Origin of the sequence: Pantoea sp. AS142 (assembly GCF_037152305.1) — a bacterium.
Lineage (GTDB): Bacteria > Pseudomonadota > Gammaproteobacteria > Enterobacterales > Enterobacteriaceae > Pantoea.
The window spans coordinates 397,381-512,438 of sequence record NZ_JBBCMO010000001.1; the positions used below are offsets into that span (position 1 = coordinate 397,381).

The 115,058-nt window shown below is 55.9% G+C and carries 106 protein-coding genes and 5 pseudogenes (2 of these 111 only partly in view); 69 read left to right on the forward strand and 42 right to left on the reverse strand.

All coding sequences use genetic code 11. The features are described from left to right. Both WFO64_RS01985 and WFO64_RS01990 read right to left on the reverse strand, forming a co-directional pair. On the reverse strand, positions 1-636 hold the start of the coding sequence (locus WFO64_RS01985) for a prolyl oligopeptidase family serine peptidase (RefSeq protein WP_337008481.1). 831 nt of this gene lie to the left of the window's left edge; only the first 636 of its 1,467 coding nucleotides appear in the window; its start codon is at positions 634-636; its stop codon lies off the left edge, out of view. Positions 637-1,094: 458 nt separating this feature from the next. Then, entirely contained in the window at positions 1,095-2,015 is a 921-nt protein-coding gene (locus tag WFO64_RS01990; RefSeq protein ID WP_337008482.1) for a DMT family transporter, read from the reverse strand. A gap of 178 nt (positions 2,016-2,193) precedes the next feature. Here WFO64_RS01990 and WFO64_RS01995 point away from each other — a divergent pair, with 178 nt between their 5' ends. The 4 genes from WFO64_RS01995 to WFO64_RS02010 all read left to right on the forward strand — a co-directional run bounded on the left by WFO64_RS01995 (position 2,194) and on the right by WFO64_RS02010 (position 5,525). Then, complete coding sequence (locus WFO64_RS01995; protein WP_337008483.1) at positions 2,194-3,033, forward strand: transporter substrate-binding domain-containing protein; 840 nt, start codon at positions 2,194-2,196, stop codon at positions 3,031-3,033. A gap of 87 nt (positions 3,034-3,120) precedes the next feature. Further along, the gene (pxpB, locus tag WFO64_RS02000; RefSeq protein ID WP_337009471.1) at positions 3,121-3,750 is read left to right on the forward strand and encodes a 5-oxoprolinase subunit PxpB; all 630 of its coding nucleotides are present in this window, start codon (positions 3,121-3,123) and stop codon (positions 3,748-3,750) included. Then, positions 3,747-4,736, forward strand: a complete 990-nt coding sequence (locus tag WFO64_RS02005; protein WP_337008484.1) for a biotin-dependent carboxyltransferase family protein — start codon at positions 3,747-3,749, stop codon at positions 4,734-4,736. Before pxpB ends, WFO64_RS02005 begins: the two co-directional genes overlap by 4 nt. Positions 4,737-4,754: 18 nt before the next feature. Further along, positions 4,755-5,525, forward strand: a complete 771-nt coding sequence (locus WFO64_RS02010; protein WP_337009473.1) for a 5-oxoprolinase subunit PxpA — start codon at positions 4,755-4,757, stop codon at positions 5,523-5,525. Positions 5,526-5,590: 65 nt separating this feature from the next. Here the strand turns inward: WFO64_RS02010 and WFO64_RS02015 are convergent, their stop codons facing one another. Then, entirely contained in the window at positions 5,591-6,793 is a 1,203-nt protein-coding gene (locus WFO64_RS02015) for a pyridoxal phosphate-dependent aminotransferase (RefSeq protein ID WP_337008485.1), read from the reverse strand. A 280-nt stretch (positions 6,794-7,073) separates the two neighbouring features. On the opposite strand from WFO64_RS02015, the gene nac reads away from it, so the two are divergent. The 10 genes and pseudogenes from nac (at position 7,074) to idi (ending at position 16,076) form a co-directional block, all read left to right on the forward strand. After that, positions 7,074-7,997, forward strand: a complete 924-nt coding sequence (gene nac / locus WFO64_RS02020; protein WP_337008486.1) for a nitrogen assimilation transcriptional regulator NAC — start codon at positions 7,074-7,076, stop codon at positions 7,995-7,997. Positions 7,998-8,138: 141 nt separating this feature from the next. Continuing rightward, on the forward strand, positions 8,139-8,579 hold the full coding sequence (locus WFO64_RS02025) for an acetyl-CoA carboxylase biotin carboxyl carrier protein subunit (protein ID WP_337008487.1): 441 nt from the start codon (positions 8,139-8,141) through the stop codon (positions 8,577-8,579). Between the two features lie 133 nt (positions 8,580-8,712). Next, a complete protein-coding gene (locus WFO64_RS02030; protein WP_337008488.1) occupies positions 8,713-9,465 on the forward strand; it encodes an SDR family oxidoreductase in 753 nt (250 codons plus the stop codon). Between the two features lie 23 nt (positions 9,466-9,488). Further along, the gene (locus WFO64_RS02035; protein ID WP_337008489.1) at positions 9,489-10,184 is read left to right on the forward strand and encodes an amino acid ABC transporter permease; all 696 of its coding nucleotides are present in this window, start codon (positions 9,489-9,491) and stop codon (positions 10,182-10,184) included. Positions 10,185-10,189: 5 nt separating this feature from the next. After that, positions 10,190-10,957 carry an amino acid ABC transporter permease gene (locus WFO64_RS02040; protein ID WP_337008490.1) on the forward strand — a complete coding sequence of 256 codons (768 nt, stop codon included), beginning with the start codon at positions 10,190-10,192 and terminating at the stop codon, positions 10,955-10,957. Further along, entirely contained in the window at positions 10,954-11,697 is a 744-nt protein-coding gene (locus tag WFO64_RS02045) for an amino acid ABC transporter ATP-binding protein (protein WP_337008491.1), read from the forward strand. Before WFO64_RS02040 ends, WFO64_RS02045 begins: the two co-directional genes overlap by 4 nt. A gap of 173 nt (positions 11,698-11,870) precedes the next feature. After that, positions 11,871-12,014: pseudogene (locus WFO64_RS22500) on the forward strand (transposase); the annotation flags it as partial. Positions 12,015-12,189: 175 nt separating this feature from the next. Continuing rightward, on the forward strand, positions 12,190-13,299 hold the full coding sequence (locus tag WFO64_RS02050) for a suppressor of fused domain protein (RefSeq protein WP_337008492.1): 1,110 nt from the start codon (positions 12,190-12,192) through the stop codon (positions 13,297-13,299). A 191-nt stretch (positions 13,300-13,490) separates the two neighbouring features. Then, positions 13,491-15,386, forward strand: coding sequence for a methyl-accepting chemotaxis protein (locus WFO64_RS02055; RefSeq protein WP_337008493.1), 1,896 nt, complete (start codon positions 13,491-13,493; stop codon positions 15,384-15,386). Positions 15,387-15,533: 147 nt separating this feature from the next. Continuing rightward, positions 15,534-16,076: an isopentenyl-diphosphate Delta-isomerase gene (gene idi, locus WFO64_RS02060; RefSeq protein ID WP_337008494.1), complete on the forward strand. Its 543-nt coding sequence runs from the start codon at positions 15,534-15,536 to the stop codon at positions 16,074-16,076. Between the two features lie 273 nt (positions 16,077-16,349). Here the strand turns inward: idi and WFO64_RS02065 are convergent, their stop codons facing one another. After that, a complete protein-coding gene (locus WFO64_RS02065) occupies positions 16,350-17,825 on the reverse strand; it encodes an MFS transporter (protein ID WP_337008495.1) in 1,476 nt (491 codons plus the stop codon). A gap of 305 nt (positions 17,826-18,130) precedes the next feature. On the opposite strand from WFO64_RS02065, the gene osmF reads away from it, so the two are divergent. Genes osmF through WFO64_RS02085 form a run of 4 tightly spaced genes read left to right on the forward strand, consistent with a single transcriptional unit; the run spans position 18,131 to position 21,880 of the window. Next, a complete protein-coding gene (osmF, locus tag WFO64_RS02070; RefSeq protein ID WP_337008496.1) occupies positions 18,131-19,042 on the forward strand; it encodes a glycine betaine ABC transporter substrate-binding protein OsmF in 912 nt (303 codons plus the stop codon). Between the two features lie 3 nt (positions 19,043-19,045). Further along, positions 19,046-20,221, forward strand: a complete 1,176-nt coding sequence (locus WFO64_RS02075; RefSeq protein ID WP_337008497.1) for an ABC transporter permease — start codon at positions 19,046-19,048, stop codon at positions 20,219-20,221. Beyond that, positions 20,214-21,161 (forward strand): ABC transporter ATP-binding protein, encoded by a 948-nt coding sequence (locus tag WFO64_RS02080; RefSeq protein ID WP_337008498.1) that lies wholly within the window; start codon positions 20,214-20,216, stop codon positions 21,159-21,161. Before WFO64_RS02075 ends, WFO64_RS02080 begins: the two co-directional genes overlap by 8 nt. Further along, positions 21,149-21,880 (forward strand): ABC transporter permease, encoded by a 732-nt coding sequence (locus WFO64_RS02085; protein ID WP_337008499.1) that lies wholly within the window; start codon positions 21,149-21,151, stop codon positions 21,878-21,880. The genes WFO64_RS02080 and WFO64_RS02085 overlap by 13 nt, the downstream gene beginning before the upstream one ends. 175 nt (positions 21,881-22,055) lie before the next feature. Here the strand turns inward: WFO64_RS02085 and WFO64_RS02095 are convergent, their stop codons facing one another. Next, the gene (locus WFO64_RS02095) at positions 22,056-22,790 is read right to left on the reverse strand and encodes a MerR family transcriptional regulator (RefSeq protein ID WP_337008500.1); all 735 of its coding nucleotides are present in this window, start codon (positions 22,788-22,790) and stop codon (positions 22,056-22,058) included. Positions 22,791-22,938: 148 nt separating this feature from the next. Between WFO64_RS02095 and WFO64_RS02100 the strand changes: the two genes are divergently transcribed. From WFO64_RS02100 to ybiB, 4 genes are all read left to right on the forward strand, one after another. Beyond that, positions 22,939-23,502, forward strand: coding sequence for a helix-turn-helix domain-containing protein (locus WFO64_RS02100; RefSeq protein WP_337008501.1), 564 nt, complete (start codon positions 22,939-22,941; stop codon positions 23,500-23,502). Beyond that, positions 23,499-24,017, forward strand: coding sequence for a GNAT family N-acetyltransferase (locus WFO64_RS02105; protein ID WP_337008502.1), 519 nt, complete (start codon positions 23,499-23,501; stop codon positions 24,015-24,017). The genes WFO64_RS02100 and WFO64_RS02105 overlap by 4 nt, the downstream gene beginning before the upstream one ends. Before the next feature lie 123 nt (positions 24,018-24,140). Beyond that, a complete protein-coding gene (dinG, locus tag WFO64_RS02110; RefSeq protein WP_337009475.1) occupies positions 24,141-26,309 on the forward strand; it encodes an ATP-dependent DNA helicase DinG in 2,169 nt (722 codons plus the stop codon). Positions 26,310-26,332: 23 nt separating this feature from the next. After that, a complete protein-coding gene (ybiB, locus tag WFO64_RS02115; RefSeq protein WP_337008504.1) occupies positions 26,333-27,298 on the forward strand; it encodes a DNA-binding protein YbiB in 966 nt (321 codons plus the stop codon). A 1-nt stretch (position 27,299) separates the two neighbouring features. On the opposite strand, the gene WFO64_RS02120 is transcribed toward ybiB, so the two are convergent. The 3 genes from WFO64_RS02120 to hutH form a co-directional block, all read right to left on the reverse strand. Then, a complete protein-coding gene (locus tag WFO64_RS02120) occupies positions 27,300-28,457 on the reverse strand; it encodes a M20 aminoacylase family protein (protein ID WP_337008506.1) in 1,158 nt (385 codons plus the stop codon). A 200-nt stretch (positions 28,458-28,657) separates the two neighbouring features. Next, entirely contained in the window at positions 28,658-30,343 is a 1,686-nt protein-coding gene (gene hutU / locus WFO64_RS02125; RefSeq protein WP_337008509.1) for a urocanate hydratase, read from the reverse strand. Between the two features lie 16 nt (positions 30,344-30,359). After that, positions 30,360-31,910 (reverse strand): histidine ammonia-lyase, encoded by a 1,551-nt coding sequence (gene hutH / locus WFO64_RS02130; protein ID WP_337008510.1) that lies wholly within the window; start codon positions 31,908-31,910, stop codon positions 30,360-30,362. A gap of 326 nt (positions 31,911-32,236) precedes the next feature. On the opposite strand from hutH, the gene hutC reads away from it, so the two are divergent. Beyond that, positions 32,237-32,992, forward strand: coding sequence for a histidine utilization repressor (hutC, locus tag WFO64_RS02135; RefSeq protein ID WP_337008512.1), 756 nt, complete (start codon positions 32,237-32,239; stop codon positions 32,990-32,992). 109 nt (positions 32,993-33,101) lie between these two features. Here hutC and WFO64_RS02140 read toward each other — a convergent pair whose 3' ends face one another. Then, positions 33,102-33,665, reverse strand: a complete 564-nt coding sequence (locus WFO64_RS02140) for a HutD/Ves family protein (RefSeq protein WP_337008514.1) — start codon at positions 33,663-33,665, stop codon at positions 33,102-33,104. Continuing rightward, the gene (locus WFO64_RS02145) at positions 33,662-35,017 is read right to left on the reverse strand and encodes a formimidoylglutamate deiminase (protein ID WP_337008516.1); all 1,356 of its coding nucleotides are present in this window, start codon (positions 35,015-35,017) and stop codon (positions 33,662-33,664) included. Before WFO64_RS02145 ends, WFO64_RS02140 begins: the two co-directional genes overlap by 4 nt. An 81-nt stretch (positions 35,018-35,098) precedes the next feature. Between WFO64_RS02145 and hutI the strand changes: the two genes are divergently transcribed. The 5 genes and pseudogenes from hutI to WFO64_RS02170 all read left to right on the forward strand — a co-directional run. After that, positions 35,099-36,316 carry an imidazolonepropionase gene (gene hutI / locus WFO64_RS02150; protein WP_337008518.1) on the forward strand — a complete coding sequence of 406 codons (1,218 nt, stop codon included), beginning with the start codon at positions 35,099-35,101 and terminating at the stop codon, positions 36,314-36,316. Then, positions 36,313-37,103: pseudogene (gene hutG, locus WFO64_RS02155) on the forward strand (N-formylglutamate deformylase). The gene hutI and the pseudogene hutG overlap by 4 nt, the downstream one beginning before the upstream one ends. A 248-nt stretch (positions 37,104-37,351) precedes the next feature. Further along, positions 37,352-37,561: pseudogene (locus WFO64_RS02160) on the forward strand (hypothetical protein); the annotation flags it as partial. Next, positions 37,545-37,822: pseudogene (locus WFO64_RS02165) on the forward strand (ABC transporter permease); the annotation flags it as partial. The pseudogenes WFO64_RS02160 and WFO64_RS02165, both read left to right, overlap by 17 nt. Continuing rightward, positions 37,822-38,019: pseudogene (locus tag WFO64_RS02170) on the forward strand (histidine ammonia-lyase); the annotation flags it as partial. The pseudogenes WFO64_RS02165 and WFO64_RS02170, both read left to right, overlap by 1 nt. A gap of 3 nt (positions 38,020-38,022) precedes the next feature. On the opposite strand, the gene WFO64_RS02175 reads toward WFO64_RS02170, so the two are convergent. Continuing rightward, positions 38,023-38,655 (reverse strand): flavin reductase family protein, encoded by a 633-nt coding sequence (locus WFO64_RS02175; RefSeq protein WP_337008520.1) that lies wholly within the window; start codon positions 38,653-38,655, stop codon positions 38,023-38,025. A gap of 141 nt (positions 38,656-38,796) precedes the next feature. On the opposite strand from WFO64_RS02175, the gene rlmF reads away from it, so the two are divergent. Next, positions 38,797-39,729: a 23S rRNA (adenine(1618)-N(6))-methyltransferase RlmF gene (rlmF, locus tag WFO64_RS02180; protein ID WP_337008522.1), complete on the forward strand. Its 933-nt coding sequence runs from the start codon at positions 38,797-38,799 to the stop codon at positions 39,727-39,729. A gap of 77 nt (positions 39,730-39,806) precedes the next feature. On the opposite strand, the gene glnQ is transcribed toward rlmF, so the two are convergent. The 5 genes from glnQ to rhtA form a co-directional block, all read right to left on the reverse strand. After that, positions 39,807-40,529, reverse strand: coding sequence for a glutamine ABC transporter ATP-binding protein GlnQ (gene glnQ, locus WFO64_RS02185; protein ID WP_010254327.1), 723 nt, complete (start codon positions 40,527-40,529; stop codon positions 39,807-39,809). Next, entirely contained in the window at positions 40,526-41,185 is a 660-nt protein-coding gene (gene glnP, locus WFO64_RS02190) for a glutamine ABC transporter permease GlnP (RefSeq protein WP_022625976.1), read from the reverse strand. Before glnP ends, glnQ begins: the two co-directional genes overlap by 4 nt. 78 nt (positions 41,186-41,263) lie before the next feature. Then, on the reverse strand, positions 41,264-42,010 hold the full coding sequence (gene glnH / locus WFO64_RS02195) for a glutamine ABC transporter substrate-binding protein GlnH (RefSeq protein WP_010254333.1): 747 nt from the start codon (positions 42,008-42,010) through the stop codon (positions 41,264-41,266). 317 nt (positions 42,011-42,327) lie between these two features. Beyond that, entirely contained in the window at positions 42,328-42,831 is a 504-nt protein-coding gene (gene dps / locus WFO64_RS02200; RefSeq protein ID WP_337008524.1) for a DNA starvation/stationary phase protection protein Dps, read from the reverse strand. A gap of 329 nt (positions 42,832-43,160) precedes the next feature. Then, positions 43,161-44,069 carry a threonine/homoserine exporter RhtA gene (gene rhtA / locus WFO64_RS02205; RefSeq protein ID WP_337008526.1) on the reverse strand — a complete coding sequence of 303 codons (909 nt, stop codon included), beginning with the start codon at positions 44,067-44,069 and terminating at the stop codon, positions 43,161-43,163. Between the two features lie 368 nt (positions 44,070-44,437). Between rhtA and ompX the strand changes: the two genes are divergently transcribed. Further along, positions 44,438-44,950, forward strand: a complete 513-nt coding sequence (ompX, locus tag WFO64_RS02210; protein ID WP_337008528.1) for an outer membrane protein OmpX — start codon at positions 44,438-44,440, stop codon at positions 44,948-44,950. A 245-nt stretch (positions 44,951-45,195) separates the two neighbouring features. Here ompX and WFO64_RS02215 read toward each other — a convergent pair whose 3' ends face one another. Further along, entirely contained in the window at positions 45,196-45,387 is a 192-nt protein-coding gene (locus tag WFO64_RS02215) for a hypothetical protein (RefSeq protein ID WP_337008530.1), read from the reverse strand. Positions 45,388-45,629: 242 nt separating this feature from the next. On the opposite strand from WFO64_RS02215, the gene mntR reads away from it, so the two are divergent. The 7 genes from mntR (at position 45,630) to WFO64_RS02250 (ending at position 54,647) form a co-directional block, all read left to right on the forward strand. Continuing rightward, positions 45,630-46,094, forward strand: a complete 465-nt coding sequence (gene mntR, locus WFO64_RS02220) for a manganese-binding transcriptional regulator MntR (protein ID WP_337008532.1) — start codon at positions 45,630-45,632, stop codon at positions 46,092-46,094. Between the two features lie 14 nt (positions 46,095-46,108). Continuing rightward, positions 46,109-47,218 (forward strand): SLC13 family permease, encoded by a 1,110-nt coding sequence (locus tag WFO64_RS02225; protein WP_337008534.1) that lies wholly within the window; start codon positions 46,109-46,111, stop codon positions 47,216-47,218. 150 nt (positions 47,219-47,368) lie between these two features. Continuing rightward, positions 47,369-48,514 carry an HlyD family secretion protein gene (locus WFO64_RS02230; RefSeq protein WP_337008536.1) on the forward strand — a complete coding sequence of 382 codons (1,146 nt, stop codon included), beginning with the start codon at positions 47,369-47,371 and terminating at the stop codon, positions 48,512-48,514. Continuing rightward, the gene (locus tag WFO64_RS02235) at positions 48,511-50,079 is read left to right on the forward strand and encodes a DHA2 family efflux MFS transporter permease subunit (protein WP_337008538.1); all 1,569 of its coding nucleotides are present in this window, start codon (positions 48,511-48,513) and stop codon (positions 50,077-50,079) included. The genes WFO64_RS02230 and WFO64_RS02235 overlap by 4 nt, the downstream gene beginning before the upstream one ends. 1 nt (position 50,080) lies before the next feature. Further along, positions 50,081-51,610, forward strand: a complete 1,530-nt coding sequence (locus WFO64_RS02240; protein WP_337008540.1) for an efflux transporter outer membrane subunit — start codon at positions 50,081-50,083, stop codon at positions 51,608-51,610. 863 nt (positions 51,611-52,473) lie between these two features. Next, entirely contained in the window at positions 52,474-52,875 is a 402-nt protein-coding gene (locus WFO64_RS02245) for an H-NS family histone-like protein (protein WP_337008542.1), read from the forward strand. Between the two features lie 179 nt (positions 52,876-53,054). Beyond that, a complete protein-coding gene (locus tag WFO64_RS02250) occupies positions 53,055-54,647 on the forward strand; it encodes an ABC-F family ATPase (protein WP_337008544.1) in 1,593 nt (530 codons plus the stop codon). 274 nt (positions 54,648-54,921) lie between these two features. Here WFO64_RS02250 and moeB read toward each other — a convergent pair whose 3' ends face one another. Both moeB and moeA read right to left on the reverse strand, forming a co-directional pair. Beyond that, the gene (moeB, locus tag WFO64_RS02255; RefSeq protein ID WP_337008546.1) at positions 54,922-55,680 is read right to left on the reverse strand and encodes a molybdopterin-synthase adenylyltransferase MoeB; all 759 of its coding nucleotides are present in this window, start codon (positions 55,678-55,680) and stop codon (positions 54,922-54,924) included. Next, entirely contained in the window at positions 55,681-56,916 is a 1,236-nt protein-coding gene (gene moeA / locus WFO64_RS02260) for a molybdopterin molybdotransferase MoeA (RefSeq protein WP_337008548.1), read from the reverse strand. 245 nt (positions 56,917-57,161) lie between these two features. Here moeA and WFO64_RS02265 point away from each other — a divergent pair, with 245 nt between their 5' ends. Genes WFO64_RS02265 through WFO64_RS02290 form a run of 6 tightly spaced genes read left to right on the forward strand, consistent with a single transcriptional unit; the run spans position 57,162 to position 63,901 of the window. Continuing rightward, on the forward strand, positions 57,162-58,121 hold the full coding sequence (locus WFO64_RS02265; protein WP_337008550.1) for an isoaspartyl peptidase/L-asparaginase family protein: 960 nt from the start codon (positions 57,162-57,164) through the stop codon (positions 58,119-58,121). A 9-nt stretch (positions 58,122-58,130) separates the two neighbouring features. After that, positions 58,131-59,987 (forward strand): dipeptide ABC transporter ATP-binding protein, encoded by a 1,857-nt coding sequence (locus WFO64_RS02270; RefSeq protein ID WP_337008552.1) that lies wholly within the window; start codon positions 58,131-58,133, stop codon positions 59,985-59,987. A gap of 54 nt (positions 59,988-60,041) precedes the next feature. Next, positions 60,042-61,577 carry a glutathione ABC transporter substrate-binding protein GsiB gene (gene gsiB, locus WFO64_RS02275; protein ID WP_337008554.1) on the forward strand — a complete coding sequence of 512 codons (1,536 nt, stop codon included), beginning with the start codon at positions 60,042-60,044 and terminating at the stop codon, positions 61,575-61,577. Positions 61,578-61,623: 46 nt separating this feature from the next. Then, positions 61,624-62,553, forward strand: a complete 930-nt coding sequence (gene gsiC, locus WFO64_RS02280; protein ID WP_337008555.1) for a glutathione ABC transporter permease GsiC — start codon at positions 61,624-61,626, stop codon at positions 62,551-62,553. Continuing rightward, on the forward strand, positions 62,550-63,455 hold the full coding sequence (gene gsiD, locus WFO64_RS02285) for a glutathione ABC transporter permease GsiD (protein ID WP_337008557.1): 906 nt from the start codon (positions 62,550-62,552) through the stop codon (positions 63,453-63,455). Before gsiC ends, gsiD begins: the two co-directional genes overlap by 4 nt. Next, entirely contained in the window at positions 63,452-63,901 is a 450-nt protein-coding gene (locus tag WFO64_RS02290) for a DUF4385 domain-containing protein (protein WP_337008559.1), read from the forward strand. The genes gsiD and WFO64_RS02290 overlap by 4 nt, the downstream gene beginning before the upstream one ends. Here the strand turns inward: WFO64_RS02290 and WFO64_RS02295 are convergent. Then, positions 63,898-64,269: a hypothetical protein gene (locus WFO64_RS02295; protein ID WP_337008561.1), complete on the reverse strand. Its 372-nt coding sequence runs from the start codon at positions 64,267-64,269 to the stop codon at positions 63,898-63,900. The genes WFO64_RS02290 and WFO64_RS02295 overlap by 4 nt on opposite strands. 85 nt (positions 64,270-64,354) lie before the next feature. On the opposite strand from WFO64_RS02295, the gene WFO64_RS02300 reads away from it, so the two are divergent. After that, positions 64,355-64,990, forward strand: a complete 636-nt coding sequence (locus tag WFO64_RS02300) for a carbonic anhydrase (protein ID WP_337008563.1) — start codon at positions 64,355-64,357, stop codon at positions 64,988-64,990. Positions 64,991-65,123: 133 nt separating this feature from the next. Here the strand turns inward: WFO64_RS02300 and WFO64_RS02305 are convergent, their stop codons facing one another. Next, positions 65,124-65,636, reverse strand: coding sequence for a DUF2931 family protein (locus tag WFO64_RS02305; protein WP_337008565.1), 513 nt, complete (start codon positions 65,634-65,636; stop codon positions 65,124-65,126). A gap of 114 nt (positions 65,637-65,750) precedes the next feature. Here WFO64_RS02305 and WFO64_RS02310 point away from each other — a divergent pair, with 114 nt between their 5' ends. Together WFO64_RS02310 and WFO64_RS02315 are read left to right on the forward strand one after the other, a co-directional pair. After that, positions 65,751-65,924 carry a DUF3313 family protein gene (locus WFO64_RS02310; RefSeq protein WP_337009477.1) on the forward strand — a complete coding sequence of 58 codons (174 nt, stop codon included), beginning with the start codon at positions 65,751-65,753 and terminating at the stop codon, positions 65,922-65,924. Between the two features lie 112 nt (positions 65,925-66,036). Next, the gene (locus WFO64_RS02315) at positions 66,037-67,173 is read left to right on the forward strand and encodes a PQQ-dependent sugar dehydrogenase (RefSeq protein WP_337008567.1); all 1,137 of its coding nucleotides are present in this window, start codon (positions 66,037-66,039) and stop codon (positions 67,171-67,173) included. Between the two features lies 1 nt (position 67,174). Here WFO64_RS02315 and WFO64_RS02320 read toward each other — a convergent pair whose 3' ends face one another. Continuing rightward, on the reverse strand, positions 67,175-67,831 hold the full coding sequence (locus WFO64_RS02320) for an HAD family hydrolase (protein ID WP_337008569.1): 657 nt from the start codon (positions 67,829-67,831) through the stop codon (positions 67,175-67,177). A gap of 272 nt (positions 67,832-68,103) precedes the next feature. On the opposite strand from WFO64_RS02320, the gene WFO64_RS02325 reads away from it, so the two are divergent. Next, positions 68,104-69,306 carry a serine hydrolase gene (locus WFO64_RS02325; RefSeq protein WP_337008570.1) on the forward strand — a complete coding sequence of 401 codons (1,203 nt, stop codon included), beginning with the start codon at positions 68,104-68,106 and terminating at the stop codon, positions 69,304-69,306. A 210-nt stretch (positions 69,307-69,516) separates the two neighbouring features. On the opposite strand, the gene ybjG is transcribed toward WFO64_RS02325, so the two are convergent. Then, positions 69,517-70,122, reverse strand: coding sequence for an undecaprenyl-diphosphate phosphatase (ybjG, locus tag WFO64_RS02330; RefSeq protein ID WP_337008572.1), 606 nt, complete (start codon positions 70,120-70,122; stop codon positions 69,517-69,519). A 409-nt stretch (positions 70,123-70,531) separates the two neighbouring features. Continuing rightward, positions 70,532-72,220, reverse strand: coding sequence for an aspartate:alanine antiporter (locus WFO64_RS02335; RefSeq protein WP_337008574.1), 1,689 nt, complete (start codon positions 72,218-72,220; stop codon positions 70,532-70,534). 258 nt (positions 72,221-72,478) lie between these two features. Between WFO64_RS02335 and ybjM the strand changes: the two genes are divergently transcribed. After that, a complete protein-coding gene (gene ybjM, locus WFO64_RS02340; RefSeq protein ID WP_337008576.1) occupies positions 72,479-72,844 on the forward strand; it encodes an inner membrane protein YbjM in 366 nt (121 codons plus the stop codon). Between the two features lie 88 nt (positions 72,845-72,932). Here the strand turns inward: ybjM and WFO64_RS02345 are convergent, their stop codons facing one another. Continuing rightward, positions 72,933-73,196: a GrxA family glutaredoxin gene (locus WFO64_RS02345; protein ID WP_337008578.1), complete on the reverse strand. Its 264-nt coding sequence runs from the start codon at positions 73,194-73,196 to the stop codon at positions 72,933-72,935. A 256-nt stretch (positions 73,197-73,452) separates the two neighbouring features. Between WFO64_RS02345 and WFO64_RS02350 the strand changes: the two genes are divergently transcribed. The 10 genes from WFO64_RS02350 to rlmC all read left to right on the forward strand — a co-directional run bounded on the left by WFO64_RS02350 (position 73,453) and on the right by rlmC (position 82,215). After that, on the forward strand, positions 73,453-73,704 hold the full coding sequence (locus tag WFO64_RS02350) for a DUF1418 family protein (protein ID WP_337008580.1): 252 nt from the start codon (positions 73,453-73,455) through the stop codon (positions 73,702-73,704). A 16-nt stretch (positions 73,705-73,720) separates the two neighbouring features. Next, entirely contained in the window at positions 73,721-74,443 is a 723-nt protein-coding gene (nfsA, locus tag WFO64_RS02355; protein ID WP_337008582.1) for an oxygen-insensitive NADPH nitroreductase, read from the forward strand. Positions 74,444-74,463: 20 nt separating this feature from the next. Further along, positions 74,464-75,366, forward strand: coding sequence for a 30S ribosomal protein S6--L-glutamate ligase (rimK, locus tag WFO64_RS02360; protein WP_337008584.1), 903 nt, complete (start codon positions 74,464-74,466; stop codon positions 75,364-75,366). An 87-nt stretch (positions 75,367-75,453) separates the two neighbouring features. Next, positions 75,454-75,933, forward strand: coding sequence for a YbjN domain-containing protein (locus tag WFO64_RS02365; RefSeq protein ID WP_022625960.1), 480 nt, complete (start codon positions 75,454-75,456; stop codon positions 75,931-75,933). Between the two features lie 386 nt (positions 75,934-76,319). Then, positions 76,320-77,429 (forward strand): spermidine/putrescine ABC transporter substrate-binding protein PotF, encoded by a 1,110-nt coding sequence (potF, locus tag WFO64_RS02370; protein ID WP_337008586.1) that lies wholly within the window; start codon positions 76,320-76,322, stop codon positions 77,427-77,429. 123 nt (positions 77,430-77,552) lie between these two features. After that, positions 77,553-78,686 (forward strand): putrescine ABC transporter ATP-binding subunit PotG, encoded by a 1,134-nt coding sequence (gene potG, locus WFO64_RS02375; protein ID WP_337008588.1) that lies wholly within the window; start codon positions 77,553-77,555, stop codon positions 78,684-78,686. A gap of 9 nt (positions 78,687-78,695) precedes the next feature. Further along, positions 78,696-79,658 carry a putrescine ABC transporter permease PotH gene (gene potH, locus WFO64_RS02380; protein WP_003849283.1) on the forward strand — a complete coding sequence of 321 codons (963 nt, stop codon included), beginning with the start codon at positions 78,696-78,698 and terminating at the stop codon, positions 79,656-79,658. Continuing rightward, positions 79,655-80,500: a putrescine ABC transporter permease PotI gene (gene potI / locus WFO64_RS02385; protein WP_337008590.1), complete on the forward strand. Its 846-nt coding sequence runs from the start codon at positions 79,655-79,657 to the stop codon at positions 80,498-80,500. The genes potH and potI overlap by 4 nt, the downstream gene beginning before the upstream one ends. A 75-nt stretch (positions 80,501-80,575) precedes the next feature. Next, a complete protein-coding gene (locus WFO64_RS02390) occupies positions 80,576-81,043 on the forward strand; it encodes a YbjO family protein (RefSeq protein WP_337008592.1) in 468 nt (155 codons plus the stop codon). A gap of 41 nt (positions 81,044-81,084) precedes the next feature. Continuing rightward, entirely contained in the window at positions 81,085-82,215 is a 1,131-nt protein-coding gene (rlmC, locus tag WFO64_RS02395; RefSeq protein WP_337008594.1) for a 23S rRNA (uracil(747)-C(5))-methyltransferase RlmC, read from the forward strand. 31 nt (positions 82,216-82,246) lie between these two features. On the opposite strand, the gene WFO64_RS02400 is transcribed toward rlmC, so the two are convergent. The 6 genes from WFO64_RS02400 to WFO64_RS02425 form a co-directional block, all read right to left on the reverse strand. Beyond that, on the reverse strand, positions 82,247-82,978 hold the full coding sequence (locus WFO64_RS02400; RefSeq protein WP_337008596.1) for an arginine ABC transporter substrate-binding protein: 732 nt from the start codon (positions 82,976-82,978) through the stop codon (positions 82,247-82,249). A 114-nt stretch (positions 82,979-83,092) separates the two neighbouring features. Then, entirely contained in the window at positions 83,093-83,761 is a 669-nt protein-coding gene (artM, locus tag WFO64_RS02405; protein ID WP_337008598.1) for an arginine ABC transporter permease ArtM, read from the reverse strand. Then, positions 83,761-84,477: an arginine ABC transporter permease ArtQ gene (gene artQ / locus WFO64_RS02410; protein ID WP_337009479.1), complete on the reverse strand. Its 717-nt coding sequence runs from the start codon at positions 84,475-84,477 to the stop codon at positions 83,761-83,763. Before artQ ends, artM begins: the two co-directional genes overlap by 1 nt. A 6-nt stretch (positions 84,478-84,483) precedes the next feature. Then, positions 84,484-85,215, reverse strand: a complete 732-nt coding sequence (gene artJ / locus WFO64_RS02415; protein ID WP_337008600.1) for an arginine ABC transporter substrate-binding protein — start codon at positions 85,213-85,215, stop codon at positions 84,484-84,486. A gap of 15 nt (positions 85,216-85,230) precedes the next feature. Continuing rightward, complete coding sequence (gene artP, locus WFO64_RS02420; protein ID WP_337008602.1) at positions 85,231-85,959, reverse strand: arginine ABC transporter ATP-binding protein ArtP; 729 nt, start codon at positions 85,957-85,959, stop codon at positions 85,231-85,233. A gap of 222 nt (positions 85,960-86,181) precedes the next feature. Continuing rightward, on the reverse strand, positions 86,182-86,721 hold the full coding sequence (locus tag WFO64_RS02425) for a lipoprotein (protein ID WP_337008604.1): 540 nt from the start codon (positions 86,719-86,721) through the stop codon (positions 86,182-86,184). Positions 86,722-86,827: 106 nt separating this feature from the next. Here WFO64_RS02425 and WFO64_RS02430 point away from each other — a divergent pair, with 106 nt between their 5' ends. Together WFO64_RS02430 and WFO64_RS02435 are read left to right on the forward strand one after the other, a co-directional pair. Then, a complete protein-coding gene (locus tag WFO64_RS02430) occupies positions 86,828-87,148 on the forward strand; it encodes a heavy metal-binding domain-containing protein (RefSeq protein WP_337008606.1) in 321 nt (106 codons plus the stop codon). Next, positions 87,145-87,969: an N-acetylmuramoyl-L-alanine amidase gene (locus tag WFO64_RS02435; protein WP_337008607.1), complete on the forward strand. Its 825-nt coding sequence runs from the start codon at positions 87,145-87,147 to the stop codon at positions 87,967-87,969. The genes WFO64_RS02430 and WFO64_RS02435 overlap by 4 nt, the downstream gene beginning before the upstream one ends. A 4-nt stretch (positions 87,970-87,973) precedes the next feature. On the opposite strand, the gene ltaE is transcribed toward WFO64_RS02435, so the two are convergent. The 3 genes from ltaE to WFO64_RS02450 all read right to left on the reverse strand — a co-directional run bounded on the left by ltaE (position 87,974) and on the right by WFO64_RS02450 (position 91,796). Beyond that, the gene (gene ltaE, locus WFO64_RS02440; RefSeq protein ID WP_337009481.1) at positions 87,974-88,975 is read right to left on the reverse strand and encodes a low-specificity L-threonine aldolase; all 1,002 of its coding nucleotides are present in this window, start codon (positions 88,973-88,975) and stop codon (positions 87,974-87,976) included. Positions 88,976-89,044: 69 nt separating this feature from the next. Next, complete coding sequence (gene poxB / locus WFO64_RS02445) at positions 89,045-90,766, reverse strand: ubiquinone-dependent pyruvate dehydrogenase (protein WP_337008609.1); 1,722 nt, start codon at positions 90,764-90,766, stop codon at positions 89,045-89,047. 130 nt (positions 90,767-90,896) lie between these two features. Then, positions 90,897-91,796 (reverse strand): lysine exporter LysO family protein, encoded by a 900-nt coding sequence (locus WFO64_RS02450; protein ID WP_337008610.1) that lies wholly within the window; start codon positions 91,794-91,796, stop codon positions 90,897-90,899. Positions 91,797-91,928: 132 nt separating this feature from the next. Between WFO64_RS02450 and WFO64_RS02455 the strand changes: the two genes are divergently transcribed. Beyond that, positions 91,929-93,566: an ATP-dependent endonuclease gene (locus WFO64_RS02455; RefSeq protein ID WP_337008612.1), complete on the forward strand. Its 1,638-nt coding sequence runs from the start codon at positions 91,929-91,931 to the stop codon at positions 93,564-93,566. 74 nt (positions 93,567-93,640) lie between these two features. Here the strand turns inward: WFO64_RS02455 and cspD are convergent, their stop codons facing one another. Beyond that, the gene (cspD, locus tag WFO64_RS02460) at positions 93,641-93,862 is read right to left on the reverse strand and encodes a cold shock-like protein CspD (RefSeq protein ID WP_010254451.1); all 222 of its coding nucleotides are present in this window, start codon (positions 93,860-93,862) and stop codon (positions 93,641-93,643) included. Positions 93,863-94,178: 316 nt separating this feature from the next. Between cspD and clpS the strand changes: the two genes are divergently transcribed. Both clpS and clpA read left to right on the forward strand, forming a co-directional pair. Next, the gene (gene clpS, locus WFO64_RS02465; RefSeq protein WP_337008614.1) at positions 94,179-94,499 is read left to right on the forward strand and encodes an ATP-dependent Clp protease adapter ClpS; all 321 of its coding nucleotides are present in this window, start codon (positions 94,179-94,181) and stop codon (positions 94,497-94,499) included. Positions 94,500-94,551: 52 nt separating this feature from the next. After that, complete coding sequence (gene clpA / locus WFO64_RS02470) at positions 94,552-96,828, forward strand: ATP-dependent Clp protease ATP-binding subunit ClpA (protein ID WP_337008616.1); 2,277 nt, start codon at positions 94,552-94,554, stop codon at positions 96,826-96,828. Positions 96,829-96,914: 86 nt separating this feature from the next. On the opposite strand, the gene infA is transcribed toward clpA, so the two are convergent. The 5 genes from infA to trxB form a co-directional block, all read right to left on the reverse strand. Further along, complete coding sequence (gene infA / locus WFO64_RS02475) at positions 96,915-97,133, reverse strand: translation initiation factor IF-1 (protein WP_002211347.1); 219 nt, start codon at positions 97,131-97,133, stop codon at positions 96,915-96,917. 344 nt (positions 97,134-97,477) lie between these two features. After that, positions 97,478-98,170: a leucyl/phenylalanyl-tRNA--protein transferase gene (aat, locus tag WFO64_RS02480; RefSeq protein ID WP_337008618.1), complete on the reverse strand. Its 693-nt coding sequence runs from the start codon at positions 98,168-98,170 to the stop codon at positions 97,478-97,480. A 33-nt stretch (positions 98,171-98,203) separates the two neighbouring features. After that, the gene (cydC, locus tag WFO64_RS02485; protein ID WP_337008620.1) at positions 98,204-99,934 is read right to left on the reverse strand and encodes a heme ABC transporter ATP-binding protein/permease CydC; all 1,731 of its coding nucleotides are present in this window, start codon (positions 99,932-99,934) and stop codon (positions 98,204-98,206) included. After that, entirely contained in the window at positions 99,934-101,703 is a 1,770-nt protein-coding gene (gene cydD / locus WFO64_RS02490) for a heme ABC transporter permease/ATP-binding protein CydD (RefSeq protein ID WP_337008622.1), read from the reverse strand. Before cydD ends, cydC begins: the two co-directional genes overlap by 1 nt. A gap of 143 nt (positions 101,704-101,846) precedes the next feature. Next, positions 101,847-102,815, reverse strand: a complete 969-nt coding sequence (gene trxB / locus WFO64_RS02495; RefSeq protein WP_337008623.1) for a thioredoxin-disulfide reductase — start codon at positions 102,813-102,815, stop codon at positions 101,847-101,849. A 521-nt stretch (positions 102,816-103,336) separates the two neighbouring features. Here trxB and lrp point away from each other — a divergent pair. From lrp to WFO64_RS02525, 6 genes are all read left to right on the forward strand, one after another. After that, entirely contained in the window at positions 103,337-103,831 is a 495-nt protein-coding gene (gene lrp / locus WFO64_RS02500; RefSeq protein WP_006118610.1) for a leucine-responsive transcriptional regulator Lrp, read from the forward strand. Between the two features lie 118 nt (positions 103,832-103,949). Beyond that, a complete protein-coding gene (locus WFO64_RS02505) occupies positions 103,950-107,546 on the forward strand; it encodes a DNA translocase FtsK 4TM domain-containing protein (RefSeq protein WP_337008625.1) in 3,597 nt (1,198 codons plus the stop codon). A 177-nt stretch (positions 107,547-107,723) separates the two neighbouring features. Then, complete coding sequence (lolA, locus tag WFO64_RS02510; protein ID WP_337008627.1) at positions 107,724-108,335, forward strand: outer membrane lipoprotein chaperone LolA; 612 nt, start codon at positions 107,724-107,726, stop codon at positions 108,333-108,335. 7 nt (positions 108,336-108,342) lie between these two features. Next, the gene (locus WFO64_RS02515; RefSeq protein WP_337008629.1) at positions 108,343-109,686 is read left to right on the forward strand and encodes a replication-associated recombination protein A; all 1,344 of its coding nucleotides are present in this window, start codon (positions 108,343-108,345) and stop codon (positions 109,684-109,686) included. Positions 109,687-109,778: 92 nt separating this feature from the next. Then, positions 109,779-111,071 carry a serine--tRNA ligase gene (serS, locus tag WFO64_RS02520; protein WP_337008631.1) on the forward strand — a complete coding sequence of 431 codons (1,293 nt, stop codon included), beginning with the start codon at positions 109,779-109,781 and terminating at the stop codon, positions 111,069-111,071. A gap of 318 nt (positions 111,072-111,389) precedes the next feature. Continuing rightward, positions 111,390-112,541 (forward strand): MFS transporter, encoded by a 1,152-nt coding sequence (locus WFO64_RS02525; protein WP_337008633.1) that lies wholly within the window; start codon positions 111,390-111,392, stop codon positions 112,539-112,541. A 52-nt stretch (positions 112,542-112,593) separates the two neighbouring features. Here the strand turns inward: WFO64_RS02525 and pflA are convergent, their stop codons facing one another. Both pflA and pflB read right to left on the reverse strand, forming a co-directional pair. Further along, on the reverse strand, positions 112,594-113,334 hold the full coding sequence (gene pflA / locus WFO64_RS02530) for a pyruvate formate lyase 1-activating protein (protein WP_337008635.1): 741 nt from the start codon (positions 113,332-113,334) through the stop codon (positions 112,594-112,596). 173 nt (positions 113,335-113,507) lie between these two features. After that, positions 113,508-115,058 carry the 3' portion of a formate C-acetyltransferase gene (gene pflB / locus WFO64_RS02535; RefSeq protein ID WP_337008637.1) on the reverse strand. 732 nt of this gene lie beyond the right edge of the window, so the window shows 1,551 of its 2,283 coding nt (coding positions 733-2,283); its start codon lies off the right edge, out of view — the gene reads right to left on this strand; the stop codon is at positions 113,508-113,510.

The window sequence follows — 115,058 nt, forward strand, 5'->3', positions numbered from 1 at the left end:
CTGCTCCCAGCCATCCAGCCCACGCGTCACCACATTGTTTCCCCGCGTTTCCTGGTTGCTCCACACCGTCTTACTGGCTGGATAGTTTACGCCTGCTGAGGTTTTCACCGCCCGCAGCTGAACCAGCTCAACCCGATCACTGTCGGTGGTCGGAAGACTCAGGTCTTCGTCGCGCTGTAATTCAATGATCACGTATTTCCCCGTTACCGTTTTTTCAGAAGGCAGCATAGCCGGACGGGAATTGGTGTAGACGCGAAGGATTTCCCGTTTAATGGCGGCAGCCTGCGAAGCGTTTTTATCCAGCGTCTGAGGCATGCCGGGGAAGTAACCCTCTGTAGCAGGGATAACGCCTGCCCAGAAGCTGGTGGCAGTCAGAGTTAAGGGATCGATCGCGGTATCGTATTCGGCCGCGATGCCGTAAACCTTTTCTCCTCCCCCGGTTACTTCGGTGAGGGCAAAAATGCGCTGTAGGCCGGGGCCGCGGTTGGTTGGTGTTTGCGCGTCGTCAGATCCCGTCGCCGCTGCCATGAATCCGGTTCCAGTTGCGGCATGTGACTTCACCATTGCCCCGCTCATCAATGCGCCCGTGATAGCCGTACCCGCTGCCATGAAGCTCCGTCTGCTTATGTTTGCCATGCCGTTCTCCTCTGAATCTGTGATTGCCACGCGAATAAACACCTTCACGCGGATAGTTGTCCCGCTATACCGCCTGAACAGACCCGTCCATCAGGCATCATAGCGGGCCTGGAGGGCCGATCTGGCATTGAAGCCTTTTCATCGTATTTAAACTGAGCAACGATAACTCTTGCGGCGATTACTGCCGCCCGTTGGGTAGAAGATGAAAGGAGAGCTTCATAGGTGTAGCGATCATAGCTGGTTTTTTCGGGCAAATATTGTGCCGCACTGTCGGCCAGGGTGACGAGAAAAATGTGCTCAAAAGGAGAGGCGGCGCGAATCTTCGCGCCTGTAAAACGTCGCCACCCGGCCACTGCCCGATAAGCCGAACCCCAGCAAAACCCGTTTGCTGCCAGCGTGGCTTATCGCCCTGCCAATGCTCGTCAGGAATAAAAGGTTGCCAGCCTGACGGGTGCGGTTCAACCCGATGAGCGAATAATTTGCGCTTTACGCTGACGCCGATCGCTCCAGATGTTAAAAATTCCTGCCAGCGCCACTATCGCCGCACCGGTAATGGTCGATGGGCCGGGGAAGCTGTTAAGGAACAGCCATCCAATGACCATTGACCATACCAGCGTGGTGTAATCAAAAGGCGCTAATAACGAAGCATCAGCATAGCGCAGGCTCAGGGTGACCAGGATTTGTGCCATCCCGCCGAAGAAACCACAGCCGATGAGCAATAACAGCTGCTGCGGGGTCGGCATTGTCCAGCCAAACGCCAGCGTCGTCAGGCCAATCAGCATGGTCATGAGTGAAAAGTAGAAGACTATCGCGCCGGGTTGTTCAAGACCATTCAGAAAACGGATTTGCACCATAGAGGTCGCAGTGCACAATGCCGCAATCAGCGCAAAAATCGCGCCGAGTCCCGCGCCCGCGGCCACGCTATCGCCCGAGAAGAGCGCGCCGCTGGCGGCAAGGTTCGCGGAGAGCATCAGCAGGATGCCGGAAAAACCGACCAGCACTGCAGCCCAGCGCGATAAACGCACCTGCTCTTTTAATAGCAGCGCCGCCATAATCACCGTAAACAGCGGCGCGGCGTAGCTGATCGCGGTGGCGTCTGCCAGCGAGATATAGACCAGCGCCAGATAATTGAAATACATACCGCCAGTGCCGGAAAAACCGCGTATCAGGTGGCCGAAAATATTGCGTGTTTTCAGGCTGGCGAGAATATTGCCTTGCAGTTTTAACCAGATTAGCAGCGGAAGTAAGGCGACGAATGAGCGGAAGAAAATCACCTCACCGGCTGGGATCGTCCCGCCCAGCCCTTTGACACAGGCCAGCATCAGTGTTGCGCAGAGCGCCGACAGGATTTTCAGTAATACGCCAAGTCTGCCATTCATGGTTGTGCCTTTTATGCGGATCATTTTGCTGCTGTTAGTTTTCCCCAATCCGCACTGCGGGACGTCATATAAATTGCGTATCGCCCGACAGGGTTTCCCTCTTACTGGCTTTTCCGCAAAGCCGATATAGTCCAAAGCTCTCGTCACAGGTGAATAAACACGCTCGGGGAAAATGATAATGACATTGAAAAAAGGCGCTTACGTTGCACTGGCCCTGCCACTGATGCTGGCCGTTTCATCAGCAAAAGCTGACCTGCTGTCTGATATTAAAACGCGCGGCGAGCTGAAATGCGGAGTCTATTCCGATGTGCCGCCGTTCTCTTCACCGGACCCGCAAACCCGTCAGTTGGTGGGCATGGATGTGGATCTGTGTCATGCGTTGGGCAAGCAGATGGGGGTGAAAGTGGTCCTGATGCCGACGTCGGTAGAAGCGCGTATCGCGGTGATTGCCACCGGCCGTGCTGATGTCTTGATCGCCAACCTGGCCTATACCAAAACGCGGGGTAAGCAGATTCAGTTCAGCGATCCTTACTACGTGGCGAAAGAGATGCTGCTGGTGAAACAAGCCAACGGGAACAAGACGCTGGAAGAATTTAAAGGTAAACGTATCAGCGCGACTAAAGGCACCACCTCAGAACAGTCAATTCATCTTAAAGGCGGCAAAGCGGTAACGTTCCAGGACGCGGCGTCAGCATTCCTTGCGCTACAGCAGAACAAGGTGGTGGGATTTGTCACCAACACCATGACCGGCATCAAAATGATTTCGCAGGCGAGGAAAGATGGCATCGAGCTGGCGATGATTAAAGAGCCGATGGCGCTGGAGCCGATTGGCGTCGGAATGAAACGTGACGAACCGGCGTTGCTGGCCAGCGTCAATGCCAGCCTGAAAACGATGGATAATGAAGGTGTGATTGACCACATCTGGGAGACCTGGATTGGACCCAAAACCGAATACAAAATGGTGCGTGAAGAGCGTGTCCAGCCGCTTTCCAGCCTGAAATTCGAACCACTGGAATAACGGATGGTTGCTTTGGTGAGTGAACTGAGAAACCATGCTATCCCTGTTGCTACGGCAGAGGATGGAGAGAGCGTCACTCTCTCGACCATGGGCGGTCGCGCATGGCTGGTGGAAGCGCCGGGGGCATTTGATTTGCCTGCCCAGCGCCGTATCTGGTCACTGGCGCGGCTGCTGGCACAGCGTAATGATGTCGAGTCGCTCATTCCTGGCGTGACCAACCTGCTGGTGTTGTTCCGCACTATCCAGCCTGACAGTGAGGCGGTAGAAACCCAGTTGCGGGCTTACTGGCGTCAGGCGCAGGAAGTGCATCCGCAAGGGCGGCTGATTGAGATTCCGGTATGCTACGGGGGTGAACACGGCACTGATCTGGATGCGGTGTGCCGGCATAGTGGGTTTTCCGCGCGTGAGGTAATTCGGCGTCACTATCAGGGTGAGTACACCGTATTTGCACTCGGCAGCGCTCCTGGATTTGGATATCTGCATGGACTTGATCCTGCGGTGGCGACGCCGCGTAAGAAAATACCGTCACTCAACATGCTGAAAGGCACAGTCACTATTGGCGGTGCGCAGGCGGGGGTATCGGTGCTGACGGGTCCCAATGGGTGGAATGCTATCGGTTATGCCGAAATCGAAGTCTTCGACCCTTATGCGGAGAGCCCGGCTCTGCTGGCGCCAGGTGACACCATCCGTTTCCTGCCAGAGAGGATTGAGCTGTGATTGAGATTGAACGAAGCGGTGCGCTCAATACGGTGCAGGATTTGGGGCGTCCCGCCTGGCGACATCTGGGCGTGTCGGTAAGTGGAGCAATGGATACGCTGGCGCTGCGCGCCGGTAACCTGTTGGCAGGTAATGACGAAAATGCCGCCGCTATTGAAGTACAGATGTTTCCGTTTCGCGTGCGTTTCCTGCGTGATACCCGTATCGCATTGACAGGCGCGGACTGCCGGGCGCAACTGGATGGCGAAGCGCTGCCGCCGTGGTGGGGCTGCCAGGTGCGCAGCGGTCAGGTGCTGGAGCTGCATTATCCGCGTGTCGGCGCACGCGGTTATCTCTGTGTTGCGGGTGGGATTGATGTGCCGGAAGTGATGGGTTCACGTAGCACCGCGCTGCGCGGCAGTTTCGGTGGTTTCGGTGGTCGTCAGCTACAGCGCGGAGACCGGTTGCCGTTGGGGGAAGCCAGCGTGCTGGCATTACCGGCACATGGAATGGGCATCGCGCCGCCCCTGGTCGCGCTGGCATCGGTGTTTCCGTTCAACCGCGACGGGCATATCCAGTTGCGTGCTATCCCTTCCGGTGAATATCCGTTGTTCGCCGCCGACCATGACCGTTTCTGGCAACAGAGCTGGCAGGTGTCAATGCAAAGCAATCGTACTGGCTATCGTCTCGCTGGCGCGCCAATTCAGCCCTCTAAAGTGGTCGAAATGCGCTCCTATGGTTTGATTCCTGGCATTGTGCAGGTGCCCCCTGCCGGAGAGCCAATTATCCAGCTAAGCGACGCTAATACAGCAGGCGGTTACCCGAAAATCGCCTGCGTGATTGAAGACGATTTATGGCGCCTCGGCCAGTTGCAGCCGGGCCAGTCGCTGCAGTTGGTTCGCAGTGACGCGCGCGAGGCGCTGGCGATTAAGCAAGCAGTGGATGCGTGGCTGAACCGTGTGCGCTGCGATGTGCCATCGATGAGCAAGGTGGCGGGTCTCTGCTGATCTGAACAGGACAAGATGATGAAAATTGATGTTAATTCCGATATGGGTGAGGGCTTTGGCGTCTGGCAGGTTTGTGATGACGCTGCGCTGATGCAGGTGGTCTCTTCCGCCAATGTTGCCTGTGGTTTCCATGCCGGCGATCCGGCGATCATGACGCGCATGGTGCGGCTGGCGAAAGCACGCGGCGTGGGGATTGGCGCCCATCCGGGATTGCCGGATCGCCAGGGCTTTGGCCGCCGTGAGCTGCCGTTCAGCGCCGATGAGTTATGTCAGCAGGTGATCTACCAGCTTGGCGCGCTCAGCGCCATTGCCCGTGCCGAAGGCACACAGGTGGCGCATGTCAGTTTTCACGCTGCGATGGGCAATATTATTAACCGTGATGAAGCGCTGGCAGCGCAGGTGATGCTGGCGATTGCACGCATCGATCCGGCGCTTATTATCTTTGCCCAGCCGGACACTATTATCGAGCGGGCGGCGCAGAATGCTGGCCTGCCAACGCTGACACTGTTCCTTGCCGACCGTGCTTATGGCGCGAAAGGGGGATTGATACCGCGTGGCACGCCGGGGGCGGTGATCACAGAGGAGAGTACCATACGTGCGCGCGTGCGCCAGTTTATGCTGCATGGGACGGTGACAACTCTCGACGGTCATCAACTGCCAGTGCGAGCGCGCTCAATTCTGATCCACAGCGATACGCCCGGTTCGGTTGAACTGGCGACGATTGTGCGCAGTGAAATAGAAGCAAATGGCGGTAGCGTCTGTCCGGCGGCGGCAGTACTGGCCGGATAATACAGGCAACCGCAAAAAAAGCGGCGCAGGCGCCGCTTTTTTTATAATGCCAGGTGGGCCGCCATTCAATGACAACGGGCGCAAAACGCCGCAATTCGATCGCACCCCGTCTGCAGCCGTTCCATACTGGTCGCATAGGAGAGGCGGAAATAGGGACTCATACCGTAAGCCGCACCCTGTACCGTCACGACATGCTGCTCTTCAATCAGCGCCATCACAAAGTCCGCGTCATTACTGATGACACGGCCACCGGCGGTGGTTTTGCCAATAAACGCCGCGATATTGACGAACAGATAAAACGCTCCCTGCGGACGATGACAGCTCACGCCCTCCACCGCATTCAGCCGCGCCAGCACATAGTCGCGTCGCTGGCGGTAAATCTCCGCCCTCTCCTGTAATAGCGTCTGTGGCCCATCAAGCACTGCAACAGCGGCAGCCTGCGTCAGGGTAGTCACGCCGCCGCTGTTCTGTGTATTCACATTACTCATTGCTTTGATCAGCGGCAATGGGCCGCCGCAAAAACCCAGCCGCCAGCCGGTCATTGAATAGGCTTTCGATACGCCATTCACCGTCAGAACGCGGTCATACAGTCGCGGTTCTACCTGGGCAATGGTCAGGAAGGTAACGCCATCATAGATCAGGTGCTCATAGATATCGTCGGACAGGATCCAGACGTCCGGATGGTCCAGCATTACATCAGCAATCGCCTGCAGTTCAGTGCGGCTGGCGACAGAACCGGTTGGGTTGCTCGGGTAGTTCAGCAACAGCCATTTAGTACGGGCGGTAATGGCCGCCTGCAGATCAGCCGGTAGCGGTTTAAAGCCGTTCTCTTCGTGGCAGGGTACCGGCACTGGCGTACCTCCGGCGAATTTTACGATATCAGCATAGCTAATCCATGATGGCGTCGGGATGACCACTTCATCACCCGGATTGATAGTGGCCAGCATAGCGTTGAAGATAATCTGTTTCGCGCCGCCCGCACTGAGGATTTGGCTGACATCATATTGCAGCCCGTTATCGCGCATAAACTTACGCTGAATTGCTGCGCGTAACGCTGGGGTGCCGTCGGTTGGCGGATAACGCGTATCACCCGCACGCGCTGCGGCGTATGCCGCTTCCGTGGCATGTTCAGGCGTGGGGAAATCAGGCTCGCCGGTCGACAGTCCCACGACATCAATACCCTGCGCGGCAAGATCGCGCGCTTTTTGCGTCATGGCTACGGAGGCGGAAACGGCAACATTTTTTAAGCGATTGGCTATCTCAGGCATAAGCAGGTTTTCCTGTAGCGTGGAAAAAGAATGAGGATGCCCGGAAAGGATAGGGTTTGGCCGACGGCAGCAGTTAATAGAGGTTTGTTTTGATGCTATAACGCAAAACGATGACTGGCCCGGTTCGCGCACTGCATTGGTGCAGGCTGCGACCTGTGCGCGCAGGGGGAAGGGCACGGCGGGACGGATTGCTGATAAGTTTGTCATTGCAGGCGGCATTGCCGTTATGGCATCAACTTTGCTTATTACTCCTCATCAGCCACGTTGTGAGGTCCTGTCCATGAATTTGCGTCGCCTGAAGTACTTTATCAAAATTGTCGATGTCGGCAGTCTGACGCAAGCCGCCGATATTTTGCATATCGCTCAGCCTGCGCTCAGCCAGCAACTGGCTACCCTGGAAGGTGAAGTGAACCAGCAACTGCTGATCCGTACCAAGCGTGGCGTCACGCCGACCGAGGCAGGTAAAATCCTTTACACTCATGCGCAGGCGATTATGCGTCAGTGTGACCAGGCGCAAAACGCGATTGATCGCTCAGACGCGGCGCTTTGTGGCCATGTCTCTGTCGGGCTGGCACCGGGTACTGCCGCCCAGCAACTGGCGCTGCCGCTGCTGGCGGAAGTGCAGCGGCAGCATCCGGGTATTGTGCTCTATTTCAATGAGAATTTCGGTACTACGCTCAGCGAACTGATTATGAACGGGCGGATGGATATGGCGGTGATCTACGATAACCGTAATATCCATGGCCTGCGTTTTATCCCACTGATGAAAGAAGACCTCTGTTTTGTCTGTCCGCAGAGTATTGCCCAGCCGGTGAAACAGATCTCACTGGCGGAGGTGGCGCGCCATGATCTCTTTCTGCCGCGCATTTACAACATTATGCGTAAGGTGGTGGATGACGCCTTTGTGCATAAAGGGCTGAGCTACCGGGTGACGTGCGAGATTGAATCACAAACCACGCTGAATGCAGCGCTGGCGGCGGGCATGGGCTGTACCATTATGCCGGAGTCGGCGGCACATGCGATGCTAAAAGCCTCCGATGCGTGGATGGCGAAAATTGTCGAACCTGATCTGCAGGCCTCACTGTCGTTCTGTATGTCCGACCATCTGCCGCTGTCAGAGCCAGCGGAAGCGGTGAAGGCGATCCTGCTGTCGCTGATGGCGCGTCGTACCGTCGACAACCGCCCGCTGACGCTGGTTGGATGACAATAAGCCACGCTTATTACCGCAAAGCGAAACCCTCTTACTGGCTGAGAGGGACAACGCGCTAGAGTGCAACGCATACATGACAGGCGCAGCTACCTGTAAGCAGCGTTAATGACGATATGCACCTGCGGCGGAACCAATATGGAAAAACAATCAATAGCCTTCCCTGAATTACGTCAGGTGGCGCGCAAAATGCGTGCCGCCGGTCTGAACAGCATTGAATTAAAGGGTAAAAACTGGTCGGCGAATATGAAATTCGAGGCCGCGCGCTCATCGGCCGACGCAGCGCAGCCCGCGACTGCCGCGCTGACATCACATACCGCCAAACCCGCCCCTACTCCCATTTTTGCGCCGATGCCGGGCAAAATCCTGCTGCAACATCCATTCAGTGGCGTGACTTACGCTCAGCCGGGCCAGCAGGTAAAACAGGATGATTTACTGGCGCTGGTCCAGATCGGTTCCCTTTATCTGCCGGTTAACAGCCCGGCAGACGGCATGCTGGTAGCGATCTCCGTAACGCAGAATCAACGGGTGGAGTATGGCAGTGAAGTCGCGCTGATTAGCGCTGCAGAGGCCGTTTAAGTAAGGTTATAAGACCCCCTTATCGCCTCACATCTTTTATGTCTTATACCTGACAGGCATTACTGAATAGAGTCAAAAACAGAGAGATTCACACCGCGGTGATGGACGCCGTAGTGCTAACAGGAGAGGCAGAATGCCATTTTCAGATTATAAAGTTGCGCTGGTGACCGGCGCCTCAGCCGGGATGGGCGCAGCGATCGTTGAACGTCTGTGTCAGGAAGGTATTACCGTTCATGCAGTGGCGCGGCGGAAAGAGCAACTGGCGGCGCTGGCGGATCGTACGGGTTGTGTTCCGCACGCCGTCGACGTGGCCGATCTTGCGGCTCTGACGGAACTTTGCCGCGATCTTCAGGTGGACATTCTGATAAATAACGCCGGCGTATCGCACCCAGGCTCGATCCTGGATGCTGATGAGAATGTGGTGGAAACGCAGGTAGATGTAAATCTGCGCGCCGTGCTGCACCTTTGCCGCCTGCTGGTGCCGGGCATGGTGGCACGCGACTGTGGTCACGTGATTAACATCACCTCCATCGCTGCCATCTACAACTTTGGCGGCAACTCGGTTTATCACGCCACCAAAGCAGGTGTGCATGCGTTAACCCGCCAGCTGCGCGTCGACTGCTACGGCAAGCGGGTGCGCATTACGGAAATCTGTCCGGGGCGTGTAGCAACCGATATTTTCGGCAACGTTTCCGGCGATCACGACGAGGCGCGCCGCCAGTTCATTGATGGTTTTGAACTGCCGCAGGCGAAAGATATTGCTGACTGTGTCGCCTTTGCCGTTTCGGCGCCGATTGCCGTCAATATCGGCAACATCGAAATTACCCCGACTCTGCAGGTGCCTGGTGGGCTCTCTACCATGCGTCCGGGCGAGAGCAAGACCTGAACCATCGGCGAAGAGGAAACATCATGGCACTCGATTTTAGCAGCGTGGTAACCGGCCATTTCGGTCAGATGATCGTCGATGGGGCTGCGGTCACCCTGCAACTGGCATTGGGTGCCTGGCTGCTCGCCATGTTTATCGCCTTGTTGCTGGTGGTGATACGCCTGACGGCTTACCGGCCAGCAGTGTGGGTAGTCAAAGCGTACGTCTCCTATCACCGCAATGTGCCGACGCTGATTCAGTTAATGATGTGGTATTTCGCCATTCCGACGCTGTTGCCGGAGTCGCTGCAGATGTGGATTAACGATTTCAACGCGGAGTTCCTGTTTGCCATGTTCGCGCTTGGCCTGTGTCAGGCGGCGTACTTCTCTGAGGATATCCGCAGTGGACTGCGCGCCATCCCGGATGGACAAAACGAAGCGGCCCGAGCGCTGGGCATGAGCTATGTGCGCGCGATGGGATCGGTAATTCTGCCGCAGGGCATCCGCAACGCCCTGCCATTGATGGTTAACCATACTGTGCTGCTATTTAAAAACACCAGCCTCGCGATGGTGATCGGCGTGACTGAGCTGACCTACGTGACGCGTGATATTGAAAACCAGACGTTCCGTACCTTCGAGGCTTATCTGGTCGGAACGGTTGGCTATCTGGCGTTCTCCCTGGTGTTGATGGGCGCAGGCGCATTGCTGGCGCGACATTTCCAGCGCGCCTACGCGAGGTAATCACGATGTTCGATATTTTCACAATAATGCACGATAACGGCATGCTGTTCCTGATGGGCCAGTATCCGAACGGCCCGCTGGGCGGCATCCTCTGTACGCTACTGATTTCGGTTCTGGCCGTCGTATTTGCCTTTCCAATCGGGGTGTTACTGGGGCTGGCGCGGCTGTCGCCCTGGCGCTGGCTCAGCTGGCCAGCAGCCTGCTGGGTTTATCTGCTGCGGGGTATACCGTTGATGATGGTCGTGTTCTGGACCTACTTCTGCGTGCCGCTGCTGATTGGTCATAACATCAGCGGCTTCTCCACTATGCTATGCACGCTGGTGGTTTATGAAAGCGCTTACATCGCCGAGATTGTGCGGGGCGGTATTCAGGCGTTGCCACAAGGACAATATGAAGCATCTCGCGCGCTTGGAATGGGCCACATTAAAGCGTTGCGTTTAGTGATCCTGCCGCAGGCGCTGTACAACAGCCTGCCGAGTCTGGTCAGTCAGTTGGTATCGATTATCAAGGACAGTACCCTGGGTTATGTCATTAATGTGCCGGAACTGACCTATGCAGCCAACCAGGTGAGTAACCAACTGCTGACCAAACCGTTCGAAGTATTCACTATTGTCGCGCTGAGCTACTACATCATCTGCTTTAGCCTGACCTGGCTTGCGGACAAACTGGAGCAGCACATTGCCAGTAAACGGCGTAATGCGCGATCGGATGCTGAAACCCTGGATGCGCCGCTGGTGCTGACAAAACACAATCTCAATAAGGAGCCATCATGAGACCTATGATTCTCTTCAATCAGGTCAACAAGTGGTATGGCGAGTACCAGGCGCTGACCAATCTGAGCGCAGAAGTTAAAACCGGTGAAGTGGTGGTGGTATGTGGCCCTTCAGGCTCGGGTAAATCGACGCTAATCCGCACCGTGAATCGTCTGGAGCCAATAGAGCAGGGACAGATTCTGTTTGATGGCATGGATATTCATGGCAGCAGTGCTCGCCTTAACCCATTGCGCACTCGCATTGGATTTGTGTTCCAGAATTTCAACCTGTTTCCGCATGTCTCGGTACTCGACAACATTATGCTGTCACCCGTCAAGGTACTGGGTGTGAAGCGGTCGCAGGCGCGCCAGCATGCCGGGGAGTTGCTGGAGCGTGTTGGTTTATCGCATAAAGCCAATGCTTATCCGGCGCAACTCTCTGGCGGTCAGCAACAGCGTGTGGCGATTGCCCGTGCGCTGGCGATGAAGCCGCCGGTAATGCTGTTTGATGAGCCGACCTCGGCGCTTGATCCGGAGATGGTGGGGGAGGTGCTGAATGTGATGCGGGGTCTGGCGCAGGAAGGGATGACGATGATATGTGTGACGCACGAGATGAACTTTGCGCGCGAAGTGGCAGATATCATCTGGTTTATGGATCAGGGGCAGATTCTTGAGAAAGCATCGCCAGAGAATTTCTTCAGAAGGCCACAACATGCACGTGCGCAGCGTTTTCTAAGCGATTTACACATCCGTAATATATAAGGGATGTAGTGGCATACGATTAATACGCCATTTTCTGCTCTCCGGGTTCACCAGGGTAAAAGCTGACCCTGACCCACAATCCTGTTCCATCCAGAAACAGAATACCGGCCTGATAAACACCTCCCTGGGCGGAGGGGGGTGCCGATTAAAAGTCATGCTTAACCGAAGAGCAGACTCTCTTTGCCTTAAAGCAGCCCGACCTGGGGACGTCCGTGCCGGGTGTCTGCCTGAGGCTGGGTATTTCCGATGTCAGGTTGTACGCCTGGCGTAAGAAATATGGCGGCATTTCGCCTTCAGAACTGAGGCACATGCAGTAACGGGAAGAGGACGATCGGCGGCTGAAAAGCGGGTGGCGGCTCAGCCCCGATAAAGCGATGCGACAGGACGTGCTCACTCCACTTTGAGACTATTACCCTTGTCTCAAAGTGCGGCAGCCAGGATCCTGCTCTATTCTCGGGGAAAATGGATTCCTCCAGGCTTTGTCGAGGCACTATGACGTACAAATCCCTGATTGCTGACGTCCACAATCAGCAGCGCACCCTGACCGCCATTGTCGAACAGGACGCGCGCACCGCCTATTTTTACATCTGGCCAACCGACCTGTTCCGCAGTCAGTATGCGGTACGTGGCTGCTGGCTACGAAACCTGCTGCCCGCACCGGCGCAGGAAGATCGCGAGGCGATGGAGCAGGGTATTGCGCCGCTGCTCAGCGCTGAGTATTGCCGTAACCTGGAAGCGGAGTCTGCGCTGGACCCCGCCGGTCTGCAGATCCTGTGGGAGCCCAGCGATGATGGCGCGGCGCTGTGGTATTACGGCCAGTTGCTGGCGGTCATCCCCGGCTGGAGTCTCTATCAGGAGAAGCAGGTGAGCTTTTCCGCAGGCTGCATCAAAAAAAACCGGCTCACGGCCCCGCTGGGGTCGGCATCGACCAATGACTACTATGCCCGTGCGGAGCATCAGCGTCAGTTCTGGCGCGAATGGCACGACGGCAGTGAATGGGACAAGGTCCAGCAGGATTTGATGGCTTGCTATCAGGCGCGCTTTGGTGAGTCGGTAAAATATTACGCGATTGATCAGGGCAGCTGGCCGCCGATGGCGATTTCACAGCACTGGCATCAGGGCATCTGGTATTTCCTGACGATCGGCATGAGCATCCGGCCTATGCCGCAGGTCGATTATCTGTTTGATGAACTGGCACCGCAGTATCGCCGTATTGAACTGGGGATGGCGGTTGACGGCGAAGTGATGACCGAAGGCAACGCGGTGCAGATGGCCAGCGCGCTGGCGGAGTTCGTGCATCTGCCGTGGGCGCGGCTGACCTGGCTGGGCGAAGGCCACACGCTGGCGTCGGAAGTCGCACCGGTCGGCTTTGAAAGCTTCCTGCTGGCGAATGAACTGGCAACCGAACAGGCGCAGTGTAAATTGCCGAAACGCGATGGCGATCGCCCGACTCTGCTCTGGACTACGCCGATTACGGAAGCGGAACGGCAGTTCGCTCAGGCAGATGAACATGGTGGTCAGAAGTTACGGGAATTGTTAACGGCGGATGGCAATAATCACATCTTTCGTCCGCGCCAGCAGGTCGTCAGTTCAGCAGAGTAGCCCAGTCATGACGCGGCTGCTTGCCCATTCCCCGGCGCCCGTCGGGGAGGTGATAGTTTCAATTTGAAATTAAATTTTTACAAAAATCAAACATTTCTTAAATATGTGATCCCGCTCATCTCAAGTTCCTCTGTGCCGCGCCGTTAAACCGGATCAGGCAATCGCGCCGCACCAGGTTCAGGGGAACAACGATGTTTAAAACAACACAATCCCGCTTTACTGCAACAATGCTCGCGTTCTTTGTTGCGCTCTTACTCGTTACAGTCTGGGTTATCAATCAGTTTGTCGCGCCGCAGCTGGTTGACAGCGAAAGCCGCCTGGTTCGCTATCAGGTCGATTCGCTGGCCGCCGGCATCGTTGAACAGATGAACCGCGTTCAGGCCCAGCAACGTGCCATTACCGAAGCCGCATCTGTGATGGACAGCGCCACCATCGACACCCTGTTACCCGCGCTGGTAAACCAGTATCAGGACAGCAACGTCTTTGGCGGCGGTATCTGGCCCCTGCCAAATCTTCGTGACCCTGCCAAAGAGAAAGACAGCAGCTTCTTTGCCCGTAATGCCAGCAATGAACTGCAGGTCAACACCTACTGGAACGCCGACGCCGCCGACAAATATTGGGAGCAACCCTGGTACAAAGATGGTCTGGCTGCCGCCAAAGGCCAGTGTGCCTGGGCAAAAGCTTACCAGGATGCCGCCAGTCCGCAGCCACGTACTAACTGTGCTATGGCCATTTACCGCAATGGCACCGCCTGGGGTGTCGCCACTATCGACGTGACTCTGGGGTTCTTTAACCAGCTGGCGAAGCAGATGGGTGAAACCATTCATGGCAACGTGCTAATCGTCGAAGCCGACGGCAAAGTGGTGGGCAATGGTGCGCTGGTGAAAGCCGCGCCGAAGCTGGAGAACCTGGCTGACGTGCAGATGCCGATGGCAGCACCGCTGAAAGCGCTGCTGAACGGCGTTGGCAGCCAGCCGCTGGAAACCACCTTTGACAGCAGTGAAGGCGAGCAGACGCTGTTCGTGCAGGCCATTCCCGGCAGTCCGTGGTATCTCGCCAGCAGCCTGCCGACCAGCCTGCTGAAAGCGCAGTCGCACAACATGCTGACCCGCCTGGGTCTGGTGCAGATCCCACTGGCAGTGATCCTGCTGCTGGTGTCGCTGGGCTTTGTCCGCGCCATGATGAAACGTCTTGGCGTGCTGAACAGCAACATTGAAGCACTGTCGACTGGTGGCGCAGATCTGACCCAGCGTCTGCCAGCCAGCAACAGCCCGGAGTTCAACGCGGTCGCACAGAGCTTTAACCAGTTCATCAGCTATCTGCAGGGGCTGCTGCAGCAGGTGGGTGACAGCGCGCTGGCGATCACCGCCGCGTCGCGGGAAATTGCCAGCGGCAACGCTAATCTCTCCTCCCGTACTGAAGATCAAGCCAGCTCGATTGTAGAAACGGCCGCGTCAATGGAGCAGCTGACCGGCACTGTACGTCAGAACGCCGACAATGCGACTCACGCCAACCAGTTGGCGGGCGATGCCTCACAGGTGGCCGCGCGCGGCACCGAAGTGGTTCGTCAGGTGGTCACCACCATGGGTGAGATTCATCACTCGTCACGTAAAGTGGTGGATATCATCAGCGTGATCGACAGCATCGCCTTCCAGACGAATATCCTGGCGCTCAACGCCGCGGTAGAAGCCGCACGGGCCGGTGAACAGGGTCGCGGTTTTGCGGTAGTGGCATCGGAAGTGCGCAACCTGGCGCAACGTTCCGCCAATTCGGCGCGTGAGATTAAAAAGTTAATCGAAGAGTCAGTGGCGAACATCGATACCGGCAGCGCGCTGGTGGAGCAGGCGGGTCAGACTATGGATGAGTTGATGAAGGGCGTGAGCAGTGTGACAACCCTGATGAACGAAATCATGTCAGCCAGCCGCGAGCAGAGTATGGGCATTGAACAGGTTAACGTTGCGATTACCCAGCTGGATGGCACCACCCAGCAGAACGCCGTTCTGGTGGAGCAGGTTTCCGCTGCCGCGCAGGCAATGGAATCGCAGAGCACCCAGCTTGAGCGGGTGGTGCAGAGTTTCCGACTGTAATTCCTCTCCAGGCCAGCCTTGCTGGCCTGATTTTCTTACGGCTTCATCCGCTTATCTCCCCCTGCCCGCTGGCAAAAAATCCTCGTTGAGCCGCCTAAACTGCTCATTCTGTGCCAGAATAGTTGGGAATAATCTCAAGGAAACGCCATGTCTGTTATTGAAGTTATCCTCGTTGACCACCTCGATCGTCCCACCGGCAGGATGGAAAAGCTGGAAGTGCATGAAAAAGGATTACTGCACCGTGCGGTGACGGTCTACGTCTTCAATTCCCGGCAGGAGCTGTTACTGCAACGGCGTGCCAGCGATAAATATCATTGTGGTGGCTTGTGGAGTAATACCTGCTGTGGTCATCCTTATCCCCATGAATCAACCCGCGACGCCGCCGAGCGCCGCCTGCGTGAAGAGATGGGGATGGTGGTGTCGCTGACGCCGGTATTTGAGCTGAGCTACAACCTGAAGTTGAGCAACGGTCTGACCGAGCACGAATACGGTCACGTCTTCTTTGCCGTCTGTGACAGCCTGCCGCAGCTTAATCCGCAGGAAGCGGATGCTTTTGATTATCGCCCGATGGCGCTGATTGAGCAGCAGATGCAGCAACAGCCACAGCTATTCACGCCGTGGTTTTTGCACACTTTCCCGCGCATCCCGGACTATCTGGAGCAGTTTCCTTTCCCGGCCGTCACGGCATAAAAAACCGCACTAAGGTGCGGTTTGCTGTCGTGCAGGCTCAGGGAGCAGATCTCCTTCGCAAAGACGCCAAAGATGCCCTCCGTGGCATACTCAGCGCGGGGGATTACGCTCCTCGTCCCTGAGGTGCGCCCGTAGCCGGGCCAACGCGTTGCGTTGTTCAAAAACGCTCCCGGCGTTTTTGTCCATGGCCCGCGCTGCTTTGCTGCGGACGTATGCTCCTGGCGCTTTAAGTCTGGCCGTCGTCATCACCGCACATTGAGAGCGTTGCCCTGATTATCGCGGCAGCTCAAAATCTTCCGCATCCACATCATAACCTGACGGTTCCCAGCGGATCGCCAGCAGCGCCAGCAGGCCCGCCAGCGGGGCCAGGAAGATCACCCAGAAAACCCCGGTGCCCAGTGCCGCAACCAGCACCGGAAACAGAAACAGCGAAACGGTCGAACTGCCGCGCATCAGCGTCTGGTTGAAGCCGACGCCCACGCCGCGCAGCGAAGTGGGGTAGCTCAGCGACGCAAAGGTCATGGTGTGAGAACCCGGCCCGAAGCCCTGACCAAACAGGAACAGCGCCAGCATGCCGATCGCCAGCGCGGCTTCCTGACCGCCTTCCGGACGACCAATCAGCGCCAGCCCGAGCAGCGCCACACACTGACAGGCATAACCCGCCACCGACATCTTCCACGCACCCAGACGCGGCACCAGTCGCACCGCCAGAATCCCGCCGACAAAGGCGAACAGCAGATTCAGCGCCAGCGACACCAGAATGGTGGTGAGCATCGACTGGGCAAAGAAGCTGGAGATGATTACCGGCAGACCAAAGGCCACTGCGTTATAAGCAAACGATGAGGCGATAGAGGTGATGGTCGCCAGCAGGGTGCGACGGCGATAGACGCCCTGCAACAGCGCGCCATAGTTTCGCCAGCTCGCTTTACGCACCGGTGTGGCAGGCGTCAGCGCGGCATCAGATGCCACCTGGGCATTGATACTCCACGCACTGCGTAATATCGCCGCCGCCCCTTTCAGGTCACCCTGATTTGCCGCCCACACCGGCGATTCACTCATGTAACGGCTGCGAATGGCAATGATGATGACTGCCGGTACAGCACCAAAACCAAGGATCAGCCGCCAGAGCCAGTCGGTGTGGCTTTCGGGTAAGACGGCATAGAGCAGTAGCACCAGCACATAGGAGATGCTGATTGCCGCGTACCAGGTGGGACACCACATCGCCACGCTGGCCGCTTTATTCCCTTTGCCGCGCAGCTTTGAAAACTCCGCCAGAAACGCCATCGCCACTGGCAGATCGATCCCGACGCCCAGTCCCATCACAAAGCGCGCACCCGCCAGCACGTACTCATTGGGGGCAAACGCACAGGCGATAGCCGCCACTACGAAAAAGAACATATCGGCCATAAAGACCCGATAACGGCCAATTTTATCCGTGAGATAGCCGCCGATCAGCGCGCCGATAATGGCCCCAAACGTAATGGCTGAGGCGACCATACCGGTGCCGGCCGGGGTGAGATTAAATTCGCGCGTGATGTCTTTAATGCCAAACGCCAGCGCACCCAGGTCGTAGGCGTCGAGGAACACGCCTCCCAGCGCAATGGCCACCACAATGCGGGCATTGTTACGGGCGCTGTCGCCGCTGTTCACTAATCGTGAAACGTCTGCTGCGCTGCGAATCCACTGCGTTTCGCCCCCAGGCGAACGCCCTGCTGTTGCCACATGGGCGGATGAGGTCAGGTCGGACATGATGTTGTGCGTCTTTTATTATAAAAACAGGTTTCTGAGAATAGCCGTTTAGACGCCCAGACGTAAATTCATTTCAGTTATAGAAAATAACTTTATAATCTCAAATCGTTATCCGTTTTCGACAAAGTCGACAGCATCACCGCTACGCCAGGCTACGCTTTTAAAGCAGATCATTTCCGCTGCACGCCTTGCCAGCATTCCACTCAGCGGCAGGAGAGCAGCCTGCACCCTCAGGCGCACGACGCCTTGCAAGTCATGACGCAATAACGAAATGCAAAAAAACACACTGCGATAAGGAAAAAGCCATGGTCAGAATTCGGGGTTGGATGGGGGTCAGCGCGTTGCTGCTCAGCATGGGGATGGCACAGGCGGCGGATCCGGTGCGGGTCGGTTCAAAAATTGATACCGAAGGATCACTGCTGGGCAATGTGATCCTTCAGGTGCTGGAAAAGCACGGGGTAGAAACCGTCAATAAAATTCAGCTCGGCACGACGCAGGTGGTGCGCGGTGCCATCACGGCGGGCGAACTCGATATCTACCCGGAATACACGGGTAACGGCGCCTTTTTCTTTAATGATGAAAAAGACAGCGCCTGGAAGAATGCCGCCGAAGGCTACGCGAGGGTGAAGAAACTCGACGCAGAGAAAAACCATCTGGTGTGGCTGACACCGGCGCCGGCCAACAACACCTGGACCATTGCCGTGCGTAAAGAGCTGGCCGTGAAGAACCAGCTCACCTCGCTGGCCGACCTCAGCGCCTTTCTGAAAAAAGGCGGCACCTTCAAACTGGCCGCCTCAGCCGAATTTATCGAACGCAGCGATGCCTTACCCGCCTTTGAAAAAGCCTATGGTTTTGACCTCAAGCAGGATCAGCTGCTGTCGCTGGCGGGTGGCGATACCGCTGTTACCCTCAGCGCGGCGGCACAGCAGACGTCCGGCGTGAACGCGGCAATGGCTTACGGCACTGACGGCCCGGTGGCGGCACTGGGTCTGCAGACGCTCAGCGATCCCAAAGGCGTTCAGCCGATTTACGCGCCGACGCCGGTGATCCGGGAGTCGGTGCTGAAAGCGCATCCACAGATTGCAGAGTGGCTGAAACCGGTGTTCAGCGCGCTCGACGAAAAGACGCTGCAACAGCTCAACGCCAAAATCGCCGTGGAGGGGCAGGATGCCAGCAGCGTAGCGACCGAGTGGCTGCAGCAGAAAAAGCTGCTGTAACCGATGCAGATATCGCGGGAGGCGATACGCCGTCCGGCTCAGCAGCCGGTGGCATTGCTACTGCTGACGCTGCTGAGCCTGGCGCTGGTTGCATTGCCGTTTCTCAACGTCGCGCCTAACCGACTGGTGGCAGGTGAACCGCTGATGGGCTGGCAGATAAACCGCTTCGGGCTGTTGCTGCTGCCGCTGGTGGCGCTGTGGCTGCTGCTGTGGCGTCAGCCCGGGCGCGTCACGCTGATGGTGGCGCTGCTGGCGGCGGAACTGATGCTCGCCGCGATCATCTGGTTGAGCGGTCATCAGGCGACGTTACTCAGCCAGCAAGGCAGTCGTCTGGCGCGTACCAGCTTTGCCAGCGGCCTGTGGTGCAGCGGTGCGCTGATCCTGCTGCTGATCACCGATCAGGTGCGGCAGCTGACCCCGCATCGGCTGGCACAGCTGTTGCTCAATCTGCAGGTCTGGCTGCTGCCGCTGCTGCTGCTGTTCAGTGGTCAGCTCAGCGATCTCTCTCTGCTAAAAGAGTATGCCAACCGCCACGCGGTATTTGATGCGGCGCTGAGCCGTCATCTCAGCCTGCTGGCCGGTACGGTTCTGCCTGCGTTGATTATTGCGCTGCCGCTGGGCGTCACCCTGTTCCGGCGGCCTGGCTGGCAGGGAAGCGTGTTTGGCGTGCTGAATGTCATTCAGACGGTGCCGTCGGTGGCGCTGTTTGGTCTGCTGATTGCGCCGCTGGCCGGACTGGCTCAGCATTTTCCGTGGCTGGGTGACTGGGGCATTAGCGGCATTGGTATGGCACCGGCACTGATCGCGCTGGTGCTTTACGCGCTGTTGCCATTGGTGCGCAATGTGGTGGTCGGGCTGCAACAGGTGCCGCCCGAGGTGCGCGAAAGCGCGCGCGGCGTGGGCATGAGCGGCTGGCAGCAGTTTGTCGCGGTGGATGTGCCGCTGGCGTTGCCGGTCTGGCTGGCTGGCCTGCGGGTGGTGGTGGTGCAGACACTGGGCATGGCGGTGGTCGCGGCGCTGATTGGCGCAGGTGGTTTTGGCACGCTTATTTTCCAGGGGCTGTTAAGCAATGCGCTGGATTTGGTGTTACTGGGCGTAATCCCGGTGATTGCGCTGGCGGTGGTCATCGATGCGCTGTTCCGCCTGCTGATTTCACTGCTGGAGAGAAAAGATGATTGAGTTTGACGGCGTTTCCCGCGCATTTAACGGCAAAGCGGCGGTGAAAGATCTGTCGCTGCACGTGGCAAAAGGGGAGTTCTGCGTGCTGCTCGGCACCTCCGGCTCCGGCAAATCCACCACCCTGAAGATGATCAACCGGCTGGTGGAGTTTGATAGCGGTGAGATCCGCTTTGCCGGGGAGTCGATTCGCCAGCTCAATGCCCGTATGCTGCGGCGACGTATGGGCTATGCCATTCAGTCAATTGGCCTGTTCCCGCACTGGACAGTGCGAAAGAATATCGCCACGGTGCCGGCCCTGCTAGGCTGGCCTGGATCAGAGGTCAATGAACGCATCACGGCGCTGCTGGCGCTGTTGAATCTCGACGCGCAGCTGCTGAATCGCTATCCGCATCAGCTTTCGGGCGGGCAGCAGCAGCGGGTAGGTGTGGCGCGGGCGCTGGCAGCGGACCCGGAGGTGTTGCTGATGGATGAGCCGTTCGGCGCGCTCGACCCGGTAACACGCGGCGTATTGCAGCAGGAGATGCTGCGTATTCATCGTCTGTCGGGCCGCACTATCGTGCTGGTGACCCATGACATTGACGAAGCGCTGACGCTGGCGGACCGTATCGTGCTGATGGATAACGGTGAGATTGTTCAGCAGGGCAGGCCGGTGGCGCTGCTGACTCAGCCGAAAAATGAATTTGTGCGCGACTTCTTTGGTCGCAGTGAAATGGGGGTACGGCTGCTGTCGCTGGAGCAGGTCGGTGATGCCGTGCGGCGCGGCGAGTGGCTGTCAGGTGAACCGATCGCTGCCGCACTGACGCTGCGCGACGCCCTGTCGCAGTTTATCGCGCGGCGCACGGATAAACTGCCCGTCATCGACGATCAGCAGCAGCCGCTGGGCGTGCTCCATTTTGGCGACCTGCTGCAACTGCGCGAGGCATTAACATGCGCAGGCTAAGGGATCCGCTGCTGTGGCTGGTGCTGCTTTACGGCGCGCTGCTGACTCTGATGCCTTACAGCGGGCCGCTGTTTCATCGCTGGTTTCCGGACCTGGCGCGGCCACTTTATCAGCAGGAGAGCTTCTGGCAGCTGACGCTGGCGCATCTGTTTCTGGTGATGACCGCCAGCCTGCTGGCAATTGTTATCGGCATCGGCAGTGGCGTGCTGGTGACGCGGCGAACGGGCCGTGCTTTCCGGCCGTTGATAGAAACCCTCGTGGCGGCGGGGCAAACTATTCCGCCGGTAGCAGTGCTGGCCATTGCGGTGCCGGTGATGGGCTTTGGGGCGTGGCCCGCAGTCGTGGCGCTGCTGCTCTACGGGTTACTGCCGATTTTACAGGGTACGCTGGCGGGGATTGATAGCGTACCAGCCAGCAGTCGGGAGATCGCCATCGGGGTCGGCATGAGTGGCTGGCAACGGCTGTGGCAGATTGAGCTGGCGCTGGCCGCGCCGGTGATCATCGCCGGGATACGCACGTCGGTAATCATTAACATCGGCACCGCGGCTATCGCCTCGACGGTCGGCGCAAAAAGTCTGGGATCGCCGGTAATTATCGGCTTAAGCGGCTTTAATACAGCCTATGTGATTCAGGGAGCATTACTGGTGGCGCTGCTGGCGATAGTCAGTGACCGCCTGTTTGAGCGCCTGCAGCGCTGGCTTAGCGTGAATGAACGATGAGGGAGTATCCCACCAGCATCAGACCGCTGGTGCCGCCGGCCGCCATAATAAAAAACAGCGTGGCGAAGAAAGCTTTTTTAACATTCATGTGTAAAACCTGAGCTCGTGAACAGTGAGGCGGGGATAATAGCGCGCGCAAGGCAGCAGGCAAAGTGCCCGGCGTGCGTTTTTGTTATCAGGCAGGTTCGTGTAACCGCACGGCATAGCCCTGTTCCTGCCAGTGTGACAGCTGTTCCTGCTGGCGACGGGTCAGTTTTTTACCGGTAAAGACAAACATATTCATGCCGGGAAAGAGTTCGGGACGTGGCAAATCCAGCGGTTCTGCCAGCACATCAATCCGCCAGCCGTGCTGCGACAGACGCCAGCCTTCCAGCCAGATGCGGGTACGATCGTCGATGCCCCAGCCAATAATCAGCGCATCTTTACCCGATTTTTTGCGGCTGCCGGTCAGGCAAAACGCGACATAGTCGATCAGCACACCATCAAGCAAACTGCACATCGTGCGGGCGGTGTTCTGGTCCAGACTCAGTTTCTGGCGCACCGGCATAAAAACGTGGTCAATCAGCTCATCAATCGGATGCTCGCGGCCAATCGCGGCAATTTTATTACGAAGTTTAGCGGGTCTGACGTGACGCAGTACGCTGATCAGCTCATCCTGCAGTGTGGTCCAGCCGTCATGGGCATCAACATCGCCACCTTCCAGCAGTGCCTTAACTTTACCGACCGGCACGCCGCTTTCAATCCAGCGCATGATCTCTTCAATGCGCTGAACATCTTCTTCATCAAACTGGCGATGCCCGCCTTCGGTACGCTGCGGCTTCAGTAAGCCATAACGACGCTGCCAGGCGCGCAGGGTGACTGGGTTTATGCCACAGCGCTCGGCAACGTCACCGATACTGTATAAGGTCATAAATTCCTCTTTCGATTGGTCTGAGTGCCGTTACCATAACGAAGCAGATTAAGTTGTACAATACATTTCTCAATGTACAACTTGACGGAGAGGGCGTTGCCAGGCTATATCTCAAATAAGAGAATTATTCCCAAATATGAGAAAAACCATGTCGAAGTTGAATACTGAGCAACGACTGGCGGTGCGGCTGGCAGAATTACGCCTGCAACGCGGCTGGTCGCTGGATGAACTTTCTGTCGCAACAGGCATCAGCCGCGCGTCATTATCGCGCATTGAGCGAGGCGAGACCAGCCCTACTGCTGCACTGCTTAACCGGCTGTGTGTCGCCTACGGCTTAACGATGTCGCGCCTGCTCAGTGAAGTGGAGGAAGAGTCCAGTCTGTTGGTCAGAAATGATCAGCAGCCGGTGTGGCAGGATGATGTCAGCGGATTTATTCGCCGCACTCTTTCACCCCCTGCACTTCATTTCAGATGCGAACTGGTTGAGGCTACATTACGGCCTGGTGCGCGTATTGATTACGATGCGCCACCCATCCAGGGACTGGAGCAGCATATCTGGCTGCGCGAAGGCGGTCTCACCATCACGATGGGATCTCAGCAGTGGACCTTGCAGCCTGGCGACTGCTTACGTTTCCATCTGATTGGAAAATCGGCTTTTGAGGCGCACCTGACCGACGGCGCGCGCTATTTACTGGTGGTGGCGAAACCATGATTGATTACGCAATACTCAGCGCGACGCAGGCGCAACAGCAGGTGGACGAACTGACCGGCGTTTTGCAGGCCTGCGTGGCAGACGGCGCCAGCGTCGGCTTTGTTGATGCCGACGACGATGAGGCCATGACGCGATTCTGGCAGCAGCGGATCGGCAGTCTGTCAGACGGCGACAGCGAACTCTTCGTCGCCCGTCAGCACGGTCGCATCGTGGCGACAGTGATCCTGAGTTGCAGCGCCATGCCCAACGGTCGCCACCGGGCGGAGATCAGCAAATTGCTGGTGCATCCGCAGGCGCGCCGTCAGGGCATCGCCCGTGAACTGATGCAGCGTGCCGAGCAGCGGGCACGGGTGCAGGGCAAAACCCTGCTGGTGCTGGATACGCGCAGCGGCGATGTCGCCAGCGACCTCTACCGTTCGCTGGGCTGGCAGGTAGCGGGCTCGATCCCATTTTATGCGGAATCGACCGCAGGCGTGCTGGATGCCACCACCTATATGTACACAGTGCTGGCGTAAATCACCGCCGTCGGGCAATGGCTGAAATTTACGACGGCGCACGAAAAATTCGGCGCGAAAGCTGACGCCGTCGGGATACTGTGTAAAAATACAGGCCATTTTTTCGGTGTGGTAATGCAAATCATGGCCCTGACAGCCGCAGTAAAAAGCCAGATAGCGCAGTGGTACAAAGCGCTTCAGCAGCAGGTGCCTGATTTTATCCCGCGTGCGCCGCAGCGCCAGATGATTGCCGAAGTGGCGAAATGTCTGGCGGGCGACGATTCGCGCCATCTGGCGGTCGAAGCGCCGACCGGCGTGGGCAAAACCCTCTCTTATCTGATTCCGGGCATCGCGGCCAGCCGCGCTCAGGAAAAGCAGCTGGTAATCAGCACCGCTAACGTGGCGCTGCAGGATCAAATTTTCACCAAAGATCTGCCGCTGCTGAAGAAAATTATCCCCGATCTCACTTTCACCGCTGCCTTTGGCCGCGGGCGTTATGTCTGTCCGCGCAATCTGGCGGCGATGGCGGCCGATGACGACCAGCAGGGCGATCTGCTGCTTTATCTGGATGATGATGCCGTCAGCAGCACCAAAGAAGAGCAGACCCAGTGTGGCCTGTTACAGAAATCGCTGGATCGTTACCAGTGGGACGGCCTGCGCGATCACAGCGAGGAGAACGTCAGCGACAGTCTGTGGCAGCGCCTCTCCACCGACAAAGCGAGCTGTCTTGGCGCGCACTGCCACTGGTATCGCGAATGCCCGTTTTTTGTGGCGCGGCGCGAGATCGAGCAGGTGGATGTGGTGGTGGCGAACCATGCGCTGGTGATGGCAGCGATGGAGAATGAGTCGGTGTTGCCGCCCGCTAAAAATCTGATGCTGGTGCTGGATGAAGGGCATCATCTGCCGGACGTGGCCCGTGATGCGCTGGAGATGAGCGCCGACATTACGCCAGGCTGGAGCAGCCTGCAGCTTGATCTGTTTATCAAGCTGGTAGAAAGCATCATGACGCAGATGCGGCCAAAATCGCCGCCGCCGCTGGCTAATCCGGAGCGGCTGAAAGCGCATTGTGATGAGCTGCGCGAACTGCTGGCTATCACTGCTCAGGTGCTGAATCCGCTGCTGCCGCCGCATAATCAGCCGGGCGAATTCCGCTTTGTGCTGGGCGCGCTGCCGCAGGATCTGCTGGATCTCTGCGCCCGGCTGTTCAAACTTAGCGATGCCCTGCGCGGCCTGAGCGAAGGCCTGATTAATGCGCTCAGCGAGCAAACCGGCAAGGTGGATGTGGTGAGGCTGCATCGCAATCTGCTGCAGCTTAATCGCCAGTTTGGCTGGTTCGAATCGGTCAGCAAACTGTGGCGGCTGGCGGCGATGGAAAAAGCCTCTGGCGCACCGGTGTCGAAGTGGATCACCCGCGAGCTGCGCGAAGGACAGGCGCACCTGCTGTTTCACTGCGCCGGGATCCGCGTCAGCGATCAGCTGGAAAAGATGCTGTGGCGCAAAATTCCGCACGTTGTTGTCACCTCCGCCACGCTGCGGTCGCTCAACAGCTTCAATCGCTTGCAGGAGATGTCAGGGCTCAGCGAGAAAGCGGGCGACCGCTTTGTGGCGCTCGACTCCCCCTTCAACCACGTGGAGCAGGGCAAGCTGGTGATCCCGCAGATGCGCTTTGAGCCGCTGATGACCCATGAAGCGGAACACATCGCGGAGATGGCCGGTTTCTTCCGTCAGCAGATGGCGGAGAAAAAGCACAAGGGCGTGCTGGTGCTGTTTGCCAGCAACCGGGCGATGCAGCAGTTTGTCACCTGCCTGCCCGACCTGCGTCTCTCGATGCTGGTGCAGGGCGATCAGCCGCGCAGCCGCCTGGTCGATCTGCATCGTCAGCGCGTAACCAAAGGGGAAACCAGTATTCTGATTGGTCTGCAGTCGTTTGCCGAAGGACTCGATCTGAAAGGCGACCTGCTGAGCCAGGTGCATATCCACAAAATCGCTTTTCCCCCGGTAGACAGTCCGGTAATTTTGACCGAAGGCGAGTGGCTGAAAAGCCTGAAGCGCTATCCGTTTGAGGTGCAGAGCTTACCCAGCGCCTCATTCACCCTGATTCAACAGGTCGGACGCCTGATTCGCAGCCATCAATGTTATGGCGAAATTGTTATTTACGACCGCCGCCTGCTGAGCAAATCCTACGGCAGCCGGTTATTAGCGGCGCTGCCGATCTTCCCGATTGAGCAGCCGAAAACGCCAGAGCCGGAAGCGATCCCGGCCACCGTGGCGCCAAAAAACACGGTGCGGAAACGATGTCCCACGCGGCGCTAAGCGCACTTAACCGGAAGCGAGTGATGGAACTGAATAAAATTATTAAAGAGATCGGTCGCGGTAAAAATCATGCCCGCGATATCGATTTTGATACCGCGGTGGCGCTCTATGGCGCGATGCTGGCGGGCGAGGTGCCGGACCTGGAGCTGGGCGGCATCCTGATTGCGCTGCGTATTAAAGGCGAAGGTGAAGCGGAAATGCGCGGTTTTTATCAGGCGATGCAGGCGCAAATGATGCAATTGCGTGCGCCGGAAAACCGGCCGATGCCGGTGGTGATCCCCAGCTACAACGGTGCGCGCCGGCAGGGTAATCTGACGCCGTTGCTGGCGCTGCTGCTGGTGAAACTCGGCTTCCCGGTGCTGGTGCATGGTGTCAGCGATGACGCGACCCGCGTCACCAGTGAAGCGGTGTTTGCCGCGCTGGGTATCGAACCTGTGACGACCGCAGAGGCGGCGCAGGCAAAAATCGATCAGGGCCTGGCATTTATCACCATCGATCACCTCTGTCCGCCGATGGCGAAACAGCTCTCTTTGCGCTGGCGGATGGGCGTGCGTAATAGCGCGCATACTCTGGCAAAACTGGCGACGCCGTTTGCGGAACGTGCGGCGCTGCGGCTGTCGAGTGTGTCACATCCAGAGTATGTGCCGCGTGTGGCAAAATTCTTCAGTGACATTGATGCACCCGCGATACTGCTCAATGGCACCGAAGGAGAAGTCTATGCGAATCCACAGCGCTGTCCGGCGATCAGCATGATTCAGGGCGCGGGATCGGAAGCGGAAGTGTGGGTTGAGCGTCAGCCCGAGGTCGCGGTTGAACTGCCAGCAGACAAGACGGCAGAAGTGACTGCGCGCTGGATTGAACAGGTGCTAAATCAGCAGCGTCCGGTGCCCGCGTCACTGAGACTGCAACTCGCCTGCTGCCTGCGCGCCAGTGGCCAGTGCGACTCGCTGGCGGCGGCAGAGCAGCAGATCCTCGCCGCCGGGTACTGACTCAGGATGCTGGCAGCGCCTGTTCAACCAGCTTTTGCCAGAAGGTAATACCGATGGGCAGCAGTGCATCGTTGAAGTCATAGCGGGCATTGTGCAGCGGGGCGGAAGGCGTTTCGCCATCCGCGCCCAGCCAGAAGTAAGCGCCGGGACAGGCCTCCATCATGCAGGCAAAATCCTCTGACGCCATCGAGGGATTGACCTGCCAGTGAACCTGTTCTGTTCCCAGCGTTGCCAGCGCCACATCGCGCACCTGCTCAGCCGGGCCCGCATGGTTGGCGGTGACCGGATAGCCTGGCAGCCAGTCAATCTCCCCGCTGACGCCAAACGGACGCGGCAGAGTAGCGACAAACTCATCAATCAGCCCGCGTACTTTTTCGCGCACGTTGGTCTGCAGACAGCGCACCGTGCCGCGCAGCACAATCTGTTCCGGGATCACGTTGATTGCTTCGCCACCGTGGATCTGCGTCACGCTGACCACCGCTGAAGCGAGCGGCGAGAGCCGACGTGACGGAATCGTCTGCAGCGCCAGAATCAGTTCGGCCGCCACCACCATCGGGTCGGCCCCGCTTTCCGGCATCGCCGCGTGGCAGCTTTTGCCGTGCAGCGTAATTTCAAATGAATCCAGCGACGCCATCATCGCGCCAGGGTTAACCGCCAGTGACCCCAGCGGCAACCCTGGCCAGTTGTGCATCGCGTAAATCGCATCCATCGGGAAGCGCTGAAACAATCCCTCTTCCACCATTTTGCGCGCACCGCCCAGATTCTCTTCGGCAGGCTGAAAAATGAAATGAACCGTGCCGCTAAACTGGCGCGTGGCGGCCAGCTGCCGGGCAGCGGCCAGCAGAATGGCGCTGTGACCGTCGTGTCCGCAGGCGTGCATCACGCCGGGCGTCGCGGAACGCCACTCAGCGGTCCCTTTTTCCGTAATCGGCAGCGCATCCATATCTGCACGCAGCCCGATAACCGGGCCGGGACCGTTTTCCAGCGTGCCGATAACCCCGGTGCCCGCCAGGCCACGAAACACCTGCAATCCCGCCCGCGCTAACTCTTCAGCGATAAACTGGCTGGTTTGCTGTTCCTGGTAACCTAATTCGGGGTGGAGATGAAACGCACGGCGCCAGCGCAGGGCATCTTCAAGCAGGGCAGGGGAAAGGGTCATGCAGAATCGCGCTCCATACAGAATGAGAAGATTTCACTTTAGAGGTCGGGTGGCGCTGCGTCTATCGCCGGCAGGACGAAATCTGGCTATAGGCTAAATCAAAATGGAATAAGTAATAAGGAAGTGATGTCCGGGCAGGGCTTCAGGATGGAAAAAAGCGAAGAAAATGGGGCAAGCTGCTGCTCGCCCCGTTCAACGTATTACTTCTGCATCGGCAGGTTCAGGCCATGCTCTGTGGCGCAACGCTGCGCCAGCTCATAACCTGCATCGGCGTGGCGCATCACCCCGGTGGCCGGGTCGTTCCATAATACCCGACCCAGCCGCGCATCAGCCTCTTTGCTGCCGTCACAGACAATCACCACGCCGGCGTGCTGCGAGAAGCCCATGCCGACACCGCCGCCATGATGCAGGCTGACCCAGGTCGCACCGCCTGCGGTATTCAGCAGCGCGTTCAACAGCGGCCAGTCTGAAACTGCATCTGAGCCATCTTTCATTGCTTCGGTCTCACGGTTAGGGGAGGCGACCGAGCCGCAGTCGAGATGGTCGCGGCCAATCACCACCGGCGCTTTCAGCTCGCCGTTGCGTACCATTTCGTTGAACGCCAGACCGGCAAGATGTCGTTCGCCCAGTCCCAGCCAGCAGATGCGTGCAGGCAGCCCCTGAAAGGCGATGCGCTCCTGCGCCATATCAAGCCAGCGATGCAGCGTTTTGTGGTGCGGGAACAGTTCTTTGAGTTTGGCGTCGGTCTTGTAGATATCTTCTGGATCGCCGGACAGCGCCACCCAGCGGAACGGGCCTTTTCCTTCGCAAAACAGTGGACGAATGTAGGCTGGCACAAAGCCAGGGAAGTCGAAGGCGTTGCTGACACCCTCATCCAGCGCGACCTGACGGATATTGTTACCGTAATCCACGGTCGGGATGCCCATATGACAGAAGTCGAGCATCGCCTGCACATGGACCGCCATAGACGCCCGTGCCGCTTTCTCTACAGCCTTCGGCTGTGCATTGCGCGCCTGCTGCCAGCGCGCCAGGTCCCAGCCAATCGGCAGGTAGCCATTAATCGGATCGTGTGCCGAGGTCTGATCGGTCACGATGTCCGGTTTTGGCCCGCCTGACCGGGCGCGTTTCACCAGCTCCGGCAGGATTTCGGCGGCATTGCCCAGCAGCCCGACCGAAATCGCTTTTTTCGCTGCGGTCGCTTCGCTGATTAACGCCAGCGCTTCATCCAGCGTAGTGGCTTTGTAATCCACATAGCGGGTACGCAGACGGAAATCGATGCGTGACTCCTGACACTCAATCGCCAGCACACAGGCCCCGGCCAGCACACCCGCCAGCGGTTGCGCGCCGCCCATGCCGCCCAGCCCGGCGGTGAGGATCCAGCGTCCACTGAGGTCGTTATTGTAGTGCTGACGGCCCGCTTCCACGAAGGTTTCGTAGGTGCCCTGCACGATGCCCTGCGCGCCGATATAGATCCAGGAACCGGCCGTCATCTGGCCGTACATCATCAGGCCCGCTTTATCCAGCTCATGGAAGTGATCCCAGGTCGCCCAGTGCGGCACCAGATTGGAGTTCGCCAGCAGCACGCGCGGTGCATCCGCGTGGGTGCGGAAGATGCCGACCGGCTTGCCGCTCTGGATCAGCAGAGTTTCATCCGGCTGCAGTGCCCGCAGCGAACGCAGGATCTGCTCGAAGCACGCCCAGTTACGCGCCGCCTTACCGATGCCGCCATACACCACCAGATCTTCCGGCCGCTCGGCAACATCGGGATCGAGGTTGTTCTGAATCATGCGGTAAGCGGCTTCAATCAGCCAGTTGGCGCAGTGCAGCGTGGTACCGTGAGGCGCGCGAATTTCACGTGCCACAGCCTGAGAAAGAGTTTCGCTCATGGAAGATTCCTTTAATTCAAGAAGTTGGGCGCATGCTCGGCAGCAGCGCGGTCAATGCCTGAGGCCAGTCAGTGCGACTTGCCCACTGACGCATTGCCTCGATATCGGGCGCCAGCAGGCGATCCTCCTCCAGGAAGGCGACCTGCTCGCGAATGGTGTCGATGGCCTGCTCAATCAGCGCAGAGCTTTTCAGCGGCCGGTTGAATTCGATGCCCTGTGCAGCGGCCATTGCCTCAATGCCGACCACCGCGGCGCTGTTAAAGCACATGCTGCCGAGACGGCGCGCGGCGTAGGTTGCCATCGAGACGTGATCCTCCTGGTTTGCGGAGGTCGGCAGACTGTCGACGCTGCCCGGATGGGCCAGCGATTTGTTCTCAGAGGCCAGGGCTGCGGCAGTTACCTGGGCAATCATAAAGCCGGAGTTTACGCCACCGTCGCGCACCAGGAAGGGCGGCAGACCCGACAAGCCGCTGTCCAGCAGCAACGCCAGTCGCCGCTCGGAGATGGCCCCGACTTCGGCAATTGCCAGCGCCAGGATGTCCGCGGCAAAGGCCACTGGTTCGGCGTGGAAGTTACCGCCGGAGATCACATCGCCGCTGTCGCTGAACACCAGCGGGTTGTCAGAGGCCGCGTTCGCTTCGATTTCCAGAATCCGCGCCGCATGGCTGACGTTGTCCAGGCAGGCACCCATCACCTGCGGCACGCAGCGGATGGAGTAGGGATCCTGAACGCGGCCGCAATGCGTATGCGACAGCACTATTTCACTGCCCTCAATCAGGGTGCTGACGGCAGCGGCGACCGCAATCTGACCCTGCTGACCGCGCGCCTGATGGATACGGGCGTCGAACGGTTTTAGCGAGCCTTTAATCGCCTCCAGCGACAGCGCACCGGCCATCAGACCGGCGGCAAACAGGTTTTCACCCTCAAACAGGCCGCGCAGCGCCAGCGCAGTTGAGACCTGGGTGCCGTTAAGCAGCGCCAGTCCCTCTTTCGGGCCGAGTACAAACGGCGACAGGCCCACGCTTGCCAGTCCCTCGGTGGCGGGGACCAACTCACCCCTGAGCCGTACCTGACCTTCGCCCAGCAGCATCAGCGACATGTGCGCCAGCGGTGCCAGATCGCCGGAGGCACCGACCGAGCCTTTTTCCGGGATGCAGGGCATTACGCCCGCATTGAACAGCGCCAGCAGCGCCTCAACCAGTTCGATTCGCACGCCAGAGTGACCGCGTGCCAGGCTGATGATTTTGGTGGCGACCACCAGACGGGTGACATTGTCGGGCAACAGATCGCCCAGCCCGACGCTGTGTGACAGCACCAGGTTACGCTGCAGATCCGCCAGCCGGCTGGCCGGGATTTGCGTCTGCGCCAGCTTGCCAAAGCCGGTATTAATGCCATATACCACGTTACCGGAGGCGACAATCGCATCCACGGTCTGCTGCGCCGCCGCAATTGCCTGACGCGCGGGCTCATCAAGCGTCAGCGTGACGTTACCCTGATAGATAGCGCGTAATGTTGCGAGGTCCACCTCGCCTGGCACCAGGTGCAAAACCTGAAACGAACCTGACATAGTCTACTCCTGTCTATACAAGTGTGCTGGTATGGCTAAACTGCTCTCCTTGCCCTGAACCAGCGGAATAATACGAGTGAAACATAAGCGTTAATTCTTGTCTATGCTTGTCTATACAATCAAAATGAGTAAGCAAGTGCCGTGCCAGGCCGATCACAAAAATCGATTGCCCGCCCGCTGTGGGTTGACTAATTAGCGCTACTCAGAGGCTGCACCATCAGGATGCGCAGGCTGCACCATTGGAGCACCGTGCAGCGTACTGGATGTATATACATTCACACGGTGAGACAGTAAACTTAGGGGACTTTCAGCATAAGGAACAGCAAATGGTTGAGCATACGGCACTGGCACAACTGGCGGCGGCAATGAGCGATGAGCCTGCCCCGATTTATCAGCGGGTGAAGCAGGCCATCGTCGGTCAGATCCGCGAAGGTTTGTGGAAAGCGAATCAGCGTGTGCCATCAGAAAGTGAACTGGTTAATGAACTGGGCGTTAGCCGTATGACCATTAACCGGGCACTGCGTGAACTGACCAGCGAAGGCTTTCTGGTGCGAATGCAGGGCGTCGGAACCTTCGTGGCGGAGATGAAAGGCTACACCGCCATGCTGGAGGTACATAACATCGCCGATGAGATCGCTCAGCGCGGCCATCAGCACAGCTGCAAAATCCTCGCCATCGGCCAGGACAAAGCCGATCCTGAGCAGGCGGCGGTACTGGGACTGACCACCGGGCAGACGCTCTATCATTCGCTGATTGTGCATTACGAAAATGATCTGCCGGTGCAGCTGGAGGACCGCCTGGTGAATCCGCTGGTCGCGCCCGATTACCTGACGCAGGATTATCAGCAGATGACGCCTTACACCTATCTGATGCGCGTTGCGCCGCTGACGGCGGGCGAGCACATTGTTGAAGCGGTGCTGCCCGATGCGCGTCAGCGTAAACATCTGTCGGTGGATGAACACGAACCCTGCCTGCTGATTCGCCGTCAGACCTGGAGCGACACTAAAATCGTGACCTATGCGCGGCTGCTCTATCCTGGCTCTCGTTACAAACTGCTGGGCCGCTTCAGAGGACACGGTTAAGAGCCGAGCCCATTAGGCTATTTTATTTGTCAGTCTGAACCTGGGCAGTGCTCACAATCCTCACGTACTACGTGTACGCTCCGGTTGTTCCGCGCTGTCCGTGTCCAGACTACCTGCAACAATTACGCCTACTGGGATAGGCTCTGAGTCGGGTAAACAGCAGCCGGGCATCGGTATCGCATGGGTTGAGTTGCGTTTCTTCATCGACCCACCACACGCCCTGTTGCGCGGTCAGCCGCTCCCCGTCAGCCGTCTGCCAGGCGCCAGCCAGCACCCAGGCGACACCATGCAGAGTGCTGACCGGCGTGGTGACCACCCCGACCGTTGCCTGCCATTCCCCGCGCCGCGTCATGATATTAAAATCTTCGCTGACGCTGCCCTGCAGCTTCGCCGTTAAGGCCCGTTCCCCGGCAAACGCCCAGGGCTGCTGTGTGGTTAACAGGTGCTGCACGCCCGGTGCGGTCAGCAACACCGGATCGCCATGCAGCAGGGTAATTACCCGATCAATGCCCGGAAAGGCAGAGAAGGGACCATTCTGCGCCAGCGTCGCAATGCTGGCGCGCCAGCCGAACCGCTCCGCGCCGGGCGGAAAGCGGATGATTTCGCGGGTTTCGCCGCCGCCGTTGCGCCAGCGGCTGACCGCCAGCTCCGCGTACGTGAACCGGGCGATCATCGCAGCGCCGCCATCGCCTGAGCAAAGCGGGCGGCACACGCCGTCTGGTGCGGATGCACCCCCTCTTCCACCACGGCTTTACCCGCCACATACACGTCCCGAATCTGATCCCGCTGCCCGGCAAAGAGCCAGCGGTTGAGTACGGCGTGCGACCCGACGCTGCCGAGCCACGCCTCATCCCGCAGCACCAGCCAGTCTGCACGTTGTCCCACCGCCAGCGTGCCCTGCTGAATGCCACACGCCTGCGCACCGCCCGCTGCGGCCTGTTGCCACAGCAGATCGCCTACCGACGGGTGGCCGGGCAGGGTCATCCGGTTGCGGCGCTGGTCGCGCAGTCGCTGAGCATACTCCAGCCAGCGCAGCTCCTCTTGGGCGCTCAGCGAGACGTGACTGTCAGAGCCGATGCCCCAGCGTCCGCCCTGCGCGATGTACTCCACGGCTGGAAAGATGCCGTCTCCGAGGTTGGCTTCGGTGGTCGGGCAGAGACCCGCCACTGCGCCGCTGCGGGCGAGACGCGCCAGCTCACTCTCATCCAGATGGGTGGCGTGGATCAGGCACCAGCGCGCATCCACCGCAAAGCGGTTCAGCAGCCAGGCCACCGGGCGCTCGCCGCTCCATGCCAGCGAGTCATTCACCTCTTTCTGCTGTTCAGCCACATGGATATGTACCGGCAGCGTCGGATCACTGGCCGCCAGCACGTCCTGCATCTGGCTTTCACTCACCGCCCGCAGCGAATGAAAACAGAGGCCATGGTTCAGCAGTGGCCTTTGCTGCTGCCACGCATCAAGCCGCACCAACTGCTGCAGATAGCGATCGGTCTGCTGGATAAAACGCTTCTGACCCGCCGATGCGGGCTGGCTGCCGAAGCCGCTGTAGCTATAGAGCACCGGCAGCAGCGTCTGGCCGATACCGGCGATCTCCGCCGCTTCAATCAGTTGTTGCAGCATCGCATCATCACGGTAAGGCGCACCCTGTGTGTCATGGTGCAGGTAGTGAAACTCTGCCACCTGGGTGTAGCCGCCTTTCAGCATCTCGATGTAGAGAAGGGCGGCAATATCGCCCACCTGTTGCGGCGTCAGGCGCTGGACCATGCGGTACATCAGATCCCGCCACGTCCAGAAACTGTCCTGAGGATCGCCCGCCACTTCAGCCAGACCCGCCATGGCACGCTGGAAGGCGTGCGAGTGCAGGTTGGCGATTGCCGGGATCACCTCGCCGTTGAGCCGGATAGCCTGATCAGCGTGGCTATCCGGGGTAATGGCGTCGATAAAACCGGCCTGATTGACCGTGATACGCACCTGCTGCTGCCAGCCCTCCGCCAGCAATGCACGCGGGGCAAAAAAAGTCGCCATGGTTGATCCTCATCGGATGTAGTTGTATATACATATACATACTTTGAGGCACAGTGTAAACGGCGGAGGCATGAGGCAGCAATGGCAGAAGAGATGCGCGTAGAGACGGTGTGGACCGGGGCTGACCTGGTCACCATGCGTGACGGAAAGTACCATCTTATCCCGCAGGGTGCGCTGGCGGTGCGGGCGGGCAGGCTGGTGTGGGTCGGGCCGCAGGCGGAGATGCCCGCGTTCGTCGCCGACCAGCATCATCATTTGCCGGGCGGCATCGTGACCCCGGGGCTGGTGGATTGTCATACCCATCTGGTGTTTGGCGGCGACCGCAGCCAGGAGTTTGAACAGCGCCTGAATGGCGTCAGCTATGCAGAGATTGCCGCGCAGGGCGGTGGCATTCTCTCAACCGTGCGCGCTACCCGCGCCGCCACTGAAGAGGAACTGGTGGCATCGGCCCGCTGGCGGCTAAACCGCCTGCTGGCAGAAGGCGTCACTGCCGTGGAGATTAAGTCCGGCTATGGCCTGGATGAAGAGAGCGAACTGCGGATGCTGCGGGCGATTCGTCAACTGGGTGAGAGCGTGGCCGCCGATGTCCACGCCACCTGTCTGGCGGCACATGCTTTTCCGCCGGAGTTTAAGCACGACCCGGATGGCTGGGTCGATATCATCTGCGAACGGCTACTGCCGCAGGTGCAGGCACTGGGACTGGCGGATGCGGTGGATGCATTCTGCGAGCATCTCGCCTTTTCACCGCAGCAGGTGGCGCGGGTGTTTGATCGGGCGGTGGCGCTGGGCATGCCGGTGAAACTGCATGCGGAGCAACTCTCGGCGCTGGGTGGTGCAGCACTGGCGGCCCACTATGGGGCGCTCTCTGCCGACCACCTGGAATATGCCACCGAAGAAGATGCCAGAGCGATGGCACAGCATGGCACCGTAGCGGTGCTGCTGCCCGGCGCATTTTATCTGCTGCGGGAGACGCAGCGTCCGCCGGTGGATCTCTTCCGGCGCTATGGCGTGCCGATGGCGCTGGCCAGCGATGCGAATCCCGGCACCTCGCCTGCGCTGTCGCTGCGTCTGATGCTTAATATGGGCTGCACCCTGTTTGGCATGACGCCGGAAGAGGCGCTGGCGGGCGTCACCCTGTGGGGGGCAAAAGCGCTGGGGCTGGCTGAGAGTCACGGCTCGCTGGAGGCGGGAAAAGTGGCTAACTTCGTTCACTGGCCGCTGGCCCGTCCGGCAGAACTGGTTTACTGGCTGGGTGGTGAACTGCCCTGCACCGTTATCTATCGTGGGGAACCGCAATGAACCCTTTCCATTTTACCCAGGGCAGTCTGCCGCTGCTGGTCAGCATTCCCCATGCCGGTACCGAGCTGACGCCCGACGTGGAAGCCGGATTGAGTGAGGCCGCGCGCGGCTTACCCGACACTGACTGGCATATTCCGCTGCTGTATGATTTTGTACGTGATCTCGGGGCCAGCGTGTTAATTGGCCGTTACTCCCGCTTTGTGGTCGATCTCAATCGCCCGCCCGATAACCAGCCGCTCTACACCAGCGCCACGACCGGCCTGTTCCCGGAAACCCTGTTCGACGGCACACCGACCTTTGCGCCAGGCAAAACACCCGACGACACGGCGCGTCAGGGCTACATCGATCAGATCTGGCAGCCCTATCATCAGCAGCTCCAACAGGAGCTGGCGCGGCTCAAAGCGCAGCATGGCTATGTGCTGCTGTTTGACGCCCACTCTATCGCCAGTGAAATTCCCCGTCTGTTTGACGGCCGTCTGCCCGATATCAACATCGGTACCAACGACAGCGCAAGCTGTACGCCTGCAATGAGTGCGGCGCTGGAGGCCGTGTGCGCGGCGCAGAACGACTACAGCTGGGTAATTAACGGGCGCTTTAAAGGCGGTTACATCACCGCGCTTACGGTCAGCCGCAGCAGCAGATTGAGGCGGTCCAGCTGGAGCTGGCGCAGCTCAACTACATGGATGAAACGCCACCTTACGTGTGGCAGCAGGCGAGGGCTGCGCAGTTACAGAAACTACTGAAGTCGCTGATCCACGCAATGCTGATGCAGATTAAAGCGGAATAAACCCGCCACTGCGGTTCATCGCTGCGCTAATCGGGTGCAGGAGAAAGCACACAGCTTTCCTGTCCCCGTGTTTTCCCCGCCTGTTTCCGCTTTTGCTTAGCTGGATTAACCTTTGTTTAGTTGTATTTACACATCCAGCAGCGAACCCGATACGCAATAAATTCTGTCTTGCTCAAAAGTGATAAAGTCGGCCAAAAACTGCGCAGTGTTCAACTTGCCTGGACAGGACATATCATCCTGTGAAATTTATGTTAAATCTCGTCAGGGCGATCACCAGGCCGCTACTTTCAGGAGAACCGTATGACGCTTACTCTGACACTACGCTGGTTTCCAGCCTGCTGCTCTGTGGCGTCAGCGCCCAGGCCAAAGAGTGGAAGTCGATCACCATTGCCACCGAAGGCAGTTATAAACTTTGGAATCTCACCCTGCCAGGCGGCAAGCTCGCCGCTGATGATCCAGCATTTGCTGATCTACTCCGGTCTGAGGCAGTTTAGTGTCATCCGCCACAGTCTCTTCTGGCCGATTCTGCGTGAGCCCTTCACTTTTGCGGTGCTGGCGCTGACGCTCTGCACCGCCGCCTGATTGCGGAGATCCTGCGTGGCGTACTGCTGGCGGTGCCGCCTGGTCAGGTGGAAGCGGGAATGGCGTGCAGCAGGTCTCGCGGGCTGCTGCTGAGGTGCATTATCGCACCGGTGATGCTGCGTTACGCGCTGCCCGCTTAGCGATTGAGTATCTGCTGGCGGCGCAGGCGCTGGAGTTTCACGGTGAGTCATAGCTGGCAGCAGGCACGCGGCGCGCCTGGCAGCCGTTGCGGCAGGTTGTTGAGCGCTGGCAGCAGGATCGCTGGCTGGCACCCGACATCGCCCGCGCGGTGGCTCAGATTAAAGCGCATCGGGCCGATGCGCTTATGGGGTGAGGATTACTTGCGGCGTGCGTCCGGACGGACTAAATCAAAACGTTGCGCTTCGCTGATGCCGTAATAGGCGCTGGGGCCACCCGCGCGCAGAATCGGCTCGGCTTTAGCGGTCTGATAAATGCCCGCTGCCAGCAGCGATTCATCGATGTGAATTGCCACTGCTTCGCCCAGCACCAGCCAGCTGTCGATCAGATTGCCGCTGGCATCCTGCAACTGAATCAGTTGCGTCAGGCGGCACTCGAAGTTGACCGGGCTTTCTGCCACCAGACTGGCGCTGACCTGTGAAGCCGCCAGCGGCGTTAAACCGGCAAAGGCGAACTCATCCTGATCGGCAGGCAGCGAGGCGGAACTTTCGTTCATCGCTTCCGCCAGGGGACGGGTCGCCAGGTTCCAGACAAACTCTTTGGTCTCAGCAATATTTCTGACGCTGTCTTTCCAGCCGCTACTGGCGAAACCGATAATCGGCGGATGATAGTTGAAGCAGTTAAAGAAGCTGTAAGGTGCCAGATTGCGCTGGCCGCTGCTGCTCACTGAGCTAATCCAGCCGATCGGACGCGGCCCGATAATGGCGTTCAGCGGATCGTGCGGCAGACCGTGGCCAGCACGGGGTTGATAGGAATAGCGTTTCCGGGTCATAACGTCTCCAGCAGGGAATTTTATTTATCTTAGCCCGACAGCATCGCCCGACGGAATCGGAAAGAGGTAAGCGGAGGGTGCGGGTTTATTTTCCGCCGCCTACAGCGTATTGTACGCGCGCCTGAATAATTGAGAGAACGTATGAAAAAGTCAGCCAGCACGTCGCCGTTCCATGCCCGCAATCGCCATCAGGGCGAATACGATTTTGCCGCGTTAACCGCTGCCCATCCGCCGCTGAAAGCCAAAGTCCGGCCCAATGGTTATGGCGTGCAGTCCGTGGATTTCGCGGACCCGGAGGCGGTGATGCTGCTGAACCAGGCGCTGATCAAACTATTTTACGACATCGACTGGCAGCTGGCGCCCGGCTCACTCTGCCCGCCCGTGCCGGGACGTGCCGATTATCTGCACTACCTTGCCGATCTGCTGGCGCTGGATAACAACGGCGTGATCCCGACGGCGGACGTGCTGGATGTCGGCTGCGGCGCAAACTGCATCTATCCGCTGATTGGCGCGGCAGAATATGGCTGGCGCTTTACCGGCACCGAGGTTGATGAAGCCGCCATCAAAGCCGCTAACCGCATTGTTGCGGCCAATCCGCGCCTGACGCGCCAGATCCGTATGCGTCGTCAGAAAAACAGCGATGCAGTGCTGGCAGGTGTGGTCAGTAAAAATGAATTTTTCAATGCAGTGATGTGTAACCCGCCGTTCCACACCTCGGCGGAAGAGGCGGTAGCGGGATCGCAGCGTAAGGTCCGCAATCTCGGACTGGATAAGAGTGCGCCGCTCAACTTTGGGGGCCAGCACAATGAATTATGGTATCCCGGTGGTGAAAAGGGCTTTATCGGCAAGATGATCGCCGAGAGCGTGGCGCTGAGTCGTCAGATCGGCTGGTTTACCTCGCTGGTGTCGCGCAAAGAGAACTTACCGGCGCTGGAAAAACAGTTGCAGGCGCTCGATGTCGCAGAGCTGCGGGTGGTGAATATGGCGCAGGGGCAGAAGCAGAGCCGCTTCCTGGCGTGGAGTTTTATGCCTGCCGCCCAGCGCACTAAGCTTCTGAGTCGACTGGGGAATTGAGGCATCTCTTTACGCGGGTAACCGATCTATCTGCGGGCGAAGGGGAAAAGAACGGGCCGCGTTGCGGCCCGTTGTGATCAGGAGACGTGCTGCAGGAATTCGCGCAGACGCTCGCTCGGTGGGTTGCTGATCAGGCTGTCGGGATCGCCATCTTCCGCAATCCGGCCTTTATCAATAAAGATCAGCCGTGAAGCCACCTTCTGTGCGAAGCCCACTTCGTGCGTCACAATCACCATCGTCATGCCTTCTTCCGCCAGATCCTGCATCACCTTGAGCACTTCGTGACGCAGTTCCGGGTCGAGCGCTGAGGTTGGCTCATCAAACAGCATCATCTTCGGCTTAACCGCCAGCGCACGGGCAATCGCTACGCGCTGCTGCTGACCGCCGGAAAGCTCAGACGGGAAGTGGTGCGCGCGCTCCGCGAGGCCCACTTTGCCCAGCAGCTCACGCGCCAGCTGGCGTGCCGCCTCTTTGCTGGCACCGCGCACCCGGATGGGACCAAAGGCGACGTTGTCCAGCGCACTCATCTGTGGGAACAGATGAAACTGCTGAAACACCATGCCCGCTTCCTGACGAATCAGGCGGTCGTCGACTTTCGGGTCATTGACGCGCAGGCCATCGACAATCAGTTCGCCGCTGGTGATCTCTTCCAGCTTGTTAATGCAGCGCAGCAGGGTTGATTTACCGGAACCGGATGGGCCGATAATCACCACCACTTCGCCCTGGTTAATCTTCAGGTCAATATTGTGTAGCACCTGGGTCTGGCCAAAATGCTTGGAGACATCTTTAAACTCAATCACAGGATTTTCACCCTTTTCTCAATGCGGCGCAGCACAAAGCTCAACACCAGCGTAATAACCAGATAGATAATCGCGACGGCGCTCCAGATTTCCAGCGCGCGGAAGTTACCGGCAATAATCTCCTGACCCTGACGGGTCAGTTCAGCCACACCGATAACGATAAACAGCGAAGTATCTTTGATGCTGACAATCCACTGGTTGCCCAGCGGTGGCAGCATACGGCGCAGCGCCAGCGGCATAATCACGTAGCGCAGCGTCTCGCGGCTCGACAGGCCAAGCGCCAGTCCGGCTTCGCGGAAGCCCTTGTTGATCGACAGCACGGCACCACGGGTAATCTCGGCAATGTAAGCGCCGGAGTTAATCATGATGGTCACCACCGCCGCGCTGAAAGGATCAATGCGCAGGTCGGGGAACGCCATCGGCAGAGCAAAATAGATGAACATCACCTGCACCACGATAGGGGTGCCGCGAATGATTTCGATAAACACCAGGGCGATGTTATTGGTGATCCAGCCACCGTAAGCGCGGGCAAAACCGGCTACCAGTCCGATGAACAGGCCGCCGACCAGTCCAATAATTGAGATAATTAAGGTCAGTTTAGCGCCTTCAAGCAGCGCGGGCATGGCGGGCCAGATGACGCTCCAGTCAAACTCCATGGTGTCACTCCAGATATGTTGCGATGGAAAAAAGCAGGGAAAAGGTTTCCCTGCTGAAATCAGAATATGGGCACATTATTATTTCGGTTCGGTGCCGAACCATTTTTTATAGAGCGTGTTGTAGGTGCCGTTCTCTTTCAGGGTTTTTAGTGCGCCGTTTACTTTTTCACGTAAATCGTCGCTGCCTTTCGGGAAAGCGATACCATACTGCTGCGCTTCAATCGAATCGCCTACCGCTTTAAAGCGGCCTTTACCGGCGGTATGGATGAAGTAAAGGATGTTTGGTGTGTCATGCAGCACGGCGTCCGCACGGTTGGTGCCCAGCTCCATATAGGCGCTGTCGATATTCGGGAACTGACGCAGATCTTTGGATTTGATGTTGGCTTTCGCGTATTCCACGGAGCCGGTGCCGCTTTTCACTGCGACCACTTTACCGTTCAGATCGCTGATGCCTTTGATGTCGTTTTCATTGTTACGCACCATCACCTGCAGACCGCTCTTGTAATAGCCGTCAGAGAACTCAATCGCTTTTTTACGTTCTTCGGTAATAGTGATACCCGCCAGTGCCAGATCGACATTGCGTGTTTGCAGTGCAGGGATAATGCCGCTGAAGTCCATTGGCTTCAGGGTGTAATCGAGCTTCAGCTCTTTAGCAATGGCATCCCACAGATCCACATCAAAGCCGACATACTTGTCACCCTGCTTGAATTCAAACGGAACAAAAGCGGTATCCGTGGCGACGACCAATTTCTTGTCTGCTGCAGTTGAGGAGAGGGAGAAGGCCAGCGCCAGCGCGGCCACAGAAACTTTTAACAGTGACTTCATCATTTTTTCCTTTTTACTACCAGGCGGCAGGGCCTGCGTTTGCGGCTTGTCATATGAAAGAATTATGCCAACTTTACAAAATCCGCGAAATCAGAGAGTTAAATAACACAGCTGACACGATTTTGCAGTTAATTCTGCTATTGCACTATATTGGTGCGCTAATTTGGTGCAGGTGGCTATTTTGGTGCAGCGGGTGGTGTGCCTCAGATGTTGAGGCTGTGAAGCGGGGGTGGGAAGAACTGTTAACGGGGCCATAAAATGCGGTAACTAAGACGTAAAAAAGGCGGGTCTCCCCGCCTGATTGACTGCGTTGAATCTTATTCAATATTTGCTTCAATGAACCAAAGGAATTTATCCAAATCACGCGATGCCGCAGTAAAAATGTCAGCGGTATCTTCGTCTTTCACTTCTGAAATCGCTTTACGGGTGTCGTTTGCCACAACGCTGTAACGGTCTGCCAGCGCTTTCAGATGGTCCTGAACGCTGTGGATATTCAGCGGATAGCTTTTCAATGGAGTTGTATCGTTTACAACCTGCGTGGTGCCCAGCGCCACGCCACCCAGCTGAACCACACGCTCGGCAATAGTGTCCTGATGATCAGTAATCGTGGTGCGGAAGCCATCCAGCATTTCGTGCACGCCGATAAAGTTCGCACCGCGCATGTTCCAGTGCGCCTGCTTAGTGATCAATGACAGGTCAATAAATTCGACTACCAGACGGTTTAACACCGCGATGGTGGCTTTTTTTTCATCTTCGGCCACATCATTGCGGGTAAAAATCAGGTCAGAAGATTTAGTTTTAACCAATTTAGCGGTACTCATCGTTTCAGTCCTCTCTTTGATGGTTGTCCTAATCAAGTATCGGATAAGTATAGCAGCGCTTTTCAGCTTTGCAGGAACGACTTTAACGATGGATGAAATAGCGAGTGTCTTTTTTAAAACGGCGCTACTAAGATTAAGTTAATACCATGTTAAAATATAATTCCTTGCAAATATTAATATAAATCAATTATTTATGTGCGATTATTAATAAGACCTACGTACCTGATTAAAAATAGAAAGATCGGTAAAGTGCGACGGTTAAGAATAATTATCATAATGAGCATGATTATTATTTAACCCGTCAGCGTAACGAGCTTGATAGCGTTTACTTACCTGTCCTCAGATAATTCAACGCTGTTTAACGCACTCTTTTTCGGCCGCATGGTCAGCGTTGAACCTGCTGAGGCGATGATGATGGCCATCAGCGCCAGCCACTGCAATACGCTCAGGGTTTCTCCCAGGAATAGCATGCCGGAAAAGGCGGCCATGGCGGGTTCAAGACTCATCAGCGTACCAAAAATGCGCGCCGGTAAGCGGGTGAGGGCGATCATTTCCAGCGAATAGGGAATGGCGCTGGAGAGCAGGGCAACCAACAATGCGACCGGCATAACGGCCCATGTCCAGATGCCACTTTCTGCGAATGTCAGTCCCAGAGGCACAAAAATTACCGAGGCAATCAGCGAACCGATGGCCACTGTCGCAGGGCCATGTTCTGCGCCTGCCCGTTGTCCCGCCAGGATATAGATCGCCCAGCAGGCGCCTGCACCTACTGCCAGCCCTGCGCCCAGCGGATCAATCGCGGTCATGCCTGTACCAAACGGCAGCAGAAACCACAGACCAATCACCGCCAGCAACACCCAGACAAAATCCAGCGGTCGGCGCGATCCAAAGAGGGCCAGCGCCAGCGGGCCGGTAAATTCCAGTCCCACTGCCACACCCAGCGGCACGGTGCGAATCGCCAGATAGAACATAAAATTCATTGCGCCCAATGCCAGTCCATACATCAGGAGTGGCAGACGTTGTTCCCGGCTGAAGCGTAAACGCCAGGGCTTGAAAATCACACAAAGTATCAGGGTTCCAAAGCCCAGACGCAGTGCCGTGATACCCGTGGCACCCACAGCAGGAAACAGGCTTTTCGCCAGAGAAGCGCCACCCTGCAGCGACAGCATCGCAATCAGTAGAACGGCAATCGGCATTACAATCGGGGCAAGGTTTTTAGAAGCGGGAGAGGCAGACATCCTGTGTACTTTTCCTGATCATCAACATAATGAGTAAGTCAGTGTAAAGGAAATGGCGGGCTAAAAATCACAGATTTGCATTTTAGATTTATCTTAACTGAGCAATTTTCGGCCAAAATTAGTGCCATTTAGGTAAAGAAATGTCAGGTTTTTTTAAGATTTAACTTAAAGATCGAATTGAGCACAAAATGATTATTGAAGAAATGTGAAGGATTTTATAAGAAAAATGAATGACATAAGATGTTTCATTAACGTCCTGTTACACCAAACTTTCTGTTAGACAACAAAATCCGGGCAGAGTTTCTCGCTATTTTTTGTTATATTTTCAGCGTTGTCAGGAGAGAAGTATTTTCACATTTGAGGTGGTTATGAAAAAAATTGCATGTCTTTCAGCATTAGCCTGTGTACTGGCAGTATCTGCAGGTTCAGCAATGGCACAGAGCACCGTAACTGGTGGCTATGCTCAGAGCGACTATCAGGGCGTGGCTAACAAAGCTAACGGCTTCAACCTGAAATACCGCTATGAAGACGGTTCTAACCCACTGGGTTGGATCGGTTCATTCACCTACACTGAAAAAGATCGTACCGAATCTGGCGTTTACAATAAAGGCCAGTACTACGGTGTGACCGGTGGTCCTGCTTTCCGTCTGAACGACTGGGCTAGCATCTATGGTGTTGTAGGTATCGGCTACGGTAAATTCCAGCAGAACGATACTGCATCACGTGCTAAAACTGATTCAAGCGACGTAGGTTTCTCTTACGGCGCAGGTCTGCAGTTTAACCCAATTCAGGACATCGCGCTGGATGTGGGCTACGAGCAGAGCCGCATCCGCAACGTTGACGTTGGTACCTGGATTGCTGGCGTAGGTTACAGCTTCTAAGTCTAGCTTAGCTGACCTGCCAAAAAAACGGCCCCCTGGTGGGCCGTTTTTTATTGTGCTCAATTTAGCCGCTACCTTCTCACGTCTCTGTTCTGCCTGTGTCCCTTCCTGATATCTGTAGCCGATCAACAGCCATAACCGTTAATGCCGTCAAGCATGTCGACACAATGGATAAAAAAATACTAAAGAGAGTGGAAAGGGGGAATGAGCCTTTCAGCTAATGGCTGAAAGGCACTGAATCAGAATTAGCCGCGCCAGATTAGATTCTGGCAGCGACGATCGGCAGGCTTGTGGCCCAATAGTTTTTCAATCAACATCAGACGCAGTGTGAACGGGGAACGCGTCAGCAGGCAGAGCCAGGATTTTATCTCCATGGCTGTTTTCTTCTCAGCCTGGAAGCATTTGCTGCAATCTAAGCAACATTTCAGGGTGCTCATAGAATCACCTCCCAATCATTGTCGACGCGGTTGTCAGCAGCCTGCAGTGAGATGCGCCATCATCACCGGAGCAACAGGGATTGCTCTTTTCCTGCTTACATTATCATCAAATATAGCACTGGCTATATCGTTTAGCCAAGGCTAATGACGAAAAATTTGAGCTTCTTCGCGGCTGGTTTACAATGAGCGCAGCTAAATCCGTACAGCAGTGTGAGTACCGGAAATAATAATGAGGAAGCTGAATGAGTCGTCGTGCTAAAAGCGTGGTTTCTGCGCCAAAAGGACCACTAAAAGATATTGAAGAGCATGTCGAAGGTTTTCGGCAAGTGCGTGAAGCGCATCGTCGGGAATTAATTGATGACTACGTTGAGTTAATCTCTGATTTAATTGGTGAATTTGGCGAAGCGCGTCAGGTCGACATGGCGGCCCGCTTGGGTGTTTCGCAACCCACTGTAGCTAAAATGCTGAAACGGCTTGGCAGTGCCGGGCTGGTGGAACAGGTGCCTTATCGCGGTGTTTTCCTGACCGGTGAAGGGGAGAAGCTGGCAGAGGAGAGCCGCGCCCGTCATCATATTGTTGAAAGCTTTTTGCTGGCGTTAGGCATCAGTCCCGAAACAGCCAGACGTGATTCAGAAGGTATTGAGCATCACGTCAGTGATGAAACTCTGGCCGTATTTAAGAAGTTCTCCGATACCCGTCAACGCTAAGGCGTACCCTCATCATGCCTCAACTGCTTCGATCTTTTTTGCATGACTCTATTTTGCATTTATTAATCGTGATTGGTGTAGTTCTGGCATTTATGGCGGATTTTCGCTGGGACGATCTGCCTGGAGCGGTGGACTGGCACACCATTATTACGCTCACCGGGTTGTTAATTCTGACCAAAGGGCTGGAAACCAGCGGCTACTTTGATGTGCTGGGAGGACGGCTGATTGCGCGTTTCCGGCATGAACGTGTGCTGGCATTGTTTATGGTGATGGCTGCCGCGCTGCTCTCTACGTTTCTGACCAACGATGTGGCGCTTTTTATTCTGGTGCCGCTAACGCTCACATTGCGGAAGTTCTCGCATTTACCCCTCTCGCGACTGATCATTTTTGAGGCGCTTGCGGTAAATGCCGGCTCGCTGCTGACGCCGGTCGGCAACCCGCAAAACCTTCTGCTGTGGAGCCACGGCAAGCTGAGCGTTGTCGCGTTTATTGTGCAGATGCTACCGCTGGCCGCCTGGCTGCTGCTTAGCTTGATGTTTTTAACCTGGTTTAGCTTTTCAAAGCGGTCGATTGATAAGCATGACAACCCGGAACAACCGCAGTGGCAGAAGCCGCTGTTTATCGTCAGCCTGGTGTTGTACCTGCTGTTTATCGCCGGTCTGGAGCTGAAGATCACCGGCTGGGTACTGCTACTGATACTTGCCACTTTCCTGGTGATGGCACGCCGGGTGCTGCTGCGCATTGACTGGAGCCTGCTGGCGGTGTTTATCGCCATGTTTATTGATGTCTTTCTGCTCATGCGTCTGCCGGTGATGCAGTCACACATTGATGCCGTGTCTCATTTCGGTCAGGGGCAGATCTATCTGCTGGCGATTGGGTTGTCACAGGTGATCAGCAATGTACCGGCGACGATTCTGCTGCTGCAAAAAGTGCCGCCTACGGATGTGCTCGCCTGGGCGGTCAATATTGGCGGATTCGGTCTGCTGCCGGGTTCGCTCGCTAATCTGATTGCTCTGCGTATGGCGAAAGATCGGGCCGTCTGGTTGCGTTTCCACCTCTTTTCCATCCCATTGCTTGCCTGGTCAATGGCCAGCGGCTGGCTGCTATTGCGGTTGCTCAATTAGTCCCGACGTATCCTGCTACCCTCAACAGGTGGCAGGATGTGCGCCATTTCTCAAGTTTCGTAAAGTTGCGCTGGATTTTGTCAGTTTCCGATATAAGGTTAACAGGACCTTTATGCCCGGGAATTAGGGCCTTAGCCAGTGATGGGAACTATGAGCGAGAATAACCAACGCGATCCACACCCGCAGGACGCAGATAACGCGACGGATAAAAGCCGTCAGCCAGAGGAAAATCAGGACAACGACCAGCAGCCGGAGCGTAAACGCCCCGGTAAAAAGCCGCTGATTATTCTGGCGGTGGTAGTGGTGATTATGCTGATTGTCGGATTCTGGTTCTGGTTCACCACCCGTAATATTGAAACCACCGACGACGCCTTTACCGAGGGCGATGCCGTTACCATTGCGCCTAAAGCATCCGGCTATGTCGTGAAGCTGCTGGTGAAAGATAACCAGCGGGTTAAGAAGGGCGATCTGCTGGTGGAAATCGACCCCAGCGACAACCGTGCCCAGCGTGAACAGGCTAATGCGCAACTCGGTCTGGCAGTGGCACAGTGGCATCAGGCGCAGGCCCAGTTGGCGCTGTCGCGGGTGCAATATCCGGCACAACGTGATCAGGCGCTGGCCGATCAGGCTAAAGCGGAAGCGAACCTGCTTAATGCGCAGGCAGATTATCGCCGCCAGCGTGGTGTCGATCCGCGTGCGACCAGTCAGCGTAATATCGACAGCGCGTCCGCGCAGTTACGTTCAGCGCAGGCACAGTTACAAAGCGCGAAAGCACAGGCTGAAGTGGCGTCACAGGTTGCCCTGCAGATTCGCCAGCAGGAGACCAATGTTGAAGCGCGTCAGCAGCAGGTTGAGCAGGCGAAGGCGCAGTTAAGCACGGCCGATCTTAATCTCTCCTACACCCAGGTTCGCGCACCCTATGACGGGTTTATCACCAAGCGCAACGTTCAGCTGGGAACATTGGTGCAGGCGGGTTCCTCGCTGTTTTCGCTGGTCTCGCCTGAGATTTGGGTCACCGCGAACTTCAAAGAATCTCAGCTGCAACGCATGAATCCTGGCGACAAGGTTGAAATCAGCGTCGATGCCTGGCCGGATATGAAGCTGGAAGGACATGTCGACAGTATCCAGATGGGCTCCGGTTCGCGCTTTTCGACCTTCCCGTCAGAAAACGCCACCGGTAACTATGTGAAAATCGTTCAGCGCGTACCGGTGAAAATCGTCATCGACAAGGGCCTTGATCCGAACCATTCGCTGCCGCTGGGTCTCTCGGTTGAACCGAAGGTAACGGTGGAATGAGTACGGCGCAGAGCTGGAAACCCGCGAGTAACCCGTGGTTAGTGGCGATCACGGTCACGCTGGCAGTGTTTATGGAGATTCTCGACACCACCATTGTCAATGTGGCACTGCCGCACATCGCCGGTTCGCTCTCATCCAGTTACGATGAGTCAACCTGGGTGCTGACCTCCTATCTGGTGGCGAACGGCATTGTGCTGCCGATCTCTGCGTTCTTCAGTCGACTGTTTGGCCGTAAACAGTTTTTCCTGATCTGCATCGTGATGTTTACTATCTGCTCTTTCCTGTGCGGCATCGCCACTGAACTGTGGCAAATCATTCTGTTCCGCGTGCTGCAGGGCTTTTTTGGCGGCGGATTGCAGCCGGTTCAGCAGTCTGTATTGCTGGACTACTTCAAGCCTGAAGATCGCGGCAAGGCATTTGGTCTCTCCTCTATTGCTATTATTGTCGCGCCGGTGATAGGCCCGACATTAGGTGGCTGGATCACCGACAACTACAGCTGGCGCTGGGTGTTCTTTATTAACATTCCGGTGGGCGTGCTTACTGTGCTGGCGATCTATCAGCTGCTGGAAGATCCACCGTGGGAGCGTAAGTGGGCTAAAGGTAAACTAAAGATTGATTATATCGGTATCAGCCTGATTACCCTGGGGCTGGGTTGCCTGCAGGTTATGCTGGATCGCGGAGAAGATGAGGACTGGTTCGCCTCGCACTTTATCGTGCTGTTTGCCATTCTGGCGCTGATTGGCATCGTGGGTGCCGTCTACTGGCTGATGTATGCCCGTAAGCCGGTGGTCGATATTCTGGTGATGAAAGACCGCAATTTCTGGGTGGCCGGGCTGTTGATGGCTGGCATGGCGATGATTCTGTATGGCAGCTCCGTGGTGCTGCCGCAGTTGGCACAGCAGGATCTGGGTTACACCGCAACCTGGTCAGGCCTGGTGTTGTCGCCTGGCGCGGTGCTGATTGTTCTGACCATTCCGCTGGTGCTGAAACTGATGCCGATTGTTCAGACGCGATACATTATTGCCTTTGGTTTCAGCTGTCTGGCCGTGGCGTTTTTCTACTCTGCCACGTTAACGCCCAATGTCGATTTCACCACGCTGGTGTTGATGCGCAGCGCACAGTCAATCGGGCTGGGTTTTCTGTTTGTACCGCTGACCACTATCGCTTTTGTCACCATTCCGCAGCGACTCAATGCTGACGCCTCGGCGCTATTTACCATGTTTCGTAATGTTGCAGGCTCGATTGGGATTTCGCTTTCGACCGCTGCCATCACCGAGCGCGAACAGGTGCGCTCGGCGCATATGGTGCATAACATGACGCCGCTGAACGAGCCGTTCAACATTACGCTTCAGCACTGGGCGCAGGCGATACGCGACTTTACCTCGGCGGTGGGCGATCCCGTCACGCTGGCAACCGGTCAGCTTTATCAGGAGATGATTGCACAGTCGCGTATTCTTGCTTACATCGATGTCTTCTCAGGCCTGAGTATTGTCGCCCTGATTTTGATTCCATTTTGTTGGCTGCTGTCGCCGATTAAGAGCGAAGGCAGTGCAGGAGCACATTAACATGAAGGTTTTTTCTTCTCATCGCCTGAAATCCCTGAGTTTACTGCTGGCCATCGGGCTGGCAGGCTGCGCCGTGGGGCCAGACTATCAGACACCGAAACCAGCAGTGCCGGGCGGTTACAATGCCCTGGATTCACAGGAGGCGTCAAAGCCACAAAATGCCGCGATTAATTCACGCTGGTGGCGCAGTTTTAACGACCCGCAGCTCGACAGTCTGATTGAGCGGGCGATAGCAGGCAATCTGAGCCTGCAGCAGACGGTGCTGCGTATTGCCGGGGCGCGTGAACAGCTGACGCAGGCGCAGGGTGGTCTGTTCCCCAGTCTTAATGGTTCGGCCAAAGTGACTCGTCAGCAACTCGGACTGGAAGGATTGCTGAAATCTAATGGCGCAACCGATCAGCTCGACAGCACCGTTGCCAGCCAGCTCAATGGATTGACCCAGCCGGTTAACCTCTACCAGGGTAGCTTTGATGCCAGTTGGGAACTCGATCTGTGGGGCAAAGTGCGCCGTCAGGTTGAGGCCGCAAATGCCCAGCAGCAGGCGGCGATAGAGCAGCGCAATGATGCACTGGTTTCACTGGAAGCTGAAGTGGCGCGTGCCTGGCTGCAACTGCGCGGTGCGCAGAGCACCATTCAGACGCTGCAACAGCAGATTGATGTGGCACAGCAGACTACCGAGCTGACCCAAAGCCAGCAGCGTAATGGTCTGGCACCGCTGACCGATGTGGAAAATGCCCGTGCCCAGCTCAGCACGTTGCAGGCGCAATTGCCTCAGTATCAGGCGCAGGCGCGGCAGGCGATGAATGGATTAGCCGTGCTGCTCGGCAAGACGCCGGGTGCGCTGGATGCTGAACTCAGTACACCAAAAGCATTACCACCGCTGCCGCAGTTTGTCCCGGTAGGTATTCCTTCCACGCTGGCACGTCGTCGTCCTGATATTCGTCAGGCTGAAGCAACGCTGCATGCACAAACCGCTGAGATTGGGGTATCTGTTGCGCAGCTTTTCCCAAGCCTGTCGCTGACCGGCCAGTTGGGTGTACGCAACACCGACGTCAGCTATCTGGATAACTGGAGCAGTCATTTCTACAGTTATGGCCCGTCGTTATCAATCCCGATTTTCCAGGGTGGACAGCTGGTGTCGAGCGTTAAGTTAGCGCGGGCGCAGCAGGCCAGCGCCGCTCTGGATTATCGTCAGACGGTGCTGACGGCGCTGCAGGATGTGGAGAATGCGCTGGTGAGTTACCGCGCCGATCAGCAGCGGGTTATGGCTCTGGATGAGACGGCCGGCGCCCTTCAGCGCGCCTTTGATCTGGCCAGCGACAGCTATCGTCAGGGGCTCTCGACTTTCCTTGAAGTACTGGATGCGCAGCGTCAGCTGGCGCAGGCGCAGGAGCAGGCGACACAGGCGCGAATGCAGAGCGCACTTGATTTAGTGGCGCTCTATAAATCACTGGGCGGTGGCTGGGAAACTTACCAGAACATTGAGATGCCGCACTATCCGGTATTTGGCCCGGCCACGCAGGCTGATTAGTGCTCCGGCGGTCGCTGCCTCTGCGCAGTTACCGCCTTTTCTCTCCCCTCATCAGCGTTTAAATCAGATGCTGTCATTCTCTCGATGTTGATCACGATGATCTAAGCCATTGAATAAATTAGCATCTCAACGCCACTGCGCCAGGTTCAGGCAACAGAAAACTAAACAGAGGTAATCGCAGGGTTATTATCAGCGCCTTTGGCGAGTCATTATTTTTTATGTTGCCGGCACATTCCGGATTCAGTTTTTTGAGCTCAGTCACCTTTCTGAATTTATTTCTTTGATGGCTTTTAAGGAAAACTTACAACTGAGCAAACAGAGACGCGCGCGGCTATTCACCCGATTGTGCCTGGCGAAACTGTTATTGTACGGCTTAGCAATCTGCGAATAATCCGACTCTGCTGCAAATCGCCGCGGCAGAAGATGTTTGAAGATGACAAGAGGCATAATTAAAAAAACCAGAGTGGTAATTCTTTTGCGCTATTTAACGGTACCGGTGGCGGATTTTTTAAGCATAATCTGTAAGCTGGTGTGACAGGGAGCGCGATCAGGTCACATTTTTTCTGTTATCTGCGGCCCGTAATCGTTAATAATGATGCTGCGCAACCCGCTTTTAGCGGATAGAATTAGCTGCCCGCTACCGGTATAATCTGTCTGAAATCGTTTTCAACCGCTGGCAAAAGTGCGATTTGTTGTTAATTCAGCGTTAATAAAAGGTCGGGCACTGTCGATTTTAATAGCTCTGTTTTGGCTGAATTAATACTTAGGAATTATCTGTAGCGTAAAAATAATTTATTTTTTTATTTGAATTAGGTAATCTTGGCGCTACAGTTTTATTAACCCCCTTAATCAAGGACATTGTGATGAGTGACGCATTTAAGGTACTGAACAATATTCGCACATTACGTGCCCAGGCTCGTGAACTGCCACTGACCGATCTTGAAGAGATCCTGGAAAAATTAACTGTTGTTGTTACTGAGCGCCGTGAAGAAGCAGAAGCGGAAGAGACCCAGAATCGCGAAAAAGAAGAAAAGCTTTCTAAATATCGCGAAATGCTGCTTGCAGACGGCATTGACCCTAATGAATTATTAGGTGCGCTTGATAGCGGAAAAAAACGTACCAAACGTGCGCCGCGTCCGGCTAAATATTCTTACACCGATGAAAACGGTGAGCAGAAATCCTGGACTGGCCAGGGCCGTACCCCTGCAGCGATTAAAAAAGCGCTGGATTCCGGTAAAAGCCTGGACAGTTTTCTGATTGATTGAGTAACACAATCCTTGTAAGTGGGAGCCGGGGGGCCATCATGGCCCTCCGGCTTTTTTTATTTCTGCCCGGATATCAATCACCCCGCCAGGAATCCACGTCTGATGCTGGCGTGCGCTGCGTCACATCTGGCATAATAGCCGCCGTTTTTTCATCCATTCTCTTCACAAAGGTCAATGCCGTGTTAGTTAGCAGCAATATCACCATGCAGTTTGGCAGTAAGCCACTGTTCGAAAATATCTCCGTTAAATTTGGCGGCGGTAATCGTTACGGTTTAATCGGTGCGAACGGCAGCGGAAAATCTACCTTCATGAAGATTTTGGGGGGCGATCTGGTGCCTTCAGGCGGCAACGTCTCATACGATCCCAACGAGCGCATCGGTAAGTTACGTCAGGATCAGTTCGCCTTTGAACAATTTAGCGTGCTGGACACCGTAATCATGGGTCACCATGAATTATGGGAAGTGAAGCAGGAGCGCGACCGTATTTATTCTTTGCCAGAAATGAGCGAAGAAGAGGGGTATAAAGTCGGCGATCTTGAGGCGCTTTACGGTGAAATGGACGGTTATAGCGCTGAGTCTCGTGCTGGTGAGTTATTACTTGGCGTCGGCATTCCGGTTGAGCAGCATTACGGTCCGATGAGTGAAATTGCGCCGGGCTTTAAATTGCGAGTGTTGCTGGCGCAGGCGCTGTTTTCTAATCCCGATATTTTGTTACTCGATGAACCGACAAACAACCTGGACATCGATACTATTCGCTGGCTGGAGCAGGTGCTGAACGAGCGTGACAGCACCATGATTATCATTTCGCATGACCGTCACTTCCTTAATATGGTGTGCACCCACATGGCCGATTTGGATTATGGCGAGCTGCGGGTTTATTCCGGTAATTATGACGAATATATGACCGCTGCGACGCAGGCGCGTGAACGTCTGTTATCAGATAACGCCAAGAAAAAAGCCCAGATTGCTGACTTACAATCGTTCGTCAGTCGTTTTAGCGCTAATGCCTCTAAATCGCGTCAGGCGACATCACGCGCTAAGCAGATGGATAAAATTAAACTGGATGAAGTGAAAGCCTCCAGTCGTCAGAACCCGTTTATCCGCTTTGAGCAGGACAAGAAGTTGTTCCGAAATGCGCTGGAAGTGGAAGGTTTAACCAAAGGGTTTGATAACGGTCCGCTGTTTAAGAATTTAAATCTGCTGCTGGAAGTGGGTGAAAAGCTGGCGGTGATCGGTGCCAATGGTATTGGTAAATCGACACTGTTAAAAACGCTGGTCGGTCAACTTGCGGCAGATAACGGCGGCGTTAAATGGTCAGAGAATGCGCGCATTGGTTATTACGCTCAGGATCACGCCGACGACTTTGCCAATGATCTGACGGTATTTGACTGGATGAGTCAGTGGAAACAGCCTGGCGATGATGAGCAGACCATTCGCGGTATTCTGGGTCGCCTGCTGTTTTCGCAGGATGATATTAAGAAGCCGGCGAAAGTGCTTTCCGGTGGAGAGAAGGGTCGCATGCTGTTCGGTAAACTGATGATGGAAAAACCGAATATCCTGATTATGGATGAGCCGACCAACCACCTCGATATGGAGTCGATTGAATCGCTTAATATGGCGCTGGAGATGTATGAAGGTACACTGGTGTTTGTCTCGCACGACCGCGAATTTGTTAGCTCGCTGGCAACCCGCGTGATTGAGCTGAAAGCTGATCGCGTGGTGGATTTCACCGGTAATTACGAAGATTACCTGCGCAGTCAGGGCATCGTCTGATGAAAAGGGGTGGCGCTGGCCACCCCGTTTTTTTGGTGGTCTGGTGGTTCAGCGTGGACTCAGGGAGCATACGCCTTTCGCAAAGACGCAAAGGCGCCATCCATGGCGGCTCAGCGCGGGCCATTCGTGGCCCGCGATGCTTTGCTGCAGGCGTATGCTCCCTTCGCTTAAGCTCTGAGCCGTCTGGAAGGGGGACGGTGCGGGCTTTACGTTTTAGGCTGTGAGGTCTGGTGGTTCAGCACGGGCTCAGGGAGCACAGGCGTTCCTGCCAACGCTAGGCGCTACCACCACACACTTCACAGTGCGCATCCTGCGCCACCTTCATGCTGCGGAACTCCGCGCTCATCGCATCGTACATCAGCAAACGGCTGGTGGCGGGCGTGCCAAATGCCGTCAGCACTTTAATCGCTTCGATTGCCTGCATTGCACCCATCACGCCAACCAGCGGGGCCATGACGCCCGCTTCCACGCAACTCAGGGTTTGTTCCCCAAAGAGGCGGCTGATGCAGCGATAGCAGGGTGTGCCGGGCTGCCAGTTGAATACACTGATCTGGCCTTCCATCCGGATCGCGGCGCCCGAGACCAGTGGCACCCGCTGCTGACGACAGAGCCGGTTAAGCTGCTCACGCACTGCAACGTTGTCGGTGCAGTCAAGCACCACCTGCTGCCGGGCAATCAGCGCTAACAGCGCTGCATCGTCCAGCTGTCCATTGACCGGATACAGCTGGCAGTGCGGATTAATGGCGGCCAGGCTCTGTGCGGCGGAGTCCACTTTGGCGCGGCCAATGTCAGCATCGTGATGCAGGATCTGCCGTTGCAGGTTGGAGTGCGACACGGTATCGAAGTCGAGCAGCGTCAGGCTGCCGACACCGGCAGCCGCCAGGTAGGGCGCGGCAGCGCAACCGAGTCCGCCCAGTCCGACGACCAGCGCATGACTCGCTTTCAGTCGCTCCTGCCCGTCGAAATCAAAGCCGCGCAATACAATCTGCCGGTTGTAGCGCAGCATCTCATCATCACTTAACTCAGGCAGCATTTACGCCTCCAGCAGGGCGTTGAACGGTTCCACCTCGACCCATTCGCCCGGTTCAACATTGCCGCGATTCCGTTCCAGTACAATAAAACAGTTTGCCTGGGCGAAAGAGCTGAAGACGTGTGAACCCTGCATCCCTGTAGTCTCCACCTCCAGTTCACCCTGTGCGTTCTGTCGCAGGATGCCGCGCTGGAAGTCGAGCCGACCTGGTGACTTTTTCAGCCGCGAGGCGCAGCGCACTTTCTGACGTGGCGGCAATGCTGATTTTTGCTGGCCGGTGAGGGTGGCAAGCAGCGGCTGGACGAGCTGATAAAAGGTCACGGCGGCAGAGACCGGATTGCCTGGCAGGCCGCAGAACCAGCTGCTGTTGAGGCGGCCAAAGGCAAATGGCTTGCCAGGCTTGATCGCCAGCTTCCAGAAGCTGATGGCGCCAAGCGCTTCCAGCATACTTTTGGTGAAGTCCGCTTCGCCCACCGAGACGCCGCCGGTGCTGATCACGACATCCGCCTGTCTGTCTGCCTCTTCGAACGCAGCACGGAGTGCGGTCGGGTCATCTTTGATGATGCCAAGGTCAATCACTTCACAGCCCAGCTTATGCAGCATCAGCGACACTGCGAAGCGGTTGGTGTCGTATATTTGTCCGTCAGCCAGGGGGGTTCCCACCGGCTGGAGTTCATCGCCGGTGGAGAAGATAGCGACCCGCAGTTTTCGCAGCACGCTGATCTGCGCGATGCCCAGTGAGGCGAGCAGCGGCAACTCCGCCGCACCCAGACGCGTGCCTGCTTCCAGCACCACGGTGCCTGGCTGAATGTCATCGCCAGTCAGACGAATATTTTGTCCCGGATGTACCGGCGCGGTAATCACAACTGCCTCACCCACAGTTTCTGTCTGCTCCTGCATCACCACCGCTTCACAGCCGGCGGGCAACGGCGCACCGGTCATGATGCGGATCACGCTGCCCTGCGGCCACTCACCGCTAAACGGCGCGCCCGCAAAGGCTTTCCCCGCCACTGGGAGCGGCTGTCCGCTGCTGACATCGGCAAGCCTGACGGCGTAGCCATCCATGGCGGAGTTATCAAAGGGCGGCACAGCAATCGGTGAGGTGACTGCGGTTGCAGTAATACGCCCGACCGCTTCAACCAGCGGTACGCTGAGAGAGTCGGTGACGGGTGTCAGCTGTGACAGCATTTTATGTTGTGCCTCCTCAAGGGAGATTAAGCCTGCAGTAAAACTTTCCATGAACAGTCCAGCCTCGTTATCTCAGATGCTGCCTATTATGGTGGGAATTGGCCGTTGAGTCACATCGGTGTCAGCCCGGTAATGGCCAAAGTGAAATATGGCGGTAAGAAAAGGTTATAACCACAGTAACAGTTTCCGCTTTACAACACTTATCAGGCTTTCTATAGTCAAAAATCACCAAAAATGGATGAAAACCATTTTAAATCAGTGTTTTTCGTCCTGATGCAACCACAGGGTAGAGCGTTATGTTCAATGCAGTGATCGCCATTCATGGAGGCGCAGGTGCCATTTCGCGCTCAGCGATGAGCGCCGAAAAGGAACAACGCTATCGTCAGGCGCTGCACGATATTGTCACTCAGGGTCAGCAGATACTGGCTCAGGGCGGCAGCGCACTGGATGCGGTGACGGAAGCGGTGCGACTGCTGGAAGAGTGTCCGCTGTTCAACGCCGGCAAAGGCGCGGTATTCACCCACCAGGGTACCCATGAACTTGATGCCTGCGTAATGGATGGCCGAACGCTGGATGTGGGCGCGGTTGCGGGCGTAACGCGAGTACGCAATCCGGTCCTGGCGGCGCGTGCCGTGCTGGAACAGAGCCCGCATGCGCTGTTTATCGGCGAAGGCGCTGAGCAGTTCGCTAAAGCGCACGGTCTGGAACCGGTCGCGCCTGATTACTTCTCGACCCCGGAACGCTGGGAGCAATTGCAGCGTGCGCTGAACAGCGATACGGCGATACTGGACCATGATGGTGCGGCTCACAGCGACGACCCGCTCGACCCGGACCATAAGTTCGGCACCGTAGGGGCTGTAGCGCTGGATCTCGAGGGCAACCTTGCTGCCGCGACGTCAACGGGCGGGATGACCAATAAACAAGCCGGGCGGGTCGGCGACTCGCCACTGCCGGGCGCGGGCTGCTACGCCAGCAACGACAGCGTGGCGGTTTCCTGTACCGGCACCGGTGAAGTCTTTATGCGGACGCTGGCGGCCTATGATGTGGCAGCGCAGATGCGCTACGCCGGGCGCTCATTGCAGCAGGCCACTGTGAAGGTCATTCATGATAGCGTGCTGGAACTGGGCGGCAGCGGCGGCTTAATCGCCGTTGATCGCGCAGGCAACGTGGCGCTGCCGTTCAACAGCGAAGGCATGTATCGGGGCGTGGCGCGGGTCGGCGAAGCGGCGGATGTCGCTATCTATCGCGAAAGTTAAGGAGCAGAGATGAGCGACAGGCAAACGTTACCGCCGCTGGCCCCTGAGCAGGTACTGGCGGTGCGTGATCTCAATGTGCGTTTTCAGCACGAAGCCACCGTTACGGACGCCGTGCGGCATTTGTCACTCGATCTGTTTCGCGGCGAAACGCTGGCGTTGGTGGGAGAGTCAGGCTCGGGGAAATCCGTCACCTCGCTGGCGCTGATGCGGCTGATAGAGCAGGCTGGCGGAACCGTCAGCGGCGAGGTGCAGCTGCGCCGTCGCAATGGCGACGTGCTGGACCTGATGCGCGCGTCAAAAGGTCAGATGCGCCGGGTGCGCGGCGCAGATATGGCGATGATCTTCCAGGAGCCGATGACCTCACTGAATCCAGTCTTCTCCGTAGGCGAGCAGATCGTTGAATCAATTCGTCTGCATCAGGGCCTGAGCCACGCCGGGGCGCTGGCCGAGGCGCGTCGGATGCTGGATCTGGTGCGAATTCCCGATGCACAAAATGCATTATCCCGCTTTCCGCATCAGCTGTCGGGCGGGATGCGCCAGCGCGTGATGATCGCGATGGCACTCTGCTGCAAACCGGCATTACTGATTGCCGATGAGCCGACCACCGCGCTCGACGTCACTATTCAGGCGCAGATTCTGCAACTTATCCGCGTGTTGCAAAAAGAGATGCAGATGGGCGTGATTTTTATCACTCACGATATGGGCGTGGTCGCCGAAATGGCCGATCGGGTTCAGGTGATGTATCGCGGCGAAGTGGTGGAAAATGCACCGGTAGCCGGGCTGTTTAGCGCACCGCAGCATCCCTATACCCAGGCGCTGCTGACGGCCGTGCCAAAGCTCGGCTCGATGCAGGGGCAGCCTTTACCGGCCAAATTCCCGCTGCTACACAGCAACGCGACTGACGACATGCCACAGGATACGGTACGTCGCCTGCAACCACCCATTTTGCAGGTGCGCGATCTGGTTACCCGCTTTGATATGCGCGGCGGCCTGCTGAATCGCGTTAAAAGCCGGGTTCATGCGGTGGAAAAAGTCAGTTTTGATCTCTATGCCGGTGAGACGCTGGCGCTGGTGGGAGAGTCTGGCTGTGGTAAGTCGACCACGGGGCGGTCACTGCTGAAGCTGGTTGCCAGTCAGGGGGGAACCCTGACGTTTGACGGACAGCGGATAGACCTTCTCTCTGGTGGCGCGCTGGCGCATTTGCGGCGCGACATTCAGTTTATTTTCCAGGATCCCTATGCCTCTCTTGATCCCCGGCTGACGGTCGGCTTCTCGATTATGGAGCCGCTGCTGGTCCATAAGGCGATGCCGCGTCGCGCGGCGGAGCAGCGCGTCGCCTGGCTGCTGGATAAAGTGGGTCTACTGCCGGAACATGCTCAGCGCTATCCGCATGAATTTTCTGGCGGGCAGCGTCAGCGCATCTGTATTGCTCGTGCGCTGGCGCTGAATCCCAAAGTGGTCATCGCTGATGAATCCGTCTCGGCGCTGGACGTCTCGATTCAGGCGCAAATTATTAATCTGATGCTCGACCTGCAGCGCGAGTTTGGCATCGCTTTCCTGTTTATTTCTCACGATATGGCGGTGGTGGAGCGTATCAGCCACCGCGTGGCGGTGATGTATCTCGGCCAGATTGTCGAGATGGGGCCACGTCAGGCGGTGTTTGAACAGCCTCAGCATCCCTACACCCGAAAACTCATGGCAGCGGTGCCGGTAGCCGATCCGGCTCACCGACGTCGTGAACGAGCCTTACTGGTCGATGAGATCCCCAGCCCGATTCATGCGTTAGGGGATGAACCTGAAGTGGCACCGTTGATGGAGGTGGCACCGGGCCATTTCGTCGCCCGCCACGTTATCAGCGCGACCTGAACAGTGAAAATGTCGCCCCGGCGACCAACCCGACAGGGATTACAGGAGAAAAAGATGCAGATTACGATGCGTAAAGGGTTACTGGCAGCTGGCGTGTTAAGCAGCGCAATCACATTGCCCGCCTGGGCAGCACAGGATGCGGTGATTGCCGTCGCGTCCAATTTCACCACCCTCGATCCCTATGACGCCAACGACACGCTGTCGCAGGCGGTGGCGAAATCCTTCTATCAGGGCCTGTTTGGCTTCGATAAGGATATGAAACTGACTAACGTGCTGGCAGAGAGCTATCAGGCCAGCGCCGACGGACTGACTTACACCATCAAGCTGCGCTCCGGCGTTAAATTCCAGGATGGCGCAGACTTCAATGCTGAAGCGGTAAAGGTCAACCTTGATCGCGCCAGCAACCCGGACAACCATCTCAAACGCTACAACCTGTTTAAACATATTGCCAGCACCGAAGTGGTGGATCCGACCACGGTGAAAGTAACGCTGAAAGAGCAGTTCTCCGCCTTTATCAACAACCTGGCTCATCCGGCGGCAGCGATGATTTCGCCCACCGCATTGAAAAAATATGGCAAGGAGATCGGTTTCCATCCGGTGGGAACCGGCCCGTTTGTGTTTGAAACCTGGAACCAGACCGATTTTGTGAAGGTGAAGAAGTGGGACGGCTACTGGAAGTCGGGTTACCCGAAGCTGGACAGCATTACCTGGCGACCGGTGGTGGACAACAACACCCGTGCAGCAATGCTGCAGACCGGCGAAGCGAACTTTGCTTTCCCGGTGCCTTATGAGCAGGCAAAACTGCTGGAGAAGAACAGCAAGCTGGCTGTGGTAACCACGCCATCCATTATGCAGCGTTACATCAGTCTTAACGTGACCCAGAAGCCGTTTGATAACCCGAAGGTGCGTGAAGCGCTGGAGTATGCCATTAACCGTCAGGCGCTGGCGAAAGTGGCGTTCTCCGGTTACGCCACGCCCGCCACCGGCATCGTGCCGCCCACCATCGACTTCGCCCAGACCTATCCGGCCATCAGCTACGATCCGGCTAAAGCGAAAGCATTGCTGAAAGAGGCGGGCTACCCGAACGGATTTGAAACTACGCTCTGGTCGTCACACAACCACAGCACCGCGCAGAAAGTGTTGCAGTTCACCCAGCAGCAGCTGGCGCAGGTTGGCGTGAAAGTTAACGTTACGGCGATGGATGCGGGTCAGCGTGCTGCTGAAGTGGAAGGCAAAGGCCAGAAAGAGAGCGGCGTGCGCATGTTCTACACCGGCTGGTCCGCCTCAACGGGTGAAGCGGACTGGGCGCTGACGCCACTGTTTGCCACCGCGGCCTGGCCACCGGCGATTTTCAACACCGCGTTTTACAGCAATCCTAAGGTCGATAAAGATCTGGCTGATGCGCTGAAAACCACCGACCGTGCAGAGAAAGCGCGTCTCTATAAAGATGCGCAGGATACCATCTGGCAGGATCATCCGTGGATCCCACTGGTGGTTGAGCAGCTGGTTTCTGCCAATAGCAAAAACCTCAGCGGTTTTTATGTGATGCCCGATACCTCATTCAATTTCGATGAGGCAACTCTGAAGTAACGGAGCCAGCCAGCCCGCGAGGCTGGCCGCAGCTGCAGGATGTTGCATGTTTAACTATTTTCTCAAACGACTATTTGGGCTGATCCCCACGCTGCTGATTGTGGCGGTGCTGGTGTTCCTGTTTGTTCACCTGCTGCCGGGCGACCCGGCACGCCTGATCGCCGGGCCGGAAGCGGATGCTTCGGTGGTGGCGCTGGTGCGTCAGGAGCTGGGGCTGGATCTGCCGCTGCCGCAGCAGTTCTGGCACTTTATTCTGAATGCGCTGCAGGGCGATTTCGGTCAGTCGATGGTCTCGAAGCGGCCAGTAGCGGATGAGATCGCCTCACGCTTTATGCCGACCCTGTGGCTGACGCTGGCCAGCATGATCTGGGCGGTGATTTTTGGCATGGCAATCGGCATTGTCTCGGCCGTCTGGCGAAACCGCTGGCCCGATCGGCTAGGGATGACGCTGGCGGTGTCGGGCATTTCATTTCCTGCCTTTGCGTTGGGTATGCTGCTGATGCAGGTCTTCTCAGTTGAGCTGGGATGGTTGCCAACCGTCGGTGCAGAGAGCTGGAAACATTACATTCTGCCCTCGATTACCTTGGGTGCGGCGGTGGCGGCGGTGATGGCGCGCTTTACCCGCGCTTCATTCGTGGAAGTGATGCAGGAAGATTACATGCGAACCGCCCGAGCCAAAGGGGTGCGTGAGTCGCTGGTGGTGGTGAAGCATGGCCTGCGCAACGCCATGATCCCGGTGGTGACGATGATGGGACTGCAGTTTGGTTTTCTGCTGGGTGGATCGATCGTGGTTGAGGTGGTGTTTAACTGGCCGGGACTGGGTCGTCTGCTGGTCGACTCCGTAACGATGCGCGACTATCCGGTTATTCAGGCAGAAGTACTCCTGTTTTCACTGGAGTTTATTCTTATCAATCTGTTTGTCGACATGCTCTATGCGGTGATCAATCCCGCTATTCGCTTTAAGGAGTCGCGATGAGAAACTGGCGACGTGAAGCGGCACTGAAAACGATGCCGCTGATTGCGGAAAACCGGGTACGCACGCCGTGGCGTGAGTTCTGGCGGCGTTTCAGGCGTCAGCCGGTGGCGCTGATGGCCGGGTTGTTTGTGCTGGTGCTGATTGTGCTGGCGGTCATCGCCCCATGGATTGCCCCGTTCGACGCAGAGAACTATTTCGATTATGACCGGCTAAACGACGGCCCATCGCTGATGCATCTGTTTGGTGTTGATTCGCTGGGACGCGACATCTTCAGCCGGGTACTGGTCGGGACGCGTATTTCCCTGATTGCGGGCTTCTTTTCAGTGGTACTTGGCGCACTGATTGGCACCCTGTTTGGGCTGTTAGCCGGGTATTACGAAGGCTGGTGGGACCGCATCACCATGCGCATCTGTGATGTGCTGTTTGCCTTTCCCGGCATTCTGCTGGCCATTGCGGTGGTGGCCATTATGGGCAGTGGCATGAGCAATGTGATTGTGGCGGTGGCCATTTTCAGTATCCCGGCTTTTGCTCGCCTGGTGCGCGGCAATACGCTGGTACTGAAGCAACAGACTTACATTGAGTCGGCTCGTAGCATCGGCGCGTCTGACTGGACTATTCTGATGCGGCATATCCTTCCCGGTACGGTATCGCCAATTGTGGTCTATTTCACCATGCGGGTCGGCACCTCAATCATCACCGCAGCCAGCCTGTCGTTTCTGGGGCTGGGCGCACAACCGCCAACGCCGGAGTGGGGTGCCATGCTGAATGAAGCACGGGCCGACATGGTGATTGCGCCTCATGTGGCGATTTTCCCCAGCCTGGCCATTTTCTTTACCGTTCTGGCATTTAATTTACTTGGAGACGGGCTGCGCGACGCACTTGATCCTAAACTAAAGAGATGAAACCTTTCGATTATGATCAGGACTTCAGCACTATCGACTTTCGCCAGCATCCCGAGCGTTATCAGGTTGGGCGTGGCGAGCAGGGTGTGTTGATGGTCGAGCCTTACAAAAGCGAAATCCTGCCACACTGGCGTTTTCGTACCGTTCCCATTGCCGAAGAGTCAGCAGAAAAAATCATGGCGCTGTTTGAGGAGTACCGGCGTCAGGACGATTTTGTCGGCATGGATATGGCGCGTAAATTTATTCAGATGGGATATACCCGTGCGCGTCGGTACAGCAATCATAAGGGCGGGCGAAAATATGATGCAGGCGGCAAGGAGTTACCGCGTGGCGTGAATGAGGAAAAGGCCGCTGCGGCGGCCATTTTCAAAACTTACTGGGACAGGCTTCGTGCAGATGAGGACTATCTGCAACGTAAAAAATCGCATCAGCAGCAGTACGGTTAAAGGCTAAACCCTGTTCTTCCGGCAGCCGATAAGCCTGCTGCCGCTCTGGTTTGATCACCCTCTCTTGCTTTATCCTTTCTCCCATTTTCATTGACGGCAAAAACCCGCGATGCGGGCGACTTAACGTCCGACAGCCGCAGATGAGAAAACTTTTCTGCGAAGGGGCAGGCGACGTAAAGTAATGAAAAAACGCGTAAAATACGAGTCATGCCACCGGCAAAAAAACGGGCTGTTTTAAGCCTGCACTTTCCAGTAACTGACCGTCCTGTAAAAAGAAATGGTATTTCCCGCAAACGGAGGTTGAGTAAGCGAAACGCTGACAATGGCGACGTTTCGGGGCTGACTGAAAAACGCGGGTTGATATTCACTTGTTTTCATTAATAATAAACGAGCAAACCCACTGAGGGGGCTATGCCCCTCAGGTAATGAAATGGATAATGTGAGAGCTAAATAATGAAAGAGATCATCAACGGATTTCTGAATTTCCAGCAGAATGTGTTTCCTGAAAGGAAGGATCTTTTCAAAAGCCTGGCGTCTAATCAAAATCCGAAAGCGCTGTTCATCTCCTGCTCAGACAGCCGTCTGGTGCCTGAACTGGTGACGCAGCAGGAGCCAGGAGAGCTGTTCGTTATCCGCAATGCGGGCAACATTGTTCCCTCATTTGGCCCGGAGCCTGGCGGTGTGTCCGCCACCATTGAATATGCCGTGGTGGCGCTAGGTGTCTCCGACATCATCATCTGTGGTCACTCCAACTGCGGCGCCATGAACGCCATCGCTTCTTGTGCCTGCATGGATACCATGCCTGCGGTTGAGCACTGGCTTCGCTACGCCGATGCGGCAAAAGCGGTGGTAGAGCAGCGTGAATATGACTCGCCAGAGAAAAAGCTGAACGAAATGGTCAAAGAGAACGTTATCGCGCAGCTCAACAACATGAAAACCCATCCTTCTGTCTCGGTCGCGCTGCGTAACGGTAAGCTGCGTCTGCACGGCTGGGTTTACGATATCGAAAGCGGCACAATCATGGCGCTTACCCAGGGTGGCAAGCAGTTCATCACCCTGTCTGAAAATCCCGATGCCAGTTTCGAGTAATGCTTTTCACCCGCTGCGTTATGCAGCGGGTATTTCCCGAGCATCTGCACAGATAACCCTTAAAACAGCGCCTATTTTCAGCATTTCCCCGGTCATGGCGACCCGTGCACTGTTCTGAAGCCAGATGCGGACTTTACCTTCTTGCTAATCCGAACAGCAATGTCTTATACCCGGCGGCATTTCCTCCCCGGTCCTTGCCGGCTGGCGTTGACATTGCATCCCGGCGTGACGACGAAAAGGTAATACGCGTCTCGCAGCTCTTTTTAGCGATAACTGAATCCCGGCAGAAGAGCATTTGTGCGGGCGGATGTCGGACCTTGTTGAACTGAATGCCCCCATCACCTGTTCTGCTGTTCCAGGTGCTAACCACCCCGGGATCGCTTTGCGTACTCTCCAGCGTCCGGAAGGCGAAAATCACTTTCTCGTTGTCGATAAGCAGCGCTCTTGTCACGATCGCCGGTAAAGCCCTGGGTGTGAAAAATGCAAAACCGACCTCACGGTAAGGCATTTCGCCGGTTTCTTCCGGTGTCTGTGCATCACCCGCGCGGCAGCCGCTGACCATAACCCGCATCAGCAGGGGAAAAGTGTTCTCAGCCTCATACCTTCTTTCCGTCCATGTTGTAGGCAGCGCGTTTCCACTGCTCATCCGGGCGGTTGATAACGCCAGTCAGCGCTGAGCGGGGCGCGCCCCCGTGGATAAAGCCATCCGTGTTCACCACGATGACATTCCAGATGGCCGAACCCTGCTCAGAACAGTGAACTGTTTCCGGAGGTGGAAGCCAGCGATGCCGTGACCGGCAAACCGTTGATCCGGGCCGTGCGGAAAGCCTTTGGCAAAACGGTCAGCCACAGCGCCTCGCCAATCACCTTTGATGACCTGAAGCCGGGTATCAATACGCTGGTTCGCGATACGGTAAGTTTCAACGCGCCATAACCTTTCAGGGCGGCACATCCTTGTCGCCCTGTTTAATCTTTTGTAAATCCTCAGGTTCACCACGCAGCGGATGACTACGCTTAAGAGCACGCTATCCCGTCAGGAGAACCTTATGTCCCGTTTTTCGACTTCTCTGGTGCTCGGCGGCGCGTTGTTATGCGCCTCGCCGCTGTTTGCCGCCGACCTGCAGGTCGAGGTATTACAAGATAAGTTACAACATCCATGGTCGGTTGCCTTTCTGCCCGACAATAAAACGCTGCTGATTACCGAACGTAGCGGTCAGCTACGCAGCTGGAGCCCGCAGAGCGGCCTGTCGCAGCCGATCAACGGGGTGCCAAAGGTCTGGGCAGAACGGCAGAGTGGCCTGCTGGACGTGGTACTGGCACCCGATTTTGCAACCAGCCGTCGCGTCTGGCTCAGTTACACGGAGGCGAATAGCAGCGGCAAAGCGGGTGCAGTCGTGGGTGTCGGGAGGCTGAGTCCGGATAACCGGCAACTCACTAATTTCCGGGAAGTGATTCGGCAGACGCCGATGCTCTCCAGCGGCAACAATATCGGTACCCGGCTGGCATTTGATACCCAGGGCTACCTCTGGATCGCTTTCGGCGATAATTTTGTCAGCAGCGCAGCGCAGGACCTCGATAAGCTGCAGGGCAAACTGCTGCGGCTCAACGCCGATGGCAGCGTGCCAGACGATAATCCGTTTGTGAAGCAGCGCGGCGCACGACCAGAGATCTGGGCCTATGGCCTGCGTAATCCGCAGGGACTGGCGCGTAACCCGTGGACCGGCATGATATGGGAAAATGAGCATGGCCCGCGCGGCGGCGATGAAGTCAATATTATAGGACGGGGCAAGAATTACGGCTGGCCGCTGGCGACCTATGGCATTGACTACAGCGGCGACAAAGTGCCGGAGTCAAAGGGCACATATGTCGCTGGCACCGAACAGCCGCTTTATCACTGGAAGGATTCTCCGGCCATCAGCGGCATGGCGTTTTATAACAGCGCCCGTTTTCCGCAGTGGAAGAATTCGGTATTTATCGGCGCACTGAAAGAGAAAAACCTGATTCGCCTGAGTATCAACGGCGAGAAAGTGGTGGAAGAGCAGCGCCTGCTCGGCGATCAGAAGGCACGGATTCGGGATGTGCGACAGGGGCCAGATGGCTATCTCTATGTGCTGACCGATGAGGCCAACGGCAAGTTGCTGAAGGTGGGATTAGCGCAGGACACTGGCGCGTCCCGCGGCTGAATCAGCGCGCCCAGTGATAAACCTGCCATCCGCGATTTAGCGCTTCCTGGTGCAGCTGTTCGTCAGGGTTGATAACATGGGCATGATCGGCCTGTTCCAGTAACGGCAGGTCGTTCATCGAATCGCTGTAGGCCCAGGTGTGGTTAAAGGTCTCGTCCTGCTGCAGCGCTTTCCAGTCACCCAGCCGGGTCACTTTGCCCTCTTTGTAGGTCATGGTGCCGTAGGTGTTACCGCTGTAGCGCTCATCCACGATTTCAACGCCAATCGCCAGTGCGCCGCAGGCACCCAGCTTTTCGGCAATGGGCACCACCAGATGCTCGCCGCTGGCGGAGATAATCATCACTTTGTCGCCTCGCGCCCGGTGCCACTCAATCCGCTCACGTGCCGCAGGAAAGACGCGTGGCATAATGTCGCGGTGAATGAAGCGGCGCACCCAGCCTTCAACGGTCAGGGTGGCCATACCCGCCAGGGGAGAAAGCGTTTTATTCATATACTCTTCAATCGACAGCGTACCGGCATAGTACTGGCTCATTAAAGCCTGTTCCTGATCGATCAGTTCGGTGGGAGCGAATCCCTGTGATACCAGCCAGCGCAGCCACAGGCTGGTGCTGTCTTCACAAATCAGTGTTTCATCCAGATCAAAAAGGGCTAAGTCCATGGTCGGTCTCCTCGGCTGACTGGCGTTCAGGTTAACTGATATTTGTGACGGGCTTAACTCTTCTGCGAAAAATCGGAATTTCACGCAGTTTTGATGGCGATAGAATCGGGGAAAAGCGGCACGCGCGCGCTGCCTTTACCAGGGTTACTCGACTAAACTCTAAAAAACTTTACGATTCGACGGTTTTTTTCGCTGCCGTCAAGCGTTAGCGTTTGAGTGAGAATTTTCTGCCCCTGGAATTTCGATCTAACAAGGACAATCCGGCCAAGCCCATGACAAACACTCGCTTCACTTCTCGCCTGCGGCACCTTGCTGCCACCTCATTACTGATTCTTGCCCCCGTCAGCGTTTTTGCTGAGCAGGCTCCCGCCGCGCCAGGCATTGATGCTAAAGCGTGGATTCTGATCGACTACGCCAGCGGTAAAGTGTTAACCGAATCCAGTGCCGATCAGCGTCTCGATCCCGCCAGTCTGACTAAAATGATGACCAGCTACGTGGTCGGTCAGGCAATTAAAGCGGGCAAAATCAAACCGGATGACCTGGTAACCGTTGGACAGGATGCCTGGGCGACAGGCAATCCTAAGCTGCGCGGCTCCTCACTGATGTTCCTTAAGCCGGGCGATCGTATTCCGGTGCATGAGTTGAATAAAGGTATCGTAATCCAGTCCGGCAATGACGCCTGTATTGCCCTGGCGGACTATGTGGCGGGCAGTCAGGACTCGTTTATTGGCCTGATGAACAACTACGTGAAGGCGCTGGGACTTCAGAACACCCACTTTATGACGGTGCATGGTCTGGATGCAGAAGGGCAATACAGCACCGCGCGTGACATGGCGCTGATTGCTCAGGCGCTGATCCGCGATGTGCCCGAAGAGTACGCGCTGAATAAAGAGAAAGAGTTTACCTTCAACAATATTCGCCAGATCAACCGCAACCGTCTGCTGTGGAGCACCAACCTCAAGGTCGATGGTGTGAAAACCGGCCATACCTCCGGCGCGGGGAATAACCTGGTCGCTTCAGCGACCGAAGGCGATATGCGTCTGATCTCGGTGGTGCTTGGCACTCGCAGCGATGCGATTCGTTTCCGCGAAAGTGAAAAGCTGCTGACGTGGGGCTTCCGTTTCTTTGAAACGGTCACGCCGATTAAAGCGGATGCGCCGTTTGCGCAGCAGCGGGTCTGGTTCGGTGATCGCAGCCAGGTCAATCTGGGCGTGGCAAAAGATGCCGCGCTGACCATCCCTAAAGGGCAGATGAAGAATCTGAAGGCGAGTTTCAGGCTCAACGCGCCGCAGCTGGAAGCTCCGCTGAAGAAGAATCAGGTGGTCGGCACCATCGATTTCCAGCTGGACGGGAAAACCATTGAACAGCGGCCGCTGGTGGTGATGCAGGATGTGCAGGAAGGTGGCTTCTTCAGCCGGGTGATTGATTTCGTGATGATGAAATTCAATGGCTGGTTCGGGAAGTGGTTTTCATAAGTAAGCAGGGACGCTGATGTGTCCCTGGGTTGTTGATTCATGCTTCTCATAGCGGTGATATCGCGCCTGCCGAGGGAACACGGTCAGATCGGAAAGACGCAAAAGCCGTCATCCCTGGCGCGACGCTTTCCTCTTCTGCCCGTGTTCCCTTCGCGTTAAGTTTATCCGTTGCTGTAGAGCCTGATTCAGGCTTATGAGCAGACACTTATTTTAATCCTGCGTCCAGCCTTTGCGAATCGGCACGGCAAACAGCGCACGATAGAGTGGATTGATCACCGTCAGCATTCGCTCGCCATAGAACTGCCACGCCAGATGCGAAGCCAGACAGCTCAGCAGACCCACCAGGAACCCGCCCAGCATATCCATTGGCCAGTGAACGCCCAGGTAGACCCGCGACCAGGCGATAGCACAACCCGTCACCATCAGAACCACACCTGACCAGAGGCGATGCCAGAAGATAAAGGCCAGGGCAAAGGTAAATATCGTGGTGCCATGATCACTGGGATAAGAGTCATCGGCGGCGTGATGCAGGAACTGATAACCGAAACCAATGGCGAAGGGGCGGGGATGCGGCAACAGATGGCCGACACACCAGGAGATCGCCAGGGCATAGAGTAGCGCTATGCCGGTTTTCAGCACCAGTACCCGCTGCGAAGAGACCTGATCGCGCGGCCCCCACAACCACATTGCTACGATTAACAGCGGCACGATGGCGATCAGATCTTTGGCGATGAAGGTCGCCAATTGCAGTAACCAGGCGGGTGACGCCGGTGTGGCATTGATGGCAACAAACAGTGAGTGGTTCAGCTCTTCCATTTCGGGATGAATTCCTCAGCAGACAGTCCGGTTAACCTCAGCTGGCAGCATCCCGCCAGCCTGGCCCGATAACAGCGGCAAAAAAACAGTCAGTGACAGTGATAGGGCGCTCACCCAATCAGTCAGCACAAATGGCTAACTCAATAGCGGTTCATCCTGCTTTTTAGGGTGCAATTCGTCCATAGCAGGGCTCTTAATCTGATGATGAGTTGTGCAACGGTTTAAGTTTTATGACGCTTGCAGACGCGATTCAGGTGCGTGATGGCGGGCAAGGAGAAAAAAAGGACATAAAAAAACCCGCCGGGAAAAAGACCAGCGGGCTCCACAATTTGGGGATTTCAAAGAAAAGCAGTGGCACTTATTATGACTATCCCTTAACAATAAAGTTCTGGACGCAGGTAAAAAAATTTTATAGGGGCAATATCGGCCAGACAATCACAATCAGCGTCCCCGCCAGCGTCAGTAACACGTTGGCGATGGCATAGGTGCCGGCGTAGCCCAGCGCCGGAATATTGCTGCGTGCCGTATCACTGATGATCTCCATAGCCGGTGCGCAGGTGCGCGCACCCATAATGGCACCAAACAACAGGGCGCGGTTCATCCGCAATACATAGGCACCAAACAGATAGCAGATGATTACCGGAACCAGGCTGACCAGCAGGCCGCACAGTAGCATCAGCGCGCCATCGCTGCTCAGGCCGTGATTAATGCCACTACCGGCACTCAATCCTACACCCGCCATAAACACCATCAGCCCGAACTCTTTCACCATGGTGAGCGCGCCCTGTGGAATATAACCAAAGGTTGGATGGTTGGCGCGCAGGAAGCCGAGCATGATACCGGCGAACAGCAGGCCCGCTGCGTTACCAATACCAAAACTGAAATTGCTGAACTGGAAGGTGATCAGACCAATCATCAGACCCACGATAAAGAAGGCGCAGAACGCTAAGAGATCGGTCATCTGACTGTGAATCGCGATAAAGCCAATGCGATCCGCCACGCTTTTGACCCGTCGTGCCTCGCCGCTGACCTGCAGCACATCACCTTTGTTCAGCATGATGCTGTCGTCAATCGGCATCTCAATCTGACTGCGGATGACCCGGTTCAGGAAACAGCCATGATCGGTAAGGTTTAACTTGCTGAGGCGTTTGTTTACCGCGTTATGGTTTTTCACCACAATCTCTTCGGTGACGATGCGCATATCCAGCAGGTCGCGATCGAACACCTCTTTGCCGTTGCGGAAGCTCGGATCGAGCCGGGCGTGTGCATCGGGATAGCCCACCAGCGAGATATCATCACCAAGCTGCAACACTGCATCACCATCGGGACTGGCGAGAATACCGTTGCGGCGAATGCGCTCAATGTAGCACCCGGTCTGACGATAGATGCCCAGTTCGCGCAGGTTTTTGCCGCCGCTCCACGCTACCAGCTCCGCCCCCACGCGATAGGCGCGGATCACCGGCAGAAAGACTTTGCGCTGGCTGTCCGCATCCAGACCACGTTCCCGGGCGATCTGCTGGGCGCAGGTGGGCAAATCCTGATGTTGCAGACGAGGAAGGTAACGTGCGCCGAAAATCAGGCTGACCAGGCCTATCAGATAGGTAACGGCATAGCCGAGGCTGAGCTGATCCTGCATCACCCCAAGCTGCTTTGGATCGCTAATGCTTTGCCGCAGGGTATCGCCCGCCCCGACCAGCACCGGTGTTGAGGTCATCGATCCTGCCAGCATGCCGGCGGTGAGACCAATATCCCAGTTAAAGAGTTTGCCAAGCCCCAGTGCCAGTAACAGCGCGCTGACCACCATAACAATGGCGAGCATGAAATAGTTTTTGCCATCGCGAAAGAAAATGGAAAAAAAGTTGGGGCCGGCTTCAACGCCAACACAAAAAATAAACAGCATAAAACCCAGACTCAAAGCACCGGTATCAATTGCGAAGTGCTGCTGGCCTAATAAGAGCGAAACCACTAATACGCCAATCGAATTTCCAAGCTGAACTGAGCCAAGACGCAACTTACCCAGACAAAGGCCGAGTGCTAAAACGACAAATAATAACAAAATGTCATTTCCGCTTAACAATCCTGCGACGTTAATATTCACTGTTTAACTTCTTGTTTACGTGTAACCTGTTGAAGATTGGCCTGTTTTTCGTTATCGTGAGCAAGCCGTTGAGGTGCTGTTGAATCAACACGGCAAATGGAACCTTTACCGCGGCGCTATTCTAATCACAAATATCTTCCTCAGCCATTGGCTGTTTTCATTCGTTGCAACAACGAACTGTTTCTTTTTATTTCTATCTGAACGCAGCAGGGTTATCAGCAGGTTATTGTCAGAGTTACTTTTAATCAGTGGGGTGGTATGCCGCAGCGTTCTTATCTCTGGACTACCCGCCTGTGCGGCGTAGTGTTGTACAGTCTGGTGTTCGTCTTTACTTGTCATTTCTGGCAGGTCGGTCCCGGCCCGCTTCGTGGTCAGCCTGAATTACTGCTATTTATGTTGCCCGGTATTCTGATGGCCCTGTTACAGGTGGAAAGCCCGTTAAAAAGCACTCTGCTAATGGGATTATGGGGAACACTACTGGCAGTCCTGGTGTTAAATAACAGCCTGTTTATCCATAGCAGCGCGCTTTTTTTGGCTGCCTGGAGCCTCAGCGCGCTGTTCTGGGCGGGGTGCGGGGCCTTGCTGGTGCGGTTGATGCAGATTGTGATGGCGTCACTCAACTAAACTGTGCCGGGCGACGGGAGTCAGGCAGAGAGCAAAAAGGCGAGACAGGAAAATCCTGTCTCGCCTTTTTCATTCCAGCCATCAGCGCTTATGCGACAAATCCCAGATTCTCTTTGGTCCAGGCGGCAAACTCGGTGTAGCCACCAATATGTTTTTCGTCCACAAAAATCTGTGGCACGGTGCTGACCGGTTTACCGGCGCTGGCTTCCAGATCGGCTTTGGTAATCCCTTCTGCCTGAATATCGACATACTGATAACTAAAATCATCGCGCTCAGCGGTCAACTTGTCGGCCAGTTCATGGGCACGAACACAGTAGGGACATCCCGGGCGACCAAAAATAACAGTAATCATTGAAAACTCCTTTCAGCGGCTATTATGTGATGCGTATCACACAATAAAACAGAGAATGGCAACCATGATGCCCGCTCGTATCGCTTAATGAAAGCAGGATTTGCCTGTTAGTCTGATGCCCGCACGCTATTGCCCGGTGATCAGGAAGCGTCTGAATGAGGCGCTTTTTTGCGCCAGTGGCTGGCGTATTTCGCGCAATTTCTGGATTGTTGACCATAATTGACGCTCAGTAATCCGCTAAGGGCAGGAGAATGTGATGCAGAGTGTGGCCAGATTACCCCGGTTTATCGTGGTGCTGGAGGCGGCGGGCGGCCTGTTGATACTGGGTGCGCTGCTGCTGATCAACCACTGGCTGCCGCTGCCAGGTCAGGCTGACATCCAAACGCTGGCCACCATGCTGTTCATCGCTGGCATTGTTCTGATGCTGCCTGCTGCCTGGCTGTTAATGTGGCGCACCGCGAAAGCGATAGCACCACAGCTTTTTAACCAGATTGACAAAAGAAAATAATGTTGCTGGAGACTTTATGACACCGACCATTGATTTACTGTGCAGTCACCGTTCAATCCGTGCCTTTACTGATCAGCCGGTCAGCGAAGCACAGCGTGAAGCGATTATTACTGCGGCGCAATCGGCGTCCACATCCAGTTTTTTACAGTGTTCTTCCATTATCCGTATCACCGATAAAGCGCTGCGCGATAAGCTGGTGACGCTGACAGGCGGACAGACCTGGGTCGCAGATGCGGCTGAGTTCTGGATCTTCTGCGCTGACTTTAATCGCCACCTGCAGATTTGCCCCGATGCGCAGCTGGGTCGTGCCGAGCAGTTGCTGCTGGGCTGCGTTGACACCGCGCTGATGGGTCAGAATGCCATGGTAGCAGCCGAATCGCTGGATCTGGGCGGCGTCTTTATCGGCGGAATCCGTAACAGCATCGCGGAAGTGACCAAACTGCTGGGCCTGCCGAAATTTGTTCTGCCGTTGTTTGGTTTTTGCCTGGGCCATCCGGAGTCAAAGCCGGACGTCAAACCGCGTATGCCGCACGCGATGCTGGTGCATGAGAACCGCTATCAGCCGCTGAACCCGGCGGTACTGGCGGAATACGATAGCCGCACGGAACTCTATTATCAGCAGCGTGACAGCAACCAGCGGAGCGAAACCTGGAGCGAGCTGATCCAGCGGCTGATCATAAAAGAGACGCGTCCGTTTATGCTCGATTATCTTCATCAGCAGGGCTGGGCCACGCGTTAATCCACCAGGGGTGAGCAGCGATGAAGATAGCGATCCTGTCATATGATGAGACCCTCTACTCCAGTCGGCGACTGCGTGACGAGGCTGCCTTGCGCGGACATGAGGTTCAAATTATCGATCCGCTCTCCTGCTACATGAATATCAATCCCGCCTCACCGGCCGTTCACTATTGTGGTGAACCGCTGAGCCATTTTGATGCAGTTATCCCGCGTATCGGCAACGCCATGACCTTTTATGGCATGGCTGTACTGCGACAGTTTGAGATGTGCGGCAGCTATCCGCTGAATGCGTCCGCCGCCATTACCCGCACCCGTGATAAATTGCGCTCGTTGCAGTTGCTGGCACGGGAAGGTATCGACATGCCGGTCACCGGCTTTGCCTCTTCGCCCGATGACACCGACGATCTGATCGCCATGGTTGGCGGCGCGCCGCTGGTGGTCAAGCTGGTGGAAGGTACCCAGGGCATTGGCGTGGTGCTGGCAGAAACGCGGCAGGCGGCGGAAAGTGTTATTGATGCCTTTCGCGGCCTGAATGCCCATATTCTGGTGCAGGAGTTTATTAAAGAAGCCCAGGGTCGTGATATTCGCTGTCTGGTGATCGGCAATCAGGTGGTGGCAGCGATTGAGCGGGTGGCTAAAGAGGGTGATTTCCGCTCTAATTTGCATCGCGGCGGCAAAGCTAATCCGGTGGTCATTACGCAACAGGAGCGGCAGATAGCAGTGAAAGCAGTTGCCACAATCGGACTGGAAGTCGCGGGCGTCGATATTCTGCGCGCCCATCGTGGTCCGCTGGTGATGGAAGTTAACGCGTCGCCCGGTCTTGAAGGCATTGAAACCAGCAGCGACCTTAACATCGCCAGGCTTATGATCGAGCGGATTGAGCAGCAGGCCATCCCCGGCCTCCGTCCTAAAACCGCTGGCTGACACGCGCTTTTCAGCAGTTTTCGTGGCATCGCCGCGCATTTTTCCGTAAGCTAAGTCGCCTGTTTATCACCCCACTGGGATTTTACGATGGATTCTCTTGTCGTTCCGGATATCGACCTGCTGCGTCGCTGGCTGGATCAGCAAAATATCACCTGGTTCGAATGCGATGCCTGTCAGGCACTTCATCTGCCGCACATGCAAAACTTCGATGGGGTGTTTGACGCCAAAATCGATCTGGTCGACAACGTCATTCTGTTTTCGGCGCTGGCTGAAGTGAAGCCGACGGCGCTGATTCCACTGGTCGGCGATTTGTCACAAATCAATGCCAGTTCACTGACGGTAAAAGCATTTATCGACATTCAGGATGATAATCTGCCGAAGCTCATTGTCTGTCAGTCAATGATCACCACTGCCGGATTAACCTTTGGTCAGTTCTCACACTTTATGAAACAGAGTGAAGAGCAAATCTCTATGGTGATCCTGGAAGCCTTTGCCAACAATCTGCTGATTGTGGGTGAAGAAGAAGAGCATGTTCCGGTGACCAGCGTTCATTCTGTGTTGCACTAGCCAGACCCGCTTACTCACTAAGCCGTCCCTGAGACGGCTTTTTTATGTCCGGCATCCGCTGCCGCGATAATTTTTTATTCTGCATTTTGCCCTTCATCACCAGATATTTGTCGTTGTTTATGCCATCAAAGCCGAACCTCATAGCTCAGACATGCATAAAATATCGGTTTCAGGCGTTTTTTACGCTGGGGTCTGGTGAAGCCTGACCGGGGGGGCTATGCTGGCGGGGCTGTAACAGGCGCGTAACTGCGCCTCAGCTATAGGATTTTGCTATTAAACTCCCGCTGAATAATGATTCATTGTGTCACTGATGTCTTGTACAGAACGCAATGCAGGGATCTCTGGTTTGCAGCGTTGTAATGACCCGCTCAGGAGGATGGAAAAATATGTTCAACTCACGTCAGAAATGGCTGTCAGCTGTGGTAGCTGCTGCGCTGATGGCCGCGTCGGCCAGCAGCATGGCGGAAGACAAAACGCTGCACGTCTACAACTGGTCCGATTATATTTCGCCAGATACCGTGCCGAACTTTGAAAAGCAGTCCGGCATCAAAGTGGTCTACGATGTGTTTGACTCCAACGAAGTTCTGGAAGGCAAACTGATGGCAGGCAGCACCGGCTATGATGTGGTGGTGCCATCCTCCAGCTTCCTGGCGCGTCAGCTGCAGTCCGGGGTATTCCAGCCGCTGGATAAGAGCAAATTGCCAAACTACAAAAACCTTGATCCGGCGCTGATGGAAAAAGTGGCGCAGCACGATCCGGGGAACAAATATGCCATTCCTTATCTGTGGGGCACCACCGGTATCGGCTACAACCTTGATAAGGTCAAAGCCGCACTGGGCGCCGATGCGCCGGTCAACAGCTGGGATCTGGTGCTGAAGCCGGAAAACCTGGAGAAGCTGAAAAGCTGTGGCGTCTCTTTCCTGGATGCGCCAGAAGAAATTTTCGCCACGGTACTCAACTATCTGGGCAAAGATCCCAACACCTCTGATGCCAAAGCGTATTCTGGTGCGGCCACAGACCTGTTGCTGAAACTGCGTCCGAATATCCGCTATTTCCATTCATCGCAGTACATCAACGATCTGGCCAACGGTAACATCTGCGTCGCTATCGGCTGGTCGGGTGATATTCTGCAGGCGAAAAACCGTGCCGATGCGGCGAAAAACGGCGTGCATCTGGGTTACAGCGTGCCGAAGGAGGGGGCTCTGGCCTTCTTCGATATGATGGCGATCCCAAAAGATGCGAAAAACCTCGACGGTGCTTACGCCTGGCTGAACTACATCATGGATCCGAAAGTGATCGCCGATGTCTCCAACAAAATGAACTACGCCAACGGCAACAAAGCGTCGCTGCCGCTGATCAATGCCGACGTGCGCAACAACCCGGGCATCTTCCCGACGCCAGAAGCGATGTCGAAATTGTTCGTGCTGAAAGTCCAGGATCCAAAACTGGATCGTGTGCGTACCCGCGCATGGACTAAAGTAAAAAGTGGTAAGTAGTTCGTCCTTAACGGATTGACCTGTCACGCATCAGCAGCAGAGGCGCAGTGTCGGCCTCTGTTGTGCCATTTTTAGCGGCGGATGTTGCCGCCATGTTCCGCCTGGCTCCGGAGAGAATCCTTTGTGAACGATGCTATTCCCCGTCCTCAACATAAAACCGCAAAGGCGTTAACGCCGCTGTTGGAGATCCGCAATCTGACCAAATCCTTTGACGGCCAGCACGCTGTGGATGATGTCAGTCTGACAATTTATAAAGGTGAAATCTTCGCCCTGCTGGGCGCATCGGGCTGTGGCAAATCAACGCTGCTGCGCATGCTGGCCGGTTTTGAGCCGCCAACCAGCGGGCAAATTGTACTGGATGGTCAGGATTTGTCGCACGTTGCCCCCTATCAGCGCCCGATCAACATGATGTTTCAGTCCTACGCGCTGTTCCCGCACATGACGGTAGAGCAGAATATCGCCTTTGGTCTGAAACAGGATCGGCTGCCGAAAGGAGAGATCACCCGCCGGGTCGCCGAAATGCTGGCGCTGGTGCATATGCAGGAGTTTGCGAAACGCAAACCGCACCAGCTCTCCGGTGGTCAGCGTCAGCGTGTAGCACTCGCGCGCAGCCTGGCGAAACGGCCAAAACTGCTGCTGCTGGATGAGCCGATGGGCGCACTGGATAAGAAACTGCGCGACAGGATGCAGCTGGAAGTGGTCGATATTCTGGAGCGGGTCGGCGCCACCTGCGTGATGGTGACGCACGACCAGGAAGAGGCGATGACCATGGCGGGACGTATCGCGATTATGAATCGTGGTAAGTTCGTGCAGATTGGCGAGCCCGAGGAGATTTATGAGCATCCGACCAGTCGCTACAGCGCGGAGTTTATCGGTTCGGTTAATGTGTTCGAAGGCTTACTGCGAGAACGTCAGGCGGATGGCCTGGTAATCGACAGTCCCGGCCTGATGCATCCGCTGAAAGTCGACTCCGATGTCTCGGTGGTGGATAACGTGCCGGTGCATGTCGCGCTGCGTCCCGAAAAGGTGATGCTGTGCGATGAGGTGCCTGCCGATGGCTGTAACTTTGCGGTCGGTGAAGTGGTCCACATCGCCTATCTCGGCGATCTCTCTATCTTCCATGTCCGTCTGCATAGCGGACAGATGATCAGCGCACAGTTGCAAAACGCGCATCGCTATCGCAAAGGGTTGCCAACCTGGGGTGATGAAGTCCGGCTCTGTTGGGAAAGCGACAGCTGCGTGGTGTTGACGGTTTAAGGAGCGGCTATGAGCCAGATTTTTCAACGCGCTAAAGCACCCGCCCGACTGGTCGGGACGCCGCTGCAACGCTGGGCCACGCGGGTAAAAATGCAGCATGGCCGCAAGCTGGTGATTGCCTTGCCTTATGTCTGGCTGGTGCTGTTGTTCCTGTTACCGTTTCTGACGGTGCTGAAGATCAGCTTTGCGGACATTGCGCGGGCGATTCCGCCTTACACCGAGCTGGTGAGCTGGGCTGATGATCAGTTCAGCATTGTACTCAATTTCGGCAACTACCTGACGCTGACCGACGACCCGCTCTACATCGACGCCTATCTGCAGTCGCTGAAAGTGGCGGCGATCTCGACCGTCATCTGTCTGCTGATTGGCTATCCGCTCGCCTGGGCCGTGGCGCACAGCAAGCCGTCGATGCGCACCATTCTGCTGCTGCTGGTGATCCTGCCGTCGTGGACCTCGTTTCTGGTGCGCGTCTACGCCTGGATGGGCCTGCTGAACAACAACGGTATTCTGAACCGCTTCCTGCTGTGGCTGGGCGTGATCGATCATCCGCTGGTGATCCTCTACACCAATACCGCGGTCTATATCGGTATTGTCTATTGCTATCTGCCGTTTATGGTGCTGCCAATCTACACCGCGCTGACCCGTATCGACTACTCGCTGGTGGAAGCCTCACTGGATTTGGGGGCGCGTCCGCTGAAGACCTTTTTCAGCGTGATTGTACCGCTGACTAAAGGCGGCATTATCGCCGGGTCGATGCTGGTGTTTATTCCGGCGGTGGGGGAGTATGTGATCCCTGAACTGCTGGGTGGCCCGGACAGCATTATGATTGGTCGTATCCTGTGGCAGGAGTTCTTTAACAACCGCGACTGGCCGGTGGCCTCCGCGCTGGCGGTAATTATTCTGCTGATCCTGATTCTGCCGATTATCTGGTTCCATAAGCATCAAAACCGTGAAATGGGAGAGAAGGCATGAATAATCTGCCAACCATTCGCTCACCCTGGCGTACCGGCATTCTGGTCTGCTGCTTTCTGTTCCTCTATGCACCGATGCTGCTGCTGGTGGTTTATTCGTTTAACAGCTCACCGCTGGTGACGGTGTGGGATAGCTTCTCATTTCACTGGTACAGGGTGCTGTTCCAGGACAGCGCGATGATTGACGCGGTGCTGCTGAGCCTGAGCATTGCCGGCCTCTCCGCCACCATGGCGGTGGTGCTGGGCACGCTGGCGGCCGTGATCATCGTGCGTTTTGGTCGCTTCCGCGGCCATAACGGGTTTGCCTTTATGTTGACCGCGCCGCTGGTCATGCCCGACGTGATCACCGGCCTGTCGCTGCTGCTGCTGTTTGTGGCGATGGGCAATGCCTTTGGCTGGCCGAGTGAACGTGGCATGCTGACCATCTGGCTGGCGCATGTTACCTTCTGTACCGCCTATGTTGCGGTGGTGATTAACTCGCGTCTGCGTGAGTTGGACCGCTCAATCGAAGAGGCGGCAATGGATTTAGGCGCAACGCCGCTAAAGGTCTTTTTCGTGATTACTGTGCCGATGATAGCGCCCGCTATTGTGACCGGCTGGCTGCTGGCATTTACCCTGTCACTCGACGATCTGGTGATTGCCAGCTTTGTTACCGGGCCGGGTGCCACCACTTTGCCGATGGCGATCTTCGCTACCGTGCGACGCGGCGTTAACCCGGAAATCAATGCGCTGGCTTCGCTAATCCTGTTTGTGGTCGGTTTAGTCGGTTTTATCGCCTGGCGGGTGATGGCGCACGAAGAAAAACAACGTTTAAGCGATATTCAAAAAGCTAAACGTGGCTGAAATCCGTAACCTTTGCCACTATATGAACGGGCCGGTCTGGCCGGCCCGTTTTTCGATCAGGTGGAGTCACGGACTATGTCAGAAATCTTTAAAAGCAGCGCCACGCGCTCAGGCGCACCGGTGCCGGTGACGGTTGCGGGCATTGCCATCATTGCAACCCGGTGCCTGAGCGTGCTGATGCTGGCAAACGAGTTGGGTTACAGCGAACTCGCCAACTTTGTTCACCGCAGCGCCCAGTCCTGGGACGCTACGCTCATCTTTATCGCCAGCCAGCTGATTTTCCTGTTCGAACTGCGCTGCGCCTTTACCCTGCTGCGCGGCAGTAACCGTGGACGCTGGGGCTATGTGGTGACGCAGGTGATTGTACTGGGCTATATGCTGGTCGCCTCACTGGGCGGGATCTACCCGGAGATTTTCAGCGTTGATGGCGATAATAACGTCCAGATTATCCATCACACCCTGTCGCAGAAAATTCCCGATCTGCTGGTGCTGATGCTGCTGTTTCTGCCTGCCAGTAGTCGCGCTTTTTTCAGGGAGCGGTGATACAATCGCGCTCCGCCCGACCCGATCGTTAAGGCTTTACCATGCACTGCGCGCTTTATGACGCTAACCGTTGCCGCTCCTGTCAGTGGCTGGAAAAACCCTACCCCAATCAGTTGAACGACAAACAGTCGATGCTGGAACAATTACTGGCTGAGCAGCCGGTTGCGGCCTGGTTGCCGCCCGTGACATCACCGCAGCAGGCATTTCGTAATAAAGCCAAAATGGTGGTCAGCGGCAGCGTCGAGCGTCCGGTGCTGGGTCTTAGCAAGCCGGATGGTGAGGCTGTCGATCTGTGCGAGTGCCCGCTCTATCCCGCCAGCTTCCAGCCGGTGTTTGCTGCACTTAAGCCCTTTATTGCCCGCGCCGGGCTGACGCCCTATAACGTGACGCGCAAACGCGGCGAACTCAAATTCCTGCTGATCACCGAAAACCAGCAGGGCGGCGTGATGTTGCGCTTCGTCCTGCGCTCGACCGCGAAGCTGGATCAGCTGCGTGCCGCATTGCCGTGGCTGCAACAGCAACTGCCGCAGCTGGCGGTGATCTCTGCCAATATTCAGCCGGTACATATGGCGATTCTGGAGGGCGAAGAGGAGATTGCGCTGACGCCCGCGCAGTCGCTGGCAGAGAACTTCAATGGTGTGCCGCTGTGGATCCGTCCGCAAAGCTTCTTTCAGACTAACCCGCAGGTTGCCAGCGCACTCTATGCTACCGCGCGCGACTGGGTCAGGGCGCTGCCGGTCAACGGCATGTGGGATCTCTTCTGCGGCGTGGGCGGTTTTGGTCTGCACTGCGCGACACCGGAGATGGAACTGACCGGCATTGAGATCAGTGCCGAGGCGATTAAATGTGCCCAATGTTCCGCTGAGATGCTGGGACTGGAAAAAGTGCAGTTTGCGGCGCTGGATTCTGCGGCGTTTGCCACCGGACGCGACGCAGTGCCGCCGCTGGTGCTGGTTAATCCGCCGCGTCGTGGGATGGGCGAGGCGCTGTGTGATTATCTCAGCCAGATGGCCCCGGATTATCTGCTCTACTCAAGCTGTAATCCGCAAACCATGGCGCAGGATATTGCCCGTCTGAGCGCGTATGAGGTCACGAAGGTGCAGCTGTTTGACATGTTCCCGCACACAGCCCATTTTGAAGTGCTGACGCTGTTAACCCGCTGTCAGCACTAATTCCCTCAGCCCAAGCTGCCTCTGTTGCTTATTACTCCGGGAACCACTTCTGATTAAGCTGCTGCCAGCTGCCGTTGGCTTTCAGTTCGTTCAGTGCCTGATTGAATTGATCGCGTAGCGCCGTATTGCCTTTACGCACGGCAATGCCGAGGCCGGTGCCAAAATAGTCCGCATCCGTGACATGTTCACCGACAGTGGCGAGATCCGCATTGGTCTTCAGCCACTGATTCACCACCGCACTGTCGCCAAATACGCCATCCAGCCGGCGACTCTTCAAATCCAGAATCGCATTCTGATAGCTGTCATACGCCACCACTTTCACTTCCGGATGCTTATCTTGCAGGTACTTCTGGTGAGTGGTGCCGTTCTCAACGCCGATGCGCTTGCCCTTAAGATCACCAAAGCTGCTGAACTGGCCTCTACGGGCGATCACGATAGCGGAGTTAGCGTAATAAGGCTGGGTAAAATCGACCTGCCTGCTGCGCTCAGCGGTGATATCCATGCCGGAAATCACCGCGTCATAGCGGCGGAATTTCAGTGACGGGATCAGGCTGTCGAAGGCATTGTTGGTAAAGGTGCACTCCGCTTTCATCTGTTGGCACAGCGCGTTAGCCAGGTCGATATCAAATCCCACCAGGTTATTTTCTCGATCCAGCGTTTCAAACGGCGGATAGGTCGCTGAAGCGGCAAAGCGTATCTTTTCTGCTGCCTGTGCAGTGATCGCAAGCGAAGCCAGCGCAGCGGCAATAATCCATTTTTTCATTTTATAATTCCTGTGATGTGGTCAGCCAGAGAAGGCGATACCCTGCCATAAAGTGAATTTTTATGCAATTGATGTGATTTTTCAGGCGAAAAGGGCGAGGGGCTCGCCCGGATATCAGTTACGCCGTTCAAAGACCAGTGCGCGTTTTTCGATCAGTCGCATCATCAGCGTCAGCAGACCATTAACGCAGAGATAAATCAGACCTGCCGCGGCATAGACCGTGATGTCGTAGGTGCGGCCATAGAGCAACTGGCCGTGGCCCATCACTTCCATCAGGGTGATGGTGTAGGCCAGCGAGGTGCCTTTAAACACCAGCACCACTTCATTTGAGTAGGAGGAGAGGGCGCGTTTAAATGCATAGGGAAGCAGAATGCGCAGGGTATCTTTGCGGCTCATGCCAAGTGCCGAGCACGATTGCCACTGCCCGGAGGGAATAGCGCGAACCGCACCGTAAAACAGCTGCGTGGTGTAAGCGGCGCTGTTCAGCGACAGCGCCAGCATCGCGCACAACCACGGCTGCGACAGTAAATGCCATAGCCAGGGGATCTGCTGGATAGAGGGAAACTGTCCCGGACCGTAATAGATCAGAAAGATCTGCACCAGCAGCGGCGTGCCGGTAAACAGCGTAATAAACCCTTTTACCAGCGGGTTGAACACCGGCGTTTTTAGCGACAGTACCACGGTGAAGAGCAGTGCGAGCAGCAGGGCCACGACCAGTGAGGCCGCCGTCAGCGTCAGGCTGGTGTGCAGCCCTTTCAGGAGTTCAGGCAGATAGGCCAGCATTAGCTGTTCCCCCGTTCAAAGCGGGTGGTGCGCAGTTCGATGCGGCGTAACACCGCCTGGCTGAACAGCGTAATCACTAAGTAGATAGCGGCCGCCACCAGGAACCAGGTAAACGGCTCCTGCGTGCGGGTGGCGATACTTTTGGTTTGCAGCATCAGGTCGTTGACGCTGATCAACGAGACCAATGCAGTATCTTTTAGCAGCACCAGCCACTGATTACCCAGACCGGGAAGGGCGTGACGCCACATCTGCGGCATTATTAGCCGGAGAAAGATGGCCGATTTTTTCATGCCCAGCGCCTGACCCGACTCCCACTGACCGACTGGCACTGCTTTCAGGGCGCCGCGCAGCGTCTGCGAGGCATAGGCGGCATAGAGCATCGCCAGCGCAATCACACCGCACAGGAACGGACTGACGTCGAAGTTTTCAATTTCTACCTGAATCGGTAACTGAAACAGGCCGAAATTCAGGGTGAAACCGTCAGAGAGGGTGAGCAGCAGCTGGGAGGCACCAAAATAGATAAACAGCACCACCAGAATTTCCGGCAGGCCGCGGATTAATGTCACCAGGCCGGTGCCCATCCACGCCAGCGGTTTCAGGCGCAGTGACTCCCAGCCAGCGAAAATCATCGCCAGCACCAGGCCAGCGATGAGAGCACAAACAGCAAGGCCGACGGTCATACCGGCGGCGCTTGCGAGGGTCATCATTTCATTCATCACAGATTACTGCTGGAACCATTTGCTGTAGATGGTTTTGTACGTCCCGTTCGCTTTAATCTTATCCAGTGCGCCATTGAATTTGGTCTGCAGCTCGGTGTTACCCGTGCGCACCGCAATGCCCAGGCCAGTACCAAAGTAGGCTTTGTCTGTAACTTTGTCGCCGACGGCAGCCAGCGCCGCATTCTGCTTCAGCCACTGGTTGACCACCGCCGTGTCACCGAATACGGCATCAATACGACCATTTTTCAGATCCAGCACCGCATTCTGATAGCTGTCGTAAGGAACAATGGTGATTTCGCTGTGTTTCTCAGTCAGGTATTTCTGATGGGTCGTGCCATTCTGGACGCCAACCCGTTTGCCTTTCAGTGCCTCTACGCTGGCGACTTTGCCTTTCTGCGCAACAAACAGCGCGGAGTTGTCGTAGTAAGGCCGGGTGAACAGCACCTGTTTTTCACGATCCGGCGTGATATCCATGCCCGCCATTACCGCATCAAAGCGACGGAATTTCAGGCTCGGGATCAGGCTGTCGAACGCCTGATTAGTGAAGGTGCAGGTCGCGTCAATCTCTTTACACAGTGCGTTGGCCAGATCGACATCAAAACCCTGAATCTGATTGTCCGCATCTACAAACTCAAAAGGAGGATAAGAGGCTTCGGTCGCAAAACGAATCGTCTGTGCCGCCGTAGCGCTCAGGCTAAAACCAGCAAGCAGTGCAGCAAGTACCATTTTTTTCATTTTTAGCATCCTGACTTAGTGCGAAAGATAGTGAGCAAACGCCTCGGTTTGCGGCTGTGTAAAGCGGCTGGCATCGCCCTGTTCCACAATGTGGCCGTTCTCCATATAAACAACGCGGCTGGCCGTTTTACGTGCCACTTCCACTTCATGGGTCACAATCACCTGGGTAATGCGGGTCTGAGCCAGTTCGCGAATGATACTGACAATCTGTGCGGTAATTTCAGGATCAAGCGCGGCGGTCGGCTCATCGAACAGCAACACCTGCGGCTCCATCATTAGCGCGCGGGCAATCGCCACACGCTGCTGCTGACCACCGGAAAGGTGCAGCGGAAAGCGATCGCTATACGGTGTCAGACGCAGTCGGTCAAGCAGCTTGTCTGCGCGGGCCTGGGCGTCAGTTTTGCTGAGGGCCAGAACCCGGCAGGGCGCTTCGATCAGATTTTGCAGCACGGTAAGATGCGGCCAGAGATTATATTGCTGGAAGACCATACCGACGTTCTGACGCAGTTCGCGAATCGCGGTATCAGAAGGTTTCTGGCTAAAGTCGAACTGATTGCCGGCAATCTGTAACTGGCCTGAACGCGGCTGCTCAAGCAGGTTAAGCACCCGAAGCAGCGAACTCTTGCCCGCACCGCTGGGACCCAGCAGTACCAGCGTCTCGCCCTGCGGACACTTAAGGTTAATGTCGAACAGCGCCTGATGAGCACCGTAGAAGCAGTTTATTGCGTTTAGTTGAATACTCATGCGCCAGATTTGAATAGCTATTAGTGTCGCGGATTTTAACGTCACCAGAATAGTTATGCAAATAAGGTGGGTTAAAATTTGTAAAACAGCAGGTAAACAGCTAAAGCTTAGCACAATATCATGCGCTGTCTGGCGTCAGCCCGACGCAGCGTGGCAGGCTACAGAAATAAAAAAACGCAGCACCAGGAACGGCTGCGCTTCTTATCACCGTTAAGTCTGAGATTATTTTTTTGATTTCTCAAGCATCTGGCTCAGGCTGCCACCTTCGGCATGCGCAGGGTTAGCCATGTAGCGCACGTCATCCACCACCCAGCAACTGCCCTGGTGGATCATCAGCACTTCATCCTGCCACTGTTTACCGTCGCGGCTCAGATCGACCCGCAGCGGGATGTTGCGTGCATCGCGGTTCGGAATGGTGGAAGCATCGGCGACGCTGGCAGCAGTCGGACCCTGTGTCAGGCTGGAGAAAAGATCGCCGTTGCGCCACTGTGTGCCGGCATTGCTGCCACTGGCCGCCTGTAATGAGTGGTAGAGCGCATCACTCAGGTAAGGGCGATATTTTGCCAGCGTGGTGCTGTCGGGCAGTCCCTGAGTGGGCTGTTCAACACGCAGGTCGTAAAACTTCTGGGCTACCTGGTCAGGACCGCCTTCAATGCAGGGTGCGGTACGCGGGCCATTGTCCTTAATCACTGGCTCAACGGTGGTACAGGCGCTGAGCAGCAGGGCTGCCGGGATCATTAGCGCAAACGCATTGTTTTTCATCTCGATTTCCTTAAGGTTCTCTGGCAAGGTGCCCTTTTTAGCATAGAGTATAGCCGTGGTTTTTAGTCGAAAGAGCCTTAGCCCGGTTTTCAACAAGGAGAATGCGATGAAATTTTCAACAACCCCAACCCTGGAAGGTCACAGCATCAGCGAATATTGTGGCGTGGTCACCGGTGAAGCGATTCTGGGTGCCAACATCTTCCGTGATTTTTTCGCGGGTATCCGTGATGTGGTCGGTGGTCGTTCCGGCGCTTATGAGAAAGAGCTGCGCAAGGCACGAGAGATTGCGTTTGAAGAGCTTGAAGAAAAGGCCAAAGCGCTGGGCGCGAACGCGGTGGTCGGTATCGACATTGATTACGAAACGGTCGGCAAAGATGGCAGTATGCTGATGGTCAGCGTCAGCGGCACGGCGGTGATCATTCGTTGAAACGGCGGCTGTGGCTGATACTGGCGCTGCTGCTGGCGGGCTGCCAGTCCGGGATGGAATCCCGTGACGGCTACTGGGCCGATCTGCGGCATCCGGCGCAGGGCGCGCGACCGCGGGTGAAGGTGATCGTGCTCCACTACACCGCCGAAGATTTTTCTTCTTCGCTGGCGACCCTGACCGATCGGGAAGTCAGCGCCCACTATCTGATCCCTCGCCAGCCGCCACAGCGCGCCGGGAAAGGCGTTATCTGGCAACTGGTGCCGGAGCAGCAGCTTGCCTGGCATGCCGGGCCAAGCTTCTGGCGCGGCGCCAGCCGCATCAATGACACCTCAATCGGTATTGAGCTGGTTAACCGGGGTTATCGCCGGACACTGACGGGTTTCGAGTGGCAGCCCTTTAGCGTCGCGCAAATCACCACGCTGGAGGCGCTGCTGCGCGATATTGCACAGCGTTACAGCATCGCACCGGAAAACATTGTCGGTCACAGTGATATCGCACCACAACGCAAGCAGGATCCCGGTCCACTGTTCCCGTGGCAACAGTTGGCGCAGCGCGGACTCGGTGCCTGGCCCGATGCCAGTCGGGTCACTTTCTATTTAGCGGGTCAGGATCCGCACGCGGTGGTGCCCGTGGCGCAGTTACTGGATAGCTTACAGCGCTACGGTTATCCGGTGACGGCTGAGATGAGCGCGCGTGAACAGCAAAGGGTGATCGCCGCGTTTCAGATGCATTTCCGGCCAGCGGACTATCGCGGTCAGCCCGATGCCGAAACCGCCGCGATAGCTGCCGCGCTGCTGGATAAATATGGCGCGGCGCAATAGCGGGTTACTGTTGCAGAAACGCTTTCCAGTGGGCGACAACCTGCTCCAGCGCCGCACGGTCCGCATCCAGATGGGTGACCAGCCGGGTGCGAGTCCCCACGCTGATTAATACGCCGTGCGCCTTCATCCACTCGCCTAAGGGTTTGACCTGGGGTTCCGGCACTGCCACAAACAGCATGTTGGTCTGCTGATCGATGACCTCAACGCCCAGCTCATGCAACCGCTGCCCTAGCCAGGCGGCATTGTCATGATCCTCCCGCAATCGCGCTACGTTGTGTTCTAACGCATAGAGACCTGCCGCCGCAAGAATACCGGTCTGGCGCATGCCACCACCGGTCATTTTACGCCAGCGACGTGCGCGCTCGATCAGAGCTGTGTCGCCACACAGCAGGGAACCGACTGGCGTACCCAGACCTTTAGAGAGACAGATGGTCAGGGTGTCGCAGTAGCGGGCTATCGCTGCCAGCGTGGTCTGCTGGGCTACCACCGCATTAAAAATGCGTGCGCCATCAATGTGCAGCGCCAGCTGATGTTCCCGGGTAAAGGTCCATGCCTGTTCCAGATACGCCAGCGGCAGGACTTTACCGTGATGCGTGTTCTCCAGACTCAGCAGGCGGGTGCGGGCAAAGTGAATATCGTCTGGCTTAATGGCGGCAGCCACCAGGTCGAGCGGCAGGGTGCCATCGTCGGCAGCCAGCACTGGCTGCGGCTGAATACTGCCCAGCACCGCCGCACCGCCCGCCTCATATTTATAGTTATGCGCCTGCTGGCCCACGATATATTCATCACCGCGTTGGCAGTGGCTAAGCAACGCTACCAGGTTCGCCTGGGTGCCGGTCGGAAAAAACAGCGCCGCGGCTTTGCCGCTCAATCGTGCGGCTTCCACCTCCAGCGCATTCACGGTGGGATCGTCACGGTAGACGTCATCACCGGTGTCGGCAGATATCATTGCGCTTAACATGGCGGCGCTGGGCCGGGTCACGGTATCACTGCGTAAATCGATCACCTGATGCTCCTGAACATGGCGGAAGAAAAAAAAGGCGGGCATCGCGCCCGCCTGGATAGAACCTCTTTTTTACCGCAGCCAGTTGGTTTTCGCCAGTTCTACCACCTCATCACCGCGACCATTCATAATGGCGCGCAGCATGTAGAGACTGAAGCCCTTAGCCTGCTCCATTTTGATCTCCGGCGGCATCGCCAGTTCCTCTTTGGCGGTAATGACATCCACCAGCACCGGGCCATCGTGGGCAAAGGCCTGCTCCAGCGCGCCATTGAGATCAGAGGCCTTTTCCACCCGGATGCCCCGAATACCGCAGGCCTCGGCGATAGCGGCAAAGTCAGGATTCTCCAGCCCGGTGCCATCGGTGAGGTAGCCGCCCGCTTTCATCTCCATCGCCACAAAGCCCAGTACGCTGTTGTTGAAGATCACCAGTTTGACCGGCATTTTCAGTTGCGCCAGCGAAATAAAATCCCCCATCAGCATGCTGAAGCCGCCGTCGCCACACAGTGCCACCACCTGACGATTGCGATCAATCGACTGCGCGCCCAGCGCCTGTGGCATCGCGTTTGCCATCGAGCCGTGATTAAACGAACCCAGCAGGCGACGCCTGCCGTTCATCTTCAGATACCGCGCCGCCCAGACGGTTGGTGTCCCGACATCGCAGGTAAAGATGGCATCATCACTGGCGTAGTGGCTGATCTGCTGTGCCAGATATTGCGGATGGATCGGCTGCTTGTCGTTGGGCTGCGCCAGCTCGTCCAGACTTTTACGTGCCTCGACGTAGTGCTTAACCGCGCTGTCGAGATGGCTGCGATCGCTTTTGTGCGTCAATTGTGGCAGCAGTGCCTGCAGTGTGCTTTTCACATCGCCGACATAGGCCTGATCGACGTGACAATGAGACCCAAGGCTGCCCGGATTGATATCAATCTGGATGATTTTAGCCTTTTCGGGATAGAAGGCGCGATAGGGGAACTGAGTGCCCAGCAACACCAGCGTCCCGGCATTCATCATGGCGTGGAAACCGGATGAGAAACCAATCAGACCGGTCATGCCGACATCATACGGGTTGTCATATTCGATGTGTTCTTTGCCACGTAGCGCATGGACGATAGGGGCTTTCAGCGCTTCTGCCAGCGCCACCACCTCCGGATGGGCACCGGCGCAGCCACTGCCGCACAGCAGCGTAATATCGGTGGCGTCGTTTAGCGTCTGCGCCAGCTGTGCAAGTTCGGCGGGCTGTGGCAGCACCTGCGGCAATTGCGGCGGATACCATTCCGCGCTGGCGCTTTCTGGCGCCAGTTTAAGCGCGACATCCCCAGGCAGCACCACCACCGAGACGCCACGATTCAGAATCGCTTTACGCATCGCGATGCCCAGCACCTGCGGTAACTGCTCAGGGTTCGAAACCAGTTCGCAGTAGTGGCTGCATTCGCGGAACAGCTCCTGTGGATGGGTTTCCTGAAAATAGCCGCTGCCGATTTCACTGGAGGGAATATGCGCCGCAATCGCCAGAACAGGAACACGGTTACGATGGCAATCGAATAGACCGTTGATCAGATGTAAGTTGCCTGGCCCACAGGAGCCGGCGCAGACCGCCAGTTCACCGCTGATGTGCGCTTCCGCGCCCGCTGCAAATGCGGCGACTTCTTCATGGCGCGTCGGCATCCATTCAATGGTGCCCATGCGATTAAGACTGTCGCTCAGGCCGTTAAGGGAATCCCCGGTGACGCCCCAGATGCGTTTTACGCCCGCGCTTTCCAGCGTTTTGGCGACCAGCGCCGCCACGGTTTGTTTCATGCTCTTCTCCTTTGTCGTCCCGTCCTGAAGCGTGACGTGACCAGAACCGAAAAAAGAAGCGTAGACGACACGGCAGAAAAGCAGGCGTGAAAAAATGCGCTGGCAAAGCTCAGCGCATTTCAGACAGGCATCAGGCGGAGAAGAGGGCGATGAGAATCGGGGCCAGCAGGCTCATAACAAAGCCGTGCACAATGGCGGCCGGGACAATCTCGTTGCCGCCTGCTCGCTGCAGCACTGGCAGGGTAAAGTCCATTGAGGTGGCACCGCACAGGCCGAGTGCACTGGAGCGATGACGGCCAATCAGCGCCGGAATCAGCATGATCGCCACCAGTTCCCGCACCAGGTCGTTGAAAAAGGCGGCGCTGCCGATGACCGGGCCAAAAGCTTCGGTCATCAGAATGCCGGAGAGGGAGTACCAGCCAAAGCCGCTGGCTAAGGCCACACCGGTTTTAAGCGGCACGCCCAGCACCAGCGCCGCAATCATTCCGCCAATAAGGGCGCTGACCAGCACCACGCTGGCAACCAACAGCCCACGACGGTTGAGGATAATCTGACGCAGTGTCATACCACTGCCACGCAGCTGAATACCCACCAGAAACAGCAGAAAGATCAGCGCATATTCGCTGGCCGTGGAGGCGTGATGCAGCAGCGGCCACTGAGTCAGGCCAAGCAGAAAACCGAGGACGACGACGCCGCACAGCTTCAGAGAGTCCAGCGCCATATGCAGCCGCGATGGCAGTTGTTCCTGCCGGTGCGCATGCTGCCAGGGCGCATATTTTTCCAGTCCGCGCAGCGCCAGCACGTTGCACAGCAGAATGCAGAATGCCGCGACCAGCGCGGTGTGAAAGACCAACAGCAGATTGCTGCTCAGGTTGTCGAGAAAGGCCAGGCTGATGCCCATAAAGAAGAGAATCACATAAACCATCCAGCCTAACAGTTGGTTCACCTGACGGAGGGTGGTGGTTTTACGAAAAGGTAGCAGCCAGCCAGCGATCAGCGGCAGCAGAATCATCAGGAGTCCGGAGTACATAGCGATAAGGGCCATCCATGGGAGACGAGGCCACACGCTAGCGAAAAAGCGTAACGGAGTAAACCCTGAGAAGGCGGCTTGACCGGCTCACTGGCGGCAACCATGCTGTTTATAACCTGAGGATAGACGCCTATGATTCTGGAACATATCGACATTCGCGGTTTCCGCGGCATCAATAAGCTCTCACTGCCTTTAACCCAGACCAATCTGCTGATTGGTGAGAATGCCTGGGGCAAATCCAGCCTGCTGGATGCTCTGAGCCTGCTACTTTCGCCTTTTGAGCCAGCCTATGTTTTTACCCAGGCTGATTTTCATTTCACCCCAGGCGATGTGACCGATCCGATGCGCCGTCTTTCGGTGGTGTTCCACTTTCGTGATGACGGCAACGATCCGGATGGGGTGCTCTCGACGTTCTGGCAGCGTGATGCTCAGGGCCAGCATCGGCTCTTCTACAGCGTCAGCGCCACCTGGCGTGACAGCGGCATCGAAACCCGTCGCCGTTTTGTTGACCATAACTATCAGCTATTGCCTGAGCAGAACTGCGCAGCGGCCATCGACCATTTGCTGAAACGTTATCCGGTTCTGCGATTGCGCGATGCGCGTTTCAGTAAGCGGACGCGGCTTGGTGTGTCGGTTAACGCCGCGCATTCTGAGTTGCTGGCGGGCATGGAGACGCTGGCGCGCGATCTGGATCAGCACCCGCAACAGCTTAGCGATAAGGTGCTGCGGCAGGGCCTGAAGACCATGCAGCAACTGATGCAGCACTACTTTCTGGTGCAGCCGGCCGATGCGGGTACCGAGGCCAGGTTACGGGATACGCAGACGCGCGACGGGATTCAGGGATGGCGGGCGCTGGATCACCTGAATCAGCTGGCTGCCGGAACCGACTCCCGCAGCCGTCAGCTGATTCTGCTGCAGATGTTTACCCTGCTGATTGAGGCTCGGGGAGGTGTTCCCCTGGGCGCCGATGCCCGACCGCTGCTGCTGATTGAAGATCCGGAAACCCGGCTACATCCGATTATGCTGTCGGTGACATGGAATCTGCTCAGACTGCTACCGCTGCAAAAAATCGCCACTACTAATTCGCCGGAGCTGCTGTCGCAGGTGCCGCTGGAGAACGTCTGCCGTCTGGTGCGCGGACCCTCGCGCGTGGCGGCCTGGCGCATCGGTCCGGAGGGATTGAGTGCAGAAGAGAGCCGGCGCATCGGCTTTCATATTCGGGTCAACCGGCCTGTGGCACTGTTCGCTCGTTGCTGGCTGCTGGTGGAGGGTGAAACCGAAGTCTGGATTATGAATGAGCTGGCGCAGCAGTGCGGCTACAACTTCGCGGCTGAAGGCGTAAAAGTGATTGAGTATGCTCAGTCAGGTTTAAAGCCATTGCTGAAGTTTGCCCGGCGTATGGGCATCGCCTGGCATGTGCTAACCGACGGTGACCCGGCGGGTAATAAATACGCCAGCACGACACGCAGTCATTTGCAGCCGGGTGAGGCCGAGCCGCGTTTTCTGACGCAGCTACCGGCGCTGGATATGGAGAATTTTCTCTACCAGCACGGTTTTCAGGCGGTCTATCATCAAATGGCGCACCTGCCGTTAAACGTTCCGATGAGTTCCAGACGTATTATTACTAAGGCGATTCATCAGAGCTCGAAACCTGAACTGGCGATCGCGGTGGCCTCATCGGCGGCAGAACGCGGGCCTGTATCCATCCCGCCGTTGATACGGCAGATGTTTGCCCGGGTGATTGGGCTGGCGCAGGGTCAGGCGGACTGAGATTATATCGAATATGAAAATGCCAGCGGCACTGGCTGGCATTTTTAGGTCTCTGTTCAGAAGGGGGATGCATGTCAGGCCACGGCCTGCACCTCAACCGGAACGATGAGGCTGGCGTGATTGCCTTTCGGACCTTCATGGACATCGAACTGAACCTGCTGGCCTGCCTTTAGCGTTCGGTAGCCTTCCATCTGAATGGTGGAGTAGTGTGCAAAAATATCTTCGCCACCTCCGATCGGACAGATAAAGCCAAAGCCTTTGGAATTATTGAACCATTTAACTGTGCCCGTCTCCATGCTTTTACTTCCCTCGCAAGACATTTTATAAGTAGGTGAGGTCTCAGACGCTGTGAGTCGGATTTGATTAAAACTCAATCAGCCTGTGCAGCTAGAATGTAGAGAAAGGGCCGCTGGCGTCAAGCAAACCACCGGGCCAGGTGGGGGAAAAATCATCAAAATTTGAGGCAGTTAACGCTATTGCGAATTTTGTGATGCAAGTCGCGCAAGGGAATTTCTGAATAAATTTTCAGCAGCGGTCAGCGGCTTGACAGACATGTTAAACTCTCAATAAGTAGCCACCTAAAGGCTAAAAGCGAAATCTCAACGGAACACTATGGCAAACACAAACGACTGGCTTAACTTTGAACAACTGGCCGAAGATAAAGTACGTGAAGGGTTAAAGCCGCCTTCTATGTATAAAGTCATTCTGAATAATGACGATTATACACCTATGGAATTTGTTATTGACGTTGTACAAAAGTTCTTTTCTTATGATGTTGAACGTGCAACGCAACTGATGTTGAAAGTTCACTATCACGGCAAGGCGATCTGTGGTGTATTTACTGCAGAAGTCGCCGAAACAAAAGCGGCCCAGGTGAACAACTATGCACGGGAAAATCATCATCCGTTGCTGTGTACGCTGGAAAAGGCCTGAACTCGTCTCCATATAGGAAACAGGTAAGGGCGATAATTGGGGGAGGTGCCTAATGCTCAATCAAGAACTGGAACTCAGTTTAAATATGGCTTTCGCCAGAGCGCGTGAGCACCGTCATGAGTTTATGACCGTCGAGCATCTGTTACTGGCGTTGCTCAGTAATCCGTCGGCCAGAGAGGCACTGGAAGCCTGTACGGTGGACATTGTAGCTCTGCGGCAGGAACTCGAAGCCTTCATCGAACAAACCACGCCGGTGCTGCCCGCCATCGAAGAGGAGCGTGATACACAACCGACGCTCAGCTTCCAGCGCGTCCTGCAGCGTGCGGTTTTCCATGTCCAGTCATCTGGTCGCAGCGAAGTCTCCGGTGCCAATGTGCTGGTCGCCATTTTCAGCGAGCAGGAGTCGCAAGCGGCCTATCTGCTACGCAAACATGAAGTGAGCCGCCTTGATGTGGTGAACTTCATTTCTCACGGTACGCGTAAAGATGAGCCCGGCCAGGCGCCAGGCGCAGAAAATCCGGTTAACGAAGAGCAAGCAGGCGGGGAGGAGCGTATGGAAAACTTCACCACCAATCTTAATCAGCTTGCTCGCGTCGGTGGTATAGATCCACTGATTGGTCGCGATAAAGAGCTGGAACGTACCATTCAGGTGCTGTGTCGTCGCCGTAAAAACAACCCGCTACTGGTGGGCGAGTCGGGTGTGGGTAAAACCGCCATTGCTGAAGGTCTCGCCTGGCGCATCGAGCAGGGTGATGTACCGGAAGTGATGAAAGATTGCACCATTTACTCGCTTGATATTGGGTCGCTGTTAGCAGGCACCAAATATCGTGGGGACTTTGAAAAACGTTTCAAAGCGCTGCTAAAGCAGCTGGAGCAGGACGAACACAGTATTCTGTTTATCGATGAAATCCATACCATCATCGGGGCGGGTGCGGCGTCTGGTGGTCAGGTCGATGCGGCTAACCTGATCAAACCTCTGCTTTCTTCTGGCAAGATCCGGGTGATGGGTTCCACCACCTATCAGGAATTCAGCAACATCTTCGAAAAAGATCGTGCTCTGGCCCGTCGTTTCCAGAAGATCGACATTACGGAGCCTTCTGTTGAAGAGACCGTGCAGATCCTGAATGGACTGAAAACCAAGTACGAAGCACATCATGATGTGCGTTATACCGCGAAAGCGGTTCGTGCAGCCGTGGAACTGGCGGTGAAATATATCAACGATCGTCATCTGCCTGATAAGGCAATTGATGTAATTGATGAAGCGGGAGCGCGTGCGCGTCTGATGCCAGCCAGCAAGCGTAAAAAGACCATCAATGTCTCTGACATTGAAACCGTGGTGGCCCGTATTGCCCGAATACCTGAGCAAAGCGTCTCCGCAACCGACCGCGATACGCTGAGAAATCTGGGCGATCGTCTGAAGATGCTGGTGTTTGGTCAGGACAACGCCATTGAGGCGCTGACTGAAGCGATCAAGATGAGCCGCGCCGGTCTGGGTCAGGATCGTAAGCCGGTCGGTTCATTCCTGTTTGCCGGGCCTACCGGTGTTGGTAAAACGGAAGTCACCGTGCAGCTGGCGAAAGCGCTGGGTATTGAGCTGCTGCGCTTTGATATGTCCGAGTATATGGAGCGTCACACCGTCAGCCGTTTGATTGGTGCGCCTCCGGGTTATGTTGGCTTTGATCAGGGCGGCCTGCTGACGGATGCGGTGATAAAGCATCCTCATGCGGTGGTGTTGCTGGATGAGATTGAGAAAGCGCACCCGGATGTGTTTAACCTGCTACTGCAGGTGATGGATAACGGTATGCTGACCGACAACAACGGTCGCAAAGCGGATTTCCGCAATGTGGTGCTGGTGATGACCACCAACGCCGGTGTCCGTGAAACCGAACGTAAGTCGATTGGCCTGATTCATCAGGACAACAGCACCGATGCCATGGAAGAGATCAAAAAGATCTTTACGCCAGAGTTCCGTAACCGTCTCGACAACATTATCTGGTTCAGCCACCTGTCACCTGAGGTGATCCATCAGGTAGTCGACAAGTTTATTGTCGAGTTGCAGGCGCAGCTGGATGCTAAAGGCGTGTCGCTGGAAGTCAGTGATGACGCACGCGACTGGCTTGCTGAGAAAGGTTATGACAAAGCGATGGGCGCACGTCCGATGGCGCGTACCGTTCAGGACAGCCTTAAGAAACCGTTAGCCAATGAACTGTTGTTTGGTTCGCTGGTGGATGGCGGCTCGGTGTCAGTCGCTCTGGATCGTGAGAAAGGTGAACTGACTTATCACTTCCTGAGCGCTGAAAAACGTAAAACTGAAGGCACGGTGCATTAATCACTTGCTGCAGACGAGAAAAAGGCCGGATTAATATCCGGCCTTTTTTTTCGCTGCAATATTCAGAGCGATGAGATTACTGCAAATTAGCGACTACGGAAGACAATGCGGCCTTTGCTCAGGTCGTACGGGGTCAACTCAACGGTCACTTTGTCGCCCGTCAGGATGCGGATATAGTTTTTGCGCATTTTACCGGAGATATGAGCAGTAACCACGTGTCCGTTCTCAAGTTCTACGCGGAACATGGTGTTAGGTAACGTATCCAGTACGGTACCTTGCATTTCAATATTGTCTTCTTTGGCCATCGAATCCTCTGGGTGTACTACCTTTCAATTGAACCGGCAAGATAATGCCCAATTCAACGATTTATGTAAAGAACCGTCGGCGATTTTGCCAACGCTTTGCCGGGGTGCACGCCAATCGCGCGCATCCGGTAAAATTAGGGTGTTTATGTGACGTCTGCGGGGGATTAGCGGGCTAAGAATCTGTATCAACCGGTTATACGCGCACGATTGAAAACAGTTCCGAGAGTGCGTTGAGATTCCCAGCCTGGCAATTCCGGCTCGTTATTGCGAAGCGCGAACGACATACCAAACTCGACTATTATACCACTTATACGCCTTTATGTGTGCAAAACATCTCTGTTCGACTAAAAAAGGGTTTGTGTCTGCCAGCAGCCATCGCTGACCGGCTGGCATGCAAGGCTTTGTACATATTGCAGATAGTCAGTGCGTGGGATCTCGTGCGCGCCCAGAGAAGCAGTATGGGGGTTAAGTACCTGACAATCCACCACCCGTCCCTGATGCCTCATGAAATGCTGACAAAACACTAAAAGTGCGGTTTTTGAGGCATTCTGCTGACTGCTGAACATCGATTCGCCGCAGAAGATCTGTCCCATCGCCAGACCATACATCCCCCCCACCAATTGATGCTCGTCCCACACCTCAATAGAGTGGGCGTGGCCCAGTTCATACAATCGTAACCAGGCGCGCTTCATTTCAAAGGTGATCCAGGTGCCTTCCTCGCGACCACTGGCACAGCCCTTGATCACCTCGGCAAACGACTCATTCATCGTCACCCGGTAGGGTGAGCGATTATGGAAACGCTTCATGCTACGGCTGAGATGAAACTGCTCAGACAACAGTACCGCACGAGGATCGGGCGACCACCAGAGAATCGGATCGCCAGGCGAAAACCACGGAAAGATGCCGCGTTGATAAGCATGAAGTAATCGGGCAGGGGAGAGATCACCCCCCATGGCCAGCAGGCCGTTTGGCTCACGCAGCGCCATCTCAGGTGGCGGAAATTGCAGAGATTCCCGTGACAGTTGTACCAGTCTCATCGCGTTATGTTACTCATCAGCATTTCGCTATGACTATAGCGCAATCCGCTGCCGGAAACGCCAGTAGCGACCCGCTTTTGAGATTAATTCGGCATGGCTACCCTGTTCAACGATCACGCCGTTATCCATCACACAGATGCGATCCATTTGGTCCAGGCCGTTGAGTCGATGGGTAACCATGATCACGGTCTTTCCGGCGGTCAGGCGCTGCAGTAGAGTAAGAATATGCTGCTCGGTGGTGGCATCCAGCCCTTCGGTTGGTTCATCCAGCAACCAGAGATCGCCGTCATGCAGTAATGCTCGCGCCAGCGCCAGCCGACGTAATTCGCCACCTGAAAGTGGGCGACCGCCTTCCCCCATCCAGGCGTTTAATCCTTCCTGGTTCTCAAGCAGGCGCTGCAGGCCGACATCGTTCAGCACGCGGGTGAGTTGCGCGTCGCTGGCATCGGGGCAGGCCAGCAGTAAGTTGTCGCGCAGGCTCTGACTGAAGAGGTGAACCCGCTGAGTCACTACGCTGATGCGCTGGCGCAACGCCGGCTCTGACCATGCGGCAATCGGCAGATCATTCAGGCTGATAACACCGTGCTGGCCATCCCAGCCACGGGTTAACAGCGCCAGCAGAGTCGATTTTCCGCAGCCGGTTGGCCCCAGCAGCGCAATGTGTTCACCACCCGCTACTTTAAGGGTACAGCGGTTTAACACCTTATCCGGACGGTCGGGATAGCTAAAGTCGAGCTGATCGATATTGACTGTGAGACTACCTGGTCGGGCGTCTGACTGGGTCGGAAAGGTGAAAGCGGGTGACTGGTCAATAATGTCATTGACCCGCTGAGCGGCGGTCATCACCTGCGACATGGGCAGAAAGGCACCCGCAACTGGCGCCAGCGCCTCGAATGCTGCCAGTGCGCAGAACACCACCAGCGCAATCAGCGCGCCCGGTAACTGTTGTTCGCTGAGTGTCGCGGCACTGAGCCAGAGCAGGAGTGTTACCGTTACGCCGCTGATCATAAGTAGCAAACTTTGTGCTGCGGCGTGCAAACGCTGTTGCTGACTCTGTGCCTGCTGCCAGCGCTGTTCATCTTCATCAAGGTGCTGACGCCAGCCCTGTGATGCACCGTACAAAGTAAGTTCAGCCTGAGCCGCCAGCCACTGCATCAGCTGTAAGCGCCAGCGGGCGCGACCACGAGAAATTGCGATGCCTGCAGACGCGCCCAGAAGATAAAACAGCGCCGGCATCAGTATCAGCGTAACCAGCATGATGCCACCCAGCATCAATGCCAACTGAACATCGATGAAGCTCATCCCGAGGGTAACCACGATAATCACCACAAATGCGCCCATCAATGGCGAGATAACGCGCAGATAGAGATGATCCAGCGTATCGACATCGGCCACAAAGCGGTTCAACAGATCTGCCTGCCGGAACCGCGAAAGCTGGCCCGGCGAAAGTGCCATCAGGCGGCTGAACGTGTGGACACGCAGATGCTGAAGTACTCTGAAAGTCGCATCGTGGCTTACCAGGCGTTCAGCATAGCGTGCCGCGGTGCGAATGATGGCTGCGCCACGCACGCCTGCCGCAGGCAGCATATAGTTGAAGGTATAGAGGCCGGCTACGCCTGCCACTGACGAGGCGGCCAGAAACCAGCCGGAAAGGGTCAGCAGGCTGACGCTGGCCAGTAGGGTAACAATCGCCAGCACGATGCCCAGCGTCAGGCGAAAAGGGTGACGCAGCCAGAGACAAAGAAAGGGACGCAAGGCGGACATCAGTGGATCTCCTGTTGACGATGCTTCAGCATCTCACTGAAGGCACCCGGCTGTTGTGTCAGCTGCTGCCAGTTACCCTGTTGAACCAACTTACCGGCTTCCATAACCCAGAGGGTCTGCCAGCGGCTCAGTGTATCAATCTGATGAGTAATCATCAGCGTGGTCTGGCGGGCTGCCGCCTGGTTTAACGCCAGCATCACATGACGTTCGCTGAGCGCATCCAGGCTGGCTGCAGGTTCATCGAGCAACAAAAAGTGTGAGGATTTATAGAGTGCGCGCGCGACCGCAACCCGCTGCGCCTGACCCACCGACAGTTGATTACCACCATTGCCAGGCTGGGTCTCAATGCCCTGGGGCAGACGAGGCAGGAACTCATTAATCCCGCACGACTCCAGCAGTGCCGCAAAGCGATACCCATCCCAGGCCGCATTCATCACGATGTTGTCGCGCAATGTGGCGGCCGGTAACAGCGGATTCTGTCCTACCCAGCTAAGCTGCTGATGCCAGTCAGTCCGCCTGATATCGCGTAGTTCAACGCCATTCACTTTCAGCGAGCCCTGATAAGGCAGAAAACCGAGAAGAGCGTTCATCAGGGCAGTTTTACCGGCCCCGCTTTGACCGACCAACGCAATTTGCTCGCCAGCGGCAACAGTAAAGGTGAGCGGGCCGCACAATATCTTGCCATCGGGTGCGCAGACGCACAGATCGTCGGCGACAAGCGCGATTGAGCGATCAGCAGTGAAAGGCAACCGTCCTTCCTGCGGCGCGGCAGCAGGCGTAGCCTGCATAAAAGTTTCAAGGGCATCGGCACCGCCCACAGCCTGTGCTTTGGCATGATAAAAAGCGCCGAGATCGCGTAGCGGCTGAAAAAACTCTGGGGCGAGGATCAGCACCAGGAAGCCAGCAAACAACGTTACGCCCTGGCCGTAATCACCGAAATGCAACTCTCCCAGATAGGAGAAGCCAAAGTAGACGGCCACCACGGCAATGGCCAACGAGGCGAAAAACTCCAGTACGGCGGAGGAGAGAAAAGCTAAGCGCAGCACTTCCATGGTGCGCTGGCGAAAATCGGTGGCGGCAGTGGCAACAGCCTGCTGTTCTGCTACGCCACGATGAAACAGGCGCAGCGTCTCTCTGCCGCGCAGACGGTCGAGAAAGTTACCGCTCAGACGGGCCAGCGCCAGGAAGTTTCGGCGGTTGGCCTCTGCCGCACCCATCCCCACTAGCGCCATAAATAACGGAATCAAGGGCGCGGTGGCAAACAGGATCAGGCCAGCCGTCCAGTTCAGCGGAAAAATAGTCAGCAGAATGCCGCCAGGGATCAGCACCGCCAGGGTCATCTGCGGCAAGTAACGAGCGTAATATTCCTGCATCTCTTCAATCTGCTCCAGTAGCAGGGTTGCCCAGCTACCGGCTGGTTTTCCCTGAATCCACGCCGGGCCCAGTTCAGATAATCGGTCTAAGACCTGCTGACGTAAAGCCTGACGAATAGCCTGCCCGGCACGATAACCGGTCAGTTCGCGGGCATAGTTAATCAGGGCGCGCAGTATAAAGCAGAGCAGTAACAGCATTATGTTGACCGTCAGGGTTTCTCGTGGCTGCTGGTCAATAATCAGTGCCTGAAGCAGCGAGGCCAGAAGACCCGCCTGGGCAATGATGAGTAGTGCACTTGCCATGCCCAGCAGCGTGTTGAGTCGCAACCAGTGACCGGCGAAACGACGTTGCTGACGAAGCCAGCGGGTAAGATGCTGCTGCCGAGATTTGTCCATGCGAGACCATGATAAATGTCGATGACGGGTAAAAATGGAAAGACAATTCCATCTCTTCAGGCGCAAGAATCTAGCATGAGGGCAATAAAAAAGGCGACTGAAAAACCGTCGCCTGGAACATTTAAGATCAAAGGGTTAACATCTTACTTATCGTTTTTAACCAGTCCGTCAAGAAAACGCTCAGCGTCTAACGCGGCCATGCAGCCGGTGCCCGCAGAGGTGATTGCCTGACGATAGATATGGTCCATCACATCGCCTGCCGCAAAGACGCCAGGGATGCTGGTCTGAGTGGCGTTGCCATGCAGACCTGACTGAACTTTGATATACCCATTCTCCAGTGCCAGCTGACCCTCGAAAACAGCCGTATTCGGGCTATGTCCGATAGCAACAAAGAGACCCGCCACTTCCAGCGCTTCTGTCTCATCACTGTTCTGAGCAGAACGCAGTGTCAAACCGGTAACGCCCATCTGATTGCCCACGACTTCTTCCAGCGTGCGATGGGTATGCAGCACGATATTGCCATTGCGCACTTTTTCCATCAGGCGGTCGATCAGAATCTTCTCTGCACGGAAGCTGTCACGACGGTGAATAAGGTGCACTTCAGCTGCAATGTTCGCCAGATAGAGCGCCTCTTCTACGGCAGTGTTGCCCCCGCCAATCACCGCGACTTTCTGGTTGCGATAGAAGAAGCCGTCACAGGTTGCGCAGGCGGAGACGCCTTTGCCTTTGAATGCCTCTTCGGATGGCAGACCCAGGTAGCGTGCTGACGCACCGGTTGCGATGATCAGTGCATCTGCCGTGTATTCGCCGCTGTCGCCAGTGAGGCGGAACGGGCGGTTCTGCAGGTCGACGGTATGGATGTGATCAAAAATGATCTCAGTATTGAATTTTTCAGCATGCTCGTGCATGCGTTCCATCAGTGATGGACCCGTCAGATCGTGCGGGTCGCCCGGCCAATTCTCAACCTCAGTGGTAGTGGTCAGCTGCCCGCCTTTTTCCAGACCGGTAATCAGCACCGGGTTCAGGTTGGCGCGTGCAGCATAAACGGCGGCGGTATAACCCGCTGGGCCGGAGCCCAGAATGAGTAATTTACTGTGTTTGGCCGTACTCATGCGTTCCTCAGTTTCATTCGGCTGACATAGCCTGAGATTGTAGGGAATATCCAGCGACAATGACAAGGCTTCGCCAACTTTGTTAACGATTGCTGTAAATGGCGTAGACGATGAGCAACGGTTTTTGCAGGGTCCGTGCGCCAAAAGGGGGCAAAAATCGGGTTTAATTGGTGCAATAATGGAAAATAACCCATTTAAAAACAGATACCCAGCGGTGTGTCTGGCATCTTGTCCTGAATTTTGTGATTTTACTTTGACAATCGCCTGCGCTTTTGCGAAAACATTATCAGAAGCGAGTAACATTTATCGGAACAAAGCAGGTTTTCCCAGGCTGTTTTGCACGTAACGCCGAATAAAAGCAGCCTGATATGGATAATGACGCATGATGTGGACAGACAACATGCGTCATATCGATAGGTATCACAACACAGGCTCTGTTAGCTCACTTCAGAAATGCCCCGAACAATGAGCGTTTTCAGGGCGTGGCAGGTAAAGGGAAGGAATTAAGAGAGACAATAATAATGGTAGACAATAAGAAACGCCCCGGGAAAGACCTCGACAGAATTGACAGAAATATTCTGAATGAACTTCAGAAAGATGGTCGCATTTCAAACGTAGAGCTTTCCAAACGCGTAGGCTTATCGCCTACGCCATGTCTTGAGCGCGTGCGTCGTCTCGAACGTCAGGGATTTATTCTTGGCTACACCGCGCAGTTGAATCCGCATTATCTGGATGCGTCTCTGCTGGTTTTTGTTGAGATTACTCTGAATCGTGGTGCGCCAGATGTGTTTGAGCAATTTAACGCCGCAGTCCAAAAACTTGAGGAAACTCAAGAGTGTCACCTCGTTTCCGGCGATTTCGACTACCTGCTGAAAACGCGCGTACCAGATATGTCTGCCTACCGTAAGCTGCTGGGTGAAACCCTGTTGCGCCTGCCGGGCGTAAACGACACACGAACTTATGTTGTGATGGAAGAGGTCAAACAGAGTAATCGGCTGGTGATCAAAACTCGCTGATGCGGGGCAGGTGCAAAACCTGTGAGATTTCGGTACACTCCTGTGAATTCATACAGGATCAGCGTCGGGCTCGCCCGACGCTGTTGCTTCTTACTTTACAGGCACCTGGAGAGTCCTCTTGAGCCAGGAATATACAGAAGATAAAGACGTTTCGTTACAATCGCTGAGCAGTGGACGTCGTCTGCTGGAAGCGTTGCTTATTCTGGTGGTGCTGTTTGCCATCTACCTGATGGTTTCTCTGGTCAGTTTTAACCCTTCCGACCCGAGCTGGTCGCAAACGGCCTGGCATGAACCTATCCACAATATCGGCGGTAGCGTCGGTGCCTGGCTGGCTGACACCTTACTCTTCATCTTTGGTGTGATGGCGTATGCCATTCCGCCAGTCATCCTGGGTTTGTGCTGGATTGCTTTTGGTCAACGCGACAGCCAGGACTATTTTGACTACTTTGCCGTCGGGCTGCGCTTAATTGGCGTCCTCGCGCTGGTGGTGACGACTTGTGGTATGGCGGCGCTGAATGCTGATGATATCTGGTACTTCGCCTCGGGCGGTGTGATTGGCAGCCTGGTCAGTAATGCTATTGCACCCTGGTTCAGTCCGGCTGGCGGCACGCTGATGCTACTCTGCGTATGGGCGGCGGGTATTACTCTTTACACCGGCTGGTCATGGCTCACCATTGCAGAAAGAATTGGTGGTGTGGTTATGGGCGTACTGACGTTTGCCAGCAACCGCTCACGTCACGATGAACCCTGGCAGGAAGAGGATGACGAGCGGGATACGCGTGAATACGCGGATGTCCCTGAGTTGCATGCTGCGGAACAGGATGATGATGTGCTGCTTTCTGCCCCACGTGCAGCTGCTGAGTCTACGCCGTCACAGCCGGATCCACTGCTGGCTAAAGCTGCAGCAGCAACCAGTGCGGCGGTAGCGGCAACTGCGGAAGCCGCAGAGGTGACAATCGCGCCGGCAGCCACGGTGACGCCTGTACCTGCACAAACTGCTGCAGATACCGCGTCGTCTCCTGCCGCGTCAGCGGCATCAATGCCAGCATCGCTGTCTGCAGAACCTGCGTCCGCGTCCGCACAGAGCGGGTTTGCACCGCATAGTGTGTCAACTGCGCCGAATGTGACGCAGAGTGCTTCTGCGCCCCCGACTTCACCTCCGCTTTATCACTTTGAAATGCCAGACGAAGCGTCGGCTATGTCGTCGTCCAGTGCTTACGACGATGACGAACCTAAAATGGGTAACTGGCAAGACACGCCAACTATCCCTGCGCCTTCTGCAGCAGCGGCAGCCGTTGCTGCAACAGCAACTCAGGTGACAACACGTACTGCGCCTGTTTTCGATTTAGCGCCTGAAACCCATCTCAATCCGCAGGTTAAACAAGGTATCGGACCGGCGCTGCCACGTCCTAACCCGGTAAAACTGCCTACCCGCCGTGAGCTGGCCTCTTATGGCATTAAGTTGCCCTCACAGCGTATGGCTGAAGAGAAAGCGAAAACGGAAGAGATCGGGACTGCTCAGGCTGGTTCTATTTCCACTGCACCTGAGGCTGAAGAGGCGCTGCAGCAGGCTGAACTGCGTCAGGCCTTCCAGTCTGAACAGCAGCAGCGTTACGGCACCCGTTGGCAGCAGGATGACGAAGATGAACAGGATGCGCAGCAGCAGGACGCACTGGCGCGTCAATTCGCCGAGCAGCAACAGCAGCGCTATGAACCGGAAGTGAAGAAAGAGCCGGTACTCAATATTGATACCTCATCAGCCTTTGATTTTTCACCGATGAAAGATCTGGTGGATGACGGTCCTACGGAACCGCTGTTTACCATTGCGGCTACGCCTGAACCGGAAGCGCCTGCCATTTCAAACGAAACCTGGCAGCAGGTGAGTGAGGTCTCAACACCGCAGGCACCGGCTCAGATTCCTGCACCTGCCCGTTTTGCCCCGGCTGAACCTGCTTATACTGCGCCGGCAGCGTCGCCTGAGCCTCGATATGCTCCGCCTCCGACAACCTCTGCGCCGGCAGCGTCGCCTGAGCCTCGATATGCTCCGCCTCCGACAACCTCTGCGCCCGCTTATGGCGCGCCAGCGGATCCTCAGGCTCCGGCTTATTCTGCACCAGATTATGGCACGCCAGCGGCAGCGCCAGTTCAGCCGGTTGAAGAAGCGCAACCTTCACTGCATGATAGCCTTATTCATCCGTTCCTTATGCGCCATGAGCAGCCGCTGGAGAAACCGTCCACGCCACTGCCTTCGCTGGATCTGCTGACAGCGCCTCCAGCTGAAGAAGAGCCGGTTGATATGTTCTCGCTGGAGCAGACTGCTCGTCTGGTGGAGTCTCGTTTGGGCGATTATCGCGTGAAAGCCGAAGTGGTCGGCATCTCGCCCGGCCCGGTCATAACCCGATTTGAACTCGACCTTGCACCGGGCGTGAAAGCGGCGCGTATCTCCAACCTGTCGCGCGATTTGGCGCGTTCACTGTCGACGGTAGCGGTTCGTGTGGTTGAAGTCATCCCTGGCAAACCTTATGTGGGGCTGGAACTGCCTAATAAGCATCGTCAGACAGTCTATCTGCGTGAAGTGCTGGATTGCCCTAAATTCCGCGACAATCCGTCACCGCTGGCCGTGGTTCTGGGTAAAGATATTGCCGGTCAGCCAGTAGTGGCCGATCTGGCCAAAATGCCGCACTTACTGGTCGCCGGTACCACCGGTTCCGGTAAATCCGTGGGCGTGAACGCGATGATTATCAGCATGCTCTACAAGGCGACACCGGAAGAAGTGCGCTTCATCATGATCGACCCGAAAATGCTTGAGCTGTCGGTCTATGAGGGTATTCCGCATCTGCTGACTGAAGTCGTCACAGACATGAAGGATGCTGCCAATGCGCTGCGCTGGAGCGTCGGCGAGATGGAGCGTCGTTACAAGCTGATGTCGGCGCTAGGCGTGCGTAATCTGGCGGGTTACAACGAAAAAGTGGAACAGGCAGAAGCGATGGGTCGCCCGATTCCAGATCCGTTCTGGAAGCCGGGCGACAGCATGGATATGACGCCACCGGTTCTGGAAAAACTGCCTTACATCGTGGTCATGGTCGATGAGTTTGCCGACCTGATCATGGCAGTAGGTAAAAAGGTTGAAGAGTTGATTGCGCGCCTTGCACAGAAAGCCCGTGCCGCTGGTATCCATCTGGTGCTGGCAACACAGCGTCCATCCGTGGATGTGATTACTGGCCTGATCAAAGCAAACATCCCGACACGTATCGCTTTTACCGTTTCCAGCAAAATTGACTCACGTACCATTCTCGATCAGGGCGGCGCGGAGTCATTGCTGGGGATGGGTGACATGCTCTTTATGCCGCCAAACTCCTCCCTGCCGATTCGTGTGCACGGTGCGTTTGTGCGTGACCAGGAAGTGCATGCAGTGGTTCAGGACTGGAAAGCGCGTGGTCGTCCGCAATATATCGACAGCATTACCGCAGGCGAAGAAAGCGAAAGTGCCGGTGGCATCGACAGTGATGAAGAGCTTGATCCGCTATTTGATCAGGCCGTCGGCTTCGTGGTCGACAAGCGCCGGGCGTCGATTTCAGGCGTTCAGCGTCAGTTCCGCATCGGTTATAACCGCGCGGCACGTATCATTGAACAGATGGAAGCGCAGGGCATTGTCTCGGCACCCGGACACAATGGTAATCGTGAAGTTCTGTCGCCGCCGCCACATGATATGTAGCGGTTAAATGTTTTGAAACACGACTCAATGAGCCAGTTCCGACTGGCTCATTGTTTTTATGCTGTTAAACCCCATATCTGAATCGGCTTTCGGTTTTTTCCTCTGTTCTGATGGTGGAACGGCGACCAGGCTTAATGCAGTTATTGATGGGAACGTTTAAATAAGGAATTGAAGCAGATGAAATTACGCGTAATCGCTCTGGGCCTGTTGGCCGCCTTTTCTTCAGCCAGCGTTCTGGCTGATGCTTCCAGTGATCTGCAACAGCGCCTGAACAAGGTCAGCAGCTTCCACGCTAGCTTTACCCAAAAAGTGACCGATAGCAGCGGTGCTAACGTACAGGATGGCGAAGGTGAATTGTGGGTAAAACGTCCCAGCCTGTTTAACTGGCATATGACTGCACCGGACGAAAGCATCATCATTTCTGACGGTAAATCGCTGTGGTTTTATAATCCATTTGTTGAACAGGCGACGGTAAGCCTGCTGCAGAATGCGACCAGCAACACGCCCTTTATGCTGATTGCCCGCAATCAGTCAAACGACTGGAAGCAGTACAACATCAAACAGCAAGGTGACAATTTTGAACTGACACCGAAGAACAGCGACGGCAACCTGAAACAGTTCACCATCCAGGTGACGTCCGGCGGCACTATTAACCGCTTCAGTGCTATCGAACAGGATGGCCAGCGCAGCGATTACCAACTGAAAAGCCAGCAGAATGGCGCTATCAGCCCGGATAAATTCACGTTCACACCGCCAAAAGGCGTGACGGTGGACGACCAACGTCAGTGAGGTCATGGTGAGTAACCTGTCCCTGGATTTTTCTACCGAAAATTTCAAACCTCTGGCCGCGCGTATGCGGCCAGAAACATTGAAACAGTACATTGGTCAGCAACATCTGCTGGGCGCGGGCAAACCTTTGCCACGCGCGATTGAAGCAGGGCACCTGCATTCAATGATCCTGTGGGGACCACCCGGGACCGGCAAGACCACACTGGCTGAGATCATTGCGCATTATGGTAACGCTGATGTAGAGCGTATTTCGGCAGTCACTTCAGGCGTAAAGGAGATCCGTGAAGCAATTGAGCGTGCCCGACAGAATAAACATGCCGGACGGCGCACTATCCTGTTTGTGGACGAGGTCCATCGGTTTAATAAGAGCCAGCAGGATGCTTTTCTTCCCCATATTGAAGATGGCACCATTACCTTTATTGGTGCAACGACAGAAAACCCCTCTTTTGAACTTAACTCCGCGTTGCTGTCACGCGCCCGCGTTTACCTGCTGAAATCACTTACTCTCGAAGATATTGAACAGGTGCTGGATCAGGCCATGCAGGATAAAGTGCGAGGTTATGGCGACAGTGACATAGTGCTATCGGAGAACACACGCAGGATGATCGCTGAACTGGTTAATGGCGATGCACGTCGGGCGCTGAACACCCTGGAGATGATGGCGGATATGGCCGAAACCTCCGCATCGGGTCAGCGTGAACTAACGCCGCAGTTGCTTAACGAGGTCTCTGGTGAGCGATCCGCGCGTTTTGATAATAAAGGCGATCGTTTTTACGATCTGATTTCCGCGCTGCACAAATCGGTACGTGGCTCCGCACCAGATGCGGCGCTCTACTGGTATGCGCGCATTATCACTGCGGGCGGCGATCCGCTCTATGTGGCTCGTCGGTTGCTGGCTATCGCCTCCGAGGATGTGGGCAATGCCGATCCGCGCGGTATGCAGGTAGCGATTGCAGCCTGGGACTGTTTCACGCGCGTCGGTCCAGCAGAAGGGGAGCGCGCTATTGCTCAGGCGATAGTTTATCTGGCTTGTGCGCCGAAAAGTAATGCGGTCTATAACGCTTTTAAAGCCGCTATGCGTGATGCACGCGATCATCCCGATTACGATGTGCCGGAACATCTGCGCAATGCGCCGACTAAGCTGATGAAAGAGATGGGACTGGGTAAAGAGTACCGCTATGCCCATGATGAAACCAACGCCTATGCCGCCGGGGAAGTCTATTTTCCGCGGGAACTGGCCAGCACGCGCTATTACACCCCAACCCAGCGTGGGCTTGAGGGTAAGATTGGTGAAAAGCTAAGCTGGCTGGCTGAGCAGGATCAAAATAGCCCGACAAAACGCTACCGCTGAAACAGACGTTACGGTAATGTGGGCAATGTTTTCAACGCATTCCGCTGGAATGCGTCCCTTCTTTCAACCAACTTTTTATACACAGGATAAGCATGCTCGATCCCAATCTGCTGCGTAACGAGCCAGACGCAGTCGCAGAAAAACTGGCACGCCGGGGATACAAACTGGATGTGGAAATGCTGCGTACGCTTGAAGAGCGTCGTAAAGTGCTGCAGGTGGAAACAGAAAATCTGCAGGCAGAGCGTAACTCCCGATCCAAATCCATCGGTCAGGCCAAAGCACGTGGGGAAGACATCGAGCCGCTGCGTCAGGAAGTGAACGCACTGGGCGAACGCCTGGATGCCGCAAAAGCAGAACTGGATAAACTGCAGAATCAAATCCGTGACTTTGCGCTAGCGCTACCGAACATTCCGGCAAACGAAGTGCCGCTGGGCAAAGATGACAGCGAAAACCAGGAAGTCAGCCGCTGGGGTACACCGCGCGAGTTCAGTTTCCAGGTTAAAGATCACGTTGAGCTGGGTGAAGCGGCTAAAGGTCTGGATTTTGCGGCTGCCGTGAAACTAACCGGTTCACGATTTGTGGTAATGCAGGGGCAGATTGCTCGTCTGCATCGTGCGCTGAGTCAGTTTATGATTGACCTGCACACCGAGCAGCATGGCTACCTTGAAACCTACGTGCCTTATCTGGTTAACCACGAAACACTTTATGGTACCGGACAGCTGCCAAAGTTTGGCGAAGACCTGTTCCACACCCGTCCGCTCGAAGAGGAATCAGACAGCAGTAACTATGCGTTGATTCCTACCGCTGAAGTACCGCTGACCAACCTGGTACGTGACGAAATCCTTGAAGAGGATAGCCTGCCGGTTAAACTGACCGCGCATACGCCGTGCTTCCGCTCTGAAGCGGGTTCTTACGGTCGAGACACGCGCGGCCTGATCCGTATGCACCAGTTCGACAAAGTTGAAATGGTGCAGATCGTTAGTCCGGAACAGTCAATGGATGCGCTGGAAGAGCTGACAGGACATGCTGAGAAAGTGCTTCAGCTACTGAACCTGCCGTATCGTAAAGTTTTGCTCTGCACCGGCGATATGGGCTTTGGATCGACCAAAACTTATGATCTGGAAGTCTGGCTTCCGGCGCAGAATACTTATCGTGAGATTTCTTCCTGTTCCAACATGGGTGATTTTCAGGCGCGTCGTATGCAGGCGCGTTGCCGCAACAAACAGGATAAGAAACCGCGTCTTGTTCATACCCTGAATGGCTCAGGTCTGGCTGTAGGCCGTACTCTGGTTGCGGTGCTGGAAAACTATCAGCAGGAAGATGGCCGTATTACCGTGCCTGAAGCTTTACGCCCATACATGAATGGCGTCGAAATTATCGGCTAAGCGGTCCTGAATCTGCGCACCCGGCCCTGGCCGGGTTTTTTTATGCCTTTTATACGAAAAAGTGATTCATTAAGTTCCGATTTAATCACAAATAAACGTTATCGAAGTCAGATGGGTTGAAATGCTTGAAAACCTAATTTTTCAGAGAGATAGCATTTGAGGCTCTGCTGTTTAACGTGATTGTAACCCACTGAAGATTAGTAAATTAAATTGTTGAAAAGCAAAATGTGCTGCCGTCAAATTACGCCCATTGACTTTAAAAAAGCCAATGGCAAACTGCGCGCAATTTCCTTCATCTGCACTGGTTTCTACCCCCCTATGTCAACCTGGTCACGCCCCGTGATATTGCTGCTTTGCGGCCTAATGCTAATGACCGTCGCTATCGCGGTGTTGAATACACTTGTTCCGCTATGGCTGACGCATGACTTACTGACAACCTGGCAGGTGGGAATGGTAAGCTCATCCTATTACACCGGTAATCTCGCAGGCACTCTGCTGGCTGGCTGGTTAATCAGGCAGTATGGCTTTAATCGAAGCTACTACCTGGCCACCGTGATGTTTGCCGTTGCGACCGTATGCCTGGCGATGATGTCGGGCTTCTGGACATGGAGCTTAATGCGTTTCATCGCCGGTGTCGGCTGTGCGCTGATGTGGGTGGTGGTTGAGAGCGCACTTCTGTGCAGCGGAACAGTACGTAATCGGGGGCAGTTGCTGGCGGCTTATATGGTCGTCTACTACATCGGCACCGTGGCCGGTCAGATACTGGTCAGCAAACTGTCAACGGAATTACTCAGTGTCATTCCGTGGGTGACGTCTCTGGTCTTGTGCGCGGTGCTGCCGCTGGTCTTTACCCGCGTCACTGTCAGCGGCGAGGCGACTGAAGCCGCTTCTGCCCGCATCTGGCCGATGCTGCGTCGCCGTAGCTCACGCCTTGGTATTAATGGCTGCATTATCTCCGGTATCGTTTTAGGCTCGCTTTATGGTCTGATGCCGCTCTACCTGTCACATCAGGGGATGAGTGATGCCAATGTCGGTTACTGGATGGCGTTGCTGGTCAGCGCAGGCATTGTTGGCCAGTGGCCAATTGGCCGTCTGGCCGATCGTTTTGGTCGCATGCTGGTGCTGCGGGTACAGATCTTTGTGGTCATACTGGGTGCGATGGCAATGTTAACCAACGCCGCCATGGCACCGGCGCTGTTTGTTCTGGGACTGGCGGGCTTCACCCTTTATCCGGTGGCGATGTCCTGGGCTTGTGAGACGGTCGCACATCATGAGCTGGTTGCGATGAATCAGGCGCTGCTGATGAGTTATACCGTTGGCAGTCTGGTTGGACCGGCAATGACCTCTGTTCTGATGCAAAATTATTCTGACCGGCTACTGTTTGTTATGATCGCTGCAGTAGCACTGATTTACCTGGTGATGCTGCTGCGTAAAGCGAATCACCAGGCTACGCCAGTGGCGCATGCCTGATCGCTGAACAGCAAAAAGGGAGCGTTAAGCTCCCTTTTTTGTGGCAGATTCTTCAATACATTACTTCGTGGCCGTAATTGACGAGAATGTTTTTCACACGCTCCATAGTCTCTTTGCTCGGCGGTTTTACACCATCCAGTTTGTACTCTTCACCCATTGCAATCCATTTATGCTTACCCAGTTCGTGATAGGGCAGCAATTCGATCTTCTCAACGTTCTCCATGTCACGAGTGAATTCACCCAGCCGATGCGCAGTGTCATCATCATCGGAGTAGCCGGGAACGACGACAAAACGAATCCAGGTTCGTTTCCCTTTTTTCTGCAGATAACGGGCAAAGTCCAGTGTTCGGTGATTAGATACACCCACCAGAATCTGATGCACGTCGTCATTCATCTGTTTCAGGTCGAGCATTACAAGGTCAGTAACGTCGAGCAGTTCATCGATCACCGGATCATAGCGGCGTACAAAGCCGTTGGTGTCGAGACAGGTATGAATGCCTTCAGCTTTACAGGCGCGGAACCAGTCGCGTACAAATTCAGCCTGAAGAATGGCTTCACCACCTGAAGCAGTGACACCGCCACCAGAGGCGTTCATAAAATGGCGATAGGAAAGCACATCCGCCATCAGCGCTTCGACGCTAATCTCTTTGCCACCGTGGGTGTCCCAGGTGTCGCGGTTGTGACAGTAGAGGCAGCGCATCAGGCAGCCCTGGAAGAAGGTGATAAAACGGATACCGGGACCATCGACGGTGCCGCAGGATTCAAATGAGTGGATACGACCGTTAACTGACATTGCGATGTTTTCTCCAATAAGTCTGCCGGGACAGACGGCGCAATCTCTGTTGCGCTCAGGGCAGGAAATCGATTCTGGTGGGAACCTGAATGAAGATGACCACCAGAACAGACTTTGAATTAAAAGGCTCCCGGAGGAGCCTTTGTTATCGAAATTATCAGTGATTACAGTGATTACAGTGATTTAGTAAAAGTTCGGGTAATCACGTCCTGCTGTTGCTCTTTAGTCAATGAATTGAAGCGTACAGCGTAACCGGAAACGCGGATAGTCAGCTGCGGATACTTCTCTGGATGCTCCATCGCGTCCAGTAGCATTTCACGGTTCATTACGTTGACGTTAAGGTGTTGACCGCCTTCGATGCTGGCTTCGTGATGGAAATAACCATCCATCAGACCGGCGAGATTAGCTTTCCGCACATTATCATCCTTACCCAGCGCGTTTGGCACGATTGAGAAGGTATAGGAGATACCATCTTTTGCATAGGCAAACGGCAGTTTCGCGACGGAAGTCAGTGAGGCAACTGCGCCTTTCTGGTCACGACCATGCATCGGGTTAGCACCTGGTCCAAACGGTGCACCAGCGCGACGTCCATCCGGCGTGTTACCGGTTTTCTTACCATATACCACGTTCGAGGTGATGGTCAGAACAGACTGAGTCGGCACGGCATTACGATAGGTGTTCAGCTGTTGAATTTTCTTCATGAAGCGTTCAACCAGATCGCAGGCCAGGTCATCGACCCGGGAGTCGTTGTTACCGAACTGCGGATATTCGCCTTCGATATCGAAGTCGATCGCCAGACCATCTTCGTCACGGATCGGTTTCACTTTGGCGTATTTAATGGCAGAAAGTGAATCCGCAGCAACGGAAAGACCCGCGATACCACAGGCCATGGTGCGGTAGACATCCCGATCATGTAAGGCCATCAGTGCCGCTTCGTAGCTATACTTATCATGCATGTAGTGAATGATGTTCAGCGACGTCACATACTGTTTTGCCAGCCAGTCCATGAAGTGGTCCAGACGTTCCATGACAGTGTTGAAATCCAGCACGTCGTCGCTGATTTTGTCGCCTTTCGGTCCAACCTGCATTTTCAGCTTTTCATCCACGCCGCCGTTGATTGCGTAGAGCAGCGTTTTCGCCAGGTTGGCACGTGCGCCAAAGAACTGCATTTGTTTGCCGACAATCATCGGGCTAACGCAGCAGGCGATCGCGTAGTCATCATTGTCGAAATCAGGACGCATCAGGTCATCGTTCTCATACTGCAAAGATGAGGTATCGATAGAGACTTTAGCGGCATATTTTTTGAAATTAATCGGCAGTTTTTCTGACCACAAAATGGTCATGTTCGGCTCAGGTGAAGGACCCATGGTGTAGAGGGTATTCAGAAAGCGGAATGTACTTTTTGATACCAGTGTACGGCCATCAACGCCCATACCTGCAAGTGATTCCGTTGCCCAGATTGGGTCACCAGAGAACAGTTCATCATATTCAGGTGTACGCAGGAAGCGAACCATACGCAGTTTCATAACCAGATGGTCAATCAGTTCCTGTGCCTGCTCTTCAGTCAGTTTACCGGCTTTAAGGTCGCGCTCGATGTAAACATCCAGGAAGGTCGAGACGCGGCCAAATGACATGGCAGCACCGTTTTGTGATTTAACTGCAGCCAGATAGCCATAGTAAGTCCACTGCACGGCTTCCATAGCGTTGGTCGCTGGGCCGGAAAT

Excerpts from the sequence above, each read along its gene's own strand:
- WFO64_RS01990 (WP_337008482.1), bottom strand. The coding sequence starts at position 2,015 with ATGAATGGCAGACTTGGCGTATTACTGAAAATCCTGTCGGCGCTCTGC.
- WFO64_RS01995 (WP_337008483.1), top strand. The coding sequence starts at position 2,194 with ATGACATTGAAAAAAGGCGCTTACGTTGCACTGGCCCTGCCACTGATG.
- pxpB (WP_337009471.1), top strand. The coding sequence starts at position 3,121 with ATGGGCGGTCGCGCATGGCTGGTGGAAGCGCCGGGGGCATTTGATTTG.
- WFO64_RS02010 (WP_337009473.1), top strand. The coding sequence starts at position 4,755 with ATGAAAATTGATGTTAATTCCGATATGGGTGAGGGCTTTGGCGTCTGG.
- WFO64_RS02015 (WP_337008485.1), bottom strand. The coding sequence starts at position 6,793 with ATGCCTGAGATAGCCAATCGCTTAAAAAATGTTGCCGTTTCCGCCTCC.
- nac (WP_337008486.1), top strand. The coding sequence starts at position 7,074 with ATGAATTTGCGTCGCCTGAAGTACTTTATCAAAATTGTCGATGTCGGC.
- WFO64_RS02025 (WP_337008487.1), top strand. The coding sequence starts at position 8,139 with ATGGAAAAACAATCAATAGCCTTCCCTGAATTACGTCAGGTGGCGCGC.
- WFO64_RS02030 (WP_337008488.1), top strand. The coding sequence starts at position 8,713 with ATGCCATTTTCAGATTATAAAGTTGCGCTGGTGACCGGCGCCTCAGCC.
- WFO64_RS02035 (WP_337008489.1), top strand. The coding sequence starts at position 9,489 with ATGGCACTCGATTTTAGCAGCGTGGTAACCGGCCATTTCGGTCAGATG.
- WFO64_RS02040 (WP_337008490.1), top strand. The coding sequence starts at position 10,190 with ATGTTCGATATTTTCACAATAATGCACGATAACGGCATGCTGTTCCTG.
- WFO64_RS02045 (WP_337008491.1), top strand. The coding sequence starts at position 10,954 with ATGAGACCTATGATTCTCTTCAATCAGGTCAACAAGTGGTATGGCGAG.
- WFO64_RS02050 (WP_337008492.1), top strand. The coding sequence starts at position 12,190 with ATGACGTACAAATCCCTGATTGCTGACGTCCACAATCAGCAGCGCACC.
- WFO64_RS02055 (WP_337008493.1), top strand. The coding sequence starts at position 13,491 with ATGTTTAAAACAACACAATCCCGCTTTACTGCAACAATGCTCGCGTTC.
- idi (WP_337008494.1), top strand. The coding sequence starts at position 15,534 with ATGTCTGTTATTGAAGTTATCCTCGTTGACCACCTCGATCGTCCCACC.
- WFO64_RS02065 (WP_337008495.1), bottom strand. The coding sequence starts at position 17,825 with ATGTCCGACCTGACCTCATCCGCCCATGTGGCAACAGCAGGGCGTTCG.
- osmF (WP_337008496.1), top strand. The coding sequence starts at position 18,131 with ATGGTCAGAATTCGGGGTTGGATGGGGGTCAGCGCGTTGCTGCTCAGC.
- WFO64_RS02075 (WP_337008497.1), top strand. The coding sequence starts at position 19,046 with ATGCAGATATCGCGGGAGGCGATACGCCGTCCGGCTCAGCAGCCGGTG.
- WFO64_RS02080 (WP_337008498.1), top strand. The coding sequence starts at position 20,214 with ATGATTGAGTTTGACGGCGTTTCCCGCGCATTTAACGGCAAAGCGGCG.
- WFO64_RS02085 (WP_337008499.1), top strand. The coding sequence starts at position 21,149 with ATGCGCAGGCTAAGGGATCCGCTGCTGTGGCTGGTGCTGCTTTACGGC.
- WFO64_RS02095 (WP_337008500.1), bottom strand. The coding sequence starts at position 22,790 with ATGACCTTATACAGTATCGGTGACGTTGCCGAGCGCTGTGGCATAAAC.
- WFO64_RS02100 (WP_337008501.1), top strand. The coding sequence starts at position 22,939 with ATGTCGAAGTTGAATACTGAGCAACGACTGGCGGTGCGGCTGGCAGAA.
- WFO64_RS02105 (WP_337008502.1), top strand. The coding sequence starts at position 23,499 with ATGATTGATTACGCAATACTCAGCGCGACGCAGGCGCAACAGCAGGTG.
- dinG (WP_337009475.1), top strand. The coding sequence starts at position 24,141 with ATGGCCCTGACAGCCGCAGTAAAAAGCCAGATAGCGCAGTGGTACAAA.
- ybiB (WP_337008504.1), top strand. The coding sequence starts at position 26,333 with ATGGAACTGAATAAAATTATTAAAGAGATCGGTCGCGGTAAAAATCAT.
- WFO64_RS02120 (WP_337008506.1), bottom strand. The coding sequence starts at position 28,457 with ATGACCCTTTCCCCTGCCCTGCTTGAAGATGCCCTGCGCTGGCGCCGT.
- hutU (WP_337008509.1), bottom strand. The coding sequence starts at position 30,343 with ATGAGCGAAACTCTTTCTCAGGCTGTGGCACGTGAAATTCGCGCGCCT.
- hutH (WP_337008510.1), bottom strand. The coding sequence starts at position 31,910 with ATGTCAGGTTCGTTTCAGGTTTTGCACCTGGTGCCAGGCGAGGTGGAC.
- hutC (WP_337008512.1), top strand. The coding sequence starts at position 32,237 with ATGGTTGAGCATACGGCACTGGCACAACTGGCGGCGGCAATGAGCGAT.
- WFO64_RS02140 (WP_337008514.1), bottom strand. The coding sequence starts at position 33,665 with ATGATCGCCCGGTTCACGTACGCGGAGCTGGCGGTCAGCCGCTGGCGC.
- WFO64_RS02145 (WP_337008516.1), bottom strand. The coding sequence starts at position 35,017 with ATGGCGACTTTTTTTGCCCCGCGTGCATTGCTGGCGGAGGGCTGGCAG.
- hutI (WP_337008518.1), top strand. The coding sequence starts at position 35,099 with ATGGCAGAAGAGATGCGCGTAGAGACGGTGTGGACCGGGGCTGACCTG.
- WFO64_RS02175 (WP_337008520.1), bottom strand. The coding sequence starts at position 38,655 with ATGACCCGGAAACGCTATTCCTATCAACCCCGTGCTGGCCACGGTCTG.
- rlmF (WP_337008522.1), top strand. The coding sequence starts at position 38,797 with ATGAAAAAGTCAGCCAGCACGTCGCCGTTCCATGCCCGCAATCGCCAT.
- glnP (WP_022625976.1), bottom strand. The coding sequence starts at position 41,185 with ATGGAGTTTGACTGGAGCGTCATCTGGCCCGCCATGCCCGCGCTGCTT.
- glnH (WP_010254333.1), bottom strand. The coding sequence starts at position 42,010 with ATGAAGTCACTGTTAAAAGTTTCTGTGGCCGCGCTGGCGCTGGCCTTC.
- dps (WP_337008524.1), bottom strand. The coding sequence starts at position 42,831 with ATGAGTACCGCTAAATTGGTTAAAACTAAATCTTCTGACCTGATTTTT.
- rhtA (WP_337008526.1), bottom strand. The coding sequence starts at position 44,069 with ATGTCTGCCTCTCCCGCTTCTAAAAACCTTGCCCCGATTGTAATGCCG.
- ompX (WP_337008528.1), top strand. The coding sequence starts at position 44,438 with ATGAAAAAAATTGCATGTCTTTCAGCATTAGCCTGTGTACTGGCAGTA.
- WFO64_RS02215 (WP_337008530.1), bottom strand. The coding sequence starts at position 45,387 with ATGAGCACCCTGAAATGTTGCTTAGATTGCAGCAAATGCTTCCAGGCT.
- mntR (WP_337008532.1), top strand. The coding sequence starts at position 45,630 with ATGAGTCGTCGTGCTAAAAGCGTGGTTTCTGCGCCAAAAGGACCACTA.
- WFO64_RS02225 (WP_337008534.1), top strand. The coding sequence starts at position 46,109 with ATGCCTCAACTGCTTCGATCTTTTTTGCATGACTCTATTTTGCATTTA.
- WFO64_RS02230 (WP_337008536.1), top strand. The coding sequence starts at position 47,369 with ATGAGCGAGAATAACCAACGCGATCCACACCCGCAGGACGCAGATAAC.
- WFO64_RS02235 (WP_337008538.1), top strand. The coding sequence starts at position 48,511 with ATGAGTACGGCGCAGAGCTGGAAACCCGCGAGTAACCCGTGGTTAGTG.
- WFO64_RS02240 (WP_337008540.1), top strand. The coding sequence starts at position 50,081 with ATGAAGGTTTTTTCTTCTCATCGCCTGAAATCCCTGAGTTTACTGCTG.
- WFO64_RS02245 (WP_337008542.1), top strand. The coding sequence starts at position 52,474 with ATGAGTGACGCATTTAAGGTACTGAACAATATTCGCACATTACGTGCC.
- moeB (WP_337008546.1), bottom strand. The coding sequence starts at position 55,680 with ATGCTGCCTGAGTTAAGTGATGATGAGATGCTGCGCTACAACCGGCAG.
- moeA (WP_337008548.1), bottom strand. The coding sequence starts at position 56,916 with ATGGAAAGTTTTACTGCAGGCTTAATCTCCCTTGAGGAGGCACAACAT.
- WFO64_RS02265 (WP_337008550.1), top strand. The coding sequence starts at position 57,162 with ATGTTCAATGCAGTGATCGCCATTCATGGAGGCGCAGGTGCCATTTCG.
- WFO64_RS02270 (WP_337008552.1), top strand. The coding sequence starts at position 58,131 with ATGAGCGACAGGCAAACGTTACCGCCGCTGGCCCCTGAGCAGGTACTG.
- gsiB (WP_337008554.1), top strand. The coding sequence starts at position 60,042 with ATGCAGATTACGATGCGTAAAGGGTTACTGGCAGCTGGCGTGTTAAGC.
- gsiC (WP_337008555.1), top strand. The coding sequence starts at position 61,624 with ATGTTTAACTATTTTCTCAAACGACTATTTGGGCTGATCCCCACGCTG.
- gsiD (WP_337008557.1), top strand. The coding sequence starts at position 62,550 with ATGAGAAACTGGCGACGTGAAGCGGCACTGAAAACGATGCCGCTGATT.
- WFO64_RS02290 (WP_337008559.1), top strand. The coding sequence starts at position 63,452 with ATGAAACCTTTCGATTATGATCAGGACTTCAGCACTATCGACTTTCGC.
- WFO64_RS02300 (WP_337008563.1), top strand. The coding sequence starts at position 64,355 with ATGAAAGAGATCATCAACGGATTTCTGAATTTCCAGCAGAATGTGTTT.
- WFO64_RS02305 (WP_337008565.1), bottom strand. The coding sequence starts at position 65,636 with ATGAGCAGTGGAAACGCGCTGCCTACAACATGGACGGAAAGAAGGTAT.
- WFO64_RS02315 (WP_337008567.1), top strand. The coding sequence starts at position 66,037 with ATGTCCCGTTTTTCGACTTCTCTGGTGCTCGGCGGCGCGTTGTTATGC.
- WFO64_RS02320 (WP_337008569.1), bottom strand. The coding sequence starts at position 67,831 with ATGGACTTAGCCCTTTTTGATCTGGATGAAACACTGATTTGTGAAGAC.
- WFO64_RS02325 (WP_337008570.1), top strand. The coding sequence starts at position 68,104 with ATGACAAACACTCGCTTCACTTCTCGCCTGCGGCACCTTGCTGCCACC.
- ybjG (WP_337008572.1), bottom strand. The coding sequence starts at position 70,122 with ATGGAAGAGCTGAACCACTCACTGTTTGTTGCCATCAATGCCACACCG.
- ybjM (WP_337008576.1), top strand. The coding sequence starts at position 72,479 with ATGCCGCAGCGTTCTTATCTCTGGACTACCCGCCTGTGCGGCGTAGTG.
- WFO64_RS02345 (WP_337008578.1), bottom strand. The coding sequence starts at position 73,196 with ATGATTACTGTTATTTTTGGTCGCCCGGGATGTCCCTACTGTGTTCGT.
- WFO64_RS02350 (WP_337008580.1), top strand. The coding sequence starts at position 73,453 with ATGCAGAGTGTGGCCAGATTACCCCGGTTTATCGTGGTGCTGGAGGCG.
- nfsA (WP_337008582.1), top strand. The coding sequence starts at position 73,721 with ATGACACCGACCATTGATTTACTGTGCAGTCACCGTTCAATCCGTGCC.
- rimK (WP_337008584.1), top strand. The coding sequence starts at position 74,464 with ATGAAGATAGCGATCCTGTCATATGATGAGACCCTCTACTCCAGTCGG.
- WFO64_RS02365 (WP_022625960.1), top strand. The coding sequence starts at position 75,454 with ATGGATTCTCTTGTCGTTCCGGATATCGACCTGCTGCGTCGCTGGCTG.
- potF (WP_337008586.1), top strand. The coding sequence starts at position 76,320 with ATGTTCAACTCACGTCAGAAATGGCTGTCAGCTGTGGTAGCTGCTGCG.
- potH (WP_003849283.1), top strand. The coding sequence starts at position 78,696 with ATGAGCCAGATTTTTCAACGCGCTAAAGCACCCGCCCGACTGGTCGGG.
- potI (WP_337008590.1), top strand. The coding sequence starts at position 79,655 with ATGAATAATCTGCCAACCATTCGCTCACCCTGGCGTACCGGCATTCTG.
- WFO64_RS02390 (WP_337008592.1), top strand. The coding sequence starts at position 80,576 with ATGTCAGAAATCTTTAAAAGCAGCGCCACGCGCTCAGGCGCACCGGTG.
- rlmC (WP_337008594.1), top strand. The coding sequence starts at position 81,085 with ATGCACTGCGCGCTTTATGACGCTAACCGTTGCCGCTCCTGTCAGTGG.
- WFO64_RS02400 (WP_337008596.1), bottom strand. The coding sequence starts at position 82,978 with ATGAAAAAATGGATTATTGCCGCTGCGCTGGCTTCGCTTGCGATCACT.
- artM (WP_337008598.1), bottom strand. The coding sequence starts at position 83,761 with ATGCTGGCCTATCTGCCTGAACTCCTGAAAGGGCTGCACACCAGCCTG.
- artQ (WP_337009479.1), bottom strand. The coding sequence starts at position 84,477 with ATGAATGAAATGATGACCCTCGCAAGCGCCGCCGGTATGACCGTCGGC.
- artJ (WP_337008600.1), bottom strand. The coding sequence starts at position 85,215 with ATGAAAAAAATGGTACTTGCTGCACTGCTTGCTGGTTTTAGCCTGAGC.
- artP (WP_337008602.1), bottom strand. The coding sequence starts at position 85,959 with ATGAGTATTCAACTAAACGCAATAAACTGCTTCTACGGTGCTCATCAG.
- WFO64_RS02425 (WP_337008604.1), bottom strand. The coding sequence starts at position 86,721 with ATGAAAAACAATGCGTTTGCGCTAATGATCCCGGCAGCCCTGCTGCTC.
- WFO64_RS02430 (WP_337008606.1), top strand. The coding sequence starts at position 86,828 with ATGAAATTTTCAACAACCCCAACCCTGGAAGGTCACAGCATCAGCGAA.
- poxB (WP_337008609.1), bottom strand. The coding sequence starts at position 90,766 with ATGAAACAAACCGTGGCGGCGCTGGTCGCCAAAACGCTGGAAAGCGCG.
- WFO64_RS02450 (WP_337008610.1), bottom strand. The coding sequence starts at position 91,796 with ATGTACTCCGGACTCCTGATGATTCTGCTGCCGCTGATCGCTGGCTGG.
- WFO64_RS02455 (WP_337008612.1), top strand. The coding sequence starts at position 91,929 with ATGATTCTGGAACATATCGACATTCGCGGTTTCCGCGGCATCAATAAG.
- cspD (WP_010254451.1), bottom strand. The coding sequence starts at position 93,862 with ATGGAGACGGGCACAGTTAAATGGTTCAATAATTCCAAAGGCTTTGGC.
- clpS (WP_337008614.1), top strand. The coding sequence starts at position 94,179 with ATGGCAAACACAAACGACTGGCTTAACTTTGAACAACTGGCCGAAGAT.
- clpA (WP_337008616.1), top strand. The coding sequence starts at position 94,552 with ATGCTCAATCAAGAACTGGAACTCAGTTTAAATATGGCTTTCGCCAGA.
- infA (WP_002211347.1), bottom strand. The coding sequence starts at position 97,133 with ATGGCCAAAGAAGACAATATTGAAATGCAAGGTACCGTACTGGATACG.
- aat (WP_337008618.1), bottom strand. The coding sequence starts at position 98,170 with ATGAGACTGGTACAACTGTCACGGGAATCTCTGCAATTTCCGCCACCT.
- cydC (WP_337008620.1), bottom strand. The coding sequence starts at position 99,934 with ATGTCCGCCTTGCGTCCCTTTCTTTGTCTCTGGCTGCGTCACCCTTTT.
- cydD (WP_337008622.1), bottom strand. The coding sequence starts at position 101,703 with ATGGACAAATCTCGGCAGCAGCATCTTACCCGCTGGCTTCGTCAGCAA.
- trxB (WP_337008623.1), bottom strand. The coding sequence starts at position 102,815 with ATGAGTACGGCCAAACACAGTAAATTACTCATTCTGGGCTCCGGCCCA.
- lrp (WP_006118610.1), top strand. The coding sequence starts at position 103,337 with ATGGTAGACAATAAGAAACGCCCCGGGAAAGACCTCGACAGAATTGAC.
- lolA (WP_337008627.1), top strand. The coding sequence starts at position 107,724 with ATGAAATTACGCGTAATCGCTCTGGGCCTGTTGGCCGCCTTTTCTTCA.
- serS (WP_337008631.1), top strand. The coding sequence starts at position 109,779 with ATGCTCGATCCCAATCTGCTGCGTAACGAGCCAGACGCAGTCGCAGAA.
- WFO64_RS02525 (WP_337008633.1), top strand. The coding sequence starts at position 111,390 with ATGTCAACCTGGTCACGCCCCGTGATATTGCTGCTTTGCGGCCTAATG.
- pflA (WP_337008635.1), bottom strand. The coding sequence starts at position 113,334 with ATGTCAGTTAACGGTCGTATCCACTCATTTGAATCCTGCGGCACCGTC.